The 115,343-nt window shown below is 38.3% G+C and carries 94 protein-coding genes (2 of these 94 running past the window's edge); 38 read left to right on the top strand and 56 right to left on the bottom strand.

Features of this window, described 5'->3' with window-relative positions:
• Both AC0KSB_RS09685 and AC0KSB_RS09680 read right to left on the bottom strand, forming a co-directional pair.
• Window positions 1–2,467: the 5' portion of a pyruvate formate lyase family protein gene (locus tag AC0KSB_RS09685; protein WP_472308703.1), read on the bottom strand. It extends 137 nt beyond the left edge of the window; only the first 2,467 of its 2,604 coding nucleotides appear in the window; the start codon lies at window positions 2,465–2,467; the stop codon falls past the left edge of the window.
• Between the two features lie 47 nt (window positions 2,468–2,514).
• On the bottom strand, window positions 2,515–3,387 hold the full coding sequence (locus AC0KSB_RS09680) for a glycyl-radical enzyme activating protein (RefSeq protein ID WP_472308701.1): 873 nt from the start codon (window positions 3,385–3,387) through the stop codon (window positions 2,515–2,517).
• A gap of 472 nt (window positions 3,388–3,859) precedes the next feature.
• Between AC0KSB_RS09680 and AC0KSB_RS09675 the strand changes: the two genes are divergently transcribed.
• Window positions 3,860–9,463 carry a sugar-binding protein gene (locus AC0KSB_RS09675; protein WP_472308699.1) on the top strand — a complete coding sequence of 1,868 codons (5,604 nt, stop codon included), beginning with the start codon at window positions 3,860–3,862 and terminating at the stop codon, window positions 9,461–9,463.
• A gap of 254 nt (window positions 9,464–9,717) precedes the next feature.
• Here the strand turns inward: AC0KSB_RS09675 and AC0KSB_RS09670 are convergent, their stop codons facing one another.
• From AC0KSB_RS09670 to AC0KSB_RS09650, 5 genes are all read right to left on the bottom strand, one after another.
• A complete protein-coding gene (locus tag AC0KSB_RS09670) occupies window positions 9,718–11,193 on the bottom strand; it encodes an alpha-L-fucosidase (RefSeq protein WP_472308697.1) in 1,476 nt (491 codons plus the stop codon).
• 124 nt (window positions 11,194–11,317) lie between these two features.
• Entirely contained in the window at window positions 11,318–13,771 is a 2,454-nt protein-coding gene (locus tag AC0KSB_RS09665) for a glycoside hydrolase family 31 protein (protein ID WP_472308695.1), read from the bottom strand.
• Between the two features lie 9 nt (window positions 13,772–13,780).
• Window positions 13,781–14,608, bottom strand: coding sequence for a carbohydrate ABC transporter permease (locus tag AC0KSB_RS09660; RefSeq protein ID WP_472308693.1), 828 nt, complete (start codon window positions 14,606–14,608; stop codon window positions 13,781–13,783).
• Window positions 14,608–15,486: a carbohydrate ABC transporter permease gene (locus AC0KSB_RS09655; protein ID WP_472308691.1), complete on the bottom strand. Its 879-nt coding sequence runs from the start codon at window positions 15,484–15,486 to the stop codon at window positions 14,608–14,610. Before AC0KSB_RS09655 ends, AC0KSB_RS09660 begins: the two co-directional genes overlap by 1 nt.
• Window positions 15,487–15,573: 87 nt before the next feature.
• Window positions 15,574–16,935, bottom strand: a complete 1,362-nt coding sequence (locus AC0KSB_RS09650; protein ID WP_472308689.1) for an ABC transporter substrate-binding protein — start codon at window positions 16,933–16,935, stop codon at window positions 15,574–15,576.
• A gap of 302 nt (window positions 16,936–17,237) precedes the next feature.
• Here AC0KSB_RS09650 and AC0KSB_RS09645 point away from each other — a divergent pair, with 302 nt between their 5' ends.
• A complete protein-coding gene (locus AC0KSB_RS09645; RefSeq protein WP_472308687.1) occupies window positions 17,238–18,023 on the top strand; it encodes a response regulator transcription factor in 786 nt (261 codons plus the stop codon).
• A 63-nt stretch (window positions 18,024–18,086) separates the two neighbouring features.
• Here AC0KSB_RS09645 and AC0KSB_RS09640 read toward each other — a convergent pair whose 3' ends face one another.
• A complete protein-coding gene (locus AC0KSB_RS09640; protein WP_472308685.1) occupies window positions 18,087–19,859 on the bottom strand; it encodes a cache domain-containing sensor histidine kinase in 1,773 nt (590 codons plus the stop codon).
• Between the two features lie 256 nt (window positions 19,860–20,115).
• Here AC0KSB_RS09640 and AC0KSB_RS09635 point away from each other — a divergent pair, with 256 nt between their 5' ends.
• Both AC0KSB_RS09635 and AC0KSB_RS09630 read left to right on the top strand, forming a co-directional pair.
• Entirely contained in the window at window positions 20,116–21,306 is a 1,191-nt protein-coding gene (locus AC0KSB_RS09635) for an ROK family protein (protein WP_472308683.1), read from the top strand.
• A gap of 40 nt (window positions 21,307–21,346) precedes the next feature.
• A complete protein-coding gene (locus tag AC0KSB_RS09630) occupies window positions 21,347–22,939 on the top strand; it encodes a diguanylate cyclase domain-containing protein (protein WP_472308681.1) in 1,593 nt (530 codons plus the stop codon).
• Window positions 22,940–22,984: 45 nt separating this feature from the next.
• Here AC0KSB_RS09630 and AC0KSB_RS09625 read toward each other — a convergent pair whose 3' ends face one another.
• The 3 genes from AC0KSB_RS09625 to AC0KSB_RS09615 form a co-directional block, all read right to left on the bottom strand.
• A complete protein-coding gene (locus AC0KSB_RS09625; RefSeq protein ID WP_472308679.1) occupies window positions 22,985–23,509 on the bottom strand; it encodes a D-lyxose/D-mannose family sugar isomerase in 525 nt (174 codons plus the stop codon).
• Window positions 23,510–23,670: 161 nt separating this feature from the next.
• Entirely contained in the window at window positions 23,671–24,279 is a 609-nt protein-coding gene (locus AC0KSB_RS09620) for a hypothetical protein (RefSeq protein ID WP_472308677.1), read from the bottom strand.
• A 141-nt stretch (window positions 24,280–24,420) separates the two neighbouring features.
• Complete coding sequence (locus tag AC0KSB_RS09615; RefSeq protein ID WP_472308675.1) at window positions 24,421–25,500, bottom strand: potassium channel family protein; 1,080 nt, start codon at window positions 25,498–25,500, stop codon at window positions 24,421–24,423.
• Window positions 25,501–25,710: 210 nt separating this feature from the next.
• On the opposite strand from AC0KSB_RS09615, the gene AC0KSB_RS09610 reads away from it, so the two are divergent.
• The 6 genes from AC0KSB_RS09610 to AC0KSB_RS09585 all read left to right on the top strand — a co-directional run bounded on the left by AC0KSB_RS09610 (window position 25,711) and on the right by AC0KSB_RS09585 (window position 33,845).
• A complete protein-coding gene (locus AC0KSB_RS09610; RefSeq protein ID WP_472308673.1) occupies window positions 25,711–25,962 on the top strand; it encodes a FeoA family protein in 252 nt (83 codons plus the stop codon).
• Window position 25,963: 1 nt separating this feature from the next.
• Window positions 25,964–27,739, top strand: a complete 1,776-nt coding sequence (locus AC0KSB_RS09605) for a FeoB small GTPase domain-containing protein (RefSeq protein WP_472308671.1) — start codon at window positions 25,964–25,966, stop codon at window positions 27,737–27,739.
• Between the two features lie 187 nt (window positions 27,740–27,926).
• Window positions 27,927–28,550 carry a class I SAM-dependent methyltransferase gene (locus tag AC0KSB_RS09600; RefSeq protein WP_472308669.1) on the top strand — a complete coding sequence of 208 codons (624 nt, stop codon included), beginning with the start codon at window positions 27,927–27,929 and terminating at the stop codon, window positions 28,548–28,550.
• Window positions 28,471–30,045, top strand: coding sequence for a flippase-like domain-containing protein (locus AC0KSB_RS09595; RefSeq protein ID WP_472308667.1), 1,575 nt, complete (start codon window positions 28,471–28,473; stop codon window positions 30,043–30,045). The genes AC0KSB_RS09600 and AC0KSB_RS09595 overlap by 80 nt, the downstream gene beginning before the upstream one ends.
• Window positions 30,046–30,224: 179 nt before the next feature.
• The gene (locus AC0KSB_RS09590) at window positions 30,225–31,697 is read left to right on the top strand and encodes a hypothetical protein (protein ID WP_472308665.1); all 1,473 of its coding nucleotides are present in this window, start codon (window positions 30,225–30,227) and stop codon (window positions 31,695–31,697) included.
• Window positions 31,698–31,817: 120 nt separating this feature from the next.
• A complete protein-coding gene (locus tag AC0KSB_RS09585; protein ID WP_472308663.1) occupies window positions 31,818–33,845 on the top strand; it encodes an HD-GYP domain-containing protein in 2,028 nt (675 codons plus the stop codon).
• A 5-nt stretch (window positions 33,846–33,850) separates the two neighbouring features.
• Here the strand turns inward: AC0KSB_RS09585 and AC0KSB_RS09580 are convergent, their stop codons facing one another.
• The 6 genes from AC0KSB_RS09580 to rpsL all read right to left on the bottom strand — a co-directional run bounded on the left by AC0KSB_RS09580 (window position 33,851) and on the right by rpsL (window position 42,508).
• Window positions 33,851–34,948: an HD-GYP domain-containing protein gene (locus tag AC0KSB_RS09580; protein WP_472308661.1), complete on the bottom strand. Its 1,098-nt coding sequence runs from the start codon at window positions 34,946–34,948 to the stop codon at window positions 33,851–33,853.
• 284 nt (window positions 34,949–35,232) lie between these two features.
• Window positions 35,233–37,725 (bottom strand): endopeptidase La, encoded by a 2,493-nt coding sequence (lon, locus tag AC0KSB_RS09575; RefSeq protein ID WP_472308659.1) that lies wholly within the window; start codon window positions 37,723–37,725, stop codon window positions 35,233–35,235.
• A 229-nt stretch (window positions 37,726–37,954) separates the two neighbouring features.
• The gene (gene tuf, locus AC0KSB_RS09570) at window positions 37,955–39,154 is read right to left on the bottom strand and encodes an elongation factor Tu (RefSeq protein WP_472308657.1); all 1,200 of its coding nucleotides are present in this window, start codon (window positions 39,152–39,154) and stop codon (window positions 37,955–37,957) included.
• Window positions 39,155–39,363: 209 nt separating this feature from the next.
• Window positions 39,364–41,427: an elongation factor G gene (gene fusA / locus AC0KSB_RS09565; RefSeq protein WP_472308655.1), complete on the bottom strand. Its 2,064-nt coding sequence runs from the start codon at window positions 41,425–41,427 to the stop codon at window positions 39,364–39,366.
• Window positions 41,428–41,453: 26 nt separating this feature from the next.
• Complete coding sequence (gene rpsG / locus AC0KSB_RS09560; RefSeq protein ID WP_472308653.1) at window positions 41,454–41,924, bottom strand: 30S ribosomal protein S7; 471 nt, start codon at window positions 41,922–41,924, stop codon at window positions 41,454–41,456.
• 155 nt (window positions 41,925–42,079) lie between these two features.
• Window positions 42,080–42,508: a 30S ribosomal protein S12 gene (gene rpsL, locus AC0KSB_RS09555; RefSeq protein WP_472308651.1), complete on the bottom strand. Its 429-nt coding sequence runs from the start codon at window positions 42,506–42,508 to the stop codon at window positions 42,080–42,082.
• Window positions 42,509–42,855: 347 nt separating this feature from the next.
• Here rpsL and AC0KSB_RS09550 point away from each other — a divergent pair, with 347 nt between their 5' ends.
• The 10 genes from AC0KSB_RS09550 (at window position 42,856) to AC0KSB_RS09505 (ending at window position 52,773) form a co-directional block, all read left to right on the top strand.
• Entirely contained in the window at window positions 42,856–44,055 is a 1,200-nt protein-coding gene (locus AC0KSB_RS09550; protein WP_472308649.1) for a serine hydrolase domain-containing protein, read from the top strand.
• A 69-nt stretch (window positions 44,056–44,124) separates the two neighbouring features.
• Window positions 44,125–45,246, top strand: coding sequence for a GGDEF domain-containing protein (locus tag AC0KSB_RS09545; protein ID WP_472308647.1), 1,122 nt, complete (start codon window positions 44,125–44,127; stop codon window positions 45,244–45,246).
• 142 nt (window positions 45,247–45,388) lie between these two features.
• Window positions 45,389–46,630 (top strand): aspartate aminotransferase family protein, encoded by a 1,242-nt coding sequence (locus AC0KSB_RS09540; RefSeq protein ID WP_472308645.1) that lies wholly within the window; start codon window positions 45,389–45,391, stop codon window positions 46,628–46,630.
• A 32-nt stretch (window positions 46,631–46,662) separates the two neighbouring features.
• On the top strand, window positions 46,663–47,775 hold the full coding sequence (gene cobT / locus AC0KSB_RS09535) for a nicotinate-nucleotide--dimethylbenzimidazole phosphoribosyltransferase (RefSeq protein WP_472308643.1): 1,113 nt from the start codon (window positions 46,663–46,665) through the stop codon (window positions 47,773–47,775).
• Complete coding sequence (locus tag AC0KSB_RS09530; protein WP_472308641.1) at window positions 47,775–48,425, top strand: bifunctional adenosylcobinamide kinase/adenosylcobinamide-phosphate guanylyltransferase; 651 nt, start codon at window positions 47,775–47,777, stop codon at window positions 48,423–48,425. The genes cobT and AC0KSB_RS09530 overlap by 1 nt, the downstream gene beginning before the upstream one ends.
• A gap of 10 nt (window positions 48,426–48,435) precedes the next feature.
• Window positions 48,436–49,248 (top strand): adenosylcobinamide-GDP ribazoletransferase, encoded by an 813-nt coding sequence (locus AC0KSB_RS09525; RefSeq protein ID WP_472308639.1) that lies wholly within the window; start codon window positions 48,436–48,438, stop codon window positions 49,246–49,248.
• Between the two features lie 22 nt (window positions 49,249–49,270).
• Window positions 49,271–49,765: a hypothetical protein gene (locus AC0KSB_RS09520; protein ID WP_472308637.1), complete on the top strand. Its 495-nt coding sequence runs from the start codon at window positions 49,271–49,273 to the stop codon at window positions 49,763–49,765.
• The gene (locus AC0KSB_RS09515) at window positions 49,765–50,505 is read left to right on the top strand and encodes a histidine phosphatase family protein (RefSeq protein WP_472308635.1); all 741 of its coding nucleotides are present in this window, start codon (window positions 49,765–49,767) and stop codon (window positions 50,503–50,505) included. Before AC0KSB_RS09520 ends, AC0KSB_RS09515 begins: the two co-directional genes overlap by 1 nt.
• The gene (gene cbiB, locus AC0KSB_RS09510; protein WP_472308633.1) at window positions 50,495–51,553 is read left to right on the top strand and encodes an adenosylcobinamide-phosphate synthase CbiB; all 1,059 of its coding nucleotides are present in this window, start codon (window positions 50,495–50,497) and stop codon (window positions 51,551–51,553) included. The genes AC0KSB_RS09515 and cbiB overlap by 11 nt, the downstream gene beginning before the upstream one ends.
• Complete coding sequence (locus AC0KSB_RS09505; protein ID WP_472308631.1) at window positions 51,550–52,773, top strand: pyridoxal phosphate-dependent aminotransferase; 1,224 nt, start codon at window positions 51,550–51,552, stop codon at window positions 52,771–52,773. The genes cbiB and AC0KSB_RS09505 overlap by 4 nt, the downstream gene beginning before the upstream one ends.
• Window positions 52,774–52,866: 93 nt before the next feature.
• On the opposite strand, the gene AC0KSB_RS09500 is transcribed toward AC0KSB_RS09505, so the two are convergent.
• The 17 genes from AC0KSB_RS09500 to AC0KSB_RS09420 form a co-directional block, all read right to left on the bottom strand.
• On the bottom strand, window positions 52,867–53,286 hold the full coding sequence (locus AC0KSB_RS09500) for a hypothetical protein (RefSeq protein WP_472308629.1): 420 nt from the start codon (window positions 53,284–53,286) through the stop codon (window positions 52,867–52,869).
• Between the two features lie 13 nt (window positions 53,287–53,299).
• Window positions 53,300–53,758, bottom strand: coding sequence for a toxin-antitoxin system HicB family antitoxin (locus AC0KSB_RS09495; RefSeq protein WP_472308627.1), 459 nt, complete (start codon window positions 53,756–53,758; stop codon window positions 53,300–53,302).
• A 42-nt stretch (window positions 53,759–53,800) separates the two neighbouring features.
• A complete protein-coding gene (locus tag AC0KSB_RS09490; protein WP_472308773.1) occupies window positions 53,801–53,974 on the bottom strand; it encodes a type II toxin-antitoxin system HicA family toxin in 174 nt (57 codons plus the stop codon).
• A gap of 351 nt (window positions 53,975–54,325) precedes the next feature.
• Complete coding sequence (locus AC0KSB_RS09485) at window positions 54,326–55,717, bottom strand: hypothetical protein (protein ID WP_472308625.1); 1,392 nt, start codon at window positions 55,715–55,717, stop codon at window positions 54,326–54,328.
• A gap of 138 nt (window positions 55,718–55,855) precedes the next feature.
• A complete protein-coding gene (locus AC0KSB_RS09480) occupies window positions 55,856–56,008 on the bottom strand; it encodes a DNA translocase FtsK (RefSeq protein ID WP_472308623.1) in 153 nt (50 codons plus the stop codon).
• A gap of 921 nt (window positions 56,009–56,929) precedes the next feature.
• Complete coding sequence (locus AC0KSB_RS09475; protein ID WP_472308621.1) at window positions 56,930–58,132, bottom strand: PDDEXK family nuclease; 1,203 nt, start codon at window positions 58,130–58,132, stop codon at window positions 56,930–56,932.
• Window positions 58,133–58,317: 185 nt separating this feature from the next.
• A complete protein-coding gene (locus AC0KSB_RS09470; RefSeq protein ID WP_472308771.1) occupies window positions 58,318–60,402 on the bottom strand; it encodes an FtsK/SpoIIIE domain-containing protein in 2,085 nt (694 codons plus the stop codon).
• A gap of 72 nt (window positions 60,403–60,474) precedes the next feature.
• Window positions 60,475–61,041 carry a hypothetical protein gene (locus AC0KSB_RS09465; protein WP_472308619.1) on the bottom strand — a complete coding sequence of 189 codons (567 nt, stop codon included), beginning with the start codon at window positions 61,039–61,041 and terminating at the stop codon, window positions 60,475–60,477.
• Window positions 61,042–61,240: 199 nt separating this feature from the next.
• Window positions 61,241–62,146 (bottom strand): DUF4062 domain-containing protein, encoded by a 906-nt coding sequence (locus AC0KSB_RS09460; RefSeq protein ID WP_472308617.1) that lies wholly within the window; start codon window positions 62,144–62,146, stop codon window positions 61,241–61,243.
• A gap of 27 nt (window positions 62,147–62,173) precedes the next feature.
• Window positions 62,174–62,929: a hypothetical protein gene (locus tag AC0KSB_RS09455; protein WP_472308615.1), complete on the bottom strand. Its 756-nt coding sequence runs from the start codon at window positions 62,927–62,929 to the stop codon at window positions 62,174–62,176.
• Between the two features lie 4 nt (window positions 62,930–62,933).
• Window positions 62,934–63,536, bottom strand: a complete 603-nt coding sequence (locus AC0KSB_RS09450) for a DUF4357 domain-containing protein (RefSeq protein ID WP_472308613.1) — start codon at window positions 63,534–63,536, stop codon at window positions 62,934–62,936.
• 242 nt (window positions 63,537–63,778) lie between these two features.
• Complete coding sequence (locus AC0KSB_RS09445) at window positions 63,779–64,480, bottom strand: FRG domain-containing protein (RefSeq protein ID WP_472308611.1); 702 nt, start codon at window positions 64,478–64,480, stop codon at window positions 63,779–63,781.
• Between the two features lie 60 nt (window positions 64,481–64,540).
• Window positions 64,541–65,446 (bottom strand): restriction endonuclease, encoded by a 906-nt coding sequence (locus tag AC0KSB_RS09440; RefSeq protein ID WP_472308609.1) that lies wholly within the window; start codon window positions 65,444–65,446, stop codon window positions 64,541–64,543.
• A gap of 34 nt (window positions 65,447–65,480) precedes the next feature.
• The gene (locus AC0KSB_RS09435; RefSeq protein ID WP_472308607.1) at window positions 65,481–68,504 is read right to left on the bottom strand and encodes a type I restriction endonuclease subunit R; all 3,024 of its coding nucleotides are present in this window, start codon (window positions 68,502–68,504) and stop codon (window positions 65,481–65,483) included.
• The gene (locus tag AC0KSB_RS09430) at window positions 68,501–69,757 is read right to left on the bottom strand and encodes a restriction endonuclease subunit S (RefSeq protein WP_472308605.1); all 1,257 of its coding nucleotides are present in this window, start codon (window positions 69,755–69,757) and stop codon (window positions 68,501–68,503) included. Before AC0KSB_RS09430 ends, AC0KSB_RS09435 begins: the two co-directional genes overlap by 4 nt.
• Window positions 69,750–70,766: a virulence RhuM family protein gene (locus tag AC0KSB_RS09425; protein ID WP_472308603.1), complete on the bottom strand. Its 1,017-nt coding sequence runs from the start codon at window positions 70,764–70,766 to the stop codon at window positions 69,750–69,752. The genes AC0KSB_RS09430 and AC0KSB_RS09425 overlap by 8 nt, the downstream gene beginning before the upstream one ends.
• On the bottom strand, window positions 70,763–72,331 hold the full coding sequence (locus AC0KSB_RS09420; RefSeq protein WP_472308601.1) for a type I restriction-modification system subunit M: 1,569 nt from the start codon (window positions 72,329–72,331) through the stop codon (window positions 70,763–70,765). The genes AC0KSB_RS09425 and AC0KSB_RS09420 overlap by 4 nt, the downstream gene beginning before the upstream one ends.
• A gap of 504 nt (window positions 72,332–72,835) precedes the next feature.
• Between AC0KSB_RS09420 and AC0KSB_RS09415 the strand changes: the two genes are divergently transcribed.
• Both AC0KSB_RS09415 and AC0KSB_RS09410 read left to right on the top strand, forming a co-directional pair.
• On the top strand, window positions 72,836–74,533 hold the full coding sequence (locus tag AC0KSB_RS09415) for a sensor domain-containing diguanylate cyclase (RefSeq protein ID WP_472308599.1): 1,698 nt from the start codon (window positions 72,836–72,838) through the stop codon (window positions 74,531–74,533).
• 154 nt (window positions 74,534–74,687) lie between these two features.
• The gene (locus tag AC0KSB_RS09410; protein WP_472308597.1) at window positions 74,688–75,701 is read left to right on the top strand and encodes a LacI family DNA-binding transcriptional regulator; all 1,014 of its coding nucleotides are present in this window, start codon (window positions 74,688–74,690) and stop codon (window positions 75,699–75,701) included.
• A gap of 52 nt (window positions 75,702–75,753) precedes the next feature.
• Here the strand turns inward: AC0KSB_RS09410 and AC0KSB_RS09405 are convergent, their stop codons facing one another.
• The gene (locus AC0KSB_RS09405) at window positions 75,754–77,262 is read right to left on the bottom strand and encodes an alpha-amylase (protein WP_472308595.1); all 1,509 of its coding nucleotides are present in this window, start codon (window positions 77,260–77,262) and stop codon (window positions 75,754–75,756) included.
• A 222-nt stretch (window positions 77,263–77,484) separates the two neighbouring features.
• Between AC0KSB_RS09405 and AC0KSB_RS09400 the strand changes: the two genes are divergently transcribed.
• From AC0KSB_RS09400 to AC0KSB_RS09385, 4 genes are all read left to right on the top strand, one after another.
• The gene (locus AC0KSB_RS09400; RefSeq protein WP_472308593.1) at window positions 77,485–77,766 is read left to right on the top strand and encodes a late competence development ComFB family protein; all 282 of its coding nucleotides are present in this window, start codon (window positions 77,485–77,487) and stop codon (window positions 77,764–77,766) included.
• 269 nt (window positions 77,767–78,035) lie between these two features.
• Window positions 78,036–80,156: an efflux RND transporter permease subunit gene (locus AC0KSB_RS09395; protein WP_472308591.1), complete on the top strand. Its 2,121-nt coding sequence runs from the start codon at window positions 78,036–78,038 to the stop codon at window positions 80,154–80,156.
• A complete protein-coding gene (locus AC0KSB_RS09390; protein WP_472308589.1) occupies window positions 80,140–81,855 on the top strand; it encodes a hypothetical protein in 1,716 nt (571 codons plus the stop codon). The genes AC0KSB_RS09395 and AC0KSB_RS09390 overlap by 17 nt, the downstream gene beginning before the upstream one ends.
• Before the next feature lie 22 nt (window positions 81,856–81,877).
• Entirely contained in the window at window positions 81,878–82,471 is a 594-nt protein-coding gene (locus AC0KSB_RS09385; RefSeq protein ID WP_472308587.1) for a TetR/AcrR family transcriptional regulator, read from the top strand.
• 7 nt (window positions 82,472–82,478) lie between these two features.
• On the opposite strand, the gene AC0KSB_RS09380 is transcribed toward AC0KSB_RS09385, so the two are convergent.
• From AC0KSB_RS09380 to AC0KSB_RS09365, 4 genes are read right to left on the bottom strand one after another with little or no spacing between them, the layout of a single operon-like run.
• Window positions 82,479–83,618, bottom strand: coding sequence for an ABC transporter permease (locus AC0KSB_RS09380; protein WP_472308585.1), 1,140 nt, complete (start codon window positions 83,616–83,618; stop codon window positions 82,479–82,481).
• A 1-nt stretch (window position 83,619) separates the two neighbouring features.
• Window positions 83,620–84,792: an ABC transporter permease gene (locus tag AC0KSB_RS09375; RefSeq protein ID WP_472308583.1), complete on the bottom strand. Its 1,173-nt coding sequence runs from the start codon at window positions 84,790–84,792 to the stop codon at window positions 83,620–83,622.
• Window positions 84,782–85,423 (bottom strand): ABC transporter ATP-binding protein, encoded by a 642-nt coding sequence (locus AC0KSB_RS09370; protein WP_472308581.1) that lies wholly within the window; start codon window positions 85,421–85,423, stop codon window positions 84,782–84,784. The genes AC0KSB_RS09375 and AC0KSB_RS09370 overlap by 11 nt, the downstream gene beginning before the upstream one ends.
• Before the next feature lie 31 nt (window positions 85,424–85,454).
• Complete coding sequence (locus AC0KSB_RS09365) at window positions 85,455–87,929, bottom strand: zinc-ribbon domain-containing protein (RefSeq protein ID WP_472308579.1); 2,475 nt, start codon at window positions 87,927–87,929, stop codon at window positions 85,455–85,457.
• Window positions 87,930–88,357: 428 nt separating this feature from the next.
• Here AC0KSB_RS09365 and AC0KSB_RS09360 point away from each other — a divergent pair, with 428 nt between their 5' ends.
• The 3 genes from AC0KSB_RS09360 to AC0KSB_RS09350 all read left to right on the top strand — a co-directional run bounded on the left by AC0KSB_RS09360 (window position 88,358) and on the right by AC0KSB_RS09350 (window position 91,293).
• Window positions 88,358–89,035 carry a CPBP family intramembrane glutamic endopeptidase gene (locus tag AC0KSB_RS09360; RefSeq protein ID WP_472308577.1) on the top strand — a complete coding sequence of 226 codons (678 nt, stop codon included), beginning with the start codon at window positions 88,358–88,360 and terminating at the stop codon, window positions 89,033–89,035.
• Between the two features lie 63 nt (window positions 89,036–89,098).
• Window positions 89,099–90,613 (top strand): sodium/proline symporter PutP, encoded by a 1,515-nt coding sequence (putP, locus tag AC0KSB_RS09355; protein ID WP_472308575.1) that lies wholly within the window; start codon window positions 89,099–89,101, stop codon window positions 90,611–90,613.
• A 20-nt stretch (window positions 90,614–90,633) separates the two neighbouring features.
• Window positions 90,634–91,293, top strand: coding sequence for a transglutaminase-like domain-containing protein (locus tag AC0KSB_RS09350; protein ID WP_472308573.1), 660 nt, complete (start codon window positions 90,634–90,636; stop codon window positions 91,291–91,293).
• Window positions 91,294–91,330: 37 nt separating this feature from the next.
• Here AC0KSB_RS09350 and AC0KSB_RS09345 read toward each other — a convergent pair whose 3' ends face one another.
• The gene (locus AC0KSB_RS09345) at window positions 91,331–92,182 is read right to left on the bottom strand and encodes a CAP domain-containing protein (RefSeq protein ID WP_472308571.1); all 852 of its coding nucleotides are present in this window, start codon (window positions 92,180–92,182) and stop codon (window positions 91,331–91,333) included.
• Window positions 92,183–92,454: 272 nt separating this feature from the next.
• Window positions 92,455–93,105 (bottom strand): PAQR family membrane homeostasis protein TrhA, encoded by a 651-nt coding sequence (gene trhA, locus AC0KSB_RS09340; protein WP_472308569.1) that lies wholly within the window; start codon window positions 93,103–93,105, stop codon window positions 92,455–92,457.
• A 198-nt stretch (window positions 93,106–93,303) separates the two neighbouring features.
• Between trhA and AC0KSB_RS09335 the strand changes: the two genes are divergently transcribed.
• The 3 genes from AC0KSB_RS09335 to eno all read left to right on the top strand — a co-directional run bounded on the left by AC0KSB_RS09335 (window position 93,304) and on the right by eno (window position 96,558).
• A complete protein-coding gene (locus AC0KSB_RS09335) occupies window positions 93,304–93,576 on the top strand; it encodes an NAD(P)H-dependent oxidoreductase subunit E (RefSeq protein WP_472308567.1) in 273 nt (90 codons plus the stop codon).
• 26 nt (window positions 93,577–93,602) lie between these two features.
• Entirely contained in the window at window positions 93,603–95,117 is a 1,515-nt protein-coding gene (locus tag AC0KSB_RS09330) for a 4Fe-4S dicluster domain-containing protein (RefSeq protein ID WP_472308565.1), read from the top strand.
• 127 nt (window positions 95,118–95,244) lie between these two features.
• A complete protein-coding gene (gene eno / locus AC0KSB_RS09325; protein ID WP_472308563.1) occupies window positions 95,245–96,558 on the top strand; it encodes a phosphopyruvate hydratase in 1,314 nt (437 codons plus the stop codon).
• Between the two features lie 59 nt (window positions 96,559–96,617).
• Here the strand turns inward: eno and AC0KSB_RS09320 are convergent, their stop codons facing one another.
• Complete coding sequence (locus AC0KSB_RS09320) at window positions 96,618–97,499, bottom strand: putative ABC transporter permease (protein ID WP_472308561.1); 882 nt, start codon at window positions 97,497–97,499, stop codon at window positions 96,618–96,620.
• A 307-nt stretch (window positions 97,500–97,806) separates the two neighbouring features.
• Between AC0KSB_RS09320 and AC0KSB_RS09315 the strand changes: the two genes are divergently transcribed.
• Genes AC0KSB_RS09315 through AC0KSB_RS09305 form a run of 3 tightly spaced genes read left to right on the top strand, consistent with a single transcriptional unit; the run spans window position 97,807 to window position 100,054 of the window.
• Window positions 97,807–98,790, top strand: coding sequence for an ABC transporter ATP-binding protein (locus AC0KSB_RS09315; RefSeq protein ID WP_472308559.1), 984 nt, complete (start codon window positions 97,807–97,809; stop codon window positions 98,788–98,790).
• Window position 98,791: 1 nt separating this feature from the next.
• A complete protein-coding gene (locus AC0KSB_RS09310; RefSeq protein WP_472308557.1) occupies window positions 98,792–99,028 on the top strand; it encodes a hypothetical protein in 237 nt (78 codons plus the stop codon).
• Between the two features lie 12 nt (window positions 99,029–99,040).
• A complete protein-coding gene (locus tag AC0KSB_RS09305; protein ID WP_472308555.1) occupies window positions 99,041–100,054 on the top strand; it encodes an ABC transporter permease in 1,014 nt (337 codons plus the stop codon).
• A 78-nt stretch (window positions 100,055–100,132) separates the two neighbouring features.
• On the opposite strand, the gene AC0KSB_RS09300 is transcribed toward AC0KSB_RS09305, so the two are convergent.
• The 3 genes from AC0KSB_RS09300 to AC0KSB_RS09290 form a co-directional block, all read right to left on the bottom strand.
• A complete protein-coding gene (locus tag AC0KSB_RS09300) occupies window positions 100,133–100,909 on the bottom strand; it encodes an EAL domain-containing protein (RefSeq protein WP_472308553.1) in 777 nt (258 codons plus the stop codon).
• A 156-nt stretch (window positions 100,910–101,065) separates the two neighbouring features.
• Entirely contained in the window at window positions 101,066–101,383 is a 318-nt protein-coding gene (locus AC0KSB_RS09295; protein ID WP_472308551.1) for an AzlD domain-containing protein, read from the bottom strand.
• Entirely contained in the window at window positions 101,376–102,128 is a 753-nt protein-coding gene (locus AC0KSB_RS09290; RefSeq protein ID WP_472308549.1) for an AzlC family ABC transporter permease, read from the bottom strand. The genes AC0KSB_RS09295 and AC0KSB_RS09290 overlap by 8 nt, the downstream gene beginning before the upstream one ends.
• A 223-nt stretch (window positions 102,129–102,351) precedes the next feature.
• On the opposite strand from AC0KSB_RS09290, the gene AC0KSB_RS09285 reads away from it, so the two are divergent.
• Window positions 102,352–104,316, top strand: a complete 1,965-nt coding sequence (locus AC0KSB_RS09285) for an NAD(+) synthase (RefSeq protein ID WP_472308547.1) — start codon at window positions 102,352–102,354, stop codon at window positions 104,314–104,316.
• Between the two features lie 27 nt (window positions 104,317–104,343).
• Window positions 104,344–105,183: a bifunctional DNA-formamidopyrimidine glycosylase/DNA-(apurinic or apyrimidinic site) lyase gene (gene mutM / locus AC0KSB_RS09280; protein WP_472308545.1), complete on the top strand. Its 840-nt coding sequence runs from the start codon at window positions 104,344–104,346 to the stop codon at window positions 105,181–105,183.
• Here mutM and AC0KSB_RS09275 read toward each other — a convergent pair.
• From AC0KSB_RS09275 to AC0KSB_RS09250, 6 genes are all read right to left on the bottom strand, one after another.
• Entirely contained in the window at window positions 105,178–105,474 is a 297-nt protein-coding gene (locus tag AC0KSB_RS09275; protein WP_472308543.1) for a ferredoxin, read from the bottom strand. The two genes, mutM and AC0KSB_RS09275, sit on opposite strands and share 6 nt — an antisense overlap.
• 15 nt (window positions 105,475–105,489) lie before the next feature.
• Window positions 105,490–106,458, bottom strand: coding sequence for a hypothetical protein (locus AC0KSB_RS09270; RefSeq protein ID WP_472308541.1), 969 nt, complete (start codon window positions 106,456–106,458; stop codon window positions 105,490–105,492).
• Window positions 106,445–108,127, bottom strand: a complete 1,683-nt coding sequence (locus AC0KSB_RS09265) for a sensor histidine kinase (protein ID WP_472308539.1) — start codon at window positions 108,125–108,127, stop codon at window positions 106,445–106,447. The genes AC0KSB_RS09270 and AC0KSB_RS09265 overlap by 14 nt, the downstream gene beginning before the upstream one ends.
• Complete coding sequence (locus tag AC0KSB_RS09260; protein WP_472308537.1) at window positions 108,128–108,784, bottom strand: response regulator transcription factor; 657 nt, start codon at window positions 108,782–108,784, stop codon at window positions 108,128–108,130.
• A 125-nt stretch (window positions 108,785–108,909) separates the two neighbouring features.
• Complete coding sequence (locus tag AC0KSB_RS09255) at window positions 108,910–109,698, bottom strand: prolipoprotein diacylglyceryl transferase (RefSeq protein ID WP_472308535.1); 789 nt, start codon at window positions 109,696–109,698, stop codon at window positions 108,910–108,912.
• A gap of 61 nt (window positions 109,699–109,759) precedes the next feature.
• The gene (locus AC0KSB_RS09250; RefSeq protein ID WP_472308533.1) at window positions 109,760–110,227 is read right to left on the bottom strand and encodes a DUF4190 domain-containing protein; all 468 of its coding nucleotides are present in this window, start codon (window positions 110,225–110,227) and stop codon (window positions 109,760–109,762) included.
• Between the two features lie 279 nt (window positions 110,228–110,506).
• Between AC0KSB_RS09250 and AC0KSB_RS09245 the strand changes: the two genes are divergently transcribed.
• Window positions 110,507–111,283 carry a Cof-type HAD-IIB family hydrolase gene (locus tag AC0KSB_RS09245; protein ID WP_472308531.1) on the top strand — a complete coding sequence of 259 codons (777 nt, stop codon included), beginning with the start codon at window positions 110,507–110,509 and terminating at the stop codon, window positions 111,281–111,283.
• Window positions 111,284–111,299: 16 nt separating this feature from the next.
• Here AC0KSB_RS09245 and AC0KSB_RS09240 read toward each other — a convergent pair whose 3' ends face one another.
• The 5 genes in view from AC0KSB_RS09240 to AC0KSB_RS09220 are tightly spaced (at most 25 nt apart) and all read right to left on the bottom strand, a layout consistent with a single transcriptional unit that may run on beyond the window.
• Entirely contained in the window at window positions 111,300–112,403 is a 1,104-nt protein-coding gene (locus tag AC0KSB_RS09240) for a glycoside hydrolase family 53 protein (RefSeq protein WP_472308529.1), read from the bottom strand.
• An 11-nt stretch (window positions 112,404–112,414) separates the two neighbouring features.
• Window positions 112,415–112,627, bottom strand: a complete 213-nt coding sequence (locus AC0KSB_RS09235; RefSeq protein ID WP_472308527.1) for a hypothetical protein — start codon at window positions 112,625–112,627, stop codon at window positions 112,415–112,417.
• Window positions 112,600–114,471 carry a hypothetical protein gene (locus AC0KSB_RS09230; protein WP_472308525.1) on the bottom strand — a complete coding sequence of 624 codons (1,872 nt, stop codon included), beginning with the start codon at window positions 114,469–114,471 and terminating at the stop codon, window positions 112,600–112,602. The genes AC0KSB_RS09235 and AC0KSB_RS09230 overlap by 28 nt, the downstream gene beginning before the upstream one ends.
• Before the next feature lie 25 nt (window positions 114,472–114,496).
• The gene (locus tag AC0KSB_RS09225; RefSeq protein WP_472308523.1) at window positions 114,497–115,300 is read right to left on the bottom strand and encodes a carbohydrate ABC transporter permease; all 804 of its coding nucleotides are present in this window, start codon (window positions 115,298–115,300) and stop codon (window positions 114,497–114,499) included.
• Window positions 115,301–115,325: 25 nt separating this feature from the next.
• Window positions 115,326–115,343, bottom strand: partial view of a carbohydrate ABC transporter permease gene (locus AC0KSB_RS09220; protein ID WP_472308521.1) — the 3' portion only. Its footprint extends 867 nt past the window's final position; the window shows 18 of its 885 coding nt (coding positions 868–885); its start codon lies off the right edge, out of view; the stop codon is at window positions 115,326–115,328.

Raw genomic sequence — 115,343 nt, 5'->3', positions numbered from 1 at the left:
TAGCAAGCACTTTTCGCAAAATTTCCGCTGTTGTTATATTGACATAAAGATAAAAAGGAGCAGTTAAGTTTTGGCTTTCATTATTATTTTGTACAGCTTCATTTGTCTGTTTTTGAACTAACGCTTCATTATTAGATTTATTGTTGTCTGTATGTTCATTGAAAAATAAAGGCTTGATAACACGCCGATAAAATGCTATCCCGCGTTCTTCCAGATCTTGTTCGCGAAAATATTTGGGATCTATACCAAAATGCGAGGCATATCCTCCAGGCATTTTTTCATATGGAAGTTTAAAGCCTGATAACATGCGGAAGCCCAAACCATTAGAGGCATCTCCGGCCAGTGGATCGGTGCCGTAATTAAGCATCTCTCGAGCTTTGCGCCCATCTGGCGTAGCACCTACCCAGTAACCATAAAGAAGATGTGTGGAAGGCGTAGCATAGTCAGGACGAAAAGAGTTCCCTAAACTATTGTTACATTTCGCAACATTATCAGAAACAAGGTTGACAAGACGCACAGCTTCTGAATCAGCTTTCGTGTCATTGTTGCCGAATTTAGGACAAGAGCTTAAATACTGGCGCAAAGCCTCGTCTTCTACAAAATTATTTTGCAATGCCCTGATTAACCTGGTAGCATCTTGCGATCTTTCTGCCAGCAGACAATCAATAGCGGCAAACGAGTCTGCAACAACTGCCAATCCATGGATAAGACAGCCGCTGCCATTGTATTTTGTGCCCTGGTTTTTCGTATCACGCATGTCATAGCCGCTTTCCATACCACCCATCATCGTGCTTAGAAAAGGTACAGGCATGAGCGACAGTGCTTCAGTAGCACCATTTGCGGACTCTGCCATTTTTTGCACATAAAAGCTAAGTCTTTGTTCAAATAGCTGACGTATATTTGTCAGGATTTCCAGATCAGTCATACTCTTGTCTGTAAAATAACTATTTTCAGGACCTATGTTTTTGCCGGTTAATAATGATCTGCCATTATTAAGGGTAAGCTCAAGTATTTTGGCCAGATTAAGCCAACTGTTTGTTGTATTACCATTGTCTTTACCCATAATAAGAGGTTCCTGGCAACCTGCTATTGCATAATCAGGGATGTCCTGAGCTTCTCTTCCAGCCAATTTTAGAACATTAAACAGAGAGTCATCGTTAAACAAAGAAGGCGTCAATGTTCCGGGAGTGAAGAAAAATCTTCCAAGCGATTTATATAGAGCTTCCGGTGTATTGCGATGCAATTTAACTGATAATATAGGCTGCGGCAAATTCATACTGTAATAGGCATCAAGCAAAGCATAGGTCGTTTCATTCGTCAGATCTTTATCGTCTGTGTCTTTGCCTCCCACCAGAATATTCTGAGAAATAGCCCAGCTACGGTCACCTACATTAAAGAAAACCAGAAAATGCTTCAAAAAACCGGCGGCAAGCTCCCGTGACAAACCAGTTCTGGCACGATATGGCTCAAAAATCCTGTCGGCATTGCCTACTGAAAAGGCGAATGGATTAGGTGCTTGTTCCAGACACATTATCTGCCAGATCAAAAGGAAACTCTGAATGGCCTGATAAAGATTTTCCGCTCCCTTAGCAGGGATGTGATCAAGCGTATCCGCAATCAACTGAAGCTGTTTAATTCGAATTTCTGTACCATCTGAAATTTCTTCATTCATGAGTATTTTGTCATTGATTATACTTAAATCAGGCTTTTCTTTTTCGTTGGAACTACTTATCTCCTTCAGCTTTGCAAGCTGTTTTTTTGCCAGTTCACTATAACGTCTGGACAAAACAAGTACAGCTTCAAGTGAAATCTCCATAGCTTTGAAATTATCAATCTTTTTAGGATCTTTCTCGATTGCTATTTTTGTTTGCAGTTGATCTATCGCTGCGAGCACACCTTTTGCCAACAGAGGGCGCAAATCAGGGATTACATGACCGGTCACCTGCTCGACAAAAAAACTAACTTCAGAGGTATATTCTTCGACTTCACTATATGTTCGATCGAGAGCCTCTACAAAAGGTTGCTTTTTTTGATATTCACGCATTTTCTCGATTCGTTCAGCAGTAAATTGCTGATTTGGCTCAATATCATTATAAACAGCTGTCGGATCACAGTAGCCACTGAAAGTTTCAACTTCAAAAGTTGGATTTATCAGGGCATAGCTGCGGGCAAAAGCATCTCTTTGTGTGCCGGCAAAAACAGCATTAGAACTAATCTCCAGAGGTAGATTTGCAGCTATTTCTTTCAATGCCAAAGCTGCCCGCATAGCAGCAGATTCGTCAGTATTAAGCAAATCAGATTTTTGTTGTATTTCTTTTGCAATAAACCAGCCATCAAGGCGTTTGCGTGTTTTCTCCTCGGCAAAAAGTTTATTCGCAAGATGTTCCAGTTGTTCCGGCGAATATAAAGTGGCAATATTTTCTTTGCCTTTAGTGGAATTATTTGTTTTGGATATTTCCATTTTCATTACCAGCCCTTCTATAATTGTTTAATTGTTTGTTTTTTATGTATTCTTTATGTAATTACTATTTCCCAGCCTTCTTTTTCAAGATCTTGCTGCCAGTCTTTCATCTGTTGGTTTGAAACTCTAGAGCCAGAATCAAGCTTATAAATCTGACCGCTTGCTTGCCATTTCTGAATACCATATTCATGGAATTTGAGCAATTCCAATTTGATCAAATTGCGATCCAGGTCTTTAATAAATTCTGATAACGCCAGCCTGTCTTCTTTTGCTGTATTGAAATTATTAATAATAGGTATTCTGATAAGAATATCTTTGTTTTGCTCCATAGCTTTTTCCAGATTTGCCCTGATATGTGTCAAAGACTGCCCTGTTATTAGCTTTAATTTTTGGCTGTTTCCATGTTTTACATCCATTATGAGATGATCTATCAGTGGATAAAGTTCAGGCAATCTTGGATTAGTTCCATTAGTTTCCATAGCCGTGTTGATATGATTATCCTTACACTTGCTAAGAAGTGCTTTTACCGCTTCAAATTGGAGAGTTGGTTCACCGCCTGTAAGGGTTATTCCTCCACCTTCAAAAAATAGTGACCGGCTACTTTCAATTTGCTGCCAGATCTGAACGATGTCCTGACTTTTTGCCTTGATACTTATTCCTTGACTGCGATTTATGCCAAGACATTTGCGATCTTTGCAAGTTTCACATATTTTGCGATCAAGGCTTTTATTTTTAATGGCTCCATGCGGGCAGATCCCTGCAATCAAGTTTTTGCTGTCAACCATCAAAGGTGCCTGCAGAGGTATTCCTTCAGGGTTTGCACACCACGGGCAATGCATATTACATCCTTGCAAATGGTAGACCAATCTATTTCCCGGTCCATCTTGGCTGAAATTAAAGCCGGATTCAAAATATGTAAGTTCCATTTAAACTGTTCCTTATATTATTTGCTTTTACTTGCAAGCTGCCGTAGACATCATATATACTTTCATTAGTTCACAGCTTGAATTAATATTCTTATTAAATTGTATTACATACCTTGGGATTTTGCAATATAAGTTCCTGGGATTTGCAATACGGACTGTTTCCAAAAGTTTGATTGCAGATTTCAAAACAACTTTTTTGTTTTTTCCTCTTCTTGTACCAGTCTCATCTTCACCAAAATAATTCTTTCCAGACCAGTTAAATTTATACATACGTTTGAATTGAAATAACCATTTTATGAACACAAACAGCAAAGTATAATAAAAAACAATTAGCAAACCCCTGAAAATATAGCTAAATTGACTAATAACGCTGTTGAAAAGCAGTTTATTTGTCATGTCATTAAGATGGTAATTGGTACAACATTTTTAGCAACTGTTTTCGGGAAAACCAATTTTCAAGAGGAGGATATCTATGAAAAAAGTATTGAGCGGAATTCTTGCCACCCTACTTTTGTTGGGTAGTATTACTACCGCAATTACAGCGTCTTCATTACCAAGTGATGCAGACGCAGCAAACAGAAATATTGCTTACACGGTATATGTTTCTACCGAGGGCAGCGACGAGACCGGCAACGGATCGCAAAACAACGCTTTTGCCACTATCGAAAAAGCAAAAGAACATGTTAGAACACTAGACAAATCCAGCGGAGACATCGTTGTAAAAATAGAAGATGGTGTCTACGAATTAGATGAGACTATTGTTTTTGACGAAAACGATTCTGGCAATGAAAACTGCACCATATATTATGAGGCTGCAGAGGGAGCAAACCCTGTTGTAAGTGGTGGTAAGGTTCTGAACAGTCAATGGACAGAAGCTACTGAGATAAACTGGCTTGGTCAAGGCATTACAGCTTACAAGACAACTTTGGTACGTGATGATAAGTTGCGTGCTATCTATGTTAATGGCGAACGTGCCAGCATGACAAGAAAAACCAGAACACCTTTAAGAGCTGTAGGAAGTTATAATGTAACAGCCGGACAAGCAGACTGGGCATGGGTTTCCAGAAGTAATATCAGCAGTGGTAATGTTTTTGCTGCTGATTTTGGTTTGTCTCCAAACACCAGAAATCCTCAGAACATCGAACTGGAATCAGGATCTACCTGGGTTAAGGCGATTGTCTGTGCTGAAAGTTTGACAGAAACGGCAGAAGGAGAAACTCAAGTTAATTTCCAGATGCCTTACGCAGCAATTGCTCAGAATTTAGGCTGGAATACAGGTTATTCGCCTACAAGAAGCAATGATGTTGTCAACGTTTATGAATGGCTCGCAAATCCTGGCGAATTCTATTTTGACCAGGCAGGAAGCACACTGTATTATATTCCTCAAAATGGAGAAGATCTGTCAACTGCAGAAGTTGTTGTTCCTGAATTGGAAACACTTGTAAAAGTAAATGGTTCTACTCCTAAAGTTGATTATGCTAAATATATTACTTTCCGTGGTGTAACATTTGCCTATACAGACTGGAATTTACACGAAGTGGAAGGTTCACACGGTAATGCTACAGTGCAGGCCTGTACCGTAGCCACAAAATTCTCAGACGGCAACTGGCATAACGACATATATCGTGCATATGATATACCACCAGCGGCTATCCATGTTACAACAGCCCACAACATCGACATTCTGGATTGTGGCGTAGAAATGACCGGTTATCTGGGAATACATTATGAAAATGATGTTTTTGATTGTGAAATAACAGGTAACTATATTGGACATACAGGCGGAGCTGGTATTGTTATTGGTCATCCTCAGCATGTTTATGAGAATGATACTGCAATACATCAGGTTGCACCTCAGTATGCGGGTCCTGATAAAGAAAAGTTCCCGGCTGGTACAGAAGCAGTTCCCAGAAATATTTTTATAACAAACAACTATTTGCTGGAAAACTGTTACTTCTTCCCGGGCAACTCCCCTATAACTTCATTCTTTACCTATAATATGAGAATTGAGCATAACTTTATTTATAAATGTTCTTATAGTGGTATCAGTGCAGGTTGGGGCTGGTGTAATTTTGACGGTTACCACGGTTCAGACTCCCAGCTTCCAGGTGTACCTACAACAACTTCAAGAAATAATCATATAAATAATAACCGTATAGAAGAGATTTGCTCTATTCTTCAGGATGCAGGCGGCATCTATACTCTGGGTCAACAGGGCAACGATGACTGGACAGAATATTCTGAAATGAGCAACAACTATATCAACGCCTTCCGTACGCCGACTGTAGCAAACGGCAGCCGCATGGTAAATGGATTCCATCCTGACGAAGGCAGCGCTTATATTATATTCGACAGCAATGTGGTAACCAATATCATCCGTAACGTTTATGAAATGAATGACTGGCGCAGAAAGCACAATTTGATTGTAACAAATGGATTTTCAAACACCAATCGTTCGGAAACCACTGCTCCTGATTGTACTTTAGAACAGTATGTTAATGAAAACTATATTTGGCCTAAAGCAGGTAATAATGTAGTTTTGAATTCTGGTCTTCAAGATGAATACACATATATGGTAAGCAAGGATGTTATGCCGGACGATTATTATGAACTGGCATCAAATGTACGTCTTTCTTCAGGAGACACACTAAACCGCAGAGGCCTGTTAGATGCGGAAGACGAAGTCTGGCTGGCACCGCTGGGAACTGTTGCTTTTGAAGAAGGCGATACCATGACTAAGGCCGCCGGTAACGAAAAAACCATACAAGTTCCTGAAACTCTGGGAGAATACAAACTATATATCAAGTACGCAAATGGAGATGTTTCAGGTGCTTCTGAATTCACTTTGTATGTGGGCGAAAAGAAGGATCTGGCAAATGTTTCTGATGGAAGAGACTACAATGTTTCTGAGCTGGCTCCATTGATATTGGATTTAGACAGAGATAATTATACCTTTACTCTCAATGATGAAAGCGTAAATAGCGGTTTCACTATAACTACAGAAAACAACTGGGAGTTAAAAGCAACTCCAATAGGTGAATCGCAAGTTGCTGAAACAATTAATTTCAGCACAAGTGTAACTGATGCCAATAAAGTTTTGCCAAGAAATGTAACTATATCCCCTGAAGGGTTGATAGAGTTCGATCAACCTTTAAATGATTCTGATAAAGATATCTGGCTGGCTCCATCCGGTTTATCAGCTTTTGATGAAAATGATCCTACCCAGTCAAAAGCATCTGGAGATAGCACTTCTATCAGAGCTCCCCGGGCAGCAGGCACTTATATTCTGACTGTTGTAGCATCTGACGGCAGTATTTTAAGTCAATCAGATGCCAAAGTAAGAGTGCTGAATATGGTAACACCAGGTAATGGTCTGGCTACCTATGGTACACCTGCTTTAGGCGGAGATAGCAACGATCCAATTTGGAATAGTGCTCCTTCTTTGGTAATAGAAAAACATCTGGTCATGGATAACGGAACAGCATCCGGCATTGCGAAGGTTATGTGGGATGAAGATAATCTTTATGTTCTTGTAGAAGTACAGGATCCTGTTCTAAACAGTGACAGCAGCAGCGCTCATGAAAGAGATTCTGTTGAGATTTTTGTAGATGAAACTAATCTTAAAGCTTCTACCTACCAGTTAGGAATGGGTCAGTATAGAATCAGCTATGAAAACCAGCAAACCTTTAACGGAACCGGTATCCAAGAAGGCTTCGAGTCATTCGCAAGAATAGTCGAAGGCGGATATGTAATAGAAGCTAAGATACCTTTCAAAACAGTTGATCCTGCAGCAAATGCAAAAATTGGTTTTGATGTACAGATCAACGACGCCAATGCAACAGGAACCCGCCAGGATATCGTTATGTGGTATGACGAAACTGGCACTTCCTGGCAGAATGGTTCCAATTGGGGCGAAGTAACACTCGAAGAAAAGAGTCCGATTCCAACCAATGGCCTTGATATGTGGTTCACAGCAGATCGCGGACTTACCTTAGGAGATGACGGATTGTCCGTACTCAAATGGGAAAGCCAGGGAACAGCTGACGTAACTATGGAAGCTAGTGCAGCAACTGCGCCTCAGCTATCAACAAACGAGAACGGTGTACCTGCGTTGTTATTTGATGGCTCCACCAATTCCCTTTCTTTTGAAGGTGTAAACTTCAATGACAAATCTGAGTTATCTTTAGTTGTAGTAACCCATTACACTGGGCCTACTGTTACAAACTGGGATAATGTGTGGACATCTGGAGACAGACATGCAGCTCTCTTTGTCACCGAGTCCGGTGGCTGGGGATCCATGTTCATATCTCCTTATCATGATTGGGTATCGACCAGATTTGGTACCGGGGTACAGTTCTGTAATATTAAGCACAGAAGATCAACAGCTATAGACAATTCATCTATAACTATTTCTGTTAAAGATGGTACAACAGAAAGAATGTATGTAGATGGAGCAAATGTTCTGGTTAAGGAAGGTCAGGGAGCAACAACTCAAAACATAGGCTCCACAATGTATATTGGCAAGAGCATCAGTGGCGGAGATGATTATTTCTTCAAAGGCACAATTTCTGAAATTCTTATTTATGACAGAGCATTATCCGATGTTGAAGTAGAACAGATTAATAATTACTTAAATTATAAACATCTGGTCACTCTTGATTCCATAAGTATAACCGAACCTACAAAGACAGAATATGAAATCGACGAAGAGCTTGATCTGGACGGATTAGTGGTTACAGCTCATTACAGTGATGGCAGCGAAGCCATAGTAACAGGCTATAACGTAAGTGCTTTTGATTCTTCGACAGCAGGCAGTAAAACAATAACTGTCAGTTATCAGGAGCAAACTGCAACATTCACTGTTAATGTTAAAGAAGCACCAATTCCAGTCACTCTGGATTCCATAAGCATAGCCGCACCTACAAAGACAGAATATGAAATCGACGAAGAGCTTGATCTGGACGGATTAGTGGTTACAGCTCATTACAGTGATGGCAGCGAAGCCATAGTAACAGGCTATAACGTAAGTGCTTTTGATTCTTCGACAGCAGGCAGCAAAACAATAACTGTCAGTTATCAGGAGCAAACTGCAACATTTACTGTTAATGTTAAAGAAGCAATTATCACTGACCCAACGCCTGAACCTACGGATCCTACTACCGAACCTACGGATCCTACTACCGAACCTACGGATCCTACTACCGAACCTACGGATCCTACTACCGAACCTACGGATCCTACTACCGAACCTACGGATCCTACTACCGAACCTACGGATCCTACTACTAAACCTACCGAGCCTACTACTAAACCTACCGAGCCTACTACTAAACCTACCGAGCCTACCACGAAACCTACCGAACCTACTACTAAACCTACCGAGCCTACTACTAAACCTACCGAGCCTACTACTAAACCTACCGAGCCTACTACTAAACCTACCGAGCCTGTCACAAAACCAGATCAGATAATTGGTTCGGATGAAGTAGAAGTTGAAGTAAACAACAATACATTAGTAGGACTTGCAGCCAAAGCTGATAAAGAGGCTTTTGATGAGGACGTAGTAATCACAGTGAGAGAAATAAGCAATTCTAGTGATGAAGGTTTGCTTGCCATTGAAAAAGCCAGAGAACTGATTGGTAATTTTGATCAGATTATGCTCTTAGACATCAAGGCTATGACACAATCCGGGCAAATATCGGTTCAACCCAAAGCCGGCACAAAAGTAACTATTACAATGGCAATACCTGAAGCAATGGATCCAAGCAGGATCGCATTAATTCATATCACAGATGACGGCGTGGTAGAACTCCTCGACTTTATCATCGATGGCAATAACATAATTTTTGAAGTTGATGGATTCTCTACCTTTGCAATTGTAGAACAAGCTGTTGCCGAACAAGATTCTGAAGAGGAAGAAGAAGATACATCAAGCAGCGATAAAACAGATGGTTTGGCTAAGACTGGAGAAAATGCGATCTCTATCTGGATTAGTCTTACAATCCTTCTGGCAGTAGCAGCGCTGGTATTATTTGCTAGACAGTATTATATCAAAAGAAAAGGTAAATATAATTAATCGTACATCAATAAGAACATCTAGGTAATTCATTATAAGGCTGTCTCAGAATTTATCATTTTGAGGCAGCCGCTTTTAAGCCTCTGATATTAATATCAGAATAATCACTCAAAAATTTTGTTTCAAAGAACATGTATATTTAATCAGCCTGCTTGTATGGCACTTTGCTGCTCAATTGGCTTAAAAGCCTACAAAAAGATCGTGATAGCTTTACTGTTATCACGATCCTTATAGACGGTTTATCAAAATATTGCTTAATCTAAATGTATTTTAAAAACAACCGGATATTTGCTGACTATATTTTTTGTCTTAATGTGCAGACCTTGTTCGTCGCGTGTATAATCAGGTTTTTCATCAAATCCCAGAACATCAAGGTCTTTTATAATTCCGTGAAACAGTGGCAGTTTAGAAGCATCATGCTCGGCCAAAGATTTAATGCAGATCTGTCCATTTTCTGGATAACTTAGGCAGGTTACATATAAATAACTGCCTTTAACAGTAAAACGAAAATCCTCTGCTGTGAAAACTTTATCATTGGCATCGGTAAACTGTCCTTCTACTACTTGAGTAGGCCCTTCACAAGCCTGACGCCAGATGCCAGTTTCGTAAATAGCTTCACCATTTATTTTCAACCATGCACCAATTTCTTTAAGAACTGCCTTTTCCTGATCACAAATTGTCCCATCTGCTTTTGGACCAATATTTAGCAATAAACAGCCATTTTTACTGACTATATCAACCAGATCACAGATTATATTTTCTGCTTTTTTAAAGTCATTATTCTCGGTATAACACCAAGAATTTTTGGCGATTGCAGTATCGGTCTGCCACCAAAAGGGTTTGACTTCTGAAAATTGACCGCGTTCAATATCTACAATAGCTGTTCCAAACTGAAAAGCGTCGTGTTTGTAATTTATCGCTGCTTCATAGCCGTTTTGGACAGCATGATTGTAATAATAAGCCGCAAATTTTTTCAGATATGGTTTAACAGCCTGATGCTGAATCCACCAGTCAAAATAAATTATCTTGGGCTGGAACCTGTCAACGATTTCGCAACAGCGGATTAACCAGTCCTGAAGAAATTCTTCTGTTGGTGTCGGCTGACTGAACAAGTCATGATGACCAGCTTCAGGCATCGCAGGCCAATAAAAATCACCTCGCTGCATAGGTTCTTTGACATCACTATCAAATTCTTTGCCATGTCCCATGAAAAACCAATGTTCTACGCGATGTGTGGAGGCACCGTTGATTAAACCACGTTTATTAAAAGCTTCTGTTAATTCCCCAAGCACATCCCGTTTTGGTCCCATTTCCGCAGCATTCCACCTGGAAATATCACTTCTGTACATTTGGAAACCATCGTGATGCTCTGCTACAGGAATTACATATTTCGCTCCGGCCTCTTCAAACAGACTTGCCCATTCATCAGCATCAAATTTTTCCGCCTTGAATAAAGATATAAAGTCTTTGTATCCAAAGTCGCTATGGGCACCATATGTTTTTATGTGATGCTCAAATTCTTTTGAGTCTTTAATATACATATTGCGGGAATACCATTCATTTGAAAAAGCGGGCACAGAATAAACGCCCCAATGGATAAAAATGCCAAACTTTGCATCTTTGTACCATTTCGGCACCTGTATATTCGCTAGCGAATCCCAGTTATCTTTAAATGGTCCTTTTTGAATCAGTTCATCTATCTGTTTTAATCTGTATTCCATTTCTTTCATTACTATCCTCCTTAAGATCATACATATTCAGGATCCTATTATATTGGAATTATAGTCATATAAAAAATAAAAAACATAGAGTCTATTTGCCGAAATATGTAATATATTGACTTTTAAAATAGCATTACAAATTAATGCTAAAAGAGGATCCATCATAGTGAAAAGAAAAAGTTTGAGAATTAGATTCATCGTGTAATATTAGTTTAATATTTCGATCCTTGATAGACTGTTTAAACTGATTTGCGGCTTTATCAATGGTAAAGATGGACAAGCTATTACTCCATTTCATTAAAATAGAATTATACTCGCCTTGCTCATAAGCATAGCCATCACCAGCATCTTCATATAGAACAAATTCTGTATCCACCCCAGGATAAATGTGGATTTCAAAAGGAGTTTTTGATATCTGTTCTGCATACTCTATATTTTCAGATTCCATTGGTATTATAGATCCGGCACGTACAAAAACCGGCATTCTGTCTATAGATGCTTCTACGATCACAAATTGGCCACCCTTGTACTTTTTATCGGTCCAGAAATCGTACCAATCACAGCCAGCCGGCAAATAACACTGCCATATTTTTTCACACTGAAGCGGCTGATTGTTTGCTTCATAGTACATAGGTTTATAAATTGGACAAACCAAAATCGAATGACCAAACATAAATTCATCGCTTGTTTTTTTCGCAGTTGCATCGTTGGGAAAATCAAAAAGAAAACTTCTTAAAAGAGTATCTTGATTAAAGGTAACAGATGCTGCCATGGAATAAATATAGGGCATCAGACGGTATCGAAGACGAATGAATTTTTCGATAGCATCGTAAAAAGGTTCTCCTTTTTCGCCAAAATTCCAGATTTCACGCGGGGTGTCTGTTCCATGTGATCTAAAAATTGGAAGAAATACAGCATATTCCAACCAGCGAGTATAAAGTTCTCTATATCCTAGATCATCACAACCATCATTATATTTACCATCCCAGAACCATAGAGGATTTGGATTATCACTGCAGCCACAGCCACGCTTGCTATAATCAGTTCCTACCACGAAAAATCCGCCAATATCCAAAGTCCAGTAAGGCATACCGCTCATGCCGAAATTTAAGCCTTCTACAATTTGTTTCCTTAAGGTTTCCCAATTGGCACTGATATCGCCTGACCAAAGAATGGTTCCATATTTTTGGGAGCCGGCATACCCAGAACGAGTTAGATTTGCAACTCTTTTTTCGCTATTGTGAAGTCTTTGGTTTTCAAAAATTCCTTGAGCATGTTTAAGCGCAAATAAATTGGCAAAAGCCGGATCTAAATATTTTTTATGTTCTTCTCCTACTAAAGAATATCTTTCCCAAGGCTCCCTTGTAGTTTCTCCACTCCAGTCAGGTCCGCTGAACGGTTCTGTAGAGTCACACCACCAACTATCAAATCCGCCCTGAAAAAGCTCTCTGCTTGCCTGCCGCCAGTATAGAGCTCTCGCCTTTTCCTGAAAAGCGTCATAGGTCGAGGCATCTCCCAGCAAAAGTCCTTCTTTTAAAAATTCTTCATAATCTTCACAACCAGCATTCATATTAGGCCAAATAGACACCATCGAATGAACATTCATATCATGAAGGGTTTTGATTGCCTTTTTAATGTCTGGATATCGAGTAGGATCCAGTCGCTTATTTCCCCATTTACCAGCTTCCCACGTGTTCCAATCCTGAACTATACAATCCAAAGGAATTTTTCTTTTACGATATTCGGCAGCTACATCAACCAACTCATCTTGATTAGTATAAGCTTCTTTCGATTGTATATAGCCATAACTCCATTTAGGAAGCAAAGGAGCATCTCCCGTAATCAGTCGATAATTTTTAATAATATCATCTATTTTTTTGCCATAAATAAAGTAATAATCCATCTGTTCTATAGTATCAAAAAACAGATAAGACCCTCTGGCATCATCGTTAAATGTCATCAATGATCCACAATCAAATAAGATTCCGTAATTTTGATCAGAAATAAGAAAAGGAATCGGCGTACGCATATTGTGCTGATAAAGATATTGGTTATGCCCTCGATAATTATATATCCCTTCCTCTCCTTGTCCTAAACCATGCAGAATTTCTTGTTCTTTCCATTTAAAAAACAACTTACCGCGATATGCTTCACGATCTATTTGAGGTTTTAAATTTTCAACAAAATTACGCTCTCCATCAACAGTTTTTACACGACGTATTTTAGGCTCTTCCCCGAAGGTAGAATGTTTGACAACTGGAATTACAGTTAATTCTTTCCCCATCTCTTCAAGAAGAATTTTTCCAGTTGATCTTTCCTTCCACACAAATTTCCCGGAACAAGAATCAATTTCCAGTATAATATTTTCTGTCTGCACACAAAAATTTTTATCTGCTTCTTTTACATTCAAAGAAGTTTCAGAAATCACTTTTTCAGAAATGTCAATGGCTGAATAATTTAATTGTGGCGCTTTTTTTGAATAGATGCATCTGATAACAGAAGGCGAAATAACCTGCAAAGTGAAAAATCCATTATCAGTGCTAAAAAGTATTTCCTGATTTTTATGTTGACTAGAAAGTATTTTCATCAAATTACCCTATCCTTTAACTGCACCGGCAGTCATACCGGAAACAATATATTTTTGTCCTAGCAAATACACAAGAATAACTGGAATACTGGTTAATAGTATATCGGCACTTACCAGATTCCAGTCTCTGAAAAACATGCCAAAAAAGTTATATACCGACAATGTCATAGGCCATTTTTCTGAACTGCTGAGAAAGTAAAGTGGGGATGCAAACTCATTCCAGGTATTTAAGAAGGTTAAAACAAAAACAGTTGCAACTGCTGGTTTCAACAACGGAAAAACAACTGATACAAAAAGTCGTATCGGTGAACAACCGTCGATAACTCCTGCTTCATCCAGATCAACCGGAACTTTAGCGACAAAGCCGTGAAGCAGAAATACAGAGAAAGGAAGCTGCATACCAGCATATAGAAGAATTATCCCTAATCGAGAATTCATTAACTGCAAAGTAGACATGACCTTAATTAAAGCGACATAGTTTAACGGCATAGCAATACCAAGAACGATAAAAATATACAAAAAGCGATTAAACTTAGTTCTGTTTCTTGAAAGAGTATAAGCTGCTGTAGCCGCCAAAAGCGTGCATAGAATGACACTGCCGAAAGAATAAATGCAGCTGTTGATAAACGATGAAAGCAGTTTACCCTTTTCAATAACTATCAAAAAATTATCCCATGGGATAGGCGTCGTTGGCAAAGTAAGATTCATCGCTGATGCGGATAAACTATCTTTTAAGGAATTAAATAATATAAGCACCAGTGGCACAAGGCATATCAGAGAAATTAGCCAAGCAATAACATTGGCAAAAATGCCCATGGTTATTTTTTTTATTTTCATTATTCCACCACCTCATCTTTTGTCATGATGTGAATCATGAAAACACCAACCAAAACCATAAAGGCAAACATTACGGAGGAAAGAGCTGTGCCGACCGCATATTGGCCGGTACTAAACCTTTTAAATACTGCCGTATACAAAACCTCTGTTGTTGCTTTTCCGGGACCACCATTGGTGAGAGCATATATCATATCAAAGACCTTTAACCCATAAATTACATTTAGGACCGTAGTCGTTGCCAGAGTTGGTAATAATAATGGTAAAGTAATTCTGAAAAATTTCTGAAACCCATTTGCTCCATCAATATCTGCCGCCTCATAATATGTGGGAGAGATTGATAAAAGCCCTGCGATAAGGATTGTCATGATATAGCCGACACCACGCCATACATCTACAGCAATAACAGTACCAAATGCATATTCGGAGCTTGTAAGCCAAGGTTTTGCCAAGGCATCCAGACCAATATCTCTTAAGAAGGTATTTAAAAGCCCTACTGCGGGATTTAATATCGAAGTAAAAATCATACCTATAATCAATGTTGAAAGGACAGATGGCATGAACATTATGCCTCTATGAAAATTCAAAAAGAATATTCGACGAGTCAATAAAAGAGCCATTAATAATCCTATAACGTTTTTAATAATCGTAGTTAAGAAAGTGAAAGAAATAGTGTTTTTTATGATTTTCATGTAATTTTCACCGGCAGAAAAGATTGTTTCAAAATTTTCAAGACCGACAAATTTTATTTCATGAGTATAGGCAGACCAGTCTGTAAAAGAATATCCAATGCCTATAATTCCAGGTATTACCATAAAAACAAGATATATAAGTAAAGCTCCCAAGATAAAATACCCGGGATAAACTTTTCTTTTGTTCATACAAGGAACGCTCCTTTTTTATTAGAATAAAAAAGGCACAGCCTAATCATTGGAATCAGGCTGTACCTTGAACGGTTCATCGTTCTGTTAATTCCAAGCTTCGTCGCTAGCGGCTTTTGCTTGCTCGGCTCTGTTTTTGTCAATATCTTCTAAGACATCGTCTTCGGTCATTTCACCAAGAAGCATTGCAGAAAGACTACTACCGATTTCCATCCATTGAGGATTGACATATTTTACAGCAGTTTGATAAACGGTAGAGGATTTTGTATATCTGTTATAAAAGTCCTGAATAGTTTCGGAGTATGTTGTAGGTGCATTTGAGAAAGGAAGCTTGTTAAACTTACCAACATTTTCTGTCAAATAAGTGAGACTTTCTTCAGTAGCAAGATATTCCAGATATGCTTTTGCCGCATCTATATTACTTGATCCAGAGAATATAAATCTAGCAGGGCCTGAAGGATTAACATTCAAAGTCTGATTATCGGCCAATGGTGCAACAAAGTAGCCTATCTGATCTACTGGGAAATCAGGATTAATCTCGTTAACCTCAGCTCCTAAGCCCTGATTTGCAATAGTCATAGCATACTCACCAGAGGCAATACTTTTAGCAGCATCTGCATACTGGTTAGACATATAATTTTCACCCCAGTATCCTTTGGCAGCCATCTCATTAATTTGAGACAAGATAGTAATAAAGTTGTCATTGCCTTTAAATGTTACTTCATTATTGTTAAGTTTATCAGCCAAACCAGGATTATTGGTTTCAGCAACAACGCATAATTCAGGGAACCACAAAACATGGTGCCAACCATCTGATACACATTCATAAATTGGAATAATTCCTGCAGATAACAAGGTTTCACAGATTTGCACAAACTCTTCATAATTAGTGGGTATTTCAAGGTCATGCTCTTCAAAGATCTTTTTATTATAAGCTACAGCCCAAACAGCAGAAACATCTTGTGAAGGTTGTCCGTAAATTTTGCCGTTAACTGTCAATTCGGCAGCTGCCAACTCATCTACGTTCGAAGCCCAGCTTGAATCTGATAAATCAACTGCGTTCTTTTCAACATTGATAGAAGTTTGAATATCAAACTGGCCACTTTGAGAACCAAAAATGTCGGTGCCTTCACCAGTATTTAATTTAGTCATTAACAAATTATTGTACTGATCAGATGGAACAATTTGATAATCAATTTTCACACCGGTCTCTTCTTCGTATTTTTTAGCAAGTTCCAATTCGGCATCTTGAACCCAGTCCTGACTTGCCATAAAAGACAAAGTTACATTTTGCTTTTCACCATTATCCGTTGAAGCTTCCCCGGAAGTAGTGGTGGTGTCATTACTTGCTGGCGCTGTTGTTTGTGTGGTTCCGCCACCGCAGGCAGCAACGGAAACAGCTAGTGCCAGAACCAGCAGAGCGGATAATAATCTTTTGCTTTTTTTCATAATCAATCCTCCTATAAATTTTTCTGAACGATTATCATTTTATAGAGCAATTGCACAGAATCAAATGGATGCTTTGATCTAATTTTATGTATTATTTTGACGTAACCATATTTATCCGATATGCTTCGCTTCCCGAAAATATCGAAAACAAGTCAATAACTTTTTTGCCAAAATCCAAATTGCATGATATTTTACTAATTGGACACTCATAGAATGGCACAAATCAGATAAAGCAAATTGATGATTTATACCGGAACATGCTGGTAAAGTTTGCAAAGCAGCTGTTATGGAGGAATTTCCAAATGAACAAACCTAAATTCTCGGTTTTAGTGGTGGAAGATGAAAAATTAATTGCCAGAAATATCAGCAGGAGTATTCAGCGCTTAAACAGCAGTTTTGAGGTTGTAGCAATTGCTTCCAACGGCGAAGAAGCTTTATCGATTACTGGTGAATTGTTGCCAAATGTTGTCTTTACCGATATTCGCATGCCTGTTATGGATGGATTAGAATTAACCAAAAGAATCAGTGAAAAGTATAATTTTATTATTTGTGTAATACTAAGTGGATATAATGAATTTGCTTATGCTCAAAAAGCTTTGCATTATAATGTTATGGACTATTTACTAAAACCAGTTAACGACGGGGAATTATCCACAGTTTTGAAAAAAATAGAGAAAAAGCTGCTTACATTTCAGGATAATCTGGAAATTGAAAGTAATTCATCTTTTCAAAAACCTGAAAAAATAGTAGAGCTGGTAGAGGAATTTATTCATAATCATTATATGGATTTGCTTGATCTTGGAGAAATCGCCGATAAATTTGGTTTTTCCATCTCTTATCTTTCTAAAATATTTGCCAAAACTACTGGTAAGAGCCCTTCGAAATATATACGTGATTATAGGATTTGTGTCGCAAAGCAATTATTGAGAAATCCCAACTTATCAATCGCAGAAGTTGGCCGCAAAGTAGGCTATCCCGATCAATTTCACTTTAGTAAAGTTTTTAAGCAGGTGACTAATCAAAGCCCTTCAGAATATAGATCGCGTGAAGATGGAAATCTTGAACCATGTGAAAATTCCAGCCAATAAATCCAGATTATTTTTATGGTTAAAATTCAGAAAAATCTCGCTATCGATGCTCTGAACTTCTAATCATTCTTTAATATCTCCTCCTATTGTAACCTTTGCCCCACCTTCCTCAATGTTTTCTATTTTAAAAACAAACACTTTACCATGTAATATTTTAAGTCTTAAATAAATATTCAGAAGACCCATGCCGTTTATTTCTAATGAGGGCAGCAGCCCAGTAGAATCTATTTCAGTAATTTTATCATTAATTATAGAAAGAGCAGTCTCATCAAAGCCGGTTCCGTTGTCTGTGACTGTTATGAGATAGGTGTCATCACAGATTATACCTTTGATGTTTATATGCCAAGGAGGATTTTTCTTTGAGCAAAACTTGATGGAATTTTCTACAAGAGGTTGAATGCTTAGTTTAGGAACTTTAATACCGCTCATATTATCTGGAATATCGATAGTATAGAACAGATCTTCATCAAAACGGGCAGACATGCAATCAAGAAAATCAATAGTATTAGTAATCTCATCCTTTAGCGAAACTGTAGTTTCACCATCTGAGGAAATATATCTTAAAATATTCGACATAGACTGACACATTTTAATGATTTCCTGATCCATATTAGCATCGGCCATGCTTTGTATATTTGCAAGACTGTTAAATAGAAAATGCGGATTCATTTGTGATTGAAGAGCAAGCATTTTGGACTGCATTTCTTGATTTTTAAGCAAAAGTTGTTTGTTAAGGCTATCGACTAATTTGTGTTGCATATCAATAAATTTGTCATAAAGTCTATTGAGTTCAATAATTTCGGTTTTCAAACTTTTTTTCTTTAAATATCCATTAAGATTTACCTGCTTCATTTCGCTATAAATTTTTTGAATAGGTACAGTTATTCTGTTAGCTGCAAAATATGAGAGAATAAATGCCAGAAACAAAGATACTACCGCTGTGAAAATAACATTTCTTATATAGCTATGTGTTGGCATGAACAAAGATTTCTCGTCAATAACTATAGCTGTCAGCATATTATCGTCTGATTTTTCAAAGGTGACAAAATAATTTGATTTATCATTTGCTATCCGAACAAAATCACTTGAAGGCTCGGAATCAGCTAGTTTTTCATATACTAATTGTGAAAGTTCCTCACTTTGTTGACCCGAATGAATTAAATTACCCGAACCATCAAAAACTACTATTTCTTCACCCATAACGCTGTTATAGGTAAAAACCTGAGACAAAACCTGCCTAACAGATTTTTTGACCTCCAGATAACCTTGTAAATTATTATAATTGTCATAATACTTACGTGATAATGAAATAAAAAGTTTCCCTAATTGATCTGTTGTATACTTTGAAATATAAGCATCTTCACCTTCATAAGTGAGTAATCTGATACCGTCATTATTTTCTACCCCCTCATACCAAGGCATTTGTTCAACCGGATAGAAATAATTATTGTTATTCAAACCTGAAGCAATCACAATACCTGTGTGTGAATAAAGATTTGCTTGGTCTACAAGTCTGTTAGGGCCGATACTATTAGCCAAAAGTTCATTTAATGCCTTAAGGTTTTCATGATCGTTTTGATTACTTAAGTATTCACCATATGTGCTTTTTATCAGATTAGAGTAAGCAATATTTAAAGAAACAAGATTCATTTGCCATATTTCTCTTTCCATTGACTCATTTAAGGAAACACAATTCTGCCTTAATGTTGCATAGGATCTTGCATTTATTTTATTGGATTCGGTGATAACAAAGTAAGTTGATAGCAAAAGAAAAGGAACCAATATTACTAAAGAATATGTAAGCATTAAATTAAATTTAATTGTGTTTTTAAACATAAATTCCACCGCTTTACTAAAGAAACCACAACCGTGCAGATCATATACAATTTTTTTGAATTGATTAATTTGTTTCTCAACATTTGCCTAATGAGATTATTTAACATAAGCATCCGCATTATATATTGTCAATCTAAATACCGTCAATTATCCAGCACTTCACGAGATCTTGGAACAATTTGTCACAAGTCACTTGTTGCTTTTGCTTGTACTGTTATAATATATTTACTTAATATGTTTTTTGTGGGGTTTTACGATGAAAATGCAGGCTTCCAATATTAAATCACTTAAAAGTGACAACAGGGCTCTGATATTGAACGAAATTCGGAAATGCCCGCATTCGCGTGCGCAATTGTCTGACGCTACTTCTCTGACTCGTTCTGCTGTCACAATGATTGTGCAGGATCTAATAGCAGAGGGGCAGATTTGTGAGACTAGATCACTGCAGACAGGCCGAGGGCGCAAGCAAATATTGCTGGAAATAGTTGCTGATCATAAATATGCTTTGGGTCTGGCCTTGCATAGACATGAAACAGCCGTTGTCCTTACCGACCTTTCGGGGAAGGCTCTCGAACACAAAAGCACCGCTACATCTTCTTTTTCTTCAGCAGATGAAATATTGGAATGGTCAAGATCATCTATGCAGGGGTTTCTTAATAGGCGCAGAATTTCTTCCAACAGGTTGGTCGGTATAGGGATTAGCAGCCCCGGCCCGCTTGATCTTGATAATGGAAAAATATTGGCGCCAATCGATTTTGATATGTTTCATAATTTCCCTGTTGTTGATCATGTCAGAAATTTCGAATTTGAACTGCTTGACGGTAAAATAAAATTTCCAGATATAAGCTTGGATAATAATGCTGTTTTGTTGGCGATGCGCGAATATTATCAGTGCGAAAGCAAAATGCATCAATTTAAGCATATTTTATATGTCACTGTTTCTCGCGGGATTGGTAGCTGTCTGATCAGTAACGGGCAAATTTATCGTGGCTTTGGTGGTTTTGCAGGTGAGTTGGGGCATACCAGTATTGAAGGAACCGGCAGACCTTGTACCTGCGGTAATTACGGTTGTCTTGAACGATATGCCACTTTGGCTGCCTTAAAAGAATTTTTTGGTTTTGATAATTATGAGGTAATCGTTGATCTTGCCTACAATGGTATTGGCCGTCCGCTGGCAATTGTTGAACAGATTGCAGAATGGCTATCCACAGCTCTGGTCAATGCAGTCAATCTTTTTGATCTTGATGCAATTGTTCTTTATGGAGAACTAAACTATCGCCCTAAGTTGTTAACCGACCTTATTCAAAGCAGAATCAGACAAAGATCCCTGGTAGGAAGAGTTCATGAAGTACAGGTAATGGCTTCCGTTTATGATGATAAAACAGCTGCTCTTTCTGCAACTTCTACCATAATTGATAGTTATTTTAAATGTCAGAGATCCGATTAATATTTTTTGAAATCGGTAGTGTACAGGAGAAAAATCTTTAATGCAATTATTATCGCTCATATCATTTGGGGTTTTTATTTGCTACATGATTCTAGCTTATAACTGCTTTCGCCTTGGAATCGCAAGACAGTCAGTGTGGGCTGCTTTTCTGACCACAATACATCTGGGGATCTGGGCTTTTGCTATGAGTCTTTATTATCTGGCACCGGATGCTGAAACGGCCTGGTTCTGGCATCGATTTTCTGCTATAGGCTGGGCAGCCTTTCCGGCAGCATCTTCATATTATTATTTGCTTATAACCGACAGATTAAAGAAAATGCCAAATTACGCAGTTTATTTACTATTTTATGCTGTTCCCTGCCTTTTGCTCATAATGAACTGGACTGGTTCTACTACTGCTGTCGCAACTGATTTAAGGGCAGCGTCTGTGGGAACTGGTTTTGCATATGTTAATGATATTTATTCCTGGAAATTATGGATTTATATAATTACTTTTTTTCTTTATTTTGGAGCCGGCTTTCTAAGCATTATTTTCTGGAGCAGGAAAAATAATAATCCGCAGATGTCCAAAAGAATCTACACTATTCTGATTCTTTTCTGTACTGTATTTTTGTTTGGTGGTTTTACAGATCTTATTTTGCCATTATTTGGTGCTTTTATACCACCAATTGCTGTTCTTTTTCTACCGTTTGCTTTAATTGGCAATATGCTTGAAACAGAAAGATTGAAGTTCTTTTCCTTACCTCTGGGAGATCGTTCACATCTTATTTTTGATACAATTTCAGAGGGTATTTTGATGCTAGATCTTAATGGTAAAATTGTACATTGCAACTTGGAAGCAGCCAGAATATTAAAGATTGATCGCGAGCAAATTATTGATAAACATATTTTCAATTTTGTAAATGATAAAGCAGCAGCTATAAATTTTTTCCGCTTGTTGCAAACAGAAAAAAAGACGAAAAATATTGAAACTTTTTTTGTTACTGCAAGCAAAGAAAAAATAGAAGTGATTTTTTCTGCTGCTTTGGCTGAAAAAGACCGCTTTGGTCATCTCGGTGTAGTAATGAGTTTCCACGATATCAGCGAGCGAAAAAACCTTATTAGAGATCTTCAGGAGGAAAGAAAAAAATATTCAAAGCTGGCAAATGATTATTATAAGCTTGCAAACTATGACGCTCTGACAAAGCTGCCTAACAGGCGCCTGCTGCATGAAATGGCAACCAAAATAAACAAAAAGGATTTTGAATGGGCATTGCTTTTTTGTGATCTGGATGGTTTTAAATCTATAAATGACCGCTACGGGCACGATATAGGGGACAGAATTTTGCAGCTTGCGGCAGCTAGATTGGAAAACTGTCTTACCCATGATGATTTAATAGCAAGGCTTGGAGGTGATGAATTTGTTCTCGTGGTCAGGGGAGACAAAAAAACAGCTCAAAACCGTGCCGCAAGTATTAAATCAAGCTTTGATCAACCTTTTGTTTTTGACGGCAAAAGTTTTGAGCTGGGTATTTCTGTAGGCTACACTCTTTCGACAGATTGCGATGATCCAAAAAACTGGAGTCTTTCGCAAATGCTTCACCTAGCCGATAAATCGATGTACAGCGACAAAAAGTCTCGAAAAAAATTGTAGACACTAATTTCTACCGCTATTTATTTCTTGTTACAATCGCGATATTTATCTAATAATGTCGGGGTCTGTGAAGATATCTTTGTCATCTCTGCTGGTTGTTGAGAATTCTGACACAATAGCGCCTTCGGGACCACCTTGGAACCAATGTTTTGTGTTTGGCATCAAAGTATATTGTTCACCTGGCTTTAAGACAATTTCATGCCAGACTGTGTAATTTTTCTCTCTACCTTTCGGAGGAGTGGCTTTCGGATTTGCAGTCGCTTCACCTTCCACATATAAATATACTTCTCCTGCTCTACAGCGGAAAGTTTCCTCTTTACCATCTGTATCTCCGATATCAGGATGACGGTGCTCAGGACAAGTCATACCGGGCAGTAAAACCAACTCCTTGGCACAAACTTTTGCCGTATTCACATATGTAATCAGAATTAAGCCGGTTTGTTCTATTTCATTTAGTCCAAAATCTGCGAATTCCAGATTATTTTTTTCATCTTCTGTAAGAATAATTTTCGCTTGATTAAAGTATTCCATTGCCTTCTGACGATAGAAGTCTTTTTGTGTATTATCCATTTTCAATTCTCCTTATTTTGAAATTACTTTCCCATGGTTTAAGATTAGCATGTTTTTGCAAATTCGTAAATACTCTTTACAAAATAAGAGGATTGAACAACAATGGTGAAAAAGCCTTAATTAGAAGGTTTCTGAGAATTTTTTCAACTCAGCAATTTTTGTTAACCAAAATTAGCTCCGCAAGTAGGGCAGGAAGAGGGTGAAACCGTACCTAGACTTGTATTGCAATTGGGACATTTGTATGTTTGCTGATAATGTCCTGAACCTCCTGAAGATTGTGTTTGTTCAAAGCCGGCTCCAGCCAAAGCACCTATAATTAAAAGAATCAACTTTATGAAAAGTGTAATAATTAAGTACACTATTACAAGTACTGCAGCAGGAAAAGTGATCGCCACTGCGGCAAGCGATTTAAGCGGTTTTTTTGTTCTTATAAGCAAATATATGTAGGAAAGTATAATCGAGGGTACACAATACAGCAAAATTTGTATAACAGCCTCTTGCCAAGGTAGTTCAACCTCTCCGTACAAACCCAGCGGGTCAATCCATGCACCGCTGGAAAGCCAAGGTATAATAAAAACAATGATGATAGGAAGCATCATAGAGATTAAAGGGATTTTTTTAAGAGAAACTCCATGATCTTCTTCCATTGATTCAGAAAAAACCTCAAAAAAAGCATAATATGCTATGCAGCTAATAACAACTAATATTTGAGGCCAGTAGTTTTTGATAAATTCAAGAATAACCTTTAAAATATTTACAACTGTTTCCAATATCAACTCCACCTTTCAAAGAACCAACCAAATTAATTGGAAGATCTCTTTCAGGCTTAAGAATATAATGATATTGTTTCAGTTAATATAGAAATGATTCACACATTTATGTCAAATATTAAGAAAGATCAATTGAAAAATTTAACTTTTTCGTATGCTTTTTGCTATTTCTTTTAGAGTTTTTATTTGGTCTGTACTTCCTAGAACAATCATTGAATCTCCTTGTTCAAGAAGTTCTTCCGGTCCGGGATTAAAAATCATGGATTTATCGTTCAGAGATTTTTTCACATACTCAGAATCTACTTTTTCATTTGAATTAATTTTTTGACCGGTCTTTGCTTTCTTTATGGATAATATTATCAGTCCTGTTTTTTCTGAAATTTTTGCATCTTTTATTTTAATGTTTTCAAGATCGCTGTTTTTCTCTATTGCTACTTCTTCCAGATTCAAAATATCTTCCCCTGCATAAGTAACAACATCTAGAAAAGAGAAAATAGATGGTTTGGTCATCATAGTTGCCATTCTTCTGCCACCAATCGCATTTGGCGAAACAGTTCTGTTTGCACCTGCCATAGTTAGTTTTTCGTGTGCATGTGGCTCTATTGCTCTTGAGACTATATAAATATCCTTATTTAAATACCGGGCTGTTAGAACAACATATATGTTATCGGCATCTGAAGTCAAAGCGGTTACCAAACCCTTTGCTCTAGCAATCTGAGCTTGTTTAAGAACAGCTTCATGGGTTGCTTCTCCATGTATCGCGAGCATGCCTTTCTCTCTTAGTTCTTTTACTTTTTCTTCTCTATTGTCAATTATTACAAAAGGCTCTCCGGCTAATTCAAACTGTATTGCTACATTCTGACCTGTTTCTCCTGCGCCACAGACAATGTAATGGTCTTTAAGGGCATCTATTTTATTCTCCATGCGTCTTATCCTCCAGGCTATTTTGAATTGATTTCCTGTCACAAATTCTACAATATTTGTCAGAGTATATCCCACAAGAGCAACTCCTCCAAAAATTATAAAAACAGAAATTAGTTTAGCAGCGTTATTCATATCGGCAACTTCTTTGTAACCAACTGTAAAGATCGTTATTATTGTAATATATAAAGCATCAAGAAAATTTATTTGCAGCAAAATAGAATAGCCAATGATACCTGTCAGAACAAGCAGAGCAAAAAACATCAGAGCGCGGGTCAGGTGATTATGATTAGTTTGCACTCTTTTATACCTCCCTCTTTTGCACGAATTAATTCTACCATTTATAGGATTAAACTAGAATAGCTGCATATTTAGCTTTTTATATGTGGATTTGTCTACTTGACAGAAAAAGCTCTGTTAGCCTATACTAACTTAGATGTAAACTACAGTAAACAATACTGTTTATTACTTAAATACACAAAGATATTTGCCGAAAGGGTGATCTGATAAATGGAGAAAAAGTCAAAAATATTGCCATCTGATGTAAGCAATCTATATGAGGCTCCTGCTGAAAGAATGTACGAAATTTCCGAAATGCCTGATACGGGTTTGCTTGAAAGTCTCGGAGTCAGACTTAAAGCATATGTTTATAAAAAATATGCTTATTCTTTTGGCGGACCTGTTTTGGTAACCATTGATGATAGCAAAATAGCAATTGGTAAAGATGTGGCCAGAAAGATCTGTGTCAGGGAGGTATACTGATATGTCTTCCTGTCACGACCTTAAACTTGATCGTAAAGATCTGGAAGGCAAAGATATCATTCTTTTGATGGGGAACCCTAATGTCGGCAAAAGTGTCTTCTTTTCCAGAATGACAGGCATACACGTAGTCAGCTCCAACTTCGCCGGCACTACGGTTTCTTATACAGAAGGCAATCTGAAACTCGGAGATCATAACTATACCCTTATCGATGTTCCCGGAACATATTCCATGAACCCGACTTCAGAGGCAGAAGCTGTTGCCACGACTTTTATGAGTTGTGGTGCTAAGGCAGTTTTATGTGTTCTTGATGCTTCAAATCTCCGGCGCAATCTCAAACTTGCATTAGAAATAAAACAGTTTGGTGTACCTGTTGTTTTCACCCTTAATTTGACAGATGTCGCAAGACGTCATGGTATTGTTATAGACGAAAAACTTCTTTCTGAAGAACTGGACGCCCCGGTTATACCAACAGTTGCCGTTAAAGGTGATGGTCTTGACGAGGTTCTTATAGAGCTCGAAAATGTTATTGAAAAAAACAGTGGTGAAGTTTATTCCGGTCAGCCGGAAATTGAATCTAAAGCAAACATTTTCTGGGAACAGTCAAAAGAAATTGCTGATAAAGCAACCAAAAGAGCCAGTGATGGAGAAAGACTAAGCCGTCTTGATCGTCTTGGCGAAAAAATGATGAGGCCATGGCCAGGTATACCCATAGCCGTGCTCGTGATTATTGTTTCTTTAGGAATCATAGTCGGCGGTGGTAAAGCTTTGAGATCTGTTGCTTTATTGCCACTTGTTAATCAGATAATAGTACCTTTTTTCAGAAATCTATTTACAAGCTTTCTGTCTGAAGGAATTTTATTGAATATTCTTGTTGGTGAATATGGCATCTTCGTTATAAGCTTTGAATGGATTCTGGCTTTGATTTTGCCATATGTTTTTCTATTCTATGTTGTATTTTCTTTTTTAGAGGATTCTGGTTATCTACCTCGCATCAGCATTCTTTTTGACAATGTGATGCGCAAGATTGGAATTCAGGGAGGCAGTCTTATCACTTTGTCTATGGGACTGGGCTGTGCTGTACCTGCAATTATAGGCACAAGAAATGCAACAACTCATAAGGAAAGATTAATTGTAACGACTATGGTCTGTTTTGCAGTTCCTTGCATTTCACAGACGGGAGCTTTGATCAGTTTGCTGGGAAGTCATTCCTGGTGGCTGCTTGCCCTAATGCTTCTTCTAGGCCTTGTAATTCTCGTTTGTACAGCCTTGATAACAAATAAAATACTTAAAGGCAAAGTAGACCCTCTTATTATAGAAGTGCCTAATCTGCTGATACCCGAACGTGGAGCATATGGCAAAAAACTCTGGATTAGAATGAGGCATTTTCTATACGAAGCCGAATTACCCATGATGCTTTCTATACTTATAGCAGCCTTGTTCAAAGAAAGTGGTCTTCTGGATTGGTTGGCAATTCGTCTTGAACCGTTTATGAGTGGTTGGCTTGGCATGCCCAAGGAAGCAGTTATAGGTCTTGTGCTGGGAATTGTAAGACGCGAAATGGCTGCCGCTCCTTTATTAGCACTAGATTTAACCGGACTGCAGATTTTTGTAGGAGCTACTGTAGCTTTATTATATTTGCCTTGCTTATCAGTTTTTGGTGTGCTGGCAAAAGAGTTTAAAACCAGAACGGCTGTTATTATAAGCCTTGCAACAACAGGCACAGCTTTTCTCATCGGAGGCCTGATTAATCAGGTTGGTCAGCTTTTTATTCGCTGATATATAAGAATTTAAGCCTTGACTATATGTTTTAACAATATGATCAAGGCTGATTTTTATTATCAAGGTTAGCCGCAGCTAATTCGCACCAACATATGTGTAGCTGATTATCAAAAGTATTAATAGATTAAAACAGATTCAAGTTAGCTAAAGCTAATACCAATACTAAAGCAGAGGGGGATTATTCGTGCTTAAGCTGGTTTCACTGACTCAGACCATTGAACAAATGGCTTGTCGCAGTAAATTAATTTATAGATTATCTAAAGTTTATTATAAAAGCATCATCGAACGGGAAATAGCTCTTGCCGGAATAAGCAGCAATGACCATGTTCTTTGCATAGGTGGTGGGCCATGCCCTTTTAGCGGAATTATGATACATGAACTTACCGGAGCCGAAGTAACAATTATTGATTGTGACAGCAAGTGCACAAATTTTGCTAAAAATATAATTAATCATCTCGGTTTTTCTGATCATATCAAGGTAGTTTGCAAGAATGGTTGTGATTTAAATGATTTACCCTTTACCATTATCCACCTTGCAGCACAGCTATCCCCGTTGAATAGAATTTTTACCCGCATTAAAGAAAACAGTAAAGCAGGCACAAAAATACTTGTGAGATTGCCTAGACACAAATATCAAAGATTGTATAGCCCTGTGGAGGACAGTTTATTTGCTCATTGTCCTCGCACTCTGCATAACACAAGCAAGAATCTGGAGAGTACAGCACTTTATGTCAAAACAATTACTGCTAAAATTGTCAGGTCTGATACTGACAGTCGTACTGTTTGCAATTCTTTTAAAGCAGTTTGATTATCAGGCTTTTGTTTTAAATGTTAATCAGACAGGGCTAAAAGGGCTGCTGGCTGTTTTGTTTTTGCAGTTTATTTCCCAAACCCTGATTTACCTGCAGTGGTTCTGGGTATCCAGACATCAGGGTTGTAAAGTACGTTTCGGAACAATGGTCAGAATAAATCTGCAAGGAACTTTAACTGAGTCAATCACACCGGGTGCAAAACTTGGTGGTGAGGTTGTGCGGGTCTGGCTGCTGCAAAAACTCGGACATTGTTCTTCTGCCCAGGCAGTTTCAATTGTCACTGCTCAAAAGCTTTTCAGCATGAGCGCTTTTGTTCTGATAAATCTTTTTTCATGGCTTTATCTTGCCCGACAGTTTGAAGGCCTCGGATCTGGATATCTATCTTATCTTGTAGTTCCGATTCTTATTGCTCTGATTTTACTCATGCTATTTGCAATGTTCAAACCTGGCTTGTTAAGAAAACTGTTTTACAAAGAAAAATCAAAAGACACGAAGGTTGGTAAATTTTTTAACTCCAGTCTTGCAAATTTAGAAAAAATGTCAGCAGATAGAAAATTTCTTGTAAGACAATTTCTTTTGTCTATTTTAATCTGGCTTATGTATCCGATAAAAATGATCGCCTTGCTGCACTTTATGCTGCCACAGGTAAAAATAAGTCTTATATTGATTACTGCTATTACATTTATTGCGTATATGGTCGCAATGTTGCCTCTTTTCCCAGGAGGACTGGGCGGTTTTGAAGCAACAATGACTAGTCTGCTTGTTGTTGCAGGCCTTTCGGCAGCGCAATCGGCAGCTGCGGCAATGATGTTTCGTTTTGTCACTTTCTGGGTGCTGGTTCTAGTTGGCCTTATTGCTTATCTTTGCTGTAAAGCAACAGATTTTGTTAAGCTAAAATCATTTATTCCTAATTTTCTTACTCTGATCAATCTGTTTATTGGTCTTGTTGTTATTGGTTCTTTATTTTATGACTCTGTTAATTTTTCAATGAGAGGCGCTGCCTTTTTAATTTTGTTAGCCGCTGCCATTGACGGTGTTGATGGCAAAGTAGCCAGAAAGCTAAATTCAGTTTCTGAACTGGGAGGCTATCTGGACTCCTTTGCAGATCTGATCTCATTTTGTGTTGCTCCTGCAGCGCTTATAGCCAGTACACAATTTTTCCAAAATCGCCCTCTGCTAGGACTTTTGCTTTGTATTTATCCGATAGCAGGGGCTTACCGTCTAGCCAGATATCATGTTCTTAAATCTGCTGATTCCTTCACAGGAGTTCCTGTTACTGTTTCTGGTGCAATTATTGCTTTATATATTGTTATAATTGATTCTTTTGGCCTTTTTTCATCTACAAATACATATGAGTTTCTTGCTGACACAATTACCACATTTGCCAGTATATTACCTCTTATTCTTCACGGCTTTTTGCCAATTTTCTTAACAGTTATTCTTTCAGGTCTTATGGTTTGTCGACTTCATATTAAAAGACCGGGCGTTTAACATTGATTGTGCCAACTCTTAGTACTAGCTGTTCTAGCTTATATTTTTAATATAGAATATAATATCTCTGTATCGTTTTTTGTTACAGGGCATAGTTATGCTGTTAAAGTAGCAAATTAATTGCTGTCGAAGCAGTTTGCTTTCTGCTGATTTCTAAGAGAGAGGAGATTTGTGTGCATATGGCTAACAAGGCAATCATGTATAAAAGATTATTTCTATTAATAGCTGTTATTCTTGTAATGATATTTGCCGTAACAACGCTGGCAGGCTGCAACTCCTTAAGCAAAGGCTGGGAAAATATTCAGCAAATATGGCGTGGTGAAACCACTGGTTCTGATCAAACAGATACTCCTTCATTAACAGAAGATCCCCAGACTACGGCTCCTGATGACACAGACGAGACAATACCAACTACCGAACCTCCGCAAGGAGAAGAGTTTGTAAGAATTTCTAAAATGCTTGATCCGTTGCTATGGGTTGTTGGTGAACAGCTTTATTATATAGATCTTAACAACAATACTTTACACCACCGGTATGATCTTACAGACAAAAGCCAGGGGGAAGGTTTAGTTGCTCCCACAATAGATGAATTACTATTGGAAGATGTAACCGCAATTATTGGTTTTTCAGAAAAGCGTATTTTCTGCCTTTCTGAAGCGATGACCGATACTGATGGCAATCTTGTTTATGATGTTATCGCCGTAGATTATGAAGGCCACAAAAGTGAAACTGTTCTACATAATATCAACAATGGTACTGTCCTTGATGATGAATGGATACTCGCTTCCAGATTTAATCAGCCTATGGAAATTGTAGTAATTGATCTAAAAAATGAGGAAGAACATATAATTTTTACTGATGATGGTAATTTATATCCTGGAATGGATGATCCTGATTATGCTATAGGTTGTTCGTTCCATAAAATGAACGACGGAACCAGGATTGAGATCGCATATCCTGGTTATTCTGAATATCCTTTCGTTCGATATTTGCTTATGCGTGAAGGAGAAATAGCAGAAGATAGTAAGCTTGCGCCCTGGCAGGATAATCTGGGAGAGAACATGTATGATAACGGCATGTATCACGCTTTGCAGAGGGTAAAGACTTATGATGATCTGGTTTTATATGAGCAAATAAAAGGTGACGGTACAACACTTCTGGTATATGATCACCCAGACCAGTATTTTGAAATCATAAATAGCGACGAATATTATTTAATTGATTTTTTCTACCATCGTGGCAAAGTTCAGGCTCAGGTTTTCTGGCCATTTGCCAGTGGTGAGCAGTCCACGGAACAGATTATGATCTATGATCCACAAGCAGGAGATCAGATCAAATCAGTCGCTCATCCTTATGATAGTTTGCATCAATACCAGGATAAGCTTGTTGGTATGAAAGTTAAGGAAACTAATCAAACAAATGTAAATAACGTCGAAGGTAGAATAGCTATAGATTTGCTGGATGCAGATGGTAAAGCAGAAATTACCCTTTTGGATCAAGAGATAAAAACAGGATCCTATTATGGCAATCTTCACTATAAGGTCTGGCTGGCAGGACATGATCTGGTAATTTATTATGAGAGTTATGAGCCGGAGACCGGACAGATTAGATCGACTAGCTATGAATGGCTGTTTATTAATCTTGCAAGCTGATTGAACTTTAGTTTTGAAAATATCCTATATGCTTTTGCGTAGAAATAGATTAATTATTTTGCCAAAAGCACTCCTGTATCTATTGCAATTATAGAAATGACAAAAAAGGAGATTATGGTTTTGAATGAGTCAAATTTAGAGAGCAATTTAAGCACTTTATTTCTTAAGGCTATCAAAAAAAGATTGGTACTTATTATTTTGGCCGCCTTTTTGGCTACAGTTTTTTTAATAAGTACATATAGAGTTTCTTTCATAAATGAACAGAAAAAAGGTCTGTTACTACATCCTTTTACCAGACAGCAGGTTTTATCTCAGCAAATAGTAAGAGATAGTGTGGAATTATGGTATCTTCTTGATCGCAATTTTAATGAGGAGTTTGATGATTTTGAAATCAGAAATCTTCATACTCTGGAAAAATCCTTGGGAAACTCAATGGATGAATATGAAAATATAATGATTGCACTAGAAAGCGGGAAAATCAAAATCGATGCCGAAATTGTTGATTTAAACCGTATTTATAGTAACCCTGCCTTGATAATGCTGCATCACAGACAGCTCTGGAATAAATTTCAAATAAATGTTCAGTCCTTGCTTGATGTATCAGCCACTTACGAATCTGCAAATTTTATCGATGAACGTGATAAAGGATTCAGCGCTTTCTTACAAATAAAAACTAATGGAACTCTACTTTTAACCGATAGCGAATTGATGTCATCTCAGATTAGGGATCAACTAGCAGAAAGCACACAGGCTAATCTGCTTTTTTCCTTTTTCATGATAGGTCTAAGTTTTTTCACTATTATTTTGGGAATAATGTTATTAAAAAGAATTATTATCACTCCTCTGGCTCAAGTATATAAGGAATTTTCGATTTCAGGCTTAGTATCTGTAAGCCAAAAGTTTGATCAAAGCGATTTGAAAAAAAATAGCGGGAATTATACTGCCGATAAAGAAGTAAAAAAACTCACCAAAGAAATCAGTTTGACTTTTGATCGAATGAGAGAAATAATTCACTTGATCGAAAATATTAATCGTTCTGTTTCCTTTAATGAAACTTTGCGATATATTTTTACTACTTTTTCAAATTATATCCCTTATGATTTTATAAGTGTTGGACTTTACAGGCGCGAGGGCGAAAAAACTGATTTGGTATATACTGCTTCCGATGGTTCATTTAGTGCTTTAGAAGATATATTAAAATCAATATGGGCCGATGCGCAAGGTTTCCTCCACGACTTTTTGAACAAACCTGATGATATGTATATTCTCAATAATCTTTTTTTAGCTGTAAAAACTTTACCTGACGGAGATATGCTTGATCCTATTCAGCAGCAAGGGATTAATTCTTTGGTTGCAATACCTTTATTTCTGCATGATACAGCCATGGGGGTTGTATTCTTTGCTTCCAGAAAAATTGACTCTTATGCTTCATCTCATGTAGTTTTTCTAAAAACGATTTCCAGCAGTATTGCTATAAGCATAGATAAGCATATACTTGTAGACCGTCTGGTTTACAGTAATGTTCTTTCTATCACCAAACTCACAGAAGCAAGGGATGCAGATACCGGAACTCACCTTGACAGTATGACGGCATATGCGGTAGAGCTTGCTGTCTGGCTTAAAGATTCCGGTATATACGTAGAAGAGATAAATACCGATTTCATTAATCAGCTTGAAAGATTCTGTCCCTTGCATGATATAGGCAAGGTAGGAGAAAAAGATGGCATTTTGCTAAAACCGGGAAAATTGAGCAATGAAGAACGTATAGAAATGCAAAAGCATCCCCTATACGGAGCTGAGGTCTTAAAATCAGTCGAACACTGGTTATCCGATACTGGTCGTAATTTTTTCAATATGGCTATCGAGATTGTAATGTATCATCATGAACACTGGGATGGTAAAGGTTATCCGACAGGAGCAAAAGGACAAGAAATTCCTCTTTCTGCCCGTATTGCTATGATAGCAGATGTGTTCGATGCCTTAACATCTGAGCGCCCCTATAAACCGGCTTACAGTTTTGATGTAGCCATTGCTATAATGCAGCAGGAGCGTGGCACCATGTTTGAACCGCTGTTGCTGGACGAATTTCTGAGAGATACCGATAGATTGTACGAGTGCTACAGTAGATTCCCGCATGATTTTGATTGAAAATTCTATCTGTCCAGATTGCCGATAACTGTTATATCGAATTTATCTCTATCCTTAAACAAATCCAGGTCATAAGGAACAAAGGCAATATCTTCAGGTAATTCTTTTGTTTGATGGCGTATTATACGTACAATAGGCCGCAGGCTTGCTTCATAATAATTTTTAACAACAATACCTACCCAACCATTTGATAGTTGAACAGTCGATCCGGGAGAATATGGCATTATACATGATAGAAAAACGCGCGTTAAAACAGGGTCAAAAGCTTTGTTGGATTCTGCCATTATATACTCAATAGCATCCGATGGAGGCACCGCAGGTCTATATGGCCTGTCTGAGGTCAAAGCGTCAAAAACATCCACCAGTGAAATAATTTTAGCAAACTGTGAGATGTCTTTGGATTTTTTGCCTTCTGGATATCCTTTGCCGTCAACTCTTTCATGATGTTCAAGAACTGCTCTTAAACATTCAGACGAAAAACTGTTATATCCCATTCTAAGGTATTCAAATCCTCTGCTGCTGTGGCTTTTCATTTCTTCAAATTCGTAATCAGAAAGTAAACCGGCTTTATTAAGAATGTTTTTATTTATAAATACCTTACCTATGTCATGAAGCATGGCAGCCATTCCTAAATGATGTATTCTGGATGGAGCCATTTTCATTCGTGTTGCCATGAGGATAGATAAAACCCCTACATTTACACAATGATAATATGTATAGTCATCAAAGATTTTGAGATCCAGTAGATTTACATTAGTATCTTTATTATCAATTACTGTTTTGACTATGTCTTCCACTGTTTTATGCAGCATCTGCATCTTTGCTTTTATATTCCCTTGATTATTATTTATACAGCTAAAAAGATCTTTTACAGCACGAACAGAATTTGCACGCTGAGTTTCAGAAATAATATCAACAAATTCTATACCTTCGGAGTAATCATCTTCTATATATATTCCGGCAAACCCTAATTCGCGAATACGATAAATATAAGTCTGATGTATAACCGCTCCTTTATTCAGCAGCAGCTCACCGTTTTTGCCAAGAATTTTTTTTGCACAAATCATACCTCTTCTCAGGCAGCCTGAAGGTACAAATCTCATTCGAAATCTCCTTAAAGGGTCAGTTTCTGTAAACTTATTTGTTCCATCTATGCATTTTTATGCACTTTGTAAAATTATAGCATAGTAGGTGTTATCCTTATATTACTGTTATATTAGCAATATATTGCTGTATAACCACGCGACATCAATTGTCATGACATCATTTTAACAAAACCGGCAGTTTTGCTCTGCCGGATCGTTAATAAATAACAAATAAATTTTGCGAAAAGATTAATTTTTTTGCATAATTAGACCAATGCAAATAAAACTTTTATCTAAAAACTTTATTTAGCAGGCAACAAGGCTAGTTCAAGAACTTTATTCATATCCTCTACATAGTGTATCTTTACTTTTGTTAGTACACTTTCAGGAATCTCGTCGGTATCGCGTAAATTTTCGTGTGGAACAAGGATAGTGTCTATGCCCGCCCTGCTGGCAGCTATAACTTTTTCCTTTAGACCTCCAATAGGCATAACTCTTCCTCTTAAAGTTATTTCTCCTGTCATCGCGACATTATGCCTTACGGCTCTGCCGCTAAGTGCTGAAGCGAGAGCAGTCGCCAGAGTTATACCGGCAGAAGGACCGTCTTTGGGAATAGCACCTGCCGGGACATGAATATGGATGTCTTTTGTGCTGGAAAAATCATCACTTATATTTAAATCTTTTGCACGTGTTCTTATATAGGTTACAGCAGCTCTGGCCGACTCTTTCATGACATCGCCCAACTGTCCTGTAAGTTCGAGTTTGCCGCTTCCAGGCATAACATTTACTTCAATTGTAAGGGTATCCCCTCCAGCATATGTCCATGCAAGTCCAGTTGCAATGCCGATTTGATCTTTCTCTTGTGCAAGATCATATCTAAATTTTTTCTTACCTATAAGATCTTCTATATTAGCCGGAGTAACTGTTACTTTATCTGCGTTACCTTCCGTTATCAAAATAGCTGCTCGTCTGCAAACATGAGCTATTTCACGTTCAAGCTGCCTGACACCTGCTTCCTTTGTGTACCAGCTAATAAGACTACCCATGCTCTTTCTTGTTATGCTAAGCTGTTTTCTGGAAAGCGCATTTTGCTTAATTTGATTTGGGAGCAAATGTCTAATAGCAATTTCTATTTTCTCTGCTTCTGTATAACCTGATAATCTTACAATCTCCATGCGGTCAAGCAAAGCCTGCGGAATAGTATCTGCAGAATTTGCAGTGGTTATAAACAAGACTTTTGACAAGTCATAAGGCACTTCCAGATAATGATCCCTGAAAGTATTATTTTGTTCAGGGTCGAGAACCTCGAGCAAGGCAGAAGAAGGATCTCCTCTGAAATCATTGCCTAATTTATCTATTTCATCAAGCAAAATGAGCGGATTATCTGTACCAACCTGCCTTACCGCATTAATTATGCGCCCCGGCATAGCTCCCACATAAGTTCTGCGATGTCCTCTAATTTCAGCTTCATCTCTTACGCCGCCTAAAGACATACGTACATATTTACGTCCGAGAGCTTCAGCCACGGATCTGGCAATAGATGTTTTACCAACGCCTGGAGGACCAACAAGACAGAGAATAGGACCTTTATTCGTCAAATCGCCTGCTTCATTTCTCAACTTTCTAACAGCCAGATATTCCAAAATTCTTTCTTTTACTTTTTCCAGACCATAATGATCCTTATCCAAAACACTTCTGGCTCTTTTAAGATTCAATTTTTCTTCATTTGTTTTACCCCATGGCAACTCAAAAATAAGCTCTATCCAAGATCTTAAAACTGATGCTTCAGGATAACCTGCGGGCATTCTGCCAAGACGTGCTATTTCCTTACGTATTTTATCTTTGTACTCATCTGGTATATTACTTTTTCCCAGTTGCTTTTTCCAGTTTTCCTGATCTTGCTGAGAGTTCTCCTGATCACCCAATTCACTTTGAATTGTTTTAAGCTGTTCACGCAAAAAATAATCTCGCTGCGATTTGTCTAAATTGAATCTTACTTTGGACTCAATATCTTTCTCCAGCTCAAAAATAAGCTGTTCACGTTGCAAAATAACAATCAATTCCTGAGCTCTATGCTGTACAAGATCTTCTTCTAGCAGATACTGCTTTGTTTCGATTGAAACATTAAGCTGGCTTGCTATTGTATCTGCAAGGACAGTAAGTGATTTTATAGCCCCCAGAGCTACAACAGTTTCCGGCGGAAACCGATTAGTAGTCAGAGCGTATTTTTCAAAAGCACTCATAAGCTTGCGGCGATATGCCTCAATATAAGTAGAATCATGCTGCTCTTCATCTGTTAATGTCAGATAGTCTACATCTACCATATAGAAAGGATCTTCTTGAATTACCTTAGTAATACGAGCTCTTTTTTTCCCTTCTACCATTACCTTCATTGATTCACCGGGCAACTCAAGAATCTGACGAATGCGAGCCACACAGCCTACTTCATAAATTTCATCAACTTCAGGCCATTCTTCATCTATTGTTTTCTGAGCTGAAAGAAAGACTACCTGATTTCGTTCCATCGCATTTTCTACGGCCAGTTTTGAACCATCCCTGCCTATATCAAAGCTAACACTGACGCCTGGGAAAACAGTTAATCCTCTGAGTGGAACCAAAGGCATTCTAAGAGGAGGCTGCTGATTAATATTTGCAGCTTTTTCTGCAGACTCACCTGCAGATTTTACCCTTTTCGCCGAGGCTGTTTTTCTTGTCGAAGCAGATTTTTTTGCTGCACCTGATCTGGCAGTAGTTGATGTTTTTTTTCTTTCTTTTTTAATGTTCTCATCTGGCATAATCTATCACCTGTTTAAAAGTCTTTACGACTTGTTTTAGCATATTTCAAAAAGAAAATAAGTTAATATTTTTTCTTATTTGATCGCGTAACATTATATCATGAATATAGATAAAGCACGAAAAAACTATAAAAATATCGAACAAAAAAGGACGTCTTCGCAGATTTTGTAACCTGCCGCAAGACATCCTTTTCTATTTTAGAATTAAAGCTGATCTGATTAAATCAAATTAGTCTATAATTGTTGAAATTGTACCTGAACCAACTGTTTTACCACCTTCACGGATAGCAAATTTCAGACCCTGCTCCATAGCGATAGGAGTGATCAGTTTAACAGTAATTGTTACGTGATCACCAGGCATGCACATTTCAACGCCTTCAGGAAGCTCTGCTACACCGGTAACGTCAGTTGTACGGAAGTAGAACTGAGGACGATAACCGTTGAAGAAAGGCTTATGACGGCCACCTTCTGCCTGAGTCAGAACATAAACCTGACCAGTGAAGTGGGTATGAGGTTTGATTGATCCTGGTTTTGCCAGAACCTGTCCACGCTCAACATCCTGACGTGTTACACCACGAAGCAATGCACCAATGTTATCACCGGCCTGAGCCTGATCAAGCAATTTACGGAACATTTCAACACCTGTAACAACTGTATTCTTAGGCTCATCAGCAAGACCAACGATTTCGATAGCGTCGCCAACTTTAACGATACCACGCTCAACACGGCCGGTAGCAACTGTGCCACGACCTGTGATAGTGAATACGTCTTCAACAGGCATAACGAAAGGAAGATCAGTTGGACGCTCAGGTGTAGGTATGAAAGTATCAACAGCTTCCATCAACTCATGGATGCACTTGTATTTTGGATCACTGGCATCTGTGCTTTCGCACTCGAGAACATCAAGAGCTGAACCCTGGATGATAGGCGTATCATCACCTGGGAAATCATACATTGTAAGAAGCTCACGAACTTCCATCTCTGTAAGCTCGATCAGTTCAGGATCAGCCATATCACATTTGTTAAGGAATACAACTATTGAAGGAACACCAACCTGACGTGCAAGCAGGATATGCTCACGTGTCTGAGGCATTGGGCCGTCAGCAGCTGATACAACCAAAATAGCACCGTCCATCTGAGCAGCACCTGTGATCATGTTCTTGATATAGTCAGCATGTCCTGGGCAGTCAACATGTGCGTAGTGACGTGCATCTGTCTGATACTCAACGTGTGCAGTATTAATTGTAATACCACGCTCTCTCTCTTCAGGAGCCTTATCGATATTATCATATGCAGCATATTCAGCAGCACCGCCCATAGCCAGAACTTTGGTTATAGCAGCGGTCAATGATGTTTTACCATGGTCAACGTGGCCGATGGTTCCGATGTTAACATGGGGCTTGTTTCTTTCAAATTTTGCCTTTGCCATTTGAAGTAATCCTCCTTTTTTCAGCAACTCGCTGATTGATCTTTTTTATTCTTTTATTTATTACATTAGCAGTTCAGCCGCTATAAATCATTTTACACAAATCTACTGATTTAGCAAATATTTCTGTAATACATATAACATGCCAAACTGCCGTAAATCTAGTTTTCTGATCTGAACAAATTCTGATCTTCCTTGTTTGAAACAAAGACTTATTTCAGAATTTTCTCAACCAGACTCTTAGGCACTTCTTCGAAGTGGTCAATCTGCATTACGAATGTTCCACGACCTTGGGTACGTGAACGCAATACGGTAGCATAACCAAACATTTCTGAAAGAGGTACCATAGCTGTAATAGCTTGTGCACCGGATCTTGCTTCCATACCTTCGATACGTCCGCGACGTGAGCTGATATCGCCCATAACATCACCCATGTATTCTTCAGGTACAACAACATCGACTCTCATCAGTGGTTCCAGCAAAGTTGGATCCGCCTTGCGGCAAGCTTCTTTGAAGCCCATTGATCCAGCAATCTTAAAGGCCATTTCTGAAGAGTCAACATCATGGTAGGAACCATCAACAACTGTTACTTTTACATCAACAACCGGATATCCACCAAGAACACCATTATTCATAGCTTCCTGTATACCTGCATCGATCGGAGCAATATATTCTTTAGGAATAGAACCCCCAACGATCTTGTTAACAAATTCGTAACCTGCGCCTGGTTCTCTTGGTTCAACTTCAAGTACACAATGACCGTATTGACCACGACCACCTGACTGACGAACAAATTTACCATCTGCTTTTACAGCTTTACGGATTGTTTCTCTATATGCAACCTGAGGTGCACCAACATTTGCTTCTACCTTAAACTCGCGGAAAAGGCGGTCAACAATTATGTCAAGATGCAGCTCACCCATACCTGAAATAAGGGTCTGACCTGTTTCCGCATCTGTATATGTACGGAAGGTCGGATCTTCTTCAGCAAGCTTTGCCAGAGCAACGTTCATTTTGTCCTGACTTGCTTTTGATTTGGGCTCGATAGCAACTGAGATAACCGGCTCTGGGAAATCCATTGATTCAAGGATTACAGGGCGGTTGTCATCACAAAGTGTATCCCCTGTAGTAGTATCTTTCAGACCTACTGCTGCTGCGATATCTCCAGAATATACTCTATCGATTTCAGCACGGTGATTAGCATGCATCTGCAGAATACGTCCTACACGCTCACGCTTACCTTTAGTTGCATTTTTGACGTATGAACCGGAATCAAGTGTACCGGAATATACGCGGAAGAAACAGAGCTTACCAACATAAGGGTCGGTCATAATTTTAAATGCAAGAGCGGAAAAAGGCTCTTCGTCGCTCGAAGGACGTGTTTCTTCCTCTTCTGTGTCTGGGTTAATACCGGTAATTGGAGGTATATCCAGCGGTGATGGCATATAACTAATGACTGCATCAAGCAGCATCTGTACGCCTTTGTTTTTGTACGCTGTTCCGCAAAGAACAGGTGTTATATCGCAGGCGATCGTTGCTTTACGCAGCGCAACCTTCAGTTCATCTACAGTGATTTCTTCACCTTCGAGATATTTCATGGTCAGCTCTTCATCAGATTCGGCAATGGCCTCAACCATTTTATCACGCCATTCCTGAGCCAGATCTTTCATATCTTCAGGTACATCAACTTCCTGTATATCCTTGCCTTCATCATCACCGTATATTCTTGCTGTCATTGTGATCAGATCGATTATTCCGGTAAAAGTCTCTTCCTTGCCGATTGGCAGCTGAAGAGGCACGGCATTTGTTCTGAGGCGCTCTTTCATCATGTCTACAGCGCGGTAAAAATCCGCTCCCATAATATCCATTTTATTGACGAAAGCCATACGTGGTACGCCATAATGGTCAGCTTGGCGCCAGACTGTTTCTGTCTGAGGCTCAACACCACCCTTGGCACAGAATAAGGTTACGGCACCATCAAGTACACGCAGTGAACGCTCAACTTCAACAGTGAAGTCAACGTGTCCTGGTGTATCAATGATATTTATGCGTCTTCCATCCCACTGGGCAGTTGTAGCAGCAGAAGTGATAGTTATACCACGTTCTTGCTCCTGTTCCATCCAGTCCATGGTTGCGGCACCTTCATGCGTCTCACCCAAGCGGTGTATTCTACCTGTGTAGTACAAAATACGCTCGGTTGTAGTCGTTTTTCCGGCGTCGATATGCGCCATGATACCGATATTCCTCGTGTTTTCAAGCGAGAATTCTCTGGGCATTCGGTAAAGCTCCTTCCCTTAGCAGGTTACCATCTGTAATGAGCAAAAGCACGGTTGGCTTCTGCCATACGATGTACATCTTCTTTTTTCTTATAAGCTCCACCGGTACTGTTCAATGCGTCGATAATCTCATTAGCAAGTCTTTCACGCATGGTACGTTCGCCGCGCTTTCTTGCGACAGCTACTAACCAGCGCAGACCAAGAGTCTGTCTTCTTTCCGGTCTCACTTCGATCGGAACCTGATAATTGGCACCACCCACACGTCTGGCTTTTACTTCCAGCACCGGCATGATGTTCTCCAATGCCTTTTTGTAGGCTTCCAGGGGTTCCTGACTGGTACGCTCTTTGACAATATCAAAGGCACCATAAACTATTTTTTGTGCAACTCCCTTTTTTCCGTCCAGCATGATGTTATTTACCAGTTTTGTAACTGATACATCATTATAGATCGGATCAGGAAGTACATCTCTTGTTGGGACATGGCCTTTTCTTGGCACTTGTCTTCCCTCCTCTCATGATAATGCGGGTTTTTATAACCCGATACCACAGGTACTCACGTTTTGGACCGTGTCAGTGCAGAACATGCCATGCGCCCTATATTGGGTATATGACAGTGTACTGATGATCACAATTGTCCAACCGACAGCAGCTGTTAGCTCTTAACTTTTGCGGCTTTAGGTTTCTTGGCGCCGTACTTGGAGCGACCCTGCTGACGATTAGCAACACCGGCCGTATCTAAAGTTCCACGGACGATGTGATAACGAACACCGGGAAGATCCTTGACACGACCACCACGAATCAGAACAACTGAGTGCTCCTGCAGGTTATGGCCGATACCAGGTATGTAGGCTGAAACCTCAATCTGGTTTGTCAAACGAACCCTGGCAACTTTACGAAGAGCCGAATTAGGTTTCTTCGGAGTTGTTGTCTTAACAACCGTGCAAACTCCACGCTTCTGAGGTGAGGACTGTTCTGTCTCACGCTTCTTAAGAGTGTTCATGCCCAGCTGAAGAGCCGGTGAAGTCGACTTATAGTTTTTAGTACGTCTTCCTGATTTAACCAATTGGTTGAACGTTGGCATCAATACACCTCCTTTCAAAATTATTAATACTTTGCCTGTTCTTACGAGCCTCTGCCCTTGATTGCCTTATTGCAAAAACAATTATCAGGCCGCAAACACAAAATTTCTATGCATTTTGCACCAATGACTTCGACACATAAAAAGACCCCCTGTGGGGTTTCAGGCAACTTAGTATATCACCGCTGATTTTAAAAGTAAACACTAACCTTATTTTTTCTGGTAAATGCAGGTTTTTTTCTTCAGTTTTCTATAATTATCGCCGATAGGCTTTATGAAGGTTTTTATTAATGCCCATATCTTATTAGAATAAAAAGCAAAAGATTGACGGAAGAGACAGGTAAGAGGACATGGCAGGTTATGCAAATCTTGACAGATTAATCAAAAAACAATTGGCTGACGGTATTTTTGCCGGGGCTGGTGTACTTATAAGTAAAAAGGGAGAGACGGTTTTTTCCGAAGAATATGGCTTTGCCGATAAGGAGAAGTCTATACCTATAAATAAAGATACTATATACCGGATTTATTCTATGACTAAACCGGTTACTGCCGTTGCTATGATGATTCTTTATGAGCAAGGATTTTTCAGACTTGATGATGCTGTTGGCAGATGGCTGCCCGGCTTTTCTAATCAGAAAATTCTTTCAGTTGATAAAACCGGCAATGTTTCTTATCTTCCAGTCAAAAATCCAATGACCATAAGGCATTTGCTTACGATGACTTCGGGGTTGCCTTATCATTGGGACGACAGTATAACAGGCCGGGAAATCAAACAAACTTTTGATCGCCTGACAAGCCAGCTTTCAAACGAAGATATTAGCCTTGGAGCTTCTCAAGAAATAAACACTGTTTCAATTGCTAATGAACTTGGTAAAATTCCACTTGTTTTCCAACCGGGCGAACATTGGCTTTATGGTTTATCTCACGATATCGCAGGTGCTTTGATAGAAATTTTCACCGGCAAAAAATTGGGAGAAGCGTTAAAGGAAATGATTTTTGACCCTTTAGATATGAAAGATACTGGTTTTTTTCTTTCTTCAGAGCAGAAGCAAAGGCTTTCTGTACTTTATAGCCCGTCAGCTGATGGCAGCCTGATTCCAAATTCAATTGGTCTGATTGACTGGGATCCGGCAATACAGCCTGTGTTTGAACAAGCAGGTGCAGGTTTGTTCAGTACAATTACGGATTATGGACGCTTTGCAGCAATGCTTACCGGACAAGGCGAAACCGGTGGAGTTAGGCTTATCGGCAGAAAAACAATTGAATTTTTCAGCTCAGATCATCTTTGCAAAAATCTGCGCCAGGAATTTGTAAACAGTACGGGTATGAAAGGGTATAGCTATGGCCTTGGGGTTCGCACCATGATCAACCCTGCTGCCAGTGGGATTAATGGAACCGTAGGTGAGTTTGGCTGGGAAGGAGCTGCGGGATCGTGGTTTTGCATTGATCCCTTGGAAGAAATGTATGCTATTTACATGGTGCAGAGATTGCCAGGAGAACACAGGATTAATATTCCTCCTTTGATGGCTGCTATTTATGGCTGTCTTTAGTTTTGGCAAACTCTTTAGACAGAGAAAATGTACTAAGGTATGAATCAAAACCCGCTAAGAGGTGAGCTTATGTTTAAATCAAAATCAGCTGATCCTATAAATCCCATTTCTCGTTTTACGGGGGAATTTTTAAATAAAGAGCGTGAAAAGCTCTATTTTACGGAAGAAATAAAAAACAACATCAAATATGTAAGATTTACACTTCTGGCACTTGGTTTCCTTTTTGCTGCTTTTATTATTCCGGACATGCTTGCTAATAGCGATTCTAGCATAAGAATAAAATTGATTTTCGTTCGAAGCATTGTGTTTTGCATAATCGTTATGTCCTTTTTTCTGTTAAAAAAAGTCAGTTCTTGCAAAGAATATGTTTTTTTGATTACATTATGCGAAACAGCAGCTGCCGTGGGTTTTATCCACGCTTTGGTATCATATCAGACTCCGAATTTTCTACTTCAGTCTTTCAGTGCGATTATGATGACTATCGCTTATTTTATGATTTTTAATCGTTTCGCTGCAATTATTACAGTTACCCTGCTCATGCAGACAGGATTTATTTTTGCCGTTAATATGTTCCATGCTCATGTATCAATAACAGAAAGAGCAGCAACTCTGGTTTATCTTTTTTTCACAACACTTCTTAGTGCTATTACATTTTTACGCACCAGCAAACTCAAAAGAAAGCAAGCTATTATCCTTGAACAGCTTGAGGCTCTTTCTATAACTGATGCACTGACCAGATGTTTTAACAGGATGAAATTTAATGACGAATTAAGAAGCGAAATTGACAGAAGCCGCCGTTACGATGTTCATATGTCACTCATACTTTATGATTACGATTACTTCAAAACCATCAATGATGATTATGGACATCCGGCCGGAGATCTGGTTTTAATAAGAACTTCAAGAATTGTAAAACAATCCATCAGATCGGTTGATATACTGGCTCGTTGGGGCGGGGAAGAATTCATGATTTTACTGCCTGATACGAGGCTTACTCAGGCTTCTGATCTGGCAGAGAGAATCAGAAACAATATAGCTTCCTGTGATTGTGGGCCTGTCAAGAAAGTGACTTGTAGTTTTGGTGTAACCGAACTTAGAGAAGATGATACTATCGAAACATTATTGCAAAGGGTAGATGATCTTTTATATCTGGCTAAGCAGGAAGGTCGCAACTGCGTCATTTCAGGATAAATTAAAATTGTCTGTGCTTTTTGCCTGATAGTGATAAATTTTTACCATTTATTACTGCTTTTTTCAATGCAAAAAATCTGGACTGATATATAATATGTATTTAATTATCTCTTAAGCTTTTTTTGTTTCAAAGGGAGGATACATGAGTACAGATCTGGATTTTGCACCTTTCATTAGCAGAACTTATGGCAGTCATGTCTGGGATACAGAGTTTCGAGAATTTGTCGATATGAACTGCGCTTGCGGAACCGCTCTCTGGGGGCATACCGATCAGGATATAATGCTGGCAGTGCAGCAGGCAATTCTTGACGGCATATCTTACGGCAGTACTTCCAGTAGAGAAGATGAGCTGCAAAAACTTATTTGTGCTTGCTTTCCCTCTGTTGAAGAAGTCTGTTTTTTCGAATCGCAGACAGATGCAATCATGGCATCATTAAGACTCGCTCGTGCTTTTACCGGTCGCGATTATATTTTAAAAATGGATGGTTGTTATCACGGAGAAATAGATAGTCTGATGCCGGTTATAAACAATAAAGGAAGCGCTGCAACCATTGCTGAAAAAACCGGCATAAGTGAATCTTCTTATTCAAAAACATTGCACTCCACATACAATAATATTGACCAGCTGGCAAGAATTTTCCGAACTTTTGGTTCTGAAATAGCTGCTGTTATTATTGAACCTTTGCCTGTTCACATGGGACTTATAATTCCGAAAGAGAAATTCTTAGAAGAACTTGTTTTGATTGCCAGGCAACATGGAGCTTTAGTAATTTTTGATGAAACAACTACAGGATTTAGACTGGCTGCAGGTGGAGCGCAGGAATATTTTAAAGTTAATGCGGATTTAACGGTTTTAGGCTCATCTATCTCTTCCGGCCTTCCTATAGGAGTTCTTGGTGGTAAAACCAAAGTAATGAAATCATTCCGGTTCTGTAGCGATGTTTTTAGCTCTTTTAAGAATTGTTCTAATCAACTTTCACTTGCCTCCGCAATTGCTGTTATAAACAAAATTGATCAACAGCCTGGAATTTACGGCAAAATGGCTAAACAAATGGAATGTATTGAGGATTCCGTTTATAGAGCAAGGGATAGGTTTAAAATCGATATTCAAGTTAACCGCTGCGGTTCAATGCTAAGTGTCTTTTTTAATAAAAGAGAGGTTAATAACGAACAAGATGTTGCGTTTTGTAACAAAAGCAATTACCGAAAATTTTATGATCTCATGATAAATAATCATATTTTTGTACCCTCAACCATGTTACAACCTTGGTATATATGTGCTGCACATTCAACCACCGATGTCATAAAAGTGGCCAGGTCAATCGAAAGCAGTTTAGAAATTATAGGAGCAGATAATTGTAGGCAAGAACCAGAAAACTCATGATTTCTGATTCGTCTGATTGAAAGGAGTAAGTTTTGTACGATAATTCAAAAGACGGCATGTTTCTGACCAATCTAATTGGAAAGATCGGTCAGATAGATACTATTGCTGAGAAAAAAGCTGCTGATAGATGGCTGGATCTTTGTAAGCCACTTTTTGCTTTGGGAGAACTTGAAAATATAGTAATACGTTTAGCTGGAATTCAAAAAACCGGCAGACCTGAAATAAACCGTAAGGCAATAGGAATTTTTGCCGCTGATAATGGAGTTGTTGATCAGGGAGTGACTCAGGTTGGCCAGGAGGTAACTGCTGTAGTTACTTATAATTTTGTTCGTGGTATCACTACGGTTAATGCCATGGCTAAACAGGCAGGAGCTGATATTTTCCCGATCGATGTGGGTATCAATCAAGCCGACAAACTCCCTGGTGTTATAGACAAACGCATTTTGCAGGGAACAGCTGATTTGTCAGTCGGGCCGGCTATGCATTGCAAAGATGCACTGGCAGCATTGAGGGTTGGTGCACAAACCGCAATCTGGCTTAGTAATCAGGGATATGATCTTCTTGGCACAGGCGAAATGGGAATTGGCAATACTACTACCAGCAGTGCTGTGCTTGCTTGTTTATGTGGTTTATCGGCAGAAGAAGTTACCGGCAGAGGAGCTGGCTTGAGTGATGAAAAACTATTGCACAAACAGGAAATTATTAAAAGAGGAATCAAAGTAAATCAGCCTGATCCAAATGACCCAATTGATGTTTTGAGCAAAGTGGGAGGGCTTGATCTGGCTGCATTAACCGGTTTTTATATCGGAGCAGCAGCAAACAGAACAGCGGTTGTTATAGATGGTTTTATCGCTTCAGTTGCTGCTTTGGCTGCAATACGGCTCGCACCTTCTGTTCGTGATTATATTTTCCCATCACATCTTTCTGCAGAACCTGGAGCAGGTATCGCACTCAAAGAAATCGGCCTTCCAGCCTGGTTTTCATGTGGCATGCGTGTTGGGGAAGGCACTGGTTGTTGTGTTGCTTTTGGTCTGTTTGATCAGGCCTTGGCAGCTTTTAACGGCATTGCTACATGGGAAGAAGCGGGGGTCGGTGCATATGTTCCTCAAAACGGAGAGGCAGCCAGGAATGATGGTGATCAATAATGGTTGTTCTGATTAGCGGCGGCAGTGGCAGTGGTAAATCGGCTATAGCTGAGAAGATTGCAGTCAGCCTGGCTAACGGTTCTGTGAAATCTGCAGAGGACATAAATAACGTTGTTTTTTTGGACGAAAAAGCCATAGAAACTACTCATGCTCCTGATTCTCTGATTTATATTGCTACAATGATTCAAGGTAGCGATAGTGAAAACAAAAAGAAGATCTCTCGTCATCGAAAGCAAAGAAGCCACTACGGTTTCGCTACTATCGAGAAGCCATTTGATATTCGCAATTCAAATGATGTTTATCAGACATCTGGAAAGGTTGTTTTGCTTGAATGTCTTTCTAATCTGACAGCTAATGAAATGTTTCTTCGCAGAGAGCATGGATTACCGGAACTTTCTTTTGAGCAGGCAGAAATTAATATCCGTGATGGTTTAAGGGAAATTATAAAGTCTTCTAAGCACACTGTTGTTGTAAGTAATGAACTTTTTTCAAATGCTTTGCTTTTTGATTTTTCAACCCAGCAGTATCTTGAGATAATGGGAAAACTGAATCGGCAATTTGCAGATATATCTGATGTGGTTATAGAAGTGGTATATGGTATACCGGTAATACATCAGAAGACTGGATTTACGCCAAAAGCAGAAGAGTAGGAGGTGCCAAATGAACTGGCTTGACGGTATACTGATTACTTTTACCATGTATTCAATTCTCCCAATGCCGCAAAGAACCTGGCATGATAAAAATATGCGCTGGACAATGGTATGGTTTCCTTTGATCGGGATAATTATCGGAGGAGGCTGGCTTGCAATCTATTGGCTTCACAATACCACCGGTCTGATTGGTACTGCTTTGACTGCTGCAGTATTAATGCTATGGCCGGTGTTGATTTCAGGCGGACTGCATTTTGATGGTTTTGCCGATGCGGCAGATGCTTTAGGATCACACAGAGATAGGGAAACTCGTTTGAAAATAATGAAAGACCCTAATGCAGGACCTTTCGCAATTATCAGTACTTTTGCTGTTTTTCTGATTCAGTTTGCTGCCTGGTTTGATATAGTTGCAAGCGGATTCAATAATTCTGCCAAAGGATTATTGCTTTTAAAATCTGAGAGAGAATGGTTTGCAGGAATTTTAGCAATTGCTTTTATCCCTGTATTTTCCAGAATCTTTTCTGGACTTAGTATTTGTTTTTTACCTCCGGCCAGAAAAGACGGCTTAGTAAAAACTTTTCGCGATCGTCTTTCTCCTAATACACGTATTATTCTTATAATACTCTTAGTGCTTTTATGTGCAACCTGGCTTTGGCTAGATCTGGCAATCGCTGTATTTGGTCTGGCAGCTGCTATAATCGCATTTGTAGCTTATATATTTATTTGCAAAAAAATCTTCGGTGGTACAACCGGAGATTTGGCTGGATTTTTTCTTGTAATATGTGAAACAGCAATGCTGGTTGCAGTTTCCTTGGCAATATAAAAGAATAAAAGGCGGGAAATTTATGATATGGACAATTATAGGCGGTGCCAGTCAAGGCAAACTTGATTATGCCCTGAAAAAACATAAAGAAGCAAATGAGCAAAAAGGTTTCAAAGCCTCTTCAAATTATACTTTGCCGGCAATCTGGTCTGCTGTTGATTCGGCAGATTGTTCTCATAAAGAAGCAGCAAAATTATTAATGGATTCTCTCAATTATCCTATCCTTGATCATTTGCATCTGGCTATTCGCTCTTTAAGCAAAAATTGCGAAGATGAGCTCTTTGATCAGCACATGGGAAATTGGTTGAAAGCATTAACTGAGATAGCCAACGACGACGAGAGTATTGTATTTATTATCCTGGATGATATCGGCAGTGGTCTTGTACCTCTGGATTTTGAAGACAGACAATGGAGAGAACGTTGCGGACGTATTTACTGCCAGCTTAATAGTCTGGCTTCCAGAGCAGACAGAGTATGGGCCGGTTTGATTCAAAACCTGAAGCAGGAAGTTCAGTAATGGGAAACAGAAAACGAAAAAACAAAAAAAACAGGGATTGTCTGCTTAGATTAAAAAAACAGACTAAAAACTCCACTATAATAACCGGTTCATTATTACCGGCTTTTTCGCTGGCGCCCTTTGATAAAATTATACTGCTGCGACATGGAAGTACCCCGGCCAATCATATGGGTCAATATATTGGCCATACTGATATATGTCTTTCTACCGAAGGGGTGCAAAATATTACAGATTTAAAACCGAGATTTGCAAATATTATTGATTCCTCTAATCCTGATTCTTTTATTCTGATAGCAAGCCCTTTACAAAGATGTCTAAAAACAGCTGATCTTCTATGTCCAGAAAAAAAAGCTTTTATTATGAATCATTTTATTGAAACTGATTTTGGTGACTGGGAAGGTCTTACATATGAACAGCTAAAAAACAATTCTGATTACATCACTTGGATTAATTCCGGTTATGGCTCAGATTTTTCACCTCCAAACGGTGAAAGCTCTGCTCAGGTGATTAAGAGAGTACTTGCAGGTTGGGATTTGTGCCGAATGAAAGGACTTGAATTCAAAAAGCAATCGCCCGAAGAAATATCATCTTCACCGTTATCTCTTTGTATTATAACTCATGGCGGCATTATTATGACTTTTCTTACTCTTTTTTCTGGTATGAAAAAGAGTTTTTATCACTGGCAGATAAAACCGGGAAAAGGTTATTGGCTGAGCAAAGGAGGAATCTATGATGTTTAGAGTGTTTTTTGAAAATATCATCTTCCCAGGCAGAATTCCTTCCGAACCTGATAAGTTTTTTTGGCTTGTAATAATTTCTGCACTTCCTTTATTGCTTGGATACATCGTAGATTTACTTATAGGTGATCCTCACTGGCTGCCTCACCCTATAAGGTTTATCGGCTGGTCAATAGTCAAGCTGGAAAAACTTTTGCTCAAAAACAAATCAAAAAGCAATACTATTTTGTTATACAAAGGTCTGATTATGGCAGTACTGATTCCTTTTTCTTTTTTTGTGCTAACTTTATGCTTACTTATTGCCGCTTACCGACTTCATTTTGCTACCGGATTTATTTTAGAAACAGTTTTATGCTGGCAAATTATAGCAACCAAAAGTCTAAAGACCGAAACAAACAAGGTTTACGAGGCTTTGCAAAGAAGGGATCTGCCTACGGCAAGAAAATATCTCTCCTGGCTTGTGGGCAGAGATACCCAAAAATTATCAGAACAAGATATTATCCGGGCAACTGTTGAGACCATTGCCGAAAACACCACTGACGGCGTGGTAGCTCCTGTTTTTTTTATGGCTATAGGAGGAGCACCATTGGCAATGGCTTATAAAGCAATTAATACTCTCGACTCAATGGTCGGTTATAAAAACGAAAAGTATCTCTTTTTCGGAAGAGCAAGTGCCAAACTTGACGATGCAGCAAATTTTTTGCCTGCCAGAATAGCCGCTTTTTTAATGATAGTAGCTGCTTTTTTGTCTGGCTTTTCAGGCAAAAAAGCCTGGCAGATATTTAAAAGAGACCGCCAAAACCATTTAAGCCCAAACAGCGCGCAAACAGAAGCTGTCTGTGCCGGTGCACTCGGCATACAACTTGGCGGAAGTCATAGATATGATGGCAAAATTGTTGAGAAGCCTACTATCGGCGAATCTACCAGATTTCCTTTGGCAGATGATATAGTTAGTACGCAAAAGCTTATGTATATTTCTTCTTTGTTTTGCCTTATTATCTTCTGGCCTATGCGTATATTATTTCTAATGATTGGAGCCATCAATATATGATTTTAGAAAGCAAATCTATTTTCCCAAAAGACTACCAGCATGGCGGTGATGTTTATTCAGCAGCCAGTGAGCTTGGTTGTTCAATCAGTGACCTGCTTGATTTTTCTGCAAATATTATGCCCTTTGGTATAAGTGATGATGTGCGTGAAGCAATTATCGGTGCGATTGACAATTGCTGCAACTATCCTGATCCTAATCAAAGTGAGCTGCGTCATGCTTTGTCTCTTTGGCATAATATAGATGAGGATCAGATTGTCTGCGGTAATGGTGCAGCTGATGTTTTATTCAGGGCAATCAAAACACTGTCTCCAGCCAAAGTGCTTTTACCGGTTCCCACTTTTCTTGAATATGAAAAAGCCTGCCGGGAAAACGGCTGTGAAGTTATCCATTTTCCGTTGAGCAGGGAAAAGAATTTTTCAGTTGATAATGATTTGCTGGACTGGCTGGAGAAAGAAACTACAGATCTTGCCAAAACCGGTTCTGATAACAGCAGTAATGAATATCTGCTAATATTGTGTCAGCCAAACAACCCCACAGGATTACTTATAGACCCCGAAATTCTAAAAAAGATTTTGCAAAAATGTAATCAATTGCGCATCAATGTCCTTCTTGATGAGTGTTTCCTTGATTTTCTTAACCAGGAGGCAAGTGAAGAGCATAGTGCCATGTTTCTGTTGAGAGAAAACAATTTGCTTGCAGATCACTTTGATTCAATCGAAAAAATCACAAAATCGGTCAGATCAGAAATTACTCCTGAGATAAAAATTATGATTCTCCGATCAATGACAAAATTTTACTCTATGCCTGGTCTTAGAGTTGGATATATATGCACTGATGCAAAACAGGCAGCAAAAATTGCTAATATAGGTCAGCCTTGGCCCCTTGGCACTCTTGCTGAAGCCGCTGCTCTGAAAATACTTGCTCAGGATATGCAGCAGCGAAGACAGACGAATACCATGATTCAAAGCTGGCTTGGCAAGGAACAAAAGAAGCTGGTTACAGCTTTAGTAAGCTGCGGGTTTGAGGTCTGGGAACCTTCTGCAAATTATATTTTTTTCCAGGCAAAAAACTTGCCAGATCTGGCAACAAAACTGTTGAATAAAAAAATACTTATCAGGAGCTGTGCAAATTATCCCGGACTGGGAACTGATTATTTCCGAATTGCAGTGCGAAGTCCTGAAGAAAATGATCAATTTATTAAATCATTAATTAAACTATAAATCATGATATAACTATGTATTTGAAGTTGAAATTATGTCCTGAAGCCTGTTACAAAGTAACAGGCTTTCAACAAAGGAACAAAATCTTGATTGTCAGTCGGCAGAATTGGTGTCTTCAAGCATTTCACTAATATTTACTGTAGGCAATAAAAATGGTTTTGATCCATCTTGAGCAGAAACACTGGCAAATATGCTACGTGCAATAGGTAATAATAATGAAATGCCTATTGGAGTCAATTCTTGAAGTTCCAGTTCCTTAGTCTCATAAAAGTTTTGGCCAGAAAAGAACCCTTGCAAAATAATATTTGCACTAACCGCTCCTGTAACGTTGATAATTAATTCCATGCGATACTTATTGTTGTCCGGTTCTCCAATAGCAATATTAGAAGTTACATTTATGTTAGACTGCTGTCGCTCCGTACCTTCTGGTTCGCCTTGGTTAATAGTTCCAATAGGTGGTTTATATGAAATTTCAACAAGTTTATATTCATCGAATGTAAATGCAGCTGCCATAATTTAATTCCCTTCAAACTATTGATTTGGATATTTGGCTGACTTTTGTATCTCTATATATAACCGGTTGGGAATTACTACGAGGTTGTACCTGATTAACTGTAATGTTATAAGTTGGTCTGGATGCTCGCTCACCATTTCTCTGAGATAGAAGAGATACAATATAAGCGTTTAAACTAACTCCTTCATTTTCTGCCGTTTGAGCTAAATCTTTATGGAGTGTTTTAGGTAATCGGAGCAAAAGTTTTCCACTATACTCGTTTGAAACTTCTTTAACTTCCGGATACTTGCCATGTTTTTCAAAATAAACATCAAGCCACAATTCGCATGCAATTTTTGATTCTCGTAATGCTTCTTCCTCTGTTTCACCCACCGCAGAGCAACCAGGCAAATCAGGAAAATCCACAATCCAGCTTTTTGAGTCGTCACTATTAAGGTACGTAAATACGACCTTACGATAATCTGGGTACATAAATAATCATCTCCAATTTTTTTCTTTGTTTGACATTAAGTTTTAGAGGCTATCGACCATATTGATAATTTGCTCTATTTGATATTTTTTGATGATAGGCCCTTGTAATACAAGTGTTTGGCCGCTTGGTTCTTCGTAAATTTTATGAGATCCTCTTTGTCTTTTAAAATTAAAGTTGTAATGTCTCAAATATCTTTCTGCTTCAGCTAAGGTAATGTCAGAAGCTTTCGATCTTATCCGCTCTTCCAGTTTATCAAACGTACTAATTGTTATCGCCTCCTACCCTTTTATATAGCACGTCGATAAACCAACGCATCTATATGATACTATATACGATATCATTGTCAATGATTAAAATTGAAAATTGTATAATAAGTCTTTTTGTTACGTAAATAATTAGTTTTAAAATCGGCTTTTTACTAAATTAGGCTCTCAGTATATTAGGCTAAACAGTAAGTAGAATTGGCTACAAAAAGTACAGAGAAAGGTGGTGTGAAAATCTTTTTTGCGGCATGTGCTGCTCTATGTCGAAAACTCGTATATGAATATTCATATTAAATACTATTACTACGCATATAAATCATGCCAATCAGACTTTGCGTCTTTTAAATTAACAAGTTTTATCATAGATTTTGAAATAAACGCTGTGGCAATTCTGTCATCATCAGATAATATTGCACGCCCTATTACAGGTATATATTCGCCTATATTAATGATTGAACCCATATTACCTCTTTGAACCAAACTTTTATTCACAGAAAAATTATTTTCGAGTACATTGTATCCAGCTTTTGAAAACAGTACATTAATTGCTCTTTCGCCATCATCTTTTTCTGGAAGAAATCCAGCATTCTTTCTCATTAGCAAATTTTTCACCTCCATACGTAGAGAGCTGATTTTATCGGGGAATCCATTTTTTGCAGCCTCTAAAATAATCTCCGAGGAATGTATTTTAAATACGAATTCTCCTCTATTATTTTTTAGTTCGACCAACACAGATGAACTTTGAGAAATATCTGCTTGAAATGAGCATTCATCCAAAGTAAATCTTTTCTTTATTTCTGAAATACACGTTTTGAGATGTTTACGTTCTTCTATAAGGTGAACATTATCTTGACTTATATACCCTCGAGAACATAACCTTGCCATAATGAATTTCTTGTTCGATTTTTGTTTCAATACCCATTGTATTACATCCTGCGAGATTAACGTGTAATCTGAATTTTCTTTCACTAACCGATCTACGGTTTCTATATCTTCTTCAAACAAGCTCAAAAGACTATTATAATGTTGTATTTTTTCAGGGGTAGCTTGTCTAATATCATTCTTAAATATTCTTAAGAGTTCGTTAATAGAGACCTCCGTATTTATGATTCGTGCAAAGTGTGGATTTGGCGGATAGTATGGTTTTGAACTAAGTCTCACTTTGGCCAATCTAAATCGGCTAATGCCTTGGCTCGTAAATTTTTCTATTTCTGCATCCTTGCCAACTAATTTGAATAGTTTTCTTGAGGCATCCAGTATTTTATCCCTAACCTCGCCAAAAGTACCATTTATGGCAATATCAAAAGCGCGAATACATTCGCTGCCAACTTCAATCTCTATATTTCGTTCTGGATGATAAATGAAAAATATATACTTCAACTGCTTGTGGCCGCAAAGTTTGCATTGGTAATTTCCTGTAGTATCTTCGATAATCTTAGGAACACCATTTTCATGTACAGTTGACCATTCTTCCTTTGCAACAGATATTGCTCTACTAAGTAAACCTGTTGTTCTGTCAAAGTAATCATGCAAAGGATGATTACTGGGGATAGAGTCTTTAATAGATAATTGCTCATGAGTTAATAAAAATTGATGGAGTGAAGGATTTTCTTCTTCAACAATTTTACTTGTTCTCATAATAAATTGTTCGTATTTGTCATATCCGTACTTTCTCAATGTGTTAGTTGTGGACACTCACATTACCTCCCAGTTAAAATATGAAATATTTAACCTGCTTACCTTTTATTATAACATAACAAAACATATGTTCGCAAATAGAAGTTGAATTTGCAGAACAACCGGCGTGTTAATATTTTAATACAACTTTGAGTATTATAATTTTCTTGTGTTTATATTACTATTTTTATCTATAAGAACTTTTCTTGGATTGGCTCCATCAAAAGATTCTATATACCCTTCTCTCTCCATTACATCTAATAATTGAGCTGCTTGTGTGTACTTAACCCCAAGATACCTAACAAGCATTGATACAGAGGCCTACCTGTAAATGTTAATCTAAAACTAGGTCAGAAAAACAATTGAAAAGGTCACTTCAAATAGTGGTATTTTCTCAGTAGCTACTGAGAGGAGGACTAGAAGGAAGTGATTAAATTGAGGCAGAAACCAAAAATCATTCTGGAGCATATTAACGGAAGGAGCAACCGGAGCATCGAAGCATAACTGCATATAGCAAAGACGCAGACGTACAAGACTGATACAAGAGATAGCAGAAAAAAACCAAATACAACTCTGCTGGCAGGAAACCAGTAAAGGTTACAGTAGAATTGCTGGCAGAAATCGAAAAATGTCTAAAGATTAATGAAGAGCGGCGGCTAACAGGTTTGTCCAAACAGCAGACGAAGAAAATCGACATCTATGAGCACTTGGTGAATAAAAAGAAATATGACATCAGTTATTCAAGCGTCAGAAGACTGGTTAAATCGATAGAGGATAGACACCGCAAAGCCTTTTTCCGTCAGGAATAAGAGCTGGGTAAAACATGTGAATTTGACTGGGGACAGTAAAGCTAGATATAGGAGGCAGCGGCTACAAAAATTACCAGAGGGCAGTATTTACGCCAGCAAGAAGCAATTATCGTTATAGCCTTTTGTACAGGAATCAGGACACAAACGCTTTTGAGGCAGCGCATGTAAAATTCTTCCATCATTGCCGGGGACGTTATAAGATCATGGTATATGATACCCTGCGTGTGGCGATCAAAAAAATTTGTAGGACATTTACGAAAAAGGAGCCGACAGCGGCCCTTCCCTTATCGGTGGCTCTTTCCAATGTGCTGATTGTTCCGAACATCTTGCATCGCAGGCTCCAAAACAGCCAACTTATTGCTCTCGTGGAAAGAGTTTAGCCACTTGAAAAAGATCAATTTTAACATACCTGAATTGCCTTTTATACTTCATTGGTTATTTTTATTTTTTGTGCTTTCTGCTTCAGCAACCACTTATCAAATTTACCAAAGTGTGTTTCACCATACTTACAATCTTTAACTCCCAATCGAATATATAATGATTCTAAACCTATAAAAACAGTATTTGCCGTAGACTCATTACTAATCACAATATTGTAACTTGCATCTGCTAAAGACATATCCAAGTGCATTCGCATGTTTATTGGTGGAGTACATTTAAAAAACTTAAATACATGGGGAGAATGCTTATCCCTAATACGACCCATCACAGGAATATATACATAGTTTATTGCTAATGCTTTATTGCAAGCAGCTTCGCATGATTCTATAGATAGATATTTAATCATGTTTATTGGCATGGTCTTATCTGCCAATGCACATGTTATAAGTTGAGGAATCACATACTCAGATCTAAATCTACCATTACCTAATCTATTTTTGTTTTTTATTCCACATGCTATTATGATAGGCATAGAGTATATAAACTTAGCAAGACAATCTTTATTTATTCCTTTAGCAACATTCTTCTTGCAATAATCATGAAATACATCAGGTACAAATGTCAAATCAATACAATTCATCTTCTCAGCAATTTCAAATCTGCTAATATTGAACTCCTCAATGGCAGGCTTTCCCAACTCATTCCAGCAACAGTATGAAGTTGATCCTAAGTATAAACATGGAAGTCCGGACAAACTAAATCGTTGATGCGAAATTTTTTCCCTTTCATCAAACGGAATATGTAACATATCGGTTTTATCATAATTTGCATATCTTCCAATTCTTCCTCTATACAAAGAGTAGCAATCTCTACTTTGAATCATTTGGTTAACACCATTTGTGTTTTGAGGATTAATTGTAGATGAAATGCACTCAATAAGAGCCTTATTATTCAAATAGAGTGGCACCTCTTTGTTTAATAGATTTTTTATTTTTTCTATAGAGGTTCTCAAATTTCCTTTATAAAATTCAAGCCAAGAAGTCATTATTACCTCACGAATGTTTTTCAAATAATCTAATTCCTTTTTTTCTAGAATATTTGATTTTTCGACGATCTTATAAAAATCTAATGATGTTTTTATATATTGCTTCCTTACATCACAATCACGTTCTGATATAACAGGAAAAGGTACTGAGTTATTCACTTTTTCTGCAAAACCTATTATATTGGTATCAACTATCACTTATCATTACCTCACTATTGTTGTGTAACCTCTCTATTCAAAATCTGTTCAATCTATAACAAAGCCTACTTTTAGCATAACATCTTTAAGCAGCTTATAGATTTTATGCTAAGTCTAAAAGCTGGAATATTTGCTTCTTCAATTATATTCGCCTTATCCCTATCAACAATCTTTTTCATCTGCAGTTATGCCTCCTGTTTCTTCTGCTCCATCGTATCTTTCGGTATCGTAGTTAAACAAGCTTCAATATCATTATATTCAATATCAAGGTATTGGCTTTTTATAAGCTGCAACACACTTTCAATTTCACTGTCTCGGCAATAACAGGCTTGGCACCTGGTTAAAGACTGTAATGATCCGTGCCTATATAAAATATCACCTGTTCCATGCAGCTTTTCTGCACCTTCACAACCTAAAACAGCAGTAGATTCTTTGGGATTTGCAGTCTTAAAGCTAATACGATTAAAGATATTTGCCTTTGTTGCACTAAAAACAGTGTCAAACTTGATATGTTTTGAAGAAAGTACTAAATGAACCCCAACAGGTCTTCCATGAGACGCAATGTAATCAACCAAACGAATTATGGAATTGGAATTTCGAGGGATAAAGCCCATTATGTCATCTATGATAAGAAACAGATCTGGCATCTCTTGGCTGGCAATATCTTTCGATGCCGTTTTCTCTCTACATGCCAAGATATCTCTGGTATTATTATCAGCCAACATTACCTCTCTTCTTCTAATTTCTTCACCAACCCACCTTAAACACCCTTCGACTTTGTCTTGTCGGCTAACTACTGGTTGAATCAGATGAGGAATGGAATTGTAAATTAAGTACTCTAATAAAGTTGAATCCAGTATCATAATCTTTACTTGATCGGGAGTCATATTAATCAGTAGAGATATCAGTAGAGAGTGAATAAGCCTCGATTTCCCAGTCCCAGTAACGCCTCTTATAAGCAAATGCGGCGATTTTCCAAAGTCAAAATAATGAGGCTTGTTTTCATAGTTAAACCCCAAAGGCAGAAGATTGCTATTATAATGCTCATGTTCAAGGAGTGTTCTTAAATTAGAGGATATTGTCTTTTCTTTTATTATCGTTATACGGCTTGTACCATACTGATTTATATGATTGAACAAATCAACATGTGGTACATCAAGCTCTTGAGATATTTCACTCGTTAAGAATAATGCAGATTGAGCATTGACGTTAATCTTTTGACTAAGGTCAAATATTGAATACACTGGCGTAATAATCTGGTTCAGTATTTGTGTGTCCGAAAAAAGATTAGACCTTGAAATGCAACTAACAACCTTCTGTTGCTCGTTGATGTCTATTTGAACAGCGTTCGCAGTCTTGCTTTCAAACAACAGGCTAATCGATGGTTTATCATATTTAACAATGGTTCTTAAAGCAATAAGGTCACAATTGGTTTCATTTGTTAACATCTGGGCCATATCATTGTCAAGTGACTCTTTATAAGGATTTTGTGGAAGAGGGGCAGGATAATTTACCTCATCTTTACTTGTTTCATTTGGCTGCGGAACTATATTTTGTGGAATTGTTGATTGTTCAAGAACATCCGTACGAACTGGCATAATGTTGTCCTGTTGATTAGTAACATAATTGCAGTTGACTGCAGGGCAAGTTTGATTTTGAGGCAGATTGTTTTGGTAGTTACTAAATCCCTGATAATAATCCGGCACACCATAGCGCCATGTAACCAAGTAGGATTTACCTGTCGCAATTCTTATTATGTCATATATCCAGCCTATTCCCAAAAAGCCAAAGGTAAATAAATAAAGAAGACCGATTGTGATTTTACCCCAAACCAAGTGGTGTACTCCAAACCAACCACATAAAATACAAACAAATAGAACTAATCTCTTATTTGAAATTACGTGACCGTGATAATTATTACTCGAATAAATAGGTGCATTGTAATTACTCACAGGAGGCAGTTCAGGGCGATAAACTAAATTATTCGAGTTGAGAACAGTTCTTATTATCCGATCAGCGTACTCAAGGTTTATTGAGAAGAATTCACGATCATTCCTAATACGCCAGTTTGATAAATTCTCATGAATTAATTTTTCAGCTAAGTGCGAATCAGTAACGATGGAGTATTTCTTCAAATGAAGCTGGTGGGCAACCCTTGTTGTGTTAAGGCTTTTAACACGTTCGAAAGGATCCTTGGTTGTCTTGCCAATTTTATACAGATTTACATCGACATCATTGCCGGCAATATAGATGTACTTAAAATAGCTCATATTCAAACATGCCTTTCAGAGTGTTTTTGTAAACTTCTCTTTTCGTTTTATTGAAGCTTTACGTTACATTAATTATAGCTTACGTCTCATTGCATCTAAATTATTCGCAATCTTTCTAAGAGAATTTTGCTCGTCACTGCAGCCAGATTTGCTGTTTTCTGAATAACCCATTTGAAGTGCATATTGCAACTTGAGTGTGTACGCTTCTCTATACTGCTTCAAATTAGTATCTGTTGCTGAATATTGAATATTTACTAAGTACTCATTTTTTACTGTTTCATTTTTCATCTCTAACACAATAAACTCAAGCATTTGGGATGGAGCTAAAACAACATTCTTTAGAAAGTTTTCTGGTAAGGCATTGTCATATAATTTTATGTTAGGACTTATTTTAACATGGTTGATTATCGCACTACTTTTGCCATAGTTTTTTATCCGCATATAGAAACATGGATCTCTTGGATCCTTATCTAAATGAATAAAAACATATGGTCGAGAGTCAGCATCTCTGCTGGCTTTCATCTCGTTAATTGTTTTGCGATTATAGATTACGATTGTTAATGTAGCGGCAACATAAATCATCGTCAGCAAAGACATTACAAACCCTTGATTATCATTTAACCACCTGATAATTGACATAATCATTCTCCTTAAGTTTGATTATTAATACACAAGATTAGCTGTTGCATCATTGTTTGAAGAACCTATCCTGAAAGGTTTACTTTACTATCTCTATGCGACTATTACTACTACTTTTGTGTGTATGATTCATTTGCTGCGCGCTTATGATTCTTTTTCTGTGCTTCGATTACCTTTGTCTAGCCGATTCAAATGGTTGTTAATCAATAAGTCCTATGTCACTTATATGTGTTTTTAAGATACTTAGAGAGTTGTGTATTTCTGAAGAAAGCTCCTTGGTCCAAATAACTTCTTTTGTCTTTATGTATAACATATGCAATCTCAATGCTAAGTATATCTTTTTCAGTTCGTTTATTCGATTTGGGAAAAATGTAATCCACTCCCAGTCTCTTAGTGAAAACGGATTTTCATAGCATGAAATCTTTTCGTTTAATTCTTGCTCAGAATGATTAAATATTGACAAAACATAGCCCAAATCCTCTCCTAACTTTTCATAGCTATTTTGAATTGTCTCATAGAAGTATTCTAATCCTTGTATTTGATCATATAACTCATCAATTAGTTTAGCTGGATATTCAATGTTATCCAAATTAAGTTTCAAATCTATTGGCAAACCATTTTCAACAGTTTTAATTTGGTCAAACATCTGTTCTTTATTGAATACTGGCAAATCTATCCCTTTTTCATCAGTAAAATTTTTGAACGCAGTATCAACTTTATTTATTAGATCAGAATCATTTTGTACGAATGCAACTATTTGATCATTCTTGACATATTCCTTGAAGTTTTTCAATTTATCGCAATCGTTATTACCACTTGTGAAAAAAACCAATCTATGCACATCATTTTTACGAGCTTCAATGTATTCCAGTTCTGTAAATGATTTACCGGAAGCATGATCTACAAAGCCATACTTGCTACCATATATCCCTATAAATAAATCAGCTTCTTTTACCTTTTGTAAACAGTAATCGAGAGGAGGATCATCGGAACTACTCCATACTTCCATTACATCAATGAATGCTTCAAACTGTCTAAAATAATCAATCACCATCGCTCTTTGTTTTTTTAAGTCTTGATATGTTGAGCTTACAAAAATATTCATGTACCCCTTTACCTTTACCTTTACTATTCAATAATCCAGCCCTACATGCTTACGTCGAGCCGCTACAACTTCATTGTTTATAGTATCCAAAATGTACTCATGATATCTTGTTCTAAAATGTACTATAACTTCCCCGTTATTAACTGGTGATACACCAATAAAAGAAAGCAGTTCATTCTCAATTTTATAATTTTCTAAAATATATTTTCTGCATATTTCTTGAGTTGGCTTATCTACCTTGATTTTTCTTCTTAGTTCATCATGTAAAAAAAGTAATTCAGGTAAGCTTTTAATGGTCTGAACAGCAAGTTCTCTCACAACCTTGATTAAGAGTATAATCTCTTCATAACCGGCTCCGCGACTATATTCGTTATCAACAGCCGAGATTTCTGCATCTATCGATCGCTCGTTTAACAATGATTTTATTTCATCTGCCGTCGGACAGTAGTCCATAACTAAGCACTCAGAAGATGCTGGCGTTTTTAGGTTGGCAACTACATTGTCTTCTGCAATGGCAAAGCTATCTTGAATAAAGTCTGAATACTGTTTATTATCGGGGAATTGCCCGAATATAAGTAGTGTGTAGTAACAATAATCTTCCGTATAGAAACTTTTTTTGTGATAAGTCCATATATCATGAGCTTGGGTCAATTGAGACATTATGGCGTCATTAAAGACCTCGATAGATTCAACTACGTAATTTCCAGTGTGAAGCAATTCGCAGTCTGTCACATTAAATTGATCATCCTCAAGCAGACTAAACAAATCAAAAAACACAATCATACTTTTACCTCAAATCATTCAATCCGTCAAAAAACAACCAGCCATTTTCTGCCCTACAGCTTATCAACGAAGCAGCCAGGGAAGGACTATTAAAGCTAAGATTAACAACAGCCTCATAAGCACTTTCTATGGCTTGAACCTTACCATCTACTACAAAACCATCCATAATTGACGTGAAGCGGTCATAGAATCTACCTCCATCACTCCGCTCTTTCGAAGATTCAATAGGTCTTACAACAACGGATCCGGCAGAAAGAACAAACATGCCATCTTTAACATATAACTTAGCTCTATATTTTGATGATTTCGAGGAATAGTAATTACTTGTAGACAAAGAAGTGCTCTCCGAAAAATCTATCCCTTCTGCCTTTAGCAGAAAGTTGATTTGATCGATGTAAGACAGCACGGTGGGTTTGTCATATATACTAACATTTATACTAACATTTGGTTCGTTTCTTCGCATATCTTTATTATCAAGAGAAAACTGGCTACTCTTTTTAAGAAGCTGGATAAAGTAATATTCCATATAATCGCTTGCGAGTGCATCAAATAGATTTGTTACCTTTTCGGTATCGGGATATAAATACGTTACTACTTTTTGCATCATTTATTCTCCTTCCTGACAATAATCTTTCACTATATTTGCCGCAATACTATCGTAAGACGGAAATAGACGGTTCTCTGAATATCCTAATCTATTAAGCATTGCTTTAATGTCACCGAACAGTTTTTTTGAAATAATTAGCTTAAATAGTATTGGATCACTTAATTTTATATAACTTTCACTAAGATTTTGAAAATACTTTACAACATCATATCTTTCAAAAACACCAATGTCCTCTTCTTCTTTTATACATACTTCATCGCTATTTTTTTAACAGGAGCTTCGCTAATATATGTGAACAAACCTCGTTGTGCCAAAACATTTGCATTTTTGAAATATGTCGGCACGATAATTTTTAGATGGGCAGGAGTTCTGTCACAAAATATTTCATCAAAAGGAAGGTCTTGACTTATGTAATTAATAACATCTGTATTTAAAATCCATACCGCTGAATCAGATCTATTACTCCCTGAAACAGCAAAAAACAAGGCAACCAGAGGATCGAAAGTCCAATCAAGCAACCTCGTTGGCAACTTATAATGTTGTGCATAGGACATTTGTTCAATCATATTTTTAGGAGGCCACTGCTGATAAAAGTCTTCGTATCTATTAATAACATCATTCATGTGAGGGATATATAGACCTAATTCGTTTGCGCATCTCACAAATTCACTGATAACAATAAATTCTGCTTTTCTACCTTCTATTATCCTGTTGATATCACTATTGTCATTCATGTTTTTATGGTAAATATTCTTATAAATAATTGAGAGTTTATCTTTACGAAACAAAGATGGAACAAGATCATAATTATATTCTTTTGTCCCTCTGTACACAAAGGATTCGCTGAAAGAACCTTTCCAAGGCAAATTGTTTGACATAAACAAGAGATCATACAATTCGTCGATTTTATAAATTGTCTTTTCAGTAACTACCGAACAACACATACACCTGCTCCTCTACACTTGCAACTTTTGAGAGAACCAAAACCCCATGTATATTTCTAATCAATCATCAACATAGAAAAAATCCGTATCTATCTGCTTAATGGCATAATTCTTTTCTACAGAGACACCAAGATTATGTTCAATCATTAGCTTGGTTAGATATTCACCGTCAATCAATATGACCTGCTGATTTTCAGCGTAGCCTATTGCTTCTTTTGAAAATTTTGCTGTCGTAATAAAAAGACCCTTACTACGCTTTTTGTCAGCAAGCGCACCAACAAATCTCTGTATTTCTGGCCTGCCAACAGTTTTGTCTGGTGCCCATTTTTTGGCCTGAATGTAGATCATATTAAAACCAAGTTTATCTTCTCGAATAATGCCGTCGATTCCTTCATCTCCACTTTTTCCAACAACTATTCCCGCTGAGGGCAAAGCACCGCCATATCCCATCTCTTGAAGTAATTTGACGACAAGTGCTTCGAAAAATTCTGGTGTCTGCTTAAGAATCTCTGATAACAACTCATCAGATAGTGTGCTATTGATTAATTTGAAAGCATTATCAATTTGATCCTGTGGTGTTTCTTGCAAATCATTGGGTTCATCTGTTTTTTGAATCTTAACAACTGGTTTTTTAAATTCACGGAAGTTATCATATCGCATCAACAAACCATCATTTATTTTTTGGGGGTTCTCAGCTAATAAAGCTAATCCTTCCGGCGTGATAGAAATGATCCCTCGTGCAGGATAGTCAATTAGACCAGCCTTTTTCAAATAGGTTTTTGTCCATCCGATACGATTACCATACAATGTCTGCTTCCCGCTTGGCAATAATTCTTTTCGCTCATCATCAGTGACACGCATTTTACCGGCAACATAATTCCTAATGTCTTTGAAACTATATTCTTTGCCATCTGAAATGCATTGAAGAAAAACATGATACATTTCCTGATATTTTGGTATTGCCACTAATCAATCCTCCTGTTAATAATGCGATGCAAAACTACACCAATCCAAAATACTTTTCAAAGAAACTCATCAGCTTATCAATGACAGTTTGCTTCTTCGCGGCTCTATTACCACCGCCAAAACGTGATGTCGGCGGCATAATCCTATCAATATCAGTACCAGTTGTTTTCAGAGAACCGTCGCGGAAGGAGTTAGTAACAAGTCGCCGTGTTTCCTTTTGCTTAAGTTTCTCTTCCGTTATAATGGCAGCCAGATCAGATTCTTTTTGTTCTTCAACGAATTTATGCCAGTCCTCTTCTACTCTTGTTGTTGCGTTGATTGTCTGGATGAAATGCTCTATCAGCTCTTTTTTGCTGCGTAGATGAATACTGGAATTGACCGCTTTATCGATCGAAATCAGAATGTTCTTGTCTTCGCAATTTGATTCATGAAACTTAGCTACGAGCATCAATATATAGTCAATGTTGATTTCTACCTGGCGAATCAGCTCAATTTCAAAGATAATATCGTCATTGATTTTTTCCTTATCAGCCTTCTTATCTTTGGTGAAGTCTTGATACAGATCGATATATATACTCTGATAATCCTGGTGTTCACGTTCCGACAAAATTTCATTGCCGGAGAATACATCAAAGGATGTCAGGATGTTTTTCAGCCTTAAGATCGCGCCAAATAGGCGAATGAAGTCTTTCTGGTTTTGTTCGCCTAAGATGGCCTGACCAAGCGGATAACTTTGTTGCAGTTCATCGACCAGTTCTGTATAACCTGGCTGATGTTTACCGTTCTCATCATAGCCATAATAATAAGACTCATAATTTTTCAGCAGCACAATGCTGCCAGCGTCTTTGTCACCAAACAGGGCAATCGCTTCATCGGTTTCATCCTGAAGATTGCGGAAACAAACGATGTTACCGAATGTTTTAACTGAGTTTAGAATACGATTTGTTCTGGAAAAAGCCTGGATCAGGCCATGTTGCTTGAGATTTTTATCAACCCAGAGCGTGTTTAGGGTGGTCGCGTCAAATCCTGTCAGGAACATATTGACGACAACCAATAGATCAATCTCGCGCCGTTTCATACGCAGGGAAAGGTCTTTATAGTAGTTTTGGAATTTATCTGATGAGGTATCAAACGTGGTGTTAAAGTCTGCGTTATAATCGGCAATTGCTGATTCTAAAAATTCTCGGGATGGCTGATCAAGACCACTTGTATCGAAGTCCTCATCGGGGAAGACTTCTTCCGGATCCGCTTCATTTGCACTGTAACTGAAAATAGTAGCGACACTTAGCTTGCGTCTTTGTTCACTCAGCTGCCGTTTTAGCTCGGTATAGTATTTTTTGGCTGCCGGGATGGAGCTGACAGCAAGGATTGAGTTAAAGCCAGATACACGCTGACCTTGCAGCGAATAGAAGCTGTTACGCTTGGTTTTTTGGTCGAAATGTTCGAGGATATAGGAGACCACTTCCCTGATTCTCTTGGGATCTGAAAGCGCTTTCTCTGTATCTATAGATGAAACATCTTTATCCTTCAGTCCGTCTTTCATTTTAACGGTATTTATATAGTCGATACGGAAAGGAAGAACGTTTCCATCATTGATGGCGTCGACAATGGTATAAGTATGCAACTTATCGCCAAAAGCCTGGGGCGTGGTTCGAAGCAGCGGATTACCGCCACTGGATGAATTCGCTGCGAAGATAGGTGTGCCGGTAAAGCCAAACAGATGGTAATGCTTAAATGCTTTGACGATTTTGTTATGCATGTCACCAAACTGAGAACGATGGCATTCATCGAAGATAATGACCAGGTGCTTTTTATAGACATCATGCTTTTTGTTTCTTGATACGAATATTTCCAGTTTCTGAATAGTTGTGATAATGATATGTGATGTACTATCCTCTAACTGCTCTTGTAGTATCTTTGTGGACTTATTACCGTTAGCAGCACCTTTTTGAAAGCGCTCATATTCCTTCATCGTCTGATAGTCGAGATCTTTACGATCGACAACAAACAAGACCTTATCAATGTAAGGAAGAGCTGAAGCTATCTGTGCAGTCTTAAATGATGTCAGTGTTTTACCGCTGCCAGTCGTATGCCAGACATAACCACCAGCATCAATGGTGCCGGTACGTTTGTAGTTGGATGCAATATCTATGCGTGATAAAATTCGCTCAGTCGCAGCGATCTGGTAAGGGCGCATGACCAGGAGCAGATCCTCTGATGTGAAAACACAGTATTTTGTCAGAACATTCAGTAATGTATGCTTGGCCATAAATGTTTTGGTGAAGTCAACCAGATCCGGAATTACTTTGTTATTGGCATCAGCCCAGTAAGATGTAAACTCAAAGCTGTTACTGGTTTTTTTACTATTTCTGCGGTCGCCTTCGCCTGTTTCTTTTACATGGCTGGCTCGGGTTGTATTGGAATAGTATTTTGTATTTGTTCCGTTGGAGATAACAAATATCTGGATATAATCAAACAGCCCACTAGCCGCCCAGAAGCTATCACGCTGATAGCGTTTGATCTGATTGAACGCTTCCCGGATAGCGATGCCGCGCCGTTTAAGTTCAGCATGAATCAGCGGTAACCCGTTTACGAGAATTGTCACATCATAACGTGTGTCATGAGTGCCGGCTGATTCTTCGTACTGGTTTATGACCTGCAGACGATTGTTGTGGATGTTCTTCTTATCAATCAGAGATATATTTTTTGTTGTTCCGTCGTCGCGTCTTAAGATCTGAACATGATCGGTTTGAATCTTGCGTGTTTTCTCGACAATTCCTTCATTGCTGCTGGCGATCCGTTCATTAAAGAATCGGCTCCATTCATCATTGGTAAAAGTATAGCTGTTAAGTAGTTCGAGCTGTGTACGCAGGTTAGCAATCAGAGCGGCTTCATCATGAATCTTGATATATTCATAGCCTTGTGTTTGCAGCAGACGAATAAACTCACGTTCTAAAGCTGCTTCACTCTGATAGGTGCCGGAAGGATCGTATACTGCATTATATTCAGAGACAACCGTCGCCTCTTCCGTGGAAACAACAATGTTATACAGACTCATGACGTCTTCTCCTTGAAGGTCAGCAGTTTATCACGGTAGTACTCATACTGTTTACGGCGTGCTTCTATTTCAGCAGGTAGGCCGCTTGACAGATCGTTTGTCAATGTGTCGAAGCGATCGAGAATAGCCACGATACGTTCTTGTTCTGCGAGAGGTGGGATGGGGATTTCTATAGCTTTTAATGAGGGAACACTTGAATGCACAACTTTGCTTTTAACTTTCCCTTTGCTTTTTTGCATTTGTGCATCAGCAGTTGATAATGCGTAGGCTAAATATTTCGGGTTTTCATTGTGTTTCATTACAACAATGTCACCACCAGCTAGGCACTTTTCATGCCCAACATAAACGCAAGATTTTCCAATTTCATTAACGCTTTCGCCTGTAATCGCAAATAGAATATCACCATGTTCAAAATACTTTTTATTCTGAATTTCTTTTGCATTAGCATGTGACACGCAAGTGTCAAACCAAATATTATAAGTGGTGTATATTTCGCCATATCGTACGCAGGGAGTACCTGTTTTAGTCACTTGGTCACGTTTGATTCCTGAACCTCTGTACATATCGACAGCTATTTCACCCAATGTCTTTATTGGTGCGTTATTGGTGACAGCAAATAATTCATCCCGATAATATTCATACTGTTTTTTGCGCGCTGTAAGCTCCGCTGTAAGCTCCGCTGTAAGCTCCGCTGTAAGCTCCGTGAAATTGTCCAGCATCCGGACAATTTCACGCTGCACAGGCAGCGGTGGGAGAGGGATTTTCATGTCGAGTACATCTTTCATGCTTGGATGTTTGATTCCTGATCCACGGTAAAAGGAGTCAAGCAAATCACCTTGAGTTAACAACCAATAATACAGGAATTTATTCAACAGTATTTCTGTGTTAACAGATGTAGCAATTCGATTGTCAGCAGTTATAAATTTTCCTTTGTAATACTTAATTACATCACAGACAGGTCGTGATTTGCCCCACGGAATTGATACCACTTCTCCTTCACAAAGGGAATCCCCAGCAAGATCAGTGGTTGTCCACCCCGTTTGCTCACCTGTTGAAAGAAGAAATACATCTCCAACAACTTGCTTAAGCGCAAATAATTCCGCAGCTAACAAATAAGGGTAATTGATAACTCTCGGCTGTTTGTATCTTTCTACCGCATTAAATTTCTTATCCCAAACTGTAACTTTCCAAAGCGGTTTATACTCCACCCCAGCCGGACAAAATTCAGCAATCAACTCTTCAAGCTTACTCATCTGAATCACCGACTTTCTCCACAAGTTTCTTAACTTGGCGATCGAAATCAGAAGTAATCTTTTGAGTCTTATTAAACTCGGTATATTCAGCTTCGGCTTTTAAAGCGGCTGTTTGCCTTGACACAGACCCTTTACTCGGCAAAATTTTATACTCTCTGAAGGATAGAAATTTATTAATACTTGCGGAAAAATCCTCCATTGTGAAGACATTCTCGCGTTCTATCAAATCTTCAACATAATCGAAATATGACGTAACAGCTCTTTCTAAACGCCTGATTTCCTTTTCGCTCAAGTAGTTTTTTGCAATAGTGACATCAGATTTCAGTATGCGTCCTTCTGGTGCATTTTTCCATGTAGTAAGACCCATGTTCTCTTGCTCTTTATTGGCTTTCGAGTAGATGATTTCAGCTGCCGTCTGGCCAGTTATAGCATAGTGGAACTTGTTCTGAACCATTAAGTAGAAGTCTTGAGTAACTTTTGAATCCTTATCATAATCAATACTGCATTCAGCAAATATATCCGTTATTTGCTGCCACATACGCCGCTCACTTGCTCTGATTGAACGAACACGTTCCAGTAGTTCACGGAAATAGTCTTTACCAAAGGCAGTTTTACCCTGTTTAAGTCTGTCATCGTCAAGAGCAAACCCTTTTGTCATGTATTCCTTCAAAACACTGGTTGCCCAGATACGGAAATGAGTTGCTTTTCTTGAGTTAACTCGATATCCAACAGAAATAATGGCATCTAAATTGTAGAAATCAACGCTTCTTTTGACGTTTCTTTCACCTTCAATTTGAACTGTTTCCATTTTGGAAATAGTTGCTTCCTTTTTAAGTTCATTTTCTTCAAAAATATTCTTCAAATGTTTGCTAATTGCTGGCGGTTGAACTCCAAATAGCTCTGCCATTGATTTTTGTGTAAGCCAAATTGTTTCGTCTTTTATGACTGCATTAATAGACGCATCTTCTTCGGCTGACCTATAAATTAGAAACTGGAACTCTTTATTCATGCGTCCACCTCAATCTCTGCGATGATTTTGTCGATTTCATCTCTTAGAATTTGTTCGCGGGCGACAATCTCCTTAATTTCAGCATTTAGTTTAACAATATCGATAACTTCACGAGTATCTTTCTGTTCAACGTAGGTTGATACAGAAAAGTTGTAATCCTGCTCTGCAATTTCATCATTCGGTACGAGTCTGGCAAAATGCTCCTTGTCTGATTTTTCTGAATAGGCTTCAAGGATCTTCTGGATATTGGCGTCTGTCAGCTTATTATTATTTGTGACCTTAACCGACTCTTTTGAAGCGTCAATGAACAGTGTTTTGTTCTCAGATTTTGATTTTTTCAGAACCATAATACAGGTAGCGATACTTGTACCAAAGAAGAGATTATCAGATAGCTGAATCACACAATCCACATAGTTGTTATCGATCAGATATTTGCGGATTTTCCTCTCAGCGCCACCACGATACATAACACCAGGGAAACAGACAATGGCTGCTGTACCGCTGGTAGAGAGCCAGGATAAAGCGTGCATGATAAACGCCAGATCCGCTTTTGATTTTGGAGCCAGAACGCCAGCTGGTGAGAAACGTGGATCATTAATCAAGAGAGGATTAGCGTCGCCCTCCCACCGGATAGAATAGGGCGGATTACTTACGATCGCCTCGAAGGGTTCGTTATCCCAATGCAGAGGATCAGTCAGTGTATCACCATGTCCGATATCAAATTTATCAAAATCAATATCATGTAAAAACATATTGATGCGACAGAGATTATAAGTTGTAATATTTACTTCCTGACCGTAAAAGCCCTGCCTGACATTTTCTTTCCCTAGGATTTTGGCGAATTTAAGCAATAGCGAACCGGAGCCACAGGCCGGATCATAAACTTTATTGACTTCAGTTTTACCAACCAGCGTGATACGCGTCAGCAGCTCACTGACTTCTTGAGGCGTGTAGTACTCACCGCCGCTTTTACCGGCATTGGAGGCGTACATACCCATCAGATACTCGTAAGCATCACCGAAGGCATCTATCGTATTATCTTTGTAATCACCGAGCTTCAAGTCACCGATTCCATTTAGTAGCTTTACCAGCTTTTCATTGCGTTTAGCAACAGTACCACCAAGCTTATTGCTGTTGACATCGATATCATCAAACAGACCTTTGAAATCATCTTCGCTAACGCTACCTTGAGCAGATCCCTCAATGTTGCGGAAAACTTTTTCCAACGTTTCATTGAGATTGTCATCGGCGGATGCTTTTTTGCGAACATTCTGGAATAGCTCACTGGGCAGGATGAAAAATCCTTTTGTCTGAACCAGATCGGTGCGGGCGACTTCTGCTTCTTCATCAGACAAATCAGCATAATTAAAGTCGTTATTACCGGCTTCGTGCTCACCGCTGTTGATATAGAGTGTCAGGTTTTCTGATATGTAGCGATAAAACAGCATACCCAGAACATATTGTTTAAAATCCCATCCGTCTACGCTGCCGCGAAGGTCATTGGCGATGCCCCAGATCATTCTGTGAAGTTCTGCGCGTTCTTGTTCTTTCCTGTTGTCAGCCATTTTTCACCTCAAAATTCAATTGGTGTTATTTTGTAATTGTGTCTGGATGTCCGAGTTTGTTACTTAGGGACAAGCTCGATGACATCCTTAATATCGCAGCCAGTGCCTCACACATCTTGATCAGTGTGATCATAGATATGTGCTGGCCTTTTCCCTTATTGGCGATGTGATTACTGATTAATCAGCACTCACCATAATGGTTTATAGCTAATTTTCATATAAAAACCCACAGCTAAATCAACATTTGAGTAAGTGGGAGCTAATCGGATATTAATATTGTTATCATTATAGCCCTCAGATTGTGAAATGACAATTTTTAGACATACCTTTGCTTTTGCTGCGGGTTTGATTACTGGGAACTGATTATTTCCGAATTGCAGTGCGAAGTCCTGAAGAAAATGATCAATTTATTAAATCATTAATTAAACTATAAATCATGATATAATATGATGACAAACCATTCCATGTAATTGTTTGCATTCTATATAGACAGGTTGTGCTGTTATGAAACTGAAGATAGGAAGCTGGAGAATACGTGCAATAGCTATAGGAGTTGCTCTGGCAATTTCGATAAATCTTGTCGTGCTCAGCTTCCTTATTGTTTTGCACTATAGTTCTTCCAACATTTTACAAAAAGAAGCTCAAACCAGAGAATTGACTACGCAATCTTTACTTACAGGCCTGATAACCTCTCGTATTGACTATGTTATTGCCGATTTGCTGCATCTGGTAGATATGTTTGAGCGCATTTGCGATGATCCTTGTTCTAGCGGTCAAACTATACCTGAAGAAATTGCTACTGACTGGGTCAGTTTTTCCAACCGCAAATTCTATTATCACAAAATAAGATTTATCGACCGAAATGGTATGGAAATGCTGCGGGTTGATTATGATGAAGAAGGTTCTTTTAAGAGGCCTGATGAAGATTTGCAAAACAAGTCGGATCGGTATTTTTTTAATGAAGCCATAAAAGCGAAACCCGGTCAGGTATATATATCTAAAATAGATCTAAATATGGATAATGAGCAAATACAAGAGCCGATAGTTCCTACACTTCGTTTTGCAGCCGCTATTAGAGCTGATAATGGTGATAAAGGAGGGATTATTGTAGTTAATTATTCGCTTGAGGAATTATTAGCTACTTTCGAGAGGGTTGCCCTGTCAACAGCCAGCAATAATCTTTGGCTGAATAACAATGGCTACTATCTGTTTAATCGTGATGAACCAGAAAGAACCTGGGGTTTCATGTATAAGGACAGACTGGAAGAAACATTCATCAATGACAAGCCTGATATTTGGCAAGATATTCAAAACGAAGATAATAATTTTATTTATTACCCGGATGGCTTTTATACTTTTACCAAAATATCAAAACAAAGTATAACTGAACGAATGGTTAGTCAGGCAGATTATGACCTGATTATAAGTGATGATCTTTGGTATATATTATCTGAAATTGTTCCCGGCAATGAAGGCTGGTACGTTTTTGAAAAAAGACCACTTAAAGTCCTGGCTATTATCTTTGAGAGGCAAAAACCTACCTTGTTAATCGGTCTTATTTTCTCGCTAATATTCTTGCAAATCTGGCTTATGAATATACGTTCCCGCAGTAAGCTACACAAGTATTCCTATGATCAGTTAACCGGTGCTCTGGCGAGGCATTCCGGACTTGATATGCTTTCAAAGCAGGTAAAAGAGGCAGCTAATTCAGATACGCCTATAACAATTTGCTTTCTGGATATAAATGGTTTGAAGCAGGTTAATGATACTTTCGGCCACGAGGCTGGTGATGAGCTGATCAAAATAGTGTCTACAACGGTAAAAGAATGTATACGGCACTCTGATTATCTGATCAGACTGGGCGGGGATGAATTTTTGATTGTCTTTTATGATTCAGATATTGAAAATTCTGCTCTTGTATGGCAAAGAATCAATTCGGTCTTTAATGATTTGAATCAAGAGATGATTGACCTTAGCGCACAAGCAGAAGATAAATCATTTAGCATTAAAGAAGAAAGCTTAACTGATGCAGAAAAACGCACAAAATACAAAAGAAATTATCTGATCAGTGTCAGTCACGGCTTTGAACTTATTGATCCTCAAACAAATTATTCACTTGATAAAGCGATTAGCAATGCGGACAGTCAAATGTATGATGAAAAAAGAAGATTAAAGGATTGTCTGAATATAATTCGTTCGTAAAATCACGAGCTGAGATTTTTCTTGTTTTTAGAGCTGCTAAGGGCTGGCATAAACTGTCTAATTATAAAATTATCTATTGAAGTTTTCCCAAGTCAAATGTAAAATTATAAAGTGGTGAAAACGGTTTCGGCCGTTTGTCAGGAGGATTTTGCAAATGGCAAATATAAAAGATATCTCGGCAAAGTGTGGAATTTCTATTGCTACTGTCAGTAAAGCTCTAAACGGCTATAAGGATGTAAGTGAAAAAACCAAAAAAAAGGTTTTAGAGGCTGCAAAGGAACTGGGATATTTTCCTAATGCTCAGGCAAGATCATTAAAAACAAATCGCTCCTATCACCTTGGAGTTCTTTTTATCGATGATCATCATAATGGTTTAACACATTGTCATTTTTCTCAAGTTTTGGATAGTTTCAAAAAGGAAGCCGAACAATGCGGCTATCACATAACCTTTATAACCCAGAAATTAGGCAATAGAAATTTAAGTTATCTTCAAAGCTGCAGACATGTAGGCGTGGAAGGTATTTGTATTGCCTGTATTGATTTTGAGGATCCCGAGGTTCATGAGTTGGCAGAAAGTGGTCTGCCTATGGTTACTATAGATTATGTTTTTGAAAATACACCGGCAGTTCTATCTGATAATAGAAATGATATCGCTAAGATAGTTAGATATGTTAGTGAACAGGGACATCAAAAAATTGCCTTTGTGCATGGAGGTAGATCAAGGGTAACAAATGAAAGGATCACTGGATTTATAGAGACTATGAACCATTTAGGACTGGAGATAAATCCGGACATGATGATTGAATGTCCTTATAATGACACAGAAGCGGCTAAAGCAGCAACTTTAAAACTACTGAATCGAAAAGACAAACCAACCTGTATTCTTCTGCCAGACGATATAGCTTCATTTGGTGCAATAGAAGCTATCAGATCAAGCGGCTTAAAGTATCCGCATGATATTTCCATAATAGGATATGACGGAATTGATTTTTCGCAGCAGATGACGCCTAAGCTTACTACTTTAAAACAGGATGCCGAGTCATTGGGCCGGGAAGCTGCCAGAGCATTAATATATAATATTGAAAATCCCAACCAGACTCATAACCTGCCAATTACAATCAGCGGCTGCCTGCTTGAAGGCGAATCGGTTCTGAAAATCGAGATATAGTTCTGGCATCTATCATTATCTGGTGGCCTGTTGGAAAGTGCAAAGAGATTTGCTATTTATCCTCTACCCACACAGAAACAGATCCTCCATTAACAGTGAAAGCTGCTTTGCCTTCCTGATCAAGCTCTATTATTTCCTGACGATTTCCTGTTATATCTTTCCACTTGGTTCCAACTCTTTCGGTACCAAAACTTATTTCTTTATGCCCTTCCTCACCATTGCTTATTATGGCAACTAAACCAGATCCTGGTCTCTCTTTTATGCCTAGTCTTTGCCATGCCACAACATTAGCGTGATCAAAAAAATCAATCTGCTTGCCATATGCAAATTTCTGCCTGGCTTTAAGCAAAGGATCAAGCATATCTTTTTTTGGTTCTGTTTTTTCCGGTTCTCCTGTGCCGTAATAATCACCGTAAAACAGACATGGGTAGCCATGGCGCCTTAACAATATAAGAGCATAGGCTAAAGGCTTGAACCAGTCTTCAACCCATGATTCCAGCGACTGCCCTTTTTGAGAATCATGATTATCGACAAAAGTGACTACATGCCTGGGGCTGGCCTGAACCAGCGTATTATCAAAGATTGTTCTCAGATCATATTCACGACCCTTTAGCCCTGCATCATAGAAGTTAAAGTGTAAAGCAACATCAAATAAAGAGAGATGATAATCGGTATCGTTGAGATAGGCTGCCAGCCTCTCGGTATTATTCTTCCAGTATTCCCCCACAACGTAAAAATCTTCTCCGGCATGCTCACGCATCTGACTTACAAAATTTGCTATAAAATCTTCATTAATATGTTTAATTGCATCAAGGCGCATACCGTCTAACTTAAGCTCATCTATTAACCATTTGCCCCAGTATATAGTGTGCTCAATAACATCGGGATGATGGTAATCAACATTTGCAAACATTAAATAATCATAGTTGCCAAATTCATCATCTACTTTTTCTGACCAGTTTTTATTTTCGCCAAGCATTTTAAAAATAGAAGTGCGATCAGACAAGGCATCGTAATCAGTTGCAGTAAAATGATGTTTATTCCATTTAAAATCAGAATACTTATCTCCTCTGCCGGCATAATCAAATTTAGTCCATGCCTCAATCTCAAAAGGATCACTAATAATTTCCTGGCGATTATCAGGGTTTACTTCAACAACATTTACTTTTTCTGTAAAATCAGCGCCTGCTTTATGGTTAAGCACAACATCAGCATATACTTTAAGACCTTGCCTGTGTAATTCTTCTATAGCCTCCAGCAATTCCTGTTTAGTACCATACTTTGTTCTTACCGCGCCTTTCTGATCAAACTCCCCCAAATCAAACAAATCATATACACCATAACCAACATCATCAGCTGAAACACCTTTGCAGCAAGGTGGTATCCAAACACCTGAAACTCCAAGCTCAATCAGATGCCCCGCTTCTTGTTTCATTCTTTGCCAGTGTTTACCATCAGAAGGCATATACCACTCAAAATACTGAATTAAGACATATTGATCTACTGTATAATTTTCATCATCTGCTTGTTCTTTTTTATTAATATCATTATCGTTTTTCATATAAGGCGGCCTCCGCTTCTATCTATTACCTAATTATATATTGTTTTGTCCTTTATTGTCAGGTATAATTAAATTTACAGCTTTTTGTTGAAAATATTAATATTCTATTTTATTATTTTTATCACAATTAATTGTCAAAAAGAATCTTTGTCTATAATTTGTTATTGTAATTATATGCAGAAAAACAAACCAGCTTACTTTTTATAATATACGGAGGTATATATGTATCATTTAAAAAACTGTAACGAAGATATTGTAGTTGAACTGGCAAATAAAAATATTGCAGAAACAGATATGTGTAAATGTGAAAAGTGCAGACTTGATGTAATAGCCTTTGCGTTAAATCAGCTGTCACCTGCGTATGTCGTAACTTATAAAGGAGAATTGTTCGCAAGTATCGATGCTACCTTTATCCAGAATCGTGCAGATGCCTTAAGCGCAGTTATGAAGGGTATTCGTCTGGTCAGTCAATCACCAAAGCACGATCCTGAAACAAAAAAATAAACTTTACCGACAATAGTTTAATCTATCTTATGAGCAGTACGCTTTATGGCAAAACAGCCTATATTTGGTTTTGCCATAAAGCGTTTCTTAAGAAACAGAATTATTGATAAAAAGAAATTTTGCCATTTGTGATTGCATAAAAAAAATAAAAGCATTAGTATAAACATATGATTAAAACACTTGTTTTAATCATATGTTTATTTTTGAGTTATGCCTATATCAGTAGACGTTTTTTTGGTATTGCCAAGTTTATCTGTGGAGGTGTTTTTGTGCTTTCGGGTTTTAATTTAGCAGATCATCTGCCTGTCGAAGCGTTTTTATCACACAGGCGCAGGGTTATAATTGTTTTTGCACTAGCTGTTATTCTGAGTTTGGCTTTGATGCCTTTTGTTAATGTTAACTATGATATGAGAGAGTACTTGCCTGATGACAGTAAGACCGTTGAATCACTCCAGCTTCTTGAACAAACCTTTGGTATTGAGGGTTCAGCTTATATTATGGTTCCAGCAGAAGATCTCCCCCAAGTCTTTGCCTATAAGGAAGTTATAAAAAAAGTCGATGGAGTTGCCCAGGTTATTTTTGCAGATGATCTACTTGATTTTAAACAACCTCTGAGCTGGCATGATCAAAATGTTATTAACACTTATCTAAAGGATAATAAAGCTCTTTTTACTGTTTCTTTTACAGAAGACGACTATAGTGATTTAACACGACAGGCGCTTGTAGAAATAAGAGAAAGTATAGATGCGGAAATCGCAATGGCAGGCCCAGCTGTAAGGACAGCTAATATGACTTCTTCAGTCGGGCGCGAGTTGTTCTGGATCATGGCGGTTGTTATACCTCTTTTTCTGATTATTTTGCTCTTATTTACCCATTCCTATACCGAGGCGATACTTTTTTTGATTGTTATAGGAGCTGCAGTTGTTATAAACATAGGTACAAACAGTATTTTTAATCATATTTCATTTATGACCCATCTTAGTGTAGCAGTGCTACAGTTTGCTATTTCTATGGATTATTCAATTTTTCTCCTGCATCGTTTTGGTGAGGAAAGACAAAATGAACCTGATCTTGCCAAAGCAATGATAAAAGCGGTACGTGGTTCTTTTGCCCCGATTACAGCCAGTGCGGCAACAACAATTGCCGGTTTTATGGCACTTACCGGTATGCGTTATTCTTTGGGACGCGACATGGGGCTTGTTCTGAGCAAAGGTATCCTGTTCAGTCTTATCTGTGTTCTCTTTTTACTGCCGGTAATGACTTTAACTTTTATAAAATCTATAGATAAAACTACTCACCGCAATTTGCTTCCTTCATTTCGTAAAACAAGTCCCGCCATAATAAAAAGCAGGTTTATTCTTGTACCTATCTGGATAATTATAATGATTGCTGCTTTCTGGGCACAAAGTAATAATAGCTTTATTTATGGAGAGTCGGCTATTATGTCCAGCAAAGGCTCCCAGGTAGATATTGATCAAAATCTGATTGAAGATACTTTCGGCAGACAAAATCCTTTGCTTGTTATTATCCCCTCGGGACTTCCAGGTACAGAATCATTATTAATCGATGAACTTGCTCAAATACCTGTAGTAAATTCAATTCAGTCTTTGGCATCTATGACTGACCCTGCTTTACCAAGGCAGTTATTGCCTAAGCAAGCAACAGAGCAGATGGAAGCAGGTGACTATAGCCGAATTATTATGACTCTGGATACATTAGAGGAAGGCGAACAAGCTTTTGCTGTTGTTGATCAAATCAGAGAAATTACCTTAAAGCATTTTTCTGAAGCGGTTATTTTTGGTTCCACAACAAGTGTAGCTGATATCAAAGATGTTGTTGAGCATGATTACTCTTTGGTAAATCTTCTTTCTATTCTTGCAGTAGGCCTTATTTTGCTTATTACTTTTAGGAATTTCCTTTTACCTATAGTGCTTGTTTTAATTATTGAATCGGCTATCTGGCTTAATATGTCTATCCCTTTTATTGCTGGTAATAGCCTTAGTTTTATCGGCTACATGATCATCAGTGCCGTTCAGCTTGGAGCGACAATAGACTATGCTATTCTTCTTACAAGCAGATTTATAGAAAGAAGGAAAAATACGGAAAGCCTTGCTGCCGGTAAACAAGCTATCGGACTTGCCGGCGGATCAGTTTTGATGTCAGCTGGTATTTTAACTGTTGCCGGACTTGTGGTATGGATAGTTTCAAACATTGAAGGCATTCAGGAGCTGGGACTTCTTATTGGCAGAGGAGCAATTATGAGTGGATTTATGGTTCTGATAATACTGCCACAGCTTCTGGTCTTGTTGGATAAAGTAATATATAAAGCAGATTTCGCCGCCTATTTAAATCGAAAAAAGGAGGTCAGGCAACATGTTGAAAATAAATAAAGCAGTCAGAGTATCTATTCTTATGTGTTCATTATTGTTTGCAGTTTCTTTCATAGGAAGCGGTTATAGTTCAGGCCGTTCAGAACAAATTGAATTAAAACCAACACTCTCTTCTGTTGTCAACAGCAGTCAGTCTTTTCAAAAAAACGAAACGGTTTACGGTATTCTAAATAATAATGGCAGCGTAAAAAGTGTTGAGATAGTTAATCATCTCTATGCAGGCTCAGGCAGTGCATCTACCGAAACAGAAAATCTATGGCTTGATTATGGAAATTATACCGAAATTGTAAACTTAACCGATGAAAGACAGCCTGATCTTAAAATAGCAACTACTGCTTCATTACAAAAAGCAGCAGTCGATCTGAATTTACCTGTATCGTATTTTGATGGCATGCAAAATATAGTTTGGCAGGCAAGAGCAGAGGCTGATTTGTATTATCAAGGAACAAGCGAACTGCCCCTTCCTTGGGAAATCCAAATTGACTGGTTGCTTGATGGAAAGCAAGTAACTCCTGAGCAAATAGGTGGCAGCAGCGGCAATGTGGTAATAAAGGTAAGCGTGGAACAGGCAGAAACTGCTGCTGATATATATAAGACTAATTATATTCTGCAGATTTCCGTTCCTTTATCGATGGATAAGGCAAAAAATGTTTTAGCACCAGGCGCAACGGAAATGATTGCCGGCAAAACCAGAACTTTAGCATATACTGTACTCTCAGGACAGTCGGCATCACATGAAATCAGTTTTCAGGCAAATGATTTCAGCATGGATCCTGTACAGATCAGTGCAGTTCTCTCTACCGTTTCAGTTGAAGGTTTTGATGATTTGATCGACGGGGTTTCAAATATCAGTCAGGCACAATCAGATATCGCAAATGGCAGTATAGAGCTTAGTGATGGCTTGCTGAAACTTATCGAAGGTTTGGATCAGATATACTCTGGTCTGGATTTATATGCGCAAAGCGGCGATGAATTTGCAACTGGTTTGAATGAGTTGACAGACGGCATACTGCAGCTTAAAACACAACTCGTGACATTAAATAATGGAAGTCAGCTTTTTGCAACTGGTTTATCAGACTTTGCCATGGGGTCTGCCCCGATCTTAACAGGTTATATGCAATTGGAACAGCAAATGAGTCAACTGCTTTTGCCAGAACAGACAAAAGCAGAATTACAGCAGCTTTTGGCTTTGCCTGATCAATTGCCAGATGGCACTTTCATAACGGCTCAAAAAGAACTAGCACAATCTTTGCTAAGCTTTGACGGTGCAATAGGTGAAATAAATCTGGCTTTTAGTCAGCTCAACAGTGGTCTTGCTGAATACACAGAAGGTGCGGAAGCATTGGCAAACCAGTATGGAGAGCTGCAGTCCGGTATTGCTCAAATACCTGGAGGAATTGATGAAATACTAGCAGCTTTTAACCAGATCAATTCAGGATTCGTAGTGCGTGAACAGGCACTTGACCCTTTGATGACCGGTCTTGATCAAAGTCTTACAGGTGGTAGAATACTTCCCGGTGCAGCTTCAGATCTTGCAGATGGTCAGTCAGAATTGTCAAAAGCACTTAAAGAAATTGAAAATAGTGTTTCAGGCATGATATCGAGTGAAAAAGTATTTCCTCAATCCTTTGCTGCCCCTGGATTAGTTTACCCGGAAAGTGTACAATTCTTAATGCGTACAGAAGGGATTTCAAACTAATCAATAAAGAAGGTGCAAAAATATGAACAGTCGCGATCAAAAAAAAGAACTGCTGCTCGATGCTGCTGTAGCTATATATGCCAGACAAGGGGATTTTACAGCCCGGGAGCTGGCAGCTGAAAGCGGTATGAATATTGCATCCTTGAATTATTATTTTGGTTCGAAAGAGAACCTCATGGAGATGATTGAACAAAAACTGATTGATATTTTTGTAGAAGAAATTACCTTGGCAGGAGATAGCGATGCTCCTGTTGCAGATAGATTGTATCTTTTGCTGCTACAGGTGAGCCGCAGACTCGGCAATAACCCTGGTTTAGCAAGACATTTTATTGAAATGCTGATTGCCGGAGAGAAAAAAATATATAATTTACTCGCCAATACCCTTGGGGTAGACAGTCCCGCCTACAATGTTTTTGCCGGTATGATGGAGGAAGCAGGAATAAAGGATAAAGATGATATATGGCATCGCCTTGTTATAGGAATCAGTTCGCTGGCACCATCTCTGATTTCAGGTCTTGGTAATAATACTTCGGTTGCCGAAACAAAAACTTTAAGGCAAGAGGATTTTTTAGAAAAACATATCAGAACTTTGACCAAAATGCTGCTGGTTAAATAATAATTTTCTAATCAGTATTGATTCGTTTTTTCTGCACAAAATAACCTATAAAAAGCATACCGGCACCGATTAGAATAACTATCCACAAAGGTGCGACCCTGGTACCTCGGATTGCAGATAAAGCCCAGCCATGTGGACTGTATTGCCCGTATTTATTTAGCATATTGTGTGACAATTGAAAAAAGCAGCCTCCGATAAATGCTGAAAACAACAATGCCAGAAGGCTTAGATATAAACGCATGCTTTCTTCTATCAGCGATAAAAGCTGTCCAAATCCTAGCATGACAAATAAAAAAACAAAGAGAATCAAAAGATCATTTAATCTGACCGGCTGAGACATCAGTAAATTCATACTGGCTGTATAAATAATAATTTGAACCAGACCCAAGAGCTGCAAACTAATCAAGGTGGCAGTATAATCAAAAGCCAGTCCTCTGGAAGTAGAGCCCAAACGGCGGCGCAGATCTGCACGACAGAGCGATAGAGTTCCAAGTATTGCATAGATAGATAGAAAAAAGACCTCCATTGAGTAATCAGAAACCACAAATGTCAAGGTGGGAGCAACTCGAAGATTCCCAACGAAATCAATAGTGATCAAGGCTTCCTGCTTGCTTAATTCTTCTATTCTTCTAGCAAAACGGTCTTTAAGATCCTCAGGTATCTGACGATTGTCTGCCATATAAAGATCACCAATCTGATCAACCATCGCCTCCTGGCTATAAAGTGGCAGCGCTGAGGCCACAATTACTTCCTGTACCATAGTTGTAACCATTGAACCTTCTGCTTCATAATATCTAAGATGAGGATTATCAAAATCACTTAGTTCTGCTTCAAAACCCAAATCAATTACCAGAAGTCCGTCCACTTCTTCTCTAAGAAGCATACGCTGTGCTTCGTTCTCAGTCGGCAAAAAAATTGTCCAGCCTTTTGCTTTCAGATCTTCTATGACTTTATTACTGGCCTGGCTTTTATCTTCATCCAAAACAGCAAGAAAAATATCTTTATCAATATTACGCAAATTAGCTACACCTGCTATTGATCCAAGCAGCATAGGTAATAAAAGCAGCATTACCAGCATTACCGGTCGATTGAGCAAATCTAATATTTTTATTTTTGTTAATCTTAGCAGTATAGTCACATTTTTCATTTCATTTTACCTTTTTCCATGAAAACCAGCTCATAGGTATACATATTAGTACGATTATCAGAGGCCATATATACATGCTGGCAGCTATATCTCGTTCATAAAGCAGATCATATATCTGATTAAATGACCAATAAGCTGGTGAAACAGGCTGCAATGGCAAAAGCCATTCTGGTAGAAGTTGTCTTGGGTAAATTCCTCCGGCCAAAAGAAGGAAAGCAAGCATACCCAGCCATGCAGTAAGCATAACAGTTTCTGTACGACGGCTTCGATATGCTAAGGACAGGCAAAGCAAAGAAGAACTTAAATACAAAGGAAGTACTGCAGTGATTATCATCAACCAACTAAGCTGAGGCAAATAAAATCTGGCAAATAAAAACATGGGAACAAGTCCGGTTAAGAGCCAAATCATGCCTATAATCATTTTTGCCAGATGTAATTGCCACCATGGCACATTTGCTGCTCTCAAACGTTCCTGCTGACCACTTTGAATTTCCTGCTGCACCATCATCAATACAAGAAGTGCCGGTAGCATCCCGAATATGCTGGTTAAAGCGGCAATTACAAACCAGAACTGCCGCATCTTAGCTTCATGCTCCACCGTGAGCATACTGTTTCTTCTGATCATACGAAAAGCTACATCCAGCGTTGCCGCACTGCTGTATTGTTCATATTTTTCAACATCATTTATCAGAGGTCTTAACTCTTCCTGATAGGTATAAAGGGTTGCCTGTACAGAAGTAAAACTATCAACAGCATGATTAAGCAGCTTGGCAAAAAGATTGGCTTCTGCAGGCATCTGTTCATTTAAATAAACCAGAACATGTTCGCGCTGTTGTACGGAAATTGTATTTTCATAAAAATTCTCAGGCAAAACAAGTACCAGAACAACTTCATTGCGTTCAAGGCGGGCTTTTGCCGTTTCATAATCATCTAGATATACCGTTTCTACCGCATCAAGATCTGAAAATTGTGTTCTTATAACATAAGAAATAATACTTTTATCATAATCAACAATAGAAACCGCAAGGGTTTCATATATTTCCAGCTCTCCTTTATCATCTACCCAGGCGATATTCTGTCCAAAAACAGTAAGAAGTATGACTACCACAAGCAAGGCCGCTGTGCGAATATTACATGATTCCCGCCAGTAATAAAGAATAAGTCTAGGGAGCATAGTTCACCTTGCCATTTTTTAGCACAATCATACGGTCACAAACATTTGCCATTTCATTTGCATAATGATTGACCATCAGAATTATTCTGCCTGAATTACGCAGATCGCTGATTGTCTGCAAAATTATATCTCTGTTATCTTCGTCAATACCAGCTGTCGGTTCATCAAGTAAAATCAGATAAGGATTGCCAATTATACCGGCAGCAAGATTGGCACGTCTTGCCATCCCGCCGGAACATTGGGAAATAGATTTTTTTAGAAAAGATGACACATTGGTCTGATGAGCAACTTCAACAATAGCATCTTTAAGTACGCTTCCTCTAAGTCCTCTTATAGCTCCCCAGAACTCAAGATTGCGATAGACACTAAGACGGTTGGATAAGGCAATTGATTGGGGAACATATCCTATCATACTGCGATATTTGCCATGCTGAACAGACGAAATTCCTTGCAATCTTATTTCTCCCTGATCAGGTTCAAGAACAGATGCAATTATATTTATCAGGGTTGTTTTTCCTGTTCCATTTGAACCACTTATGCCCAGAACAGTGGAAGGGTCAACTTCAAAGCTGACCCCTGCCAAAACACTTTCTTTTTTATATTTTTTATGAACATTGTTTACTGTTAACATATAACACCTGACAATCTGCGAAAATTATTTATCAGTCCCAGTTGGCATAAAACTCATCCCAGTAGGCTTCCCAGTCCGCATCGTCCCAGTCTTCCCAACCTTCGTAGTCTTCCCAGTCATCATAATAATCTTCCCATTCGTCATCTTCGTATTCCCAGTCATCTTCATAGTCCCAGTCATCTTCATAGTCCCAATCGTCCCAGTCTTCCCAGTCGTCTTCATAGTCCCAGTCATCGTCATAATCCCAGCCACCATTGAATCCGCCCATCATGATACTATTGAGCATTTCTTCTGAAAGACCCATAGAGTTCATAATATTTTCTAAATTTACGAGCACATCCTCTGTCAGCAGATTCTGAAGCGCTTCTTCATCTGATAATCTGACTGTGGCAACATCACTCAGGGAAGGTATGGAGACCTTTTTACTTTCAATAATCTGATATCCAAGCTTAACTGCTCCCATATCCTTGATTGAAAGATCAATCTGGTAGCGGTCATTTTCATAAGTTCCTATTATCTCAAGTTCAGGGATTTCCTCTCCGGTCATTGCCGGTGCTATTTTAACAACTGCGCTACCTGTAAACCAGGTTTCATCACCCATATCAAATTCTTCGAAATCTACAAAATCGGCAGTCAGCATTGCCGTTCCCTCAGCAATTACTTTAAGTTCGCCGGTTTTCTTTTCACCGTCTTTCTCATACTCTGCTATAAGCTCGATCTGCTCGCCTTCCATGTCCATAATAAGACCTGTTACATACAGACCGTCTTCTTCAACTTCATCGTAGTAAGTAAGGTTCATAACTTCATAGCCATCTTCATCAGTCATTATTATATGTCTGGCTCTTACATTATCCTTCTTATCTACATGTATGGTTTGAACAATTTCAACATTCTCCAGGTCTTCTTCTGTACTTTCAATCTCCTCTATGGCAGCATTAATTTCATCTTCCCACTCTTCACGGGTCGGAAAAGATTCCATCTCAAACTCGTCATAAGAAATCATAGAGAACTGATAAACAAAATCGTAGAAAATCGGATCATCTCTTAACTCTTCAAGAATCTCAATCATCATCGCCTGAAGATTTTCGCCTGTTGTTGTAACTGTATAGGAATCATAAACAGCTTTTACTGATCCGGCTTTAATTTCTGATTTTTTTTCAAATTCTGCTTCATCTATATGATCCAGAGCTATATCTACCAGTTTATTAACAGATTTTTCCAGATCGCGGCGTTCCATATCCACACCGAAGGTTAACATATTCATGGTGTCTGTTATCGTGCTCATGTCAAAATCAACACCAGGACCCATCATCTCTTGCATATCCTGATCATCAGCAACAATATATGTACCTAAAAGCTGAGGTATGCCAACAATCATCTGCTGTTCATCCTGTAGCGCTTCCAGTGTTAATACAGCCTCTTCACCTACCATAAAATCTAGCTTATTATATAATTTCGAGTCATCTTTACGATCAAACATATAGGTGTTTTTAAGGCTAATATTCTCAATTGTTGTGACCATTGACGGATCCAATCCGAGAGTATCTCCGTCAACCGACAAAGCAAGGTCAATAATACGTCCACCGGTATCATCTTGAGTTCTGATCATCAGATCAAGCATATCTGTGGTGTACTGAGCCATTTGTTTTGCTTCTATTGCAACATATGATTTTTTAGGACCACGAATCATTCTTGCTATATCTCTGCCTGCAAAAATCCAGGTAAGTGCCCCTGCAGCTATTATCACAGCGAGAATCACAATCAAAGGAACTATGCTCTTTTTGCCACCTTTTTTGCCTTGTGTTGCTGACGGTTGATTATACTGAGCATTGTAACCTGGTGCATTATATCCCTGTTGGGGTTGTCCAGTGTATCCGGGAGCGGCAGGCGGCGCACCATAAGGGTTTTGTGTCTGATATGGAGATGCTGCCGCCTGACCGTTATAAGGCTGGTTAGGCTGCTGATAGGGAGACTGTCCATAAGGTACAGACTGATTCCCTTGCGGCTGCTGATATTGCTGGTGTGCCTGAGGAGGTTTTGACTCCGCAGTCGGTTGATTCCTTTTTAAATTATTACCGCAACCTGTGCAAAATGCAGTTCCAGGCTGTGCCTGCTTGCCACATTTAGTGCAAAATATTTTCGGCAAAGTAGTCGCTGCTGCCGCCGGAACTTCTTGCTTAGGCATTTCAGGTATAGGTGCTTTTTCTGCTTTGGGAATCTCTGGAGTTTCTGGAACTTCTGCTTTCGGCATCTCTGGCATCGGTGGAACTTCCACTTTTGGCGCTTCCGGAACCGGTGGGGCTTCTGGAATTACCGGAGCCTCCGGCTGTGCTGTAACACCGGTCTGGTCATTACCGTCAGGAATCTCTGTTTCCTTATAATCAGCTGTTGTCTGTTCTTTTGCAGATTCTAAAGTTGTCTGCTCTGCTGAAACTACTTTATTGCCGCAATTATTGCAAAAAATAGCAGCATCGGGCAACTCATTGCCGCACTTTGTACAATTCATAATGAACCCTCCCTTTTTGCTGTCGAACCCTTCTAAATCAATCTTTAATACTCAATTAGTAATTTTGATAACACTTGATCACAAAGAAGCTTGCGCGAGTACTTGTGATCTTTAGTTTTCATATTTGCTAAACGTAAAACATCCCCAAAAAAACCTTTCTCATTACATTATACTCGTAACAGCATACCACATGCAATCAAGTTATGACAAAGTTTGACTCTGACTTATTTTCAGTAAAATATCTGTTTGTCTTATTACATGTAGTTCCTTATTAATCCAAGCTTGAGTTTGACAAAGCTTGACATGATATTGTTAAATCTGGCATTATGCAACATATGCCGTCTCTCAAAAATAATTGAAGAAAGTGCAAATATATTTGCCTGATTATACTCCTTAAACAGGCAATAAAATTTATTTGGGTGATAAATTTGAAAAAAAGAAATCTTTGTAGAGATATTTTTATCATAATTTCGCTTTTGCTGGTATATGCTTTTATCAGCAAAATCCTCGATCCTGTATATGCAATTAAATCAATTTCAAAAATAGTCTTATTTGTGTTACTCCCTTTTATAATTAGCAAAGTTTTTCTTTCAGATCTGGAATGGTTTAAAATTAATTTTAGCCTTAAACCGGTCAGGAAGTCTTGTTTGCTTTTTACAGGTATAGGTGCAGTCATCATTTTGGTTTTGTTTGTTTTTTCAAAACCTCTTGGGGCTATTTTCAGCGCAGAGCAGGCAATAGGCGAAATTCGTGAAAGAACCGGTGCTACAAAGCTTATGATCTATCTGACATTTATTTATATTCCCTTTTTTAACTCTTTTACAGAAGAGATTTTTTTCCGTGGTTTTATTCTGGGAAGATTGTTAAAGAATTTGACTTACAGGCATGCTTCAATTATCTCGGCATTATTGTTTTCGCTATACCATCTTACTGTTTTTCGCAATTGGTTCAACTTGCCTGTTTTGATCTTGTCTCTGGCAGGACTTTTTGCCTCTGGACTAATTTTAAACCACATAACTTACCGTTTTAACAGTCTTTTACCTGTCTGGATTGTTCATGGTCTGGCAAATATAGCAATATTCGCTGTAGCACTGCCATTTGTCTGATATTTTGTGGTAAAATAGCCAAGTCTATTTTATCATTTTTATCACATATTGGGAGGGCTTGATATGACAGCGCAACAGATTTGGATACTGGTTGCGATGATTGCTTATCTGGCAATGGTTATTGCTATAGGTTTGCTTTACTCGCGTCGCAATCAAAAATCAGAAGACTTTTTTCTCGGGGGACGTAGTCTTGGACCATGGGTAACCGCCATGAGCGCAGAGGCATCGGATATGAGCAGCTGGCTGCTGATGGGTTTGCCTGGATTAGCTTATATTTCAGGATTAGGCGAAGCAGCATGGACCGCAATTGGTCTGGCTGTCGGTACTTATCTGAATTGGCGGCTCGTTTCGCGCCGATTACGCAGATACAGTCAGATTTCGGGAAATGCCTTTACATTACCTGATTTTTTCAGCAATCGTTTTCATGATAAAAAAAGAATTCTAATGAGCATTGCAGCTTTGTTTATTCTTATTTTCTTTACTGTTTATACTGCTTCCGGATTTGTGGCTGCCGGCCGTTTATTCGAAAGTATTTTCAATTTTGATTATGTAACAATGATGATCATAAGTGCGGCTGTTATTGTTATCTACACAGCACTTGGCGGCTTCCTTGCCGAAAGTACTACTGACTTTATCCAGGGAATATTAATGTCTATTTCCTTGGTTGTAATACTAGTTGTCGGAACAATTTATGTTGGCGGCCTGGATAATGTTATTGAAAGAGCACAAAGCATGCCGGGTTATCTTGATTGGTTCGGAGTTCATAATGCTGTAACCAACTCCGCTATAAGCTATGGGCCATTGCAGGTTGTTTCTGCACTGGCATGGGGGCTGGGCTATTTCGGAATGCCTCATGTTCTTCTAAGATTCATGGCAATTAAAGATGCCAGTATGTTAAAGAAATCACGTATAATCGCAGTTGTCTGGGTTTTGATATCTCTTGCAGCAGCCGTTTTTATCGGGTTTGTCGGAGCTTCTGTTTTCCCTGGAGAACTTGGTGGTGCAGATAGCGAAAGAGTCTTTATTATGATGAGCACGACCTTGTTACCGCCTGTTATTGCCGGAGTTATTCTTTCGGGCATTTTGGCAGCTACAATGAGCACCTCGGACTCTCAGCTTCTTATGACTTCTTCTGCTATTTCTCAGAATTTCTTCAAAGGTGTGCTGAAAAAAGATGCAAGTGAGAAGCAAGTATTGTGGGTTTCAAGACTTACTATTATAGGTGTTGCTATTGCGGCCGCAATCATGGCTGCAAATCCGTCAGGAACAATATTCCAGATTGTAGCACATGCCTGGGCAGGCTTCGGTGCAACATTCGGACCTCTTATGCTATGTTCGCTTTTCTGGAAACGTACAACCTTTAAGGGTGCTCTGGCAGGAATGTTAAGCGGCGGTGTCACCGCTTTACTCTGGCCTCGCTTGATTTATCCTTTAGGTGGAATTTTTGAAGTTTATGAACTGCTACCGGCATTTATCGTATCACTTTTGCTGATAATTGTTATCAGCCTTATTGATAAAAAACCATCTACAGAAATCGAGAAAGAATTTGAGCTTGCAAAATCTTCCGATGCAATTTAAATTATTATGGAGTTTTAGAAATGAATTTTTTTACCGAGTCAGATTATTTAAATGATTATTTGTTGAGCTCTGAGGCTATAGATCATAATAATCCTAAAATAAGATTTGTTGCTAAATGGCTTATGGATTCAATGATGAAAAATATTAATGAAAATCCTGACTCAATCAGATGGCCAGATCCAGAAATGGAGCTGGCCAATCTGACTTTTGATTTTGTCAGGGATCATATAAAGCATTCTGCCGATATTGCCAGCACAAAAGTAGTCTGGCAGGCTTCTGATGTTTTACAGTTTAAAGAGGGTCTTTGTTACGGCAAATCACATCTGCTGGCAGCCTTGCTTCGCTGCAACGGAATACCTTCAGGTCTATGTTATCAATACCTAAGATTAGAAGATGATGACCAGTCTCCGTTGATAATTCATAGTCTTAATGCCGTTTACTTCCAATCAATCGACCGCTGGATAAGACTTGATGCCAGAGGCAACAAAAACGGGGTTAATGCTGAGTTTAATATCGAACAAGAGCAAATTGCCTTCCCGGTCAGACCAGGTCTTGGCGAAACAGATTTGCCCGTTATAATGAAGGATACTGACCGGGCAGTCTTGATAAAGTTGAAAAAACACGAAAATTTACAAGCACTAATGGCTGATCTTCCAACCAGAATAGCAGGAGCATCTTAACCTCATATCTTCTAAACATTAACCGATCTTCTAAACATTAACCGATAAATATTTGTGTCCAGTAGCTATATCCCTGACTGTCGGTGTATATGCCTACTGCCAGATACTTATAGTCTCCTCGTATATTGGTAAGGTGACCTGGTGATTTTAACCATAGTTCAAGAACCTGATCGGCGCTATAGCCACTGGGAACCATTGCCAGATTCTCTGCTGCACGGCTGTATTGTATGCCATGAGCTCTTATGAGATCAAAAACTTTAGTTCCATCCGGCCTGTCATGGCTAAATTTCTGCGCAGATTCACCTGCTCGTATTACAGCCACGTTTACTACATCAGAACCTGCTGCTGAAAATCTGGTCAAACCTTGCGATGCTCTATAATTATTAACTGCTTCCAGCATTTTCTGCTCCAGGGTCGAGGCAGATGAAACCGGTGGCTGAGTCGGAGCCGGTTGAGTTTCTACAGGCTGCGTTGGTACCGGCTGAGTTTCTACAGGTTGCGTTGGTTGTGCTGATGTTTCCACAGGTTGCGTCGGAGCAGGCTCTGTTTCCACAGGAGGTGTCGGTGTCGGAGCAGGCTCTGTTTCCAAAGGCTGCGTTGGTTTTACTGATGTTTCAGCAGGAGCCTTTGTTGGCTTTGGTTTAACCGTTGTCTCTTTTGTTGTCTCAGGACTGTTTTTCTTATCTTCAGATAAGGTTTTTATCGCCTGTCTGTTAATTCCCTCTATATATTCACTGTCTGAATATTTTGTCACAGCTTCCGTCTTTTCTGTGTCCAAAGACGGCGCTGCTATTCTACCATTAGCGTAAATAAAGCTGACAGAAATAATCGTTCCTGTCAGCAAAATTGCAGATGTTATTCCAATAATAATTTTTTTGTTTTTATTCACAGATTTCCTCACTGCAAACTCTTATTATATAACTGTTTAATTAACTGGTAATGATGCAAAAATATGTCGAACTACTGGTTAATAAAGGTTAATCGAGTTCTTCATGCTTTATCGCTTTTCGATTGCTCTACTTCCTGATTTTATAATCTATAACCGATTTAGTCAAGTTTAGTCACATTACATTAATGTTTCAAACTGTTATTAACTGTCTTGATTGGATAATCTGACAGTAACGGAAGCTTTCTCAAAAAATATAAAGATTGCATATTCTCTCAGCGCAAGAAGAAAACAATAGCTATAAAGTGACATATTGCTCCTGCATTGACAAAAAAGTGCCAAACAACATGTGCATAGCGTTTTTCAAGAGCAAAAAAGATTATACCAGCAGTGTAAAAAATACCACCTGCAAGAATTAACCAAAAACAGGCAGGTTGTGCTCTTGCCGCAAACAGTGGAAAACAAGCCACTATCGCCCAACCCATGGCAAGATAAAGTAAAATAGAAAAAATCCAGGAAAGGAGACTTTTTTTGAAACTTATGCTTTTAAAAATGATGCCAATAATTACAAGAGACCATTCAACCGCTAGAATTATCCAGCCTGTTCTGCCACCTATTACTGATAAAACAAGAGGAGTATAGCTGCCGGCAATTGCAAAAAATATTGACATATGGTCAAACCGGTTTAGTATTCTTTTGTACTTACTGCTTGCTGGAATTGAGTGATAAATTGCTGATGTAGAGAACATCAGAATCAGGCAAAGAATAAAAATGCCTACGCCTATTCCATCTTTCAAAGCCATATTTCCGGCCTGGTTTATAACATGTATTAAAACCAGCGGCATCGATATAAGTAAAATAGCCGCCATTCCTCCATGTGTAGCTGTATTCCATTTTTCCTCAATTTTAGTTTGTACTCTTGACACTATGCTTACCTCGTTATAACAATTCTTTAATCTAGTTTTTAATACTATATGATAAAGTTTACCACATTTTATTATGTTGTTCAACACATTTGCAGCATAATTCAGAGTGATATTCACAGTTCATCAATCAATGACAATGACTCGAAAATCATTTTCCTATGATACAATGAAATCAGTAATAAACAGGAGGGTTTTCCCATGCCGAAAATTGTCGTTGATGTTTGTGCCGGTACACACTGCATAATGATGGGGGCAATGGATATCATTGCATCTATAGAAAGTCTGATCGAATTTACCAATTTGGAAGAAGACTGCGAAATAGTCATTAATCCCGTGCCTTGCGAAGGCAATTGTCAACAGGGACAGCTTGCTCCGATTGTTGCAATAAATGGTCAGTCTATTACCAGGGCGGACAGCGAGACAGTCATGTCAAAAATTCTGGAAATTATCCGCTCTCATAACTGTGTTTGATCTTATAGTTTTTCACGGAGGATAATATGCGTGGTTTGTTTACTCCTATCACTAAAATACGGCGTCAAGTCTTTACCGAGGTAGCCCGCTTTGCCTACGAAAGAGATCTTGATAATACAGATTTTTCTTTTTTCTATGAATCTTCATATAGAATAATACCCGGTGAGCAACCTCTTTATAGAGACAGTGTTTTTAAGGAAAGAGCCATTATTCGAGAGCGTATCCGCATGGCTCTTGGTCTTGAGATGCGTCCTGTAGATCGTCATCATGCACTGACAGAAGATATGGATAAGGCAGATACCGTCGATAAAGCTTTGGCTGAACCCCTTGTTAATGTTATTCCTTTTGCCTGCGAAGCATGTCCGACAGATCAGTTTTTTGTCACAAATAACTGTCGTAAATGTCTGGCTCATCCCTGTACTTCTGTTTGTCCTGTAAAAGCTATTACGATCGGAAAACGTGCCGCTATTATAGATATGTCTAAATGTATAAAATGCGGTCGTTGTGTACAGGCATGCCCTTACAATGCCATTGTTCGTTTTGGACGACCTTGTGCTGAGGCTTGCGGAGCTGATGCAATTGACAGTGATGAACTGGGCAGGGCAGAGATTAATCAGGACAAATGTGTGGCCTGCGGGCTGTGCATAGTAAGCTGCCCTTTTGCCGCAATAGCAGATAAGTCGGAAATTTTCCAGCTAATTACCGCTATAAGACTTGATCAACCTGTGTATGCTGAAATTGCACCTTCTTTTGTCGGTCAGTTCGGTCCTCTGGCTACACCTGGTAAAGTTGTTGCTGCTTTAAAAAAGTTGGGCTTTAAAGATGTTCTGGAGGTAGGCCTTGGTGCTGATATAGGCTCCATACATGAAGCTAAGGAATATCTTGAAAACGTTCCTGAAAAACAAGATTTTCTGGGAACAAGTTGCTGTCCTTCATGGGAATCTTTTGCAAAAGCACAACAGCCGGAACTTGCCGGTTGTATATCTGAATCTCATACTCCAATGGTCGCAACAGCCAAAAAGATTAAAGAAATCAATCCGGATTCGCGGGTTGTTTTTATAGGCCCTTGTGTTGCTAAAAAGAGGGAAGGTCTGGAAAAAGAAGTTAGTCCATATATAGATTATGTAATCACATTTGAAGAATTAATGGGTATGTTTGGTGCTTGTGACATTGAATGGCAGGATCTCCCTGAAGATAATTTTACAACCCTGGCTTCTCGTGATGGTCGTAATTATGCTATTGCCAGCGGAGTTGCACAGGCAATAGTTGATTGTATTAAAAAAGAAAAAAAGGATATAGATGATATTCCTGTTGAACATGCCGATACTTTGAGAGACTGCAAAAAAATGCTAATGAAAGCTAAAGCAGGCAAGTGTCACGGTCATATCCTAGAGGGAATGGCTTGCCCTGGCGGATGTGTCGGTGGCCCTGGTACTCTCATGCCTATACCAAGAGCAGGTGCAGCTGTAAAAACATTTGCTGCCAAAAGTCCTTATGAAACAGCAATTGATAATCCTGCAGCAAACCGCGAAGTATTTTGATGCTTATGTTACATTCGAAAAAAATTGGCAAGGGTATAATTACTTTGTTGTGTGCATGAAGATTTTTAGCGGCAAAACAACTAAATAGATTGTTTTGCCAGAATATGTTTTTCAGGAGGAAAATTATATGATCCAGGAACTTATGATTACCAGAGTGTGGGCAAGAGAAATTATTGATTCTCGTGGCAATCCTACAGTTGAAGCAGATATCGAAACAGAAGATGGTTCATTAGGACGTGCCGCTGTCCCTTCCGGTGCTTCTACCGGTGCTTTTGAAGCAGTTGAATTAAGAGATGAAGATGCAAACCGTTATCTTGGCAAGGGAGTTTTAAAAGCAGTTGATAATATTAATAATATTATCGCTCCGGAGTTGTTGGGCTTTAACGTTTTAGATCAGGCTGGTCTTGATAAATTATTGCTTGAGCTTGATGGTACAGAAAACAAAGGGAAACTGGGAGCAAACGCTCTGTTGGCCGTATCAATGGCGGCAGCCAAAGCCGCAGCTAATGCTCTAGGTCTTGACTTGTATCAATATCTGGGTGGCGTACAGGCACGCAAACTGCCGGTGCCAATGATGAACATCATAAACGGCGGAAAGCATGCTGACAACAGCATTAACCTTCAGGAATTTATGATTATGCCGGCAGGTGCAGAAAGTTTCAGCCAGGGGCTCCAGTGGAGCGTCCAGGTTTTCCACACATTGAAGAAATTGCTTAAGGACAAAGGATATAGTACTTCGGTAGGTGACGAAGGAGGTTTTGCACCAAACTTCGAAAGCGATGAGCAAGCTTTACAATTTATTGTTGAAGCTATAGAAAAAGCTGGTTTCAAACCAGGCGATGATTTCTATATTGCCATGGACGCTGCTGCTACCGAACTTTATGAAGAAGCAAAAAAAGCTGGTAAAGAGGGACAATATTTATTCTGGAAAAATGGTCAATACAAGACTCGTGAAGAAATGGTTGATTTCTGGGCAGAACTTGCTGAAAAGTATCCCATTATATCTCTTGAGGATGGTCTTTCGGAGGATGACTGGGAAGGCTGGAAAATTCTTACCGATAAGCTAGGAGATAAGATTCAGCTGGTAGGTGATGATTTATTTGTTACAAATACTACCAGAATCAGTAAAGGTATAGATCTTGGTGTATCCAATTCTGTTCTGATCAAGGTTAATCAGATCGGAACTTTAACCGAGACTTTAGAAGCTATCGAGATGGCAGCCGATCAGGGCTGGACAGCAATTGTTTCTCACCGCTCCGGTGAAACCGAGGATGTGACAATTGCGGATATTGTTGTTGCTACAAATGCCGGACAAATTAAGACAGGTGCTCCTTCACGTACTGATCGTGTTGCAAAGTATAATCAACTCTTGCGTATAGAAGAAGCTCTTGGAGATGCTGCAGTTTATGCCGGCAAAAAAGCTTTTAAGGTTTCAATCTGATAATAATTCAAGATCCAAGGTAATTGAAAATTTCAGCTGTGAGGCTGGCTACTAAAATATTAGTGGTCAGCCTCTTTTTTGTTTTCAGTCTTGGTTTCATCTAATGATTCCTTCTCCGGTTTATTGACTAATTTGTCAAATCTAGAATTTAATTTATCCAGAGGCAAGACAAATTTACGTCTTTTCTTAAAAATCCAGTTGCGCAAAAATTCAAAAGATTCTTGATAATTTAGAGATTTCATAGTAGGAAAAGCTCTGAGCAGGCGTTTTTGGATATATCCTAACTGGTCTGCCTGATTTCTTAAAACCAAAAAACGTTTTGTAATTATTGCCATCTGATTATTAAATCTATCTGCCAGTGCTGTTTGCTTAACCTGGGCAGATTGCCTGACTTTAGCTAAAACATTAACATATTCAATACGTTTCAAGACTTCATTAAGATTTACCGTCGCCCGGATAGTAAAAGCAAGATCAATCAGGATTATTACAAATATTACAGATGTTATTATTTTGCCGGTTACATCGGACGGAATTTGAATTATACCTACAACTGCAGGATGGATAATATATACCAAGGCAAGGCAGAGAAAACCCCAGCCAAGTGAAAACAATAAACAAATTCTACCGTGTAAATTAAGAGGCAGCATACTGTAATCCCACCATTTGTTTTTAAATATTTTCTCCATAGCCCAGCCGGTCAGATATTCGAGAACAGTTGTTATAACAATAGATACCGGAAAAACTATATACCAATGCTCGCTGAATGGTTTAAGAATTACAAGAACAAAGAGTGCACCAAATCCATATATCGGAATATAAGGTCCATTTAAAAAACCTCTGTTTACCAGCTTTTTTTCCCATACAGTGTGAAATATTGATTCAAGGATCCAGCCTATAAAACAATAAATTACAAACATCTGAAATATTTTGATTACAGCCATTGATACCCCCTTATTAAATCCCCTGTGAAAATAATAGCACATAAAAAAGAGTTTAAAAGTAAAAACATAGTAAGAAAATACTTTTAAAATACTTTTTCCACTTGAAATCTTTCAGGTGCCGGATAAAAATAGAAGGGATGGAAAGTAAAGAAATGGGGAGGTTCGAATCTCTGTTCTGTTTATTTTATTACTATGAACCTCTTACATGGTTTGAAGACATAGTCTTTGCATGCTATGATTATTTTTGAAAAAAAACATCTCTGTATATTGTTAGAATATCCAGATAGGGAAAAGGACAGGTGAAACTATGCAGTTAGAGACAATTGATCTGATTAAACGCTTTGGCCCTAAGCTAGTACTTAATCAGGTTTCCTTTAATGCCAGAAGCGGGGCAGCAATGGGTCTGCTGGGTCGAAATGGAGCTGGCAAAACTACAACTATCCGCACCATTATGAATGTCTTTCCACCAGACGAGGGACAAATTTTGATTGACGGCAAAAACCTTCGCCACAGTAAAATTGGTATAGGTTATTTGCCGGAAGAAAAAGGTCTATATCCTAAAATTAAAATTGGTGATCAGCTCATTTATTTAGGAGAATTGAGAGGCCTTAGTCGTCGGCAAGCCAAAGAAAACATGATTAAATGGTTAAAAAGGCTGGATATGATGGATATCATAGACAAAAAGCTGGAAACATTATCTAAAGGTAATCAGCAAAAAATTCAATTGGCTGTTACTTTGCTTGCTGATCCGGATATTGTAATTCTTGATGAACCTTTCAGCGGTCTTGATCCGGTTAATTCTCAGCTTTTACGAGAAATCGTACACGAGCAAGTTGAGCTGGGCAAAATTGTCCTTTTCTCAAGTCATCAGATGAATTATGTCGAAACATTCTGTGATGATATAGCAATCCTGCATCAAGGTAAAATTGTTCTTTCAGGATCTATTCGTGATATAAAGAGAAGCTATGAAAGAAACAAGATACGTATCGCCATCTCTCCTGATAAGTATCCTCAGGGATCTTTTTCAATTATAAAAGATCTGCAATCCGGCCAAAAACTACCTGAAGCTGTTAGATCTCTGGAAGCTTTAAATGGAGATTGCATTGTTACTTTGAAAAAAGAATCTGCAAGAAATGAGCTGCTCAAATCTTTGGTTGAAGCAAATCTTGAAATTGAACAGTTCAACATTGTTGAACCTTCTCTGGAACAGATCTTTGTCGAAAAAACCGGTGATACTCCATATGAAGCAGATAAGGCAAATAATGCCTCTACTGAAAAGGAGGTAGGATAATATGAACAGGCAATTTTTAACCGTAATGAAATTTGAATTTATGACCTATCTTCGCAACAAAGTCTATGTTGGTATAACTCTTGCAGTTGTTGCTCTTCTGGCTATAGGATTAAGTCTGCCTTCTATTATAAATACCGTTAAAAATTTAGGAATTGATTTTAGTTCTGAAAGTGAACCGGCGGTTGAAGATACAATTTATATTATTGATCAGACAGATTCGGCACCCGCCCTGGAATAGTTTAAGGAAATTATGCCGGATGATCTCTGGCAAACGGCTACAGCTTCTGAATATGATGAAATAAAAGAAAAAATAGATAATAGTGAAGCAGGAGGATTACTGCTGATAGAAAATCCGGAAAGCTACACTTGGGTTATTCGAAGAATGGGCATGACAGGCTCAAGTGCACCCATGCAGTTACAAGCGGCACTTGGTCAATATTACAGAGCCATATATCTTGCTGAACAAGGACTTGATGAAAATTCAATAATTACAGCATTGACTGAACCTTCAATAGAAATTATAGAAACAGTGCAAGAGTCCGGGAAGTCCATGGAACAAACGTATTTCTATACTTATCTTCTTGTATTCCTGCTTTACATGACAGTTATGATGTATGGTCAGCTTGTAGCGACCTCGGTTGCTTCCGAAAAAAGCAATCGGGCAATGGAAATGCTTATAACATCTGCCAGACCAATGAATCTGATGTTTGGTAAGGTTATTGGTTCCGGGCTGGCAGGGCTTGCTCAAATCAGCGTGCTTTTAGTAACTGCCGGTGTCTTCTATAAAATCAATGAAACCTATCTATCTGCTTTTGAAATAATAGAATCTGTATTCAGTATGCCTCCTCAGATTATTTTTTATACTATCCTCTTTTATTTTACCGGCTATTTTGTGTATGCATTCCTGTACGGAGCACTGGGATCCCTGGCTAGCCGGACAGAGGATATCAATACTAGTATTATGCCTATAATGCTGGTATTTATGGTTGCTTTCTTCGTTGCTTTTTATGGCATGATGGCTCCTGAATCAACTTTAATTCTAGTCGCTTCTTTTGTGCCTTTTCTTTCACCAATGGTAATGTTTGTACGTATAGCCATGACCGATGTCCCGATATGGCAAATTGCTATTTCGGTACTTCTGATGTTTGCAACTATTTTTGCAACAGGTTGGCTGGCGGCAAAAATATATCGCATTGGTATTCTGATGTATGGCAAACCACCTAAGTTAAAAGAGCTATCAGTTATGCTCAGAAACGCCCGTTAGTAAAGTTAAAAAGACCACCCGCCTGATAATGATAAAATCAGGCAGAGTGGTCTTTTTTTATGCTTTTAACCCAAATCGTTAATCTGCGTATTTGCGGATAAAATCTTTTAGTTCTTCCATAGGTAAAGGTTTTCCAATAAGATAGCCCTGCCCCATTTTGAATCCGGCTTCTTCAAGTAATTCCATTTGTTCAGCAGTCTCAATTCCTTTAGCACATACCTCAATATCCAGCACCTGTGCCATTTGAAAAATGCCCACAATAATCTTAAGCTCTTTTTCAAATTCTGTGATTCCCTTTGTAAATTCTTTGCTTAATTCAATAATATCAAAAGGAATCTTACGCAAAATATCTATGTTTGAATATCCGGTACCGAAATTGCCAAGAACCAGCTTGATCCCTAATTCATCGTGCAGACGATGTAGATTTTCAATTCCTGTTTCATCTAACGGCTGTGCTTCACTTAGCTCGAACTGTAAGTTATTGTTGTAAATACCTGTTTTTTCAATTAAAGCTGACAATCTATCAATGAATTCCGGTCGATTAGCTTGGAAGCCTAAAATATTGATAGAGATTGTCAGATTCATTTCCAGCTCATTCATTAGTCTGGCACCGTCTGTGAAAGCATGTTCCAAAAACCAGGAACCAAATTTTTTGGTCAGTTCTTCGTCTGCTTCGATCACTGGAATAAATGCCTCCGGCTGGATAGATTCCTGATTCTCCGAAAGCATCAAATCTACGAAAACTTCATAGGTATTGCAGGTATTGCGGCCAAAAGTCCACTTGGGCTGTCCAAACAGTTTGAATCGGTCATTGTTCAAGGCATCAATAATTTGCTCTTTACTAACTCGTGTCATAGCTGCTACCCCCTTGCTGCAAAAGCTACTTCTTGTGACTAATTCTTTTTGATATTAATCAGATGCTGGTTTGTCTCTCTGAAACAATATCAAAGAAAGATCGTATAGATATATTATACGATAAAAAAACAATTAGCAATTTATCTTTTGTGCAAATTATAATAGCTGTAACAGACGTTCTGTCAAAAAAACTGCAATCGACGCTCCGATAGCCACTGTCAGAAGACTTCTTTTATGCCAGCCTAAAAGCAAAGCAACAACCAGACCGGCTAGAGCAGACCATATTGAAGAAGTCGCAAAGAAGATCGCGGGGATGGTCATAACGGCCAAAACGGCATAGGGAACATAGTACAGAAAAGATCTTACCCAGATATTTTCTATTTTTTTTCGCACAAGTAAAAGAGGAAGCATTCTGGGCAACCAGGTAACGGCAGTCATAACAAGAATTGCAATAAACAATTTTTGATCAGCCATTTCTTTGCACCTCCTCGGTCGGAGTTATCTGAATTGGTGCCAGACAGGCTCCTGCAGCTGATGCAATTATTGTACAGATAATTATTCTCCAGCCCAAAGGAATCAGAGATAATAGCGGTGCAAATTCAAAAAGAACGCTTAAAGCAGCGGCAAAAGCAACAACCAGAAGCACCGGTCTGGATTTGCGTGCGGATGGCATAATGATTGCCACAAACATAGCATAAAGAGCAATTCCCAATGCACTGCGCCAAGCCAGAGGCAGAATATAACCTGCTAATGCACCTGCATAAGTTCCACCGGTCCAACCCAAAACCGGAAGTGTCATTAATCCTATCATATAGGATAAGCCCAGTTCATCTTCACGTAATATAGCAACTGCATAAACTTCGTCAGTTATGCCATATCCTATCAAAAGGCGCTGTGGAATCGACAAATCTGATCTTATTCGCTGTGAAAGAGATAATGACATTAGTGCATAGCGCATATTTATCAGTAAAGTTGTTAATGCGATTTCCAGCCAGGGTGCATTAGTCAAAATTAATTTTAATCCTGCAAATTGTCCGGCTGATGTTAAGTTAGTAAGAGAAAGAAAAGCTGCTGTCAGAGGAGCTATTTTACCTTCTGCTGCAAAAATTCCAAAAGCAAAAGATACTGCCAGATAGCCTAACCCTATCGGCAGGCCGTCCCGCAGTCCGTTCAATAAGTCTTTTCTTATTCTGAAACCTCCAGCTGACAGATCACTCATTTTTTTCCCTCATTTTTTCTCCTGCTATTATAATCTTGTATTAAGCTTATTTACAATCAGTAAACTGTCTGGAAAATTTTCAATTCACGCCGTTTCATTGTGCTATAATGTGAATCAAATTTCAGAGTTAATCATTGTCTTGTTTTTCTTTTTTTAAGCTGTGATTGCTTGATAATTTTATTATTTAACAATTACAGTAATTTACTTACCGGGAGGCATTATTATGCAGGATGGTTTTATAAGAACAGCGGCAGCTTCACTTGATATAAGGGTAGCTGATTGCCAATATAATAGCAGCAAAATTCAAGAAACTATTGAGAAAGCAGCACAAAAAGATGTTCAGCTGTTGGTTTTGCCTGAGCTTTGCCTGACAGGATATACTTGTGGCGATCTTTTCCTTAGCAAGGTTCTTCTCGATAATGCTTTGTCTTGTCTGGAAAGTTTGCTTAAATTCAGCCGGGACTTTGAAATGATTATAATTATAGGAATGCCGCTTGCTGTAGGAAATGATCTTTATAATGTTGCTGCTGTTTGTTGTAAGGGCAAAATACTTGGTATTGTTCCTAAGCAGAACATTCCTAATTATTCTGAATTTTATGAGATGAGACATTTCCGTCCTTTTAATGGAGATGACGGCGATTGTATGCTCGAAGTGGCAGGACAGGAAGTTCCTTTTGGGCAGAAGCTTCTTTTTGCCAGCAAAGAAATTACTGATTTTATATTCGCTGCTGAAATATGCGAAGATCTCTGGGTTCCTTTGCCACCATCAGCCGGTCATGCACTGGCAGGTGCTACAATTATTGCCAATCTTTCTGCCAGTGATGAAATTATCGGCAAGGCTGATTACAGAAGATTGTTGGTACAAAGCCATTCTGCAAAACTAATCTGCGGTTATGTCTATGCGGATGCCGGTCAGGGAGAATCAACTACAGATCTGGTTTTTGCCTCGCATAATATGATATACGAAAATGGGCATGAGCTTGCACAGGCAGAAATGTTCCAAAATGAAATGGTAATATCTGAGATAGATGTTCAGATGCTGGCAGCAGAACGCAGACGGCAGAACACTTTTGCCGGCTCAAACAAGGGTTATAAAATAATAACTTTTTCTTTGATAAGCCGCGAGCTGGAAATTAATAGAAAATACCATGCCTTCCCTTTTGTTCCGGCAAATCCTCTGGAACTCGAGGACAGGTGCGAACAGATCCTTACTATGCAGATGCAGGGGCTAAGAAAGAGGCTTGTGCACACAAATGCCGACACTGCTGTTATAGGGTTGTCCGGTGGGCTTGATTCAACACTTGCGCTTCTGATTACTGTCCGGGCTTTTGACTCTTTGGCTTGGGATCGCTCCAGAATTCTATCTATCACGATGCCGGGATTTGGTACGACCGATAGAACATACGGCAATGCGCTAATTCTTGCAAAATCATTAGGCACTTCAATTAAGGAAATTTCTATTGCGAAAGCTGTCGAACAGCATTTTGCCGATATCGGTCAAAATTCTGATACATATGATGTTACATATGAGAATTCTCAAGCCAGAGAACGCACTCAGATTCTTATGGATATTGCAAATCAAACAGGAGGGTTGGTAGTAGGAACAGGAGATTTGTCAGAACTGGCACTTGGCTGGGCCACTTATAACGGTGATCATATGTCAATGTATGCTGTAAACTCTTCTGTCCCCAAAACTCTTGTAAGGCATCTGGTTTCTTACGAAGCTTCACACTGTGATGATACTCTTAGAAAGGCACTTCTTGATGTTCTTGACACGCCGGTGAGCCCTGAGCTTCTACCTCCCCAGGATGGTAAAATTGCTCAAAAAACCGAGCATTTGGTTGGACCTTATGAATTGCATGATTTTTTTCTGTATTATCTCGTTCGTTTTGGTTTTACGCCTGCCAAAATCCGGAGACTGGCTCGCTTGGCATTTGTTGATGCGGAAAGCAAAAAAACTGAAGAAAACAAACGCAGTCCGGAACAAATTCACAGCGAAATTGATCGCTGGCTGCCTGTTTTTATACGCAGATTTTTTAGCCAACAGTTTAAAAGATCTTGTCTGCCAGACGGCCCTAAAGTAGGCAGTGTAACTTTATCGCCCAGAGGTGATTGGCGCATGCCTAGCGATGCGGCTGTAGATATGTGGCTGAACGATTTGCAAAAAGCAATCGCTAAAGAAAGTTGATCAAAAAGATTTTTTAAGGAGAATAAAATGCCTGAATTGCCTGAGGTAGAAACAATAAGAAGAAGTTTGTTGTTAAAATTGAAAAATAATGTCTTCAAAGAAGTAGAGGTATTCAAATCTGAAGTTCTGATAAATGAATTCAGTTTATCTTTATCAGGGTGTGAAATTAAGGATTTACGCAGACGAGGCAAGTATTTGATCATTGATGCAGGAAATACCGTAAGTATTGTTATTCACTTACGTATGACAGGTCAACTTCTGCTCGATGAACAAGGTGATATGAAGCGTGATCATGTTCATGTTAAATTCAAACTCACCGACAAATCAGGTAATAATCCGTTTGATTTGCTTTTTAGAGATGTGCGGCGTTTCGGCCGCATCTGGTACTTCCCTCAGGGGAAAGAAACTCTGCAGCAAGGTCTTGCATCTTTAGGCCCTGAACCACTGGACAGCGAATGGACATTTGAGCATTTCAAAACGGCTTTGCAAAGACATAAAAAAGCTAATATAAAAAATGTTCTTCTTAATCAGCATGTTGTCGCCGGTCTTGGCAATATATATGTTGATGAGTCGCTTTTTCTTGCAGGAATAAGTCCCTTACGTCTGGCTGCATCTTTATTCGATATTGAAATAAGCAAACTGCATCAGGCAGTTAAACAGGTGCTGGGATCTGCAATAGGGCATCGGGGAACTTCTTTCCGCGATTATGTTGATGGATTAAACACCAAAGGACACTTTCAGTATCAATTAAAAGTCTATGGAAAGGGCGGGCAAAAGTGCCAGATTTGTGGGCAGGAAATTACAAAACGAAAAGTGGCCGGACGTGGAACATGCAGTTGTCCCTGCTGTCAGCCTGACCCTTTATAAATTAAAGGCAGATAAAATATCGTTTAGACCAATTACTTTAATCGCTGCAACCGGACATGAATCAGCTGAACTTTTTATGAACTCCAAAATTTGTAGTTTATTATCAGCTAAATCTGATTTTATGCTCTCATTTATCTTTTTTTCATTAATAACTGCTGTCATATTATCTCTTATTTCAAAAAAGCCCAGACTAATCTCAGAACAAAAGCCACAGCCAATACATTTTTTTGTATCTATATCTATTTCAAAAAAACTTTCTCTGTTCGATACAAAATCTGTGCTTATTCGCATAATATAAACCTCATGTTACTGTCCAGCAAAGCCTACTACCTGCATTATAGCCACATTATAAAAAACCGTAAACCTTGTATTAGTCTGAGGATCTTCGAAAATAACATGGCAGATCATGCCTTCCATTTTATAACTTTCAGGCTGCCCAGGCCATGACGCCAAGGTAGCAACAGGAGCCTTTAATCCCGGGCTGGTTACATCTAAAAGCCATTCTGTTAGATGGCTGACAAAAACACGAGCGGATTTACTTGCCTGCTCAAGAATAGCATCATCTGCTTTTAGTTCTCCATGCAGATATTGTGGCGCATCCATACGGAAGTAAACAAGACCACGATTATGATTCCAAGCAGTTTTTAAAGACCATGACCAGTCAAAATCATTACTTAAACTACTTTCAGACAAAAGCCATTCATTGGTTAATTTCTCTGTTCTGACTCCTGGCTTTGGTATAATTCCATCATCTCTATATATCCAGTATTTTCTTTGACCTGTAATTAAAAGGTTATCATGAACCTCCGGCATTTTTCTTAGAAGATATTGTGACCACCAGTCAAGATTCCAATAATCATCAGTTGCTGTAACATCAGACGCCGAAACCTCAATATGGTTGTTCTCATTTAGACGTTCGAAAGGATCCAAAGAAACCTCCGCTCCCTGCATATCAATTTGTGATTCAGTATTCAGATTAATTGGCAATATTTGATGAACAGTTAAACCTGGTTCCTGCTGAGGTATTCTGACCGCCAGAGACAAAATTGCAAACCTTCCTGATACTACAATCATTAATCCAATCAGAACCGTCATCAAATTGCCGCGACCTAATTTGCAGAAAAAACTCTGCCAGAAGCTTTGTTTTTCTGAACAATTTTGCTCAGAAAATGCCTGACCAGTGCTTGCAAAACTTTTCTGCCTGCTATTGAAAAGCTTGTTGCTGGCTATATTTTGCTTTTGTTTTGCTTTTGTACTAGCTTTATGCCTGATCACTTGCTTTCTGCCCCTCCTGACTAGCTATGTTTTTTGTAGTTTCGTTTTGAGAATTAGTTTTAGCAGTTTGATTAACTTCAGAAAGCTGAGCCAAGGCAGCTATTTCCGGAGCTGGCTTTTCTACTAAAGGAAAAACCAATCTCACAGTTGTGCCAGCGTCAATTTTACTTTCTATCTTAAGTTCAGCATTATGGACTCTGGCAATTTCATCGCATAGAGCCAATCCCAGTCCGGCGCCACCTGCTTTTCGAGTTCTTGCCTTGTCTAAAACATAAAATGGCTGGCGTATTTTTTCAATTTCTTTCTCTGGAATGCCACAACCATTATCCTTAATAGCCACTTCAATTTGATGACTGTCTAAAAGTTTAGCAATCAAAAATACTTTTTCTCCCTCTTTGGAAGCTTTAGCAGCATTTTCGAGAATATTTGACAATAAAGAACGAAACAATTCCAGATTAACAGCAACTATTCCATGTTGATTATTTAAGGTAAGTTCAACATGATATTTTTCCATAATCGGCTTGGTAATAAAGGATATCTCTTCAAGCAAATCAAATATATCAACTTGTTCCAGATCAAATTGATCTGATCCTAATAAAGTAAGATCCATAAGAAGTTTCGATATATGCTCCAGATGGCGGCCTTCCTTATAAATATATTCAGCCTGCCGTATTCTTTCTTCATCTGACATACTGGGGGCCTGCCGGATAAGATCAGCAAAACCTATTATGCTGGTAAGAGGAGATTTTATTTCATGTGTTAGATTATCAATAAATCTGGTTCGATCTTCATTCATTTGCTCCAAAGAATGTATATTATTTTCAACCGCTTCTGCCATGCTGTTAAAATCATGTCCCAGAGCTGATAATTCATCACGTCCTCCCACAGCCAGACGAATATTATACTCACCTTTGGAAAATCTGGAAGTATATTGTCTTAAGATAGCAATAGGTCTTGTAAGCCAGATTGCTATTATCAGCAGTACGCCGGCAGCAGCCAGTGCCAATCCGAGCATTAGATCAGCAGAAAAATAAATCTGATTATATAAAAGAGTATATATATCGGAAACATCCTTAATTGTAACCAAAGTATAGGTTCTGTTTTCAAGTTCAATCAGGCTGGAAACAAAAAGCCAGTGGCCTTTGTCCAGACTTTGTATTATAGTATAACGTTCCAGCGGCTGCGATAATTCAAGTTCAGGCCTGTCAATGAGAGCAGCCGGTCTTTCTGAACCTTCCAGGCTTTGTTGATTTGTATCAACATTATCAACAGCCTCAATCTCTGTACTGCTTTTAGAAAAATAACGAGGTTCAAAAGGTAGATTGCTGAACATTTGCTCATGATCTTTATATAATTCAAAATAAACAACTGCAGATTGTCCGCTTTGATTATCAGTTAAAAAAACCGGTCTATTGTAGCTGTCGGCTAGCCTAGAAATAGATTTTATCATTTCTTCTTCATCCAGAAAGGCATTGCCGGCCTGATAACGATCATGCACTACAGCAGTTTGCATAGAGCCTATCACCAGGTCGTGAGAACTAATACCATTTTGTCTGGCCTGCTCTATATTACCCTGATGATTAGCCTTAAGCAGAAGCAGGGAAACTATGCTGATAGTCACCATAATCAGTGCCAGCGAACATAAAAAGATTTTTTGCCAGAAACGCATCTATCTATCCAGCCTGTAACCTATTTTAACTACTGCTTTAAGTTTGTCATGAAAATCAAGTTTTTTCCGCAGCTGCATTATGTGCATATCTACCGTTCTTGTTTCTCCTACAAAGCAATATCCCCATACCTGCTGCAGTATTGTTTCCCTGCTAAGAGCCTCGTCTACATGTCTGATCAAAAGAACCAAAAGATCAAATTCTTTCGGTGTAAGAAAAATTGCTTCTCCCGCCTGTCTAACCATTCTTTCGGTCAGACTTACTTCTATATCGTTATATTGTAAAAGCTGATTGCTGCGATTATATCTTCGCAGGACAACTTCTATTCTTGCCAGAAGCTCGCGCGGTTCAAAAGGTTTTACCATGTAATCCTCGGCACCCATTTTTAATCCACGTACCCGGTCATCAACTTTGTCTCTGGCAGTAAGAAATATCACTGGTATTTCGCGTCCACGTATTTTCTCCAGTATTTCAAAACCATCCATACCAGGAAGCATTATATCGAGTAAAATAAGATCATACTTATTTGTCTGAATATGGAAAAGAGCATCATTTCCATGATGGCAAACATCATAATCATACTCACCCAGTTTGAGTGATGCCTCAATAAGCGCTGCAATAGCTATATCATCTTCAACTATCAATATTTTTGCTGCCACATTATTATCCTCCATTTTACAGACAGATTATAGCACAGCCTTTGTCCTTGCAAATATATAAAAGAGATGTCATGACATTGTTTTTACCACAAAAGCAAAAAAACAACATAATAATGCTTTTGACTTTAAAAAATATTTGTTTTTTCCTTGAATTTCAATTTTCTAAGCACTAAACAGATAGATAAAGGCATCAGAATTAGACTGATCCACTGTGATGTAGATAGACCTGCCCAGATACCTCTTTCTGTATCGGCTCGGAAAAATTCGATTGCAAATCTGATGATTGAATAGCAAAGCAGATAAAATCCTGTTATCTGGCCAGGGCGTCTTTCTCTACGTGAATATACAAAAAGGAAGATAAAAATGATCAGATTAAAGCCTGCTTCCAATAACTGAACCGGAAAAAAAGCTGTACCGGCAGGAGCAGCTGAATCAACGCGAAATTTAACTCCCCAGATAGAATCAGTCTGGAAACCATAACAACAACCGGCAAAAAAGCAGCCTGTTCTGCCAATGGCATGTATAAGCGGTACCGAAGGAATCAGATTTTCCAAAAGCCTGAAAAAAGGCAATTTATATTGTTTGCAATAGATATATACAGCTAAAACGCCGCCAATTAACCCGCCATAAAAAACAAAACCGCCTCTTAACAATTCAGAAATTAATTCAACCGACCATTCAATCTGATCGAAATATCTTATCAGATTAGGCAATATGGTAATCAGATAGATTAATTTTGCTCCAATCACCAAGCCGATAACCGCATAAAAAGAAGAAAAAAGGATATCCTGTCTTGATAAGTCTTTGTAGACAGGCAGGTAGACTGCTAAAAAAATACCCATTCCTGATCCAAGGACAATCATCAGGCCATACATTGATATAGTTATGCCAAATACCGTAAAAAAAGGAAGCAATTATCATACCTTTCTCGAACACTTATAAATATGCTAATTAATTATTGTGTTTCGATTGCAATTACATGTAGAAACCCATTGAAGCAAGACCACCAAGGCAAGCAAGACAAGCCAAAAAAGTCACTGCACATAGTGCAATAGCAATTGCACTAAGAACGATCCCTGCCGTAGCCTGCCCTGATTGGGTTTCTTTTTTGGCAGCAATACCAAGAACCAGCCCAACAATTCCTAAAGCCACACCAAGAAGAGCACCATAGCCAAAAAACACACAAATAACTGCCAGTATACCCAAGACCAATGAAGCTGTCGCTTTACCATTGCTCTGGGCAGGCACCTGATAACCTTGGGGCTGTTGATAGCCATTAGGCTGCTGATAATTATTCGGTTGTTGATAGCCATTGGGCTGCTGATAATTATTCGATTGTTGGTATCCATTAGGCTGCTGATAATTATTTGGTTGATAGCCATTGGGCTGTTGGTATCCATTTGACTGATTATTTGTGTTATTTTCAAAATTCTGATCAGACATCATTTGCCCCCTTGATTGTGATTTCATTTTATTTTTAAATAAATATAGACTGTTTTAATTTTAACATATTCTTTGTATTTTCGGTTATGTCAAAAAACTCTTCTGTAAGTTTTTTGTCTTCTTTGACGAAAAGAAAGCATATTAAATATCCATTTTACGAAAAAGATATTCTAATGCTTTTTTGACAGTATTTTTTTTCATTGGTATAGTTTCAATATGGATCTTAGTAACTTGTTTATAATGCTAACAGATCAAAATCAGTATCGGATGGTGAATGATATGAAAATAGTTTTTTTTGATATAGACGGAACTTTGATTGATAAAAAACACAGGCTGCCGGAAAGTGCAGTTAAAGCTATTCGTAAATTGCGTGATAATGGACATATGGCTTTTATTAACACAGGCCGAAGCCTTGCTACTATTCAGACAGATGTTTTTAATATAGGTTTTGATGGTATTGCTGCTTCCTGCGGTACTTCCATTCATATTAATGATAAAGCATTGATGGAAAAAACTATTTCCCCATTACTGCTTTATAATATGCTACCGATATTCGAAAAGCAGAAAATTGATTTATGGCTTGAAGGCCCTAAGTATATATATGTTTCTGATCCTGATGCCGGTGGGTTTATGTCTCAGATTATTAATTACCTTAAGCAGGGCAGAGATAATATAAGAAGCTGGCACGATACCTCTCTTATTGTTAATAAGTTTACCTATCACACAACTTATCTTGAACAGATCGATCCTTTGCGTACAATTCTAAATACAAATTTTGAAGTTGTGCCTCACACGGAACTGATCGGAGAGGTTCTTCTGAAGAATTATGATAAAGCAACAGGCATTGATTTCATATTAGATTATTTAAAACTTCCTAAAACCGAAACATATGCTTTCGGTGACAGCGCCAATGACTTGTCCATGTTCAAAAGAGCTGATCACGCTGTTGCCATGGGCGATGGTGACCCAAGAGCGATTGAAGCTGCTGAATATGTTACTACTTCGCCTGATCATGATGGAATTTATCTTGCGTTGAAGCATTATAAGCTGATTTGATTAGTTCCGGGTATAGTTATTCTATTTTGAAATTTTTGATTACCTCCAAGGCAGGAAGAACATTTCCATTGTAGTCAAAAAGACATTGGTTAGCCCATTCATTGCCACCAGGACCTTCATCATTAATGTATTGGAGAGAATCATTATTCGCCCAGCCGGATCCCGGCATCGGAATCCAGGCTGGCTCCCAGTAATAAAACCCTCGGCATTTTTTGTTTTTTATTCTTGATATAAGATGCAAAAAATCTGTGATAAACTTTGTTTGTCCTTCAATCGTCATTTCATGTTCAATTTTTGCAACCAACTCTGGTTTAGTAGCCATGCCTTTACGCTGACTTGAATCTAGTTTCTCATAATCTGCATAATCTTCCATGGTATGACCCATGGAAACCTCTGCAACAATCAAATCCTTGCCGTATCTGCTAACAATATCCTGCATGTTTTTTTCAAATGAGTTCATCGTTCCATGCCAGAAAGGATAATATGATAGTCCTATCAGATCAAAATCCTCTCCATATTCAAAATATTTATCAAACCAGCTACGATAAAGTTCGTTATTACCACCATTGTCTAGATGCAACATTATTTCAATAGATTTTGAGACTTCTCTTACTGCTCTTATTCCAGCGCTTATAAGTTTTGCTATATTTTGATAGTTGGGAGTTTTTCCGAAAGGCCAAAGCAAGCCATTAGAGATCTCATTACCAATCTGTACCATTTCCGGCAACAGTTTTACTTTTTTTAACTCCTGTAAAGTTTCTAAGGTGTAGTTATAAACAGCATCTTCAAGTTCATCTAGAGCAAAACTCTGCCATGCTTTTGGTAAATATTGTTTGCCCGGATCGGCCCAGAAATCACTATAGTGAAAATCAAGCAAAATACTGTTACCATAGAATTTTGCCTGTTTAATTAACTTCATTGTTGTCTGAAAATCGTTACAACCAGCTCCAAAAGAAGAACCTGTTTTCGAATAAGGATCATTCCAAATTCTAAAACGCTGGGAATTTATATTGTAGGATTTAAGTATTTCGAATAAATTTTGTTCTTTACCACAATTATAATACTTAACCCCTAGCGATTTAAGTTCTTCATATGAAGATATATCTACACCTTTAATCATTATTTCTTATCCTACTCAAAATTTGTTATTCTATCCATTATTCTTCTGTAGCGAAATCTCGCCATATTATTTTTTTCTATAACATCTTTTTCATCGCCCGTATATTGGCATCTCAAACAATAATATTCTTTTTTTTCCTGATCAAAAAACATATCTACATCTATATCCCGTATAAAGCAAGAGGGACACCTGTAGTTCATTCTACCTTTCCCAGCTTGAGCCATGTTGTAAAAACCTCCTTGTTTGATAATTGTCTTCTATATCCCAGTGTAAACATTGGAGAGAAAGCATACCCTTCTTTAACAAAACCAATGGCTTTACTATCATCTACAATCATAGAAACACTGGTTTTTATCTGAGGAATTACAGCTCCGACTTCTTTTGCTTCTGGCAAATATATTTCTCTATTTTTATACTCATAAGATATCTTTCGCTCTGATACGGCTTGATAGTCGTTCGAATCACCAAATTCATTTTCATTTGTGCGGCAAAACAACTCTATTCCTGACATATCTTCTGAATATTCTGTCGTCCCATAGCAAGCAACCATATATTCTTCAATACTAACTTCCGCTTTTGAATTGCTTATATCTATTATTTTGCGTTCTGTTTTTATTTCCGAACTGCCTTGATCAAAGTAAATTATGGTTTGCAAGGATAAAGTCAAATCAGAAAAATTTATTTCTACCGGATCTAGAGTAAGTATTCTGGTTCTTTTATCTTCACAGGTAAACTTTGCTTTTGTTCGGCAAAGACACAAATCAACCTCTTCTCCCTGATAGATTAATTTTGCACTTTTTATTGTCCCTTCTCCTGCATAGTGTGTAAAAAACCCTGCTCGGTATTTTTCCTGAATCAAAAACGGATATGAGGCATCGTGTACATTTCCGGTACCTATGCCAACAGGTATTTCAAGCTTACTTACATAAGGGCGCAAATCAACAATGGCGCCTCCTTGATCCATATTCACACAAACTCTCATATATGGATCACTGTACCAGAACAATTGTTTGTCAGATCCGTATAAAATATCTTTCCACAAAGCACATTCTGCTTCTTCATATTCTTTGTTTTCTCGATAATATTCAGCAAATTCTGACATCGTCATGTCTGTAAGTTCACCTTTTTGCTTTAGTTGAGCATAATATGCCATCCCATCTTCATAGCTTTGCCTTAATAATTCATAGGGAGCTTCCCATCTGCCCATTTTGTTCATCCATCCTGGACCGACAAACATCATATTATATGCATATCCGTTATTATATTTTTCAAGAGATCTGTATTGATCTATCAAATTGTAAAGATAAGGATATTGACCATCCTGATAAATCATTCCCCGAAGAATATTTTGCGGATGTGTTCCGAAATTTGAACCATTTCCGTCATAGCAGGCTAGCAAATCTCTTGATAAATGTGGAATAGCAACTATTCCACTATCTTCTGATTCATTTGCTGCGGGGGCATGTGTATTTTGTTTTGAAGGAATCCAGGGGTTCCACGGACCTCCATCCATAAAGGTATACCAAGAATTGTTACATGTATGATAAGCTTTCGGCCCCTCCTCCCAGCAAGTTGCAATTGAGCATTTTACTGTCGGGTATTTTTTATTTATGTAATTTATAGTATCCGAGTCCATATAGTAAGAGCCGGTAGACTGAGGATAATAACCAAAGCAGTCATAAAATTTAGCAAAACAATCGTCTACGATTGATTTTTTGTCTTCAAGAGAAAACATCCAGATACAAAAGTCTTTTGTCTTATACTTATCTCTGAATTCTTTACAAGGCAAGCCTAAAAGACTCATCGCTATTTCATCACCATATTTTTTGTGATGTCTCTTTGCTATTTCAACTGCTTCGCTGTTAAAAAGACTGGCATATGTCATATGTATTGTTGTTTTCAACCCATTTTTATGAGCAATACTTTGCTGGGTTTTAAATATGTCAAGAGATTCTGTCAAAAGGCTTTCTCTTGCAATATTTTCTTCTTTCCCATGACCGGTTACTTTTTCGGAATATTCAGGTACGAGTTCCGGCCTATGGATAATATTTAATATAAATTTACTCACTTATTTATCTCCTTGTGAATATTATTTATTTAACTGCTCCTGTTATTCCTTCTGCAAAATGTCGCTGCAACAGGAAGAATATTATAATCGTAGGCAAAGTGCTTATAGTAACAGCCAGCATAAGAACTCCATAATCTATTGTGTATCCAGAAATCAAATTAGAAATCAGCAGTGGCATAGTTATGCTATCTCTATCCTGAAGTATTATAAGAGGCCACAAATAACTGTTCCATGCATTCATAAAAGTCACCGTAAAAGCAGCAGCATATGTCGATTTCATTATTGGCATATATATGCCAATAAAAATTTTCAACTCAGACATGCCTTCTATTCTGGCAGCTTCAACTATTTCATGCGGGAAATTTCGAGTGCTTTGCCTAAAAAGAAAAATCAAGAAAGCAGTTGATAAAGTTGGCAAAGCAAATCCAAGAGTTGTATTCATAAGTCCCATTCTGCCAAACCAGGTAAAAAGCGGAATCATAGTTGCCGCAAATGGTACCATCATCGAAAGCAACAAGACAGCCATCAATCGATCTTTCCATTTGTCATGATACAGTTCGAAAGCATATCCCGCTAAAGAACATATTAGAATACTGATAAGACTTAATACGACGGCATTTCTAAAAGAATTTTTAAGAGCAATTCCTATATTTGTTATGTCTAACAAAGTCCTGAAATTATTTATCAGATCTGTTCCAAAAAACATTCTTCCTCTCATGATATCTACACTCTTATTAGTTGCAGAAGAAATCATCCAAAACAAAGGGAAAACAGATACAACAGATGCTATTATTAAAAATATATACTGAAATACTGTGCTTAATTTCATTTTTATCAAGCTCTTTTTCGTATTATCAATCACGTCTGTCACC

Source organism: Ercella succinigenes (genome assembly GCF_900002895.1).
The sequence above is the reverse complement of the archived record's forward strand: the minus strand, read 5'-3'. Positions and strand labels throughout refer to the sequence as shown.

What these genes read in the sequence shown, in the direction of transcription:
- AC0KSB_RS09250 (WP_472308533.1), bottom strand. Translation starts at nt 110,227, where the DNA reads ATGTCTGATCAGAATTTTGAAAATAACACAAATAATCAGTCAAATGGA.
- AC0KSB_RS09330 (WP_472308565.1), top strand. Translation starts at nt 93,603, where the DNA reads ATGCGTGGTTTGTTTACTCCTATCACTAAAATACGGCGTCAAGTCTTT.
- AC0KSB_RS09235 (WP_472308527.1), bottom strand. Translation starts at nt 112,627, where the DNA reads ATGGCTCAAGCTGGGAAAGGTAGAATGAACTACAGGTGTCCCTCTTGC.
- AC0KSB_RS09225 (WP_472308523.1), bottom strand. Translation starts at nt 115,300, where the DNA reads ATGAAATTAAGCACAGTATTTCAGTATATATTTTTAATAATAGCATCT.
- eno (WP_472308563.1), top strand. Translation starts at nt 95,245, where the DNA reads ATGATCCAGGAACTTATGATTACCAGAGTGTGGGCAAGAGAAATTATT.
- AC0KSB_RS09580 (WP_472308661.1), bottom strand. Translation starts at nt 34,948, where the DNA reads ATGAGATTTGTACCTTCAGGCTGCCTGAGAAGAGGTATGATTTGTGCA.
- AC0KSB_RS09410 (WP_472308597.1), top strand. Translation starts at nt 74,688, where the DNA reads ATGGCAAATATAAAAGATATCTCGGCAAAGTGTGGAATTTCTATTGCT.
- AC0KSB_RS09470 (WP_472308771.1), bottom strand. Translation starts at nt 60,402, where the DNA reads ATGAGCTATTTTAAGTACATCTATATTGCCGGCAATGATGTCGATGTA.
- AC0KSB_RS09375 (WP_472308583.1), bottom strand. Translation starts at nt 84,792, where the DNA reads ATGCTCCCTAGACTTATTCTTTATTACTGGCGGGAATCATGTAATATT.
- AC0KSB_RS09655 (WP_472308691.1), bottom strand. Translation starts at nt 15,486, where the DNA reads ATGAACAAAAGAAAAGTTTATCCCGGGTATTTTATCTTGGGAGCTTTA.
- AC0KSB_RS09445 (WP_472308611.1), bottom strand. Translation starts at nt 64,480, where the DNA reads ATGTGTTGTTCGGTAGTTACTGAAAAGACAATTTATAAAATCGACGAA.
- AC0KSB_RS09365 (WP_472308579.1), bottom strand. Translation starts at nt 87,929, where the DNA reads ATGAATTGTACAAAGTGCGGCAATGAGTTGCCCGATGCTGCTATTTTT.
- AC0KSB_RS09295 (WP_472308551.1), bottom strand. Translation starts at nt 101,383, where the DNA reads ATGGCTGATCAAAAATTGTTTATTGCAATTCTTGTTATGACTGCCGTT.
- mutM (WP_472308545.1), top strand. Translation starts at nt 104,344, where the DNA reads ATGCCTGAATTGCCTGAGGTAGAAACAATAAGAAGAAGTTTGTTGTTA.
- AC0KSB_RS09310 (WP_472308557.1), top strand. Translation starts at nt 98,792, where the DNA reads ATGAACAGGCAATTTTTAACCGTAATGAAATTTGAATTTATGACCTAT.
- AC0KSB_RS09650 (WP_472308689.1), bottom strand. Translation starts at nt 16,935, where the DNA reads ATGAAAAAAAGCAAAAGATTATTATCCGCTCTGCTGGTTCTGGCACTA.
- putP (WP_472308575.1), top strand. Translation starts at nt 89,099, where the DNA reads ATGACAGCGCAACAGATTTGGATACTGGTTGCGATGATTGCTTATCTG.
- AC0KSB_RS09435 (WP_472308607.1), bottom strand. Translation starts at nt 68,504, where the DNA reads ATGAGTCTGTATAACATTGTTGTTTCCACGGAAGAGGCGACGGTTGTC.
- AC0KSB_RS09385 (WP_472308587.1), top strand. Translation starts at nt 81,878, where the DNA reads ATGAACAGTCGCGATCAAAAAAAAGAACTGCTGCTCGATGCTGCTGTA.
- cbiB (WP_472308633.1), top strand. Translation starts at nt 50,495, where the DNA reads ATGATGTTTAGAGTGTTTTTTGAAAATATCATCTTCCCAGGCAGAATT.
- AC0KSB_RS09480 (WP_472308623.1), bottom strand. Translation starts at nt 56,008, where the DNA reads ATGCTTGTTAGGTATCTTGGGGTTAAGTACACACAAGCAGCTCAATTA.
- AC0KSB_RS09265 (WP_472308539.1), bottom strand. Translation starts at nt 108,127, where the DNA reads ATGCGTTTCTGGCAAAAAATCTTTTTATGTTCGCTGGCACTGATTATG.
- AC0KSB_RS09275 (WP_472308543.1), bottom strand. Translation starts at nt 105,474, where the DNA reads ATGCGAATAAGCACAGATTTTGTATCGAACAGAGAAAGTTTTTTTGAA.
- AC0KSB_RS09405 (WP_472308595.1), bottom strand. Translation starts at nt 77,262, where the DNA reads ATGAAAAACGATAATGATATTAATAAAAAAGAACAAGCAGATGATGAA.
- AC0KSB_RS09610 (WP_472308673.1), top strand. Translation starts at nt 25,711, where the DNA reads ATGGAGAAAAAGTCAAAAATATTGCCATCTGATGTAAGCAATCTATAT.
- AC0KSB_RS09455 (WP_472308615.1), bottom strand. Translation starts at nt 62,929, where the DNA reads ATGATTGTGTTTTTTGATTTGTTTAGTCTGCTTGAGGATGATCAATTT.
- AC0KSB_RS09305 (WP_472308555.1), top strand. Translation starts at nt 99,041, where the DNA reads ATGCCGGATGATCTCTGGCAAACGGCTACAGCTTCTGAATATGATGAA.
- AC0KSB_RS09645 (WP_472308687.1), top strand. Translation starts at nt 17,238, where the DNA reads ATGAACAAACCTAAATTCTCGGTTTTAGTGGTGGAAGATGAAAAATTA.
- AC0KSB_RS09315 (WP_472308559.1), top strand. Translation starts at nt 97,807, where the DNA reads ATGCAGTTAGAGACAATTGATCTGATTAAACGCTTTGGCCCTAAGCTA.
- AC0KSB_RS09665 (WP_472308695.1), bottom strand. Translation starts at nt 13,771, where the DNA reads ATGAAAATACTTTCTAGTCAACATAAAAATCAGGAAATACTTTTTAGC.
- AC0KSB_RS09525 (WP_472308639.1), top strand. Translation starts at nt 48,436, where the DNA reads ATGAACTGGCTTGACGGTATACTGATTACTTTTACCATGTATTCAATT.
- AC0KSB_RS09590 (WP_472308665.1), top strand. Translation starts at nt 30,225, where the DNA reads ATGGCTAACAAGGCAATCATGTATAAAAGATTATTTCTATTAATAGCT.
- AC0KSB_RS09390 (WP_472308589.1), top strand. Translation starts at nt 80,140, where the DNA reads ATGTTGAAAATAAATAAAGCAGTCAGAGTATCTATTCTTATGTGTTCA.
- AC0KSB_RS09430 (WP_472308605.1), bottom strand. Translation starts at nt 69,757, where the DNA reads ATGAGTAAGCTTGAAGAGTTGATTGCTGAATTTTGTCCGGCTGGGGTG.
- AC0KSB_RS09285 (WP_472308547.1), top strand. Translation starts at nt 102,352, where the DNA reads ATGCAGGATGGTTTTATAAGAACAGCGGCAGCTTCACTTGATATAAGG.
- AC0KSB_RS09680 (WP_472308701.1), bottom strand. Translation starts at nt 3,387, where the DNA reads ATGGAACTTACATATTTTGAATCCGGCTTTAATTTCAGCCAAGATGGA.
- rpsL (WP_472308651.1), bottom strand. Translation starts at nt 42,508, where the DNA reads ATGCCAACGTTCAACCAATTGGTTAAATCAGGAAGACGTACTAAAAAC.
- AC0KSB_RS09495 (WP_472308627.1), bottom strand. Translation starts at nt 53,758, where the DNA reads ATGTACCCAGATTATCGTAAGGTCGTATTTACGTACCTTAATAGTGAC.
- AC0KSB_RS09240 (WP_472308529.1), bottom strand. Translation starts at nt 112,403, where the DNA reads ATGATTAAAGGTGTAGATATATCTTCATATGAAGAACTTAAATCGCTA.
- AC0KSB_RS09300 (WP_472308553.1), bottom strand. Translation starts at nt 100,909, where the DNA reads ATGACACGAGTTAGTAAAGAGCAAATTATTGATGCCTTGAACAATGAC.
- AC0KSB_RS09545 (WP_472308647.1), top strand. Translation starts at nt 44,125, where the DNA reads ATGTTTAAATCAAAATCAGCTGATCCTATAAATCCCATTTCTCGTTTT.
- AC0KSB_RS09660 (WP_472308693.1), bottom strand. Translation starts at nt 14,608, where the DNA reads ATGAAAATAAAAAAAATAACCATGGGCATTTTTGCCAATGTTATTGCT.
- AC0KSB_RS09245 (WP_472308531.1), top strand. Translation starts at nt 110,507, where the DNA reads ATGAAAATAGTTTTTTTTGATATAGACGGAACTTTGATTGATAAAAAA.
- AC0KSB_RS09635 (WP_472308683.1), top strand. Translation starts at nt 20,116, where the DNA reads ATGAAAATGCAGGCTTCCAATATTAAATCACTTAAAAGTGACAACAGG.
- AC0KSB_RS09335 (WP_472308567.1), top strand. Translation starts at nt 93,304, where the DNA reads ATGCCGAAAATTGTCGTTGATGTTTGTGCCGGTACACACTGCATAATG.
- AC0KSB_RS09420 (WP_472308601.1), bottom strand. Translation starts at nt 72,331, where the DNA reads ATGGCTGACAACAGGAAAGAACAAGAACGCGCAGAACTTCACAGAATG.
- AC0KSB_RS09630 (WP_472308681.1), top strand. Translation starts at nt 21,347, where the DNA reads ATGCAATTATTATCGCTCATATCATTTGGGGTTTTTATTTGCTACATG.
- lon (WP_472308659.1), bottom strand. Translation starts at nt 37,725, where the DNA reads ATGCCAGATGAGAACATTAAAAAAGAAAGAAAAAAAACATCAACTACT.
- tuf (WP_472308657.1), bottom strand. Translation starts at nt 39,154, where the DNA reads ATGGCAAAGGCAAAATTTGAAAGAAACAAGCCCCATGTTAACATCGGA.
- AC0KSB_RS09605 (WP_472308671.1), top strand. Translation starts at nt 25,964, where the DNA reads ATGTCTTCCTGTCACGACCTTAAACTTGATCGTAAAGATCTGGAAGGC.
- AC0KSB_RS09425 (WP_472308603.1), bottom strand. Translation starts at nt 70,766, where the DNA reads ATGAATAAAGAGTTCCAGTTTCTAATTTATAGGTCAGCCGAAGAAGAT.
- AC0KSB_RS09505 (WP_472308631.1), top strand. Translation starts at nt 51,550, where the DNA reads ATGATTTTAGAAAGCAAATCTATTTTCCCAAAAGACTACCAGCATGGC.
- AC0KSB_RS09500 (WP_472308629.1), bottom strand. Translation starts at nt 53,286, where the DNA reads ATGGCAGCTGCATTTACATTCGATGAATATAAACTTGTTGAAATTTCA.
- AC0KSB_RS09640 (WP_472308685.1), bottom strand. Translation starts at nt 19,859, where the DNA reads ATGTTTAAAAACACAATTAAATTTAATTTAATGCTTACATATTCTTTA.
- AC0KSB_RS09380 (WP_472308585.1), bottom strand. Translation starts at nt 83,618, where the DNA reads ATGAAAAATGTGACTATACTGCTAAGATTAACAAAAATAAAAATATTA.
- AC0KSB_RS09400 (WP_472308593.1), top strand. Translation starts at nt 77,485, where the DNA reads ATGTATCATTTAAAAAACTGTAACGAAGATATTGTAGTTGAACTGGCA.
- AC0KSB_RS09550 (WP_472308649.1), top strand. Translation starts at nt 42,856, where the DNA reads ATGGCAGGTTATGCAAATCTTGACAGATTAATCAAAAAACAATTGGCT.
- AC0KSB_RS09350 (WP_472308573.1), top strand. Translation starts at nt 90,634, where the DNA reads ATGAATTTTTTTACCGAGTCAGATTATTTAAATGATTATTTGTTGAGC.
- AC0KSB_RS09450 (WP_472308613.1), bottom strand. Translation starts at nt 63,536, where the DNA reads ATGATGCAAAAAGTAGTAACGTATTTATATCCCGATACCGAAAAGGTA.
- AC0KSB_RS09530 (WP_472308641.1), top strand. Translation starts at nt 47,775, where the DNA reads ATGGTTGTTCTGATTAGCGGCGGCAGTGGCAGTGGTAAATCGGCTATA.
- AC0KSB_RS09290 (WP_472308549.1), bottom strand. Translation starts at nt 102,128, where the DNA reads ATGAGTGATCTGTCAGCTGGAGGTTTCAGAATAAGAAAAGACTTATTG.
- AC0KSB_RS09625 (WP_472308679.1), bottom strand. Translation starts at nt 23,509, where the DNA reads ATGGATAATACACAAAAAGACTTCTATCGTCAGAAGGCAATGGAATAC.
- fusA (WP_472308655.1), bottom strand. Translation starts at nt 41,427, where the DNA reads ATGCCCAGAGAATTCTCGCTTGAAAACACGAGGAATATCGGTATCATG.
- AC0KSB_RS09515 (WP_472308635.1), top strand. Translation starts at nt 49,765, where the DNA reads ATGGGAAACAGAAAACGAAAAAACAAAAAAAACAGGGATTGTCTGCTT.
- AC0KSB_RS09520 (WP_472308637.1), top strand. Translation starts at nt 49,271, where the DNA reads ATGATATGGACAATTATAGGCGGTGCCAGTCAAGGCAAACTTGATTAT.
- AC0KSB_RS09670 (WP_472308697.1), bottom strand. Translation starts at nt 11,193, where the DNA reads ATGAAAGAAATGGAATACAGATTAAAACAGATAGATGAACTGATTCAA.
- AC0KSB_RS09675 (WP_472308699.1), top strand. Translation starts at nt 3,860, where the DNA reads ATGAAAAAAGTATTGAGCGGAATTCTTGCCACCCTACTTTTGTTGGGT.
- AC0KSB_RS09415 (WP_472308599.1), top strand. Translation starts at nt 72,836, where the DNA reads ATGAAACTGAAGATAGGAAGCTGGAGAATACGTGCAATAGCTATAGGA.
- AC0KSB_RS09540 (WP_472308645.1), top strand. Translation starts at nt 45,389, where the DNA reads ATGAGTACAGATCTGGATTTTGCACCTTTCATTAGCAGAACTTATGGC.
- AC0KSB_RS09370 (WP_472308581.1), bottom strand. Translation starts at nt 85,423, where the DNA reads ATGTTAACAGTAAACAATGTTCATAAAAAATATAAAAAAGAAAGTGTT.
- AC0KSB_RS09460 (WP_472308617.1), bottom strand. Translation starts at nt 62,146, where the DNA reads ATGAATATTTTTGTAAGCTCAACATATCAAGACTTAAAAAAACAAAGA.
- AC0KSB_RS09320 (WP_472308561.1), bottom strand. Translation starts at nt 97,499, where the DNA reads ATGGCTGTAATCAAAATATTTCAGATGTTTGTAATTTATTGTTTTATA.
- AC0KSB_RS09465 (WP_472308619.1), bottom strand. Translation starts at nt 61,041, where the DNA reads ATGTCAATTATCAGGTGGTTAAATGATAATCAAGGGTTTGTAATGTCT.
- AC0KSB_RS09595 (WP_472308667.1), top strand. Translation starts at nt 28,471, where the DNA reads ATGTCAAAACAATTACTGCTAAAATTGTCAGGTCTGATACTGACAGTC.